The following is a 115,343-nucleotide window of genomic DNA, read 5'->3' on the forward strand; positions in this document are numbered from 1 at the left end:
CAGGAAGACATCCGCGCGAGGGCCTTCTCGAACAAACCGCACGGCGTCGGCGCCTGCGAAGCGCCGCGCGGCACACTCTTTCACAACTACACGGTGGGACGCGACGGCGTGATCAAAAAGGTCGATATGGTGATCGCGACGGGACAGAACAACCTCTCGATGAACCGCACCATCCGGCAGATCGCCATGCACTACATCAGCGATCCCGAGACCGAGATCACCGACGGCATACTCAACCGCATCGAGGCAGGCATCCGCTGCTACGATCCCTGCCTCTCGTGCTCGACACACGCGCTCGGACAGATGCCCTTCGAGATCGAATACCGCGGATCCGACGGCACGCTGCTCAAGCGCGGAGGACGCGGCTGATAGAAGGTTCGCATAAAATTCCCGCGTGTTGTATTTTTGTCTGTTTACATCAAAACACGACTCACGAAGGACAACACATGAGAACTCTGTTTGCGCTGGCCATTGCCTGTCTTTGCGCAGGATCCGCGTTCGCACAGGATCCCGCATCGGTCCGCCCGATCCAGGTGGGACCGCATCTCTCGCTCAACGTCACGAGAAACACAGTGGACTACAAGGTCGCGGGACCGGAACGCGACTGGGGCATGGGAAGCCGCATCGGCGTGATCGGCGACATCCCGGTGGGTGAGGATCTCGCGGTGGTCGCGAGTCTCGACTACTACACACTGTCCTTCAGCGACAAGAACAAAGCCGTCGATGTGACGCCGAACGGAGCGTCCACCGACAAGGACGAGCTATTCCCCGACGGCACATTTCTCACCACCGAAGGATCGTTCAATTACCTCGCACTTACAACGATGTTCCGCGTGAGCAATTTCGCCTTCGGTTTCACCTTCGGCCTGCCGCTTACCGCGACAATCACGAACAGCTTCAATCCCCAGTACCCGATGCCGGTACGCAGGGTCAACACTTCGAACGACGACGTGTACATACTGCAGGAGGACATTTCTCCGCCTTCGTCGGAGCGCGCATTCCTCATCGAGGCGCGGATCGGGGGCGACTTCCCGCTGTACGCGAACGAATCCGGCTCGCTGCACCTGCTGCTGAGCGCCGCGTATCCGCTCACGCAGATGATATCGTCCGCCGCGGGCGAGGATATCGTGACGGATCTCGGCAACGGGCAGAAGAAGATCACGAAGGTGACGTACCTTCCGCATCTGAACGACAATTTCCGTCTGCCGACGCTTTCGCTCGGCGTGTCGTACCTGTTCAATCTGTGATTCCGACGCCGGCACAGCACTGCCGCGCAGCGCGCGGATTGACACACGCACGGGCCACTCACACGGCGGGGATCATTCTGCTCCTCGCCGTGTTTGTTGCGTTCCCGGCACCGGTGTACGCCTCGGCGGCGGCCGCGCGCGTCGTCGTGGATTCGACCGGCACCGTATTCGCCGAGGATGTGGACTACGGCACGGTGTCCGACGACCAATTCCCGAGCGATAAAGTCGTCGCGCTGCGGAATACAGGCGCCACCGCCGTGACCATCGTCCGCGCGGACGTCCGTCCCGGGGCGCCGTTCCGCGTGACCGCGGGACTGCCCGCGACAATTCCCGCGGGCGGCACCGTATGGATGATCGTGCGCTTCCTTGATCCGGGTTCCGAGGGTGCGCAGCAGGACACGCTGCGGTACATGACCCAGACGTCGATGTTTGCCGCGATGACCGTCGCGCGCGGGCAGAAACGATTCCGGCTCAGCATCGGCGCACCGTCCGCGGTTGCGTGTTATCTCGGGCCCTGCGATCCCGGTCCGCTCGACACCGTGGTCGTGCTGCGCAACACCGGCACGAACGAGATAAGCGTGAGCCGCATCGCGCTCACGAACGACTCGAATTTTACACTCACGCCGCCCATACCGATGCCGCGGCGCATCGCAGCAGGCGACAACGTGCGCGTGCCGCTGCGTTTCCAGCCGCGATCCGCGGGCGACAAATACACGACGCTGCAGATCACGAGCAACGCGATGAACGCGCCCTCGCTCACGATTCCCGTCAGCGGCCGCAAGGAATCGGCCGATCTCACCGTGCTCTCGCTGTACTTCGGCAATCTCACGCCCGACCTCTTCCCCGACACGGGGACCGTGTTCATCAAGAACAACGGCACGCTTCCCATACGCATCGACTCGGCCACGTTCGGCGCGAATCCGCCCTTCACCGTGCTGGGCGGACTCCCCGTCACGCTGCAACCCAGCGGCGCGACAAATCTCGCCGTCGAGTTTGCGGATCCCGGAGTCGACGGATACTACTCCGACACCCTGGCCTTCGCGCACGAGCCGCACTGCAGTCCCGTGCGCATCCTCGTGGCAGGCACGCGCATCTCCGCGCCGAAGATTACAGGTCCGTCGACGATACGGTATCCCGATCTGTTCTGCCGTTTCACGACGCGCGACACCTCCATCCTTCTCACCAACACCGGGGCGTTTACACTCACGATCAGCGGTGTGACGGTGACCGGCGATCCCGCGTTCAGCATCCCGTCGCGGATGCCGAAGAACATTCCCGCGGGGCGTTCCGACACGCTGACACTGCGCGTGCGCGCGACCGCCGCGGGCTTCAGATCCGCGTCCATTCTCATCGCCAGCAACGCCGTAAATGAGCCGCTGCTGCCGGTGAACGTCTTCGCGCTCGCCGACACCCCGCGTGTGCGCATCGACGAAGTGCATTTTGGCCGCGTGCCGCTCACTGCCTTCCCGGCTGTCCGCACGGTGTACGTGCACAATCCGGGCGTCGTCGCGGTGCGGCTCGATTCACTGCTGTTCCTGCCCGCGGGACGATTCACGGCCTCGGCCTCCTTCCCCATGACAATTGGCCCCGGCGATTCGTCGGCGGTGGACATCGTCTTCGAAGCCCCGACAGCCGACGGCATGATCACGGCCTATATGGTGCCGCAGCATCAGCCCACATGCACGCCCGTGCCCGTGCTGGTGGACGGGGAACGGCTCTCGCTTCCCCTCATATCCTCGCCCGAGGCCATCGAATTCGGACTGCTGCTCTGCCCCGACGCGTCGCGCGACACACTGCTGCGCATCGACAATACCGGAGGTTCGGATCTTCTTCTCTCGAATATTGCGCTGACGGGCGATCCCGCCTTCTCCGCGACGCTTCCCGCGCTTCCCGCGCGCATCGCGCCCGAGAGCGCGCTGTACCTGCCCGTCCGTTTCGCACCGCAAGGGAGCGGCCTCTTCACGGGACGTGTCGAGATCACGAGCAACGCCGTGAATCAGCCGTTCCGCACGGTGACGCTGCGCGGACGCAAGGACTCGGTCCTGCTCTCCGCTCCGCGTCTCGATTTCGGCACACGCCAGCCGACGCAACTTCCCGTCGTGCGGGGCACGGACGCGCGCAACAGCGGCAATGTGGACGCACGCGCGATCTCCGCGCGTTTCGCCCGCGGCATCGCGTACACGCTCGACACGCCGCCGCCCGCGCAGATCGCTGCGGGCGCGCAGGCGACCATCTCCGTGTCTTTCGCCCCGCCCGGCGACGGCACATACGACGACACGCTGATCATCGAATACGAGCCATCGTGCGCGACGCTGCGCATTCCCCTCAGCGGCGCACAGGTGACACGACCTGAAATGAGCGGACCCGCGGCGCTGGACTTCCCGCGCCTCACCTGCGACGGCACCGTGCGCGACACCGTCATCGTGATCCGGAATATCGGAGGCACGGATCTTTTTATCTCGGATGGACGTATCGACGGCGACGCGGACTTCCTCTTCGAACCGCCGTTCACACCCTTCGCCATCCCGCGTCGCGACAGCGCCCGCGTGGGTGTGCGCTTCCGTCCGTTGGCCGCGGGCGACCGCGCGGCCCTGCTCACACTCACAAACAATGCGTCGGGCACCACCACACTGCAGGTGCCGCTGACAGGCCGCAAGGAGCAGGTATCGCTCGCGGCGCAGTCCCTCGCATTTGGCACCGTCGTCCGCGCTTCCATGCCCGCCCGCCGCGCCGTCTGGGTGCGGAACACGGGCACCATGGCCGTGACACTCCGCACACATACCGCTGCGGCGCCGTTCACGCTCGAGACCCCCCTGCCGCGCACCATCGCCGCGGGCGATTCGACGCTTCTCGATATCCTTTTCGACGAAACGGCCACGGATGCGTCGGCGAAAACCGACATCACCTTCACGACAGACCCGGATTGTGGCGTCCTGCTGCTGACCGTGAGCGGAGAGCAGGTGACACCCGCCGCGCGCATCGAAGTGGGCAGCGCCACGGCGGCTCCCGGCGCGGTGGTGGAGATCCCCGTCACCCTGCGCGACGCGAGGCATCTGTCCTTCGCCAACATCAGCGGATACCGGCTCCGCCTGCGTTTCAACCGCACCCTGCTGCGGCCGCTCTTCTCGCCCGCGGGACAAACGGCCGTGAACGACCGCGTGATCGATCTGGATCTGCCCGCACAGGCGGATGCACAGGACCACCTTGCCGTGCTGCGCTTTGAAGCCGCGCTCGGAAACGACAGCAGCACCGCGCTATCCATCGACACCATCGAGAGTGTGGGCGGGCGTGTTGATATCGCGGCCGTGCCCGGACGATTCACGCTTGACCGTCTCTGCCGCGAGGGCGGCGTGCGCCTGCTGAATCCCGACGGTGAAATCGCCCTGTATCAGAATACGCCGAATCCGTTTAATCCGCAGACGACCATCACCTACGAGGTGATCGAACAGGCACCGACACGCCTGACCGTACTCGACCGCGCCGGGCGCACCGTGGCTGTGCTTGTGGACGGCCTCGTACCTCCGGGAAAATACTCGGTGGTCTTCGACGCCTCGGCCCACGCAAGCGGCGTGTACATCGCGGTGCTCGAGACAGCGACGCAGGTGCTGACACGATTGATGGTTGTGATGAAATGACGCGGCTTCGCGGACGTGTGTTCCGGACCGGGCGGCTGCTGCTGCTCTCGGCCGCCTGCGCCTTCGTCTGGCCTGCCGCGCAGGCACAGGACGACACGCTCGCGCGGCATACCTCGTACGGTGTTTTCGGCGGCGCGGGATGGAACCTTCATCGCGCCGATTTCCGCGCGCTGCCCGGCGTGCCTAACTGTTGTCCGTCCTTCACTGAAGGCGGAGGCCTCGGATACGCCGCGGGCGTGTTGACCGAATTTCCCTTCTCCGCCCGCTGGGCTCTTGCGCTTCGCGCGGGTCTCGCGCAAAGCGGCGCCGTCTTGACCGCACGCGAAGGCACCTATCTCATCGCGGGCGAGGAGACCGTACCGGGGGAATTCGAACATCGGATCGAGATATCCATTTTCAGCGCAGGACTCGAACCCTCCGCAACGTACCGCGTGGCGGGTCCGCTGCGTGTCCATGCCGGACTGCGCGCGGGGCTCGTGCTGTCGACGCGCTATGAACAGCGCGAGACGATCGTGCTGCCCGTGAACCGCGGCACCTTTCTCGAGAACGGCCTGCGCACACGCAACGAAAGCAACGGTGTCATTCCCGAGGCGGGCGCCATGCAGCTTGCCATCAGCGCGGGCCTCAGCGTGGAATTGCCGTTGAATGCACGGGGCACCCTGTTCGCCGCGCCGGAGGTATTCGCGAGTTACGCATTGACACCCGTGGTCACCGGCTACGCCTGGCATGCGCACGCCCTGCGCGCCGGCCTCTCCGTATTCTACCGACGCAAGGACGATCCGCCGCCCCCGCCGCCTCCGCCGCCCCCTCCGCCTCCGCCCGTGCGCGAGCCCGTGCTGGCGGCCGAGCTGCGCGCTTTCGGCGTCGACGATCAGGGGAAGGACAGTCCGAACGCGCGTGTGCGCATCGAGGAATTCATCGGCGCGCAGATGCGCCCGCTGCTGCCCTTTGTGTTCTTCGGCGAGAACAGCGACACGATCCCGTCCCGCTACAGGCAGTTGACGCGCGAAAGCGCCGGCGCCTTTCACGTCGGCTTGCTGCACGAGGCGAATGCGATCGGCGTGCATCACGATGTGCTGAACGTGATCGGCAAGCGGTTGACAGAACATCCCGACGCCGTGATCACGATCACCGGGTGTAATGCCGACGAGGGTCCGGAGAAGCGCAACATCGCGCTCTCGCGTCGCAGGGCTGAGCGTGTGCGCGCATATCTGCGCGACGTGTGGGGCATCGGTGACCGCCGCATGGAAATACGGGTGCGGAATCTGCCCGTCATGAATTCGAGCATCGCCGACGCGGACGGCGCCGAGGAAAACCGCCGCGTGGAGATCAGCGCCGCGGACTGGAGCATACTGCAGCCCGTGCTGACGCGCGACACCATGCGCCTCGCGACGCGGCCCATCATTCGTTTCCGTCCCACGATCACCGCCGAGTCGGGCCTGGCGTCATGGCGCGTGTCCGTGCGGCGCGCGGGCACCGTGGTCGCCTCGTTCGACGGCACGGAGATGCCGCCCGAGGTGTTGAGCTGGGACATCACGGGCCGCGACGGCCTCTCGTTCGAAGACACGACGTCGCTCGAGTACAACATGGATGTGACCGACCTGCGCGGAAAGCGTATTGTAACCGAGAGCAGGGGCATCGCCGTGGACCGGCTGACCGTGCAGATGAAGCGCACCGAACGCATCGAGGACAAGCTCATCGACCGCTACGCGTTGATCCTGTTCGATTTCAACAGCGCGGAACTGCGCGGCCCGAACCGCGTGATCGTCGATTCGATTCGCGCGCAGTTGCGCCCGAATTCCACCGTGTTTGTGACGGGGTACAGCGACAGGTCGGGCGAGGAAAACTACAACAAGGACCTCAGCGCGCGCCGCGCGCAGGAAGTGCTGCGCACGCTTGGAACGACGAACGGTTTCTCGGCCGGACTCGGTGAAAGCGTGCGCCCCTACGACAACGAGTCGCCCGAGGGCCGCACATGCAGCCGCACCGTGCAGGTGCGCGTCGAGACCCCGGTCGCCTACGAACCCGACACGCCGTGAGCGGCGCCGGCACCGTGCTGCTGTGCATCGGCAACACGCTGCGCCGCGACGACGGAGCGGCGCACGCGCTCGCCGACCTGCTTGCAGCGCGCGCGGCCGCGGGTCTGCACATCGTGCGCGCGTTCCAGCTTCTGCCCGAACACGCGGAACACCTCGCCGCGGCCGCGCGCGCGGTGCTCTGCGACGCCGCACTCCCCGACGGCCGCCCGCCGCACATCGTCGCGCACACGCCCGATCCCGGCGCCGTGTCCGGACTGCACGGCCCGGGACTTGACGCGCTCGCGGCGCTCGCGCTCACAGTGTACGGACGTTGCGCGGATCTCTTCGTGTGCAGCATCCCCTGCCACGATTTCTCACACGGCGAAGGACTCAGCCCCGAGGCCCGCACAAACGTCGCCGCCGCCGCGGTCCTGCTCGGTCAATTTCTCGATGCGGAGCATGGTCATGCCTGACATCGCACGACACACCACCGCCCGCACCCTCCCCCTTGTGCGTGTGCTCGCGGCGCTGCTCATAACTCTCTGCGTCGCGGCGCCGGCTCATGCGCAGAAGCTCTCGTTCCACGGCTACTCCGTCCGCGACGGCCTCCCCAGCAATTACATCACCTATTTCGCACAGGACTCGGACGGCTACCTCTGGATCGCCACACCCGACGGCATCGCGCGCTTCGACGGCATCAACTGGCGCGTATGGACTACGGACCATGGTCTACCCGACAACTACGCCCATGCCATCGCCATCGCGCCCGGAGCAACAAAGGACGTGTACATCGGCACGCTCCGCGGTCTCTGCCGCATGCGCGACGGTCGCATCGAGCGCGTACGGCTCGGTGTGTCGCAGGAATCCAACTGGGTGCGCGACCTGCATTTCGACGCGGCGGGCACGCTGTGGGCTGCGACCGCCGACGGACTGTACCGCTACGACAACAGCCGCGCAACGCGCGTCGCCCCCGAGGGTTTGTCCCCGAACTGCGCGCGCGTGCACAGCACCCCTGATGGAGCGTTATGGGTGTTGGGTCCCGCGGGTCTGTACCGCTACGATCCACGTGTGCGCGCCGGTCAGCTCATCGATTCGTCGCGCGGTTCGTACGCGGGTGCCAACGGTATGCACATCGATGGTGACGGGCACATCTTCGTTTTCTCCCGCGACAGCACGATACTCGAATTCCGCGAGAACAGGTTCTACCGCAGGCACGACTTCAAACCCGTGCAACCCCTGTCGATGACACACGACGATCACGGGCATGTGTGGGTCGCGACGTCCAACGGTCTCTACTTCGCGACGTCCATCGACAAACTGGATCCCGTCGACATGATACGCTACGGCACGGAGAACGGACTGCTCGCCGATGGATTGAACAGCGCATTTTTCGACCGTGAAAAAAATCTGTGGTTCGGCACCGAAGGACGGGGCATGATGAAGCTGGAAGACGCGCACATCATGATCTTCGACGGCGTGGACCTGACAGGCAAGGGCGTCAGCGACCGCGACGGACATGTGTGGGTCTCCTCCCGTGCCGGCCTCTGGGAGTTCTGGAATTCGAGCACCGGGTGGCGTCGCTTCCTGCACACCATCCGACCCGAGTGGGGTCCGCGATTTCCCTTCCATCTCGAACTCGATCATCGCGGTGATCTCTGGGCCGCCTTCGACGGGGGCGGCATCACGTGTTTCGATGTGCGCGTGAAAACGCCCGGAGGCACCGCCCTGCGTGTGAAACGGCGCGTGCTGCCCGCGCCCGGACTGCCCGTCCCCGGATCCTTCGTCTTCGCCATCGACACGGCCGACCGCATCTACTACGGCGTGCCGAATCAGGGCATCGTGATCGCGTCGGTGCGCGGACCGGTGCGCCTCATCGCGCATCTCACCGATTCCTCCCGCGTTCCGTTGAATGTGTACAGCATGCATGTGGACGAGAGCGGCACCGTGTGGTGCGGCGGAGTCAACGGCAAACTCTCGGGCATCACCTTCTTCAACGAGAGGAAACCGAGCATCATGACCATCGGCCCCAACGACGGGCTGCCGCCGAGTGTGATCCGCGCGATACTGCGACGCCGTGAAAACATGTGGATTGGCACGTCTTCGAATGGCTTCGGTTTGATCGAACACGGCAAGGTGATTCCCTACACGACAAGCAACGGACTCATCGCCGACCGCGTCTGGTGTTTTGCCGCGGGTCATGACGGCCGCATCTGGATCGGGACGCAGCTCGGACTCGCGTCGGTATCGGAAAAGAAACCCAAGTTTTTTGAATACAATCAGGACCTCACCGACAGCCCCGTGTATTCCTGCGGCATCCGCCCCGACGGCAGTCTGTGGGCAGCGACGCGGTTTGCGGTGACGATCTACGACTACCTGCGCGCATCGAAGGACTCGCTCGCTCCCGACATCACCATCACACGATTCCTGGTGAACGGAAGCGACCGTACACATCGTGGCCGTCTCGCGCTGTCGGCGTCGGAGAACAGTTGCCGCATCGAATTCACCTGTGTCACCATGAGACAGCCCGAGGACGTGCGTTTCGAGTACCGCCTCGAGGGCGTCGACACGGCGTGGCAGCAGACGCGCGAGCGAAGCGTCACGCTCGCAGCGCTGCTTCCCGGCGAATATGTGTTCTACGTGCGCTCGGTCCGCGCCAACGGCGTGCAAAGCGTCGTGCCGGCGCGTATCGCGTTCGAAATCGGCCGCCCCTTCTGGCAGCAGGCATGGTTCATTCTGGTGATGCTGCTGCTCGTGAGTGCGGGTGTGTATGTGCCTCTGCGTGCCCGTGTCACACGGCTCCTCGAGATCGAGCGCATACGCGCGCGCATTGCCGCGGATCTGCACGACGACATCGGCTCGGGTCTGACGCGCATCGCGCTGATGACCGAGGTGCTCATGCGGCAGATGATGGGCGCGCGTGGGACGTCCGCCGGGATGAGCGCAACGCCGGGACTGCTCGAACCACTGCAACGCATCGGCGCAATTTCGCGCGAGCTGGTCGACGGCATGACCGATGTGGTGTGGTCCATCGATCCGCGCAACGACGCGTTTTCCAAACTCATGCAGCGCATCAAGGTGCACGCGGTGGAAGTGTGCGAAGCGCGCGACATCAGTCTGCACTTCGATGTGCCGCCGGTGCCGGGTGATCCATCGCCAGGATCGGACGTGAGCCGTGCGCTGTTGCTTGTCGCGAAGGAAGCCCTGCAGAACATCGTCAAACACGCCGACGCGACGCAGATCCACATCCGGCTCTGCATCTGCGAGCGCGACTGGCAGCTCAGCATCTCCGACAACGGACGCGGTTTCGACGAATCCACGCTCTCGCGCATCAACGGACTCGAGAACATGCGTTCCCGTTTACGGAAGAGCGGCGGCCGACTCGAGATCACATCCGCGCCCGGCCGCGGTACACACATCGAGGCGCGCCTGCCACTGCGCGGATAAACTGCACGTTTGTGCAGTTGATAGGCCCGGCGCCTCCGCGTAGATTGCGTGCTGCCCCCCGAACATGCCCAGCGCTCCAGAGGAATACACCGTGCCCGTGGACGATCAGAAACGACACGACGAAATTATAAAGGTCGCCATCATCGATGACGATGAGGACATCCGCAATGGCCTCGGCTGGGTCATCGAATTCTCCGATGGCTACGTGCTCACCGGCACCTACAAGAGTTGCGCCGACGCGCTGGAGCACATCGAGGAAAACCTCCCCGACGTGGTATTGATGGACATCGGTCTGCCCGGACGCAGCGGCATCGAATGTGTGCGCGCGTTGAAGGAGGCATTTCCCGCCGTGCAGGTGATCATGCAGACGGTGTACAGCGACGACGACAAGATCTTCGAATCGCTGCGCGCAGGCGCCGTCGGATACATCCTGAAAAAGACCCCCACCGTCAGCGTGCTGCAGGCGGTGAGCGACGCGCATGCGGGCGGCGCGCCCATGTCGGGCGAGATCGCGAGGAAGGTGCTCACTTTTTTCCAGACGCCGAAGGAAGACGACGGCATGGCGTCGCTCTCCGCCCGCGAGACCGACGTGCTCGAGGCGTTGGTGGAAGGCCACAGCTACAAGGCCATCGCGGAGAAACTGTTTGTCTCCGTGCACACCGTGCGTTTCCACCTGCACAACATTTACGAGAAGCTCCACGTCAACTCCCGCGCCGAGGCCGTCGCAAAATTGATGAAACACCGCAGGGCCTGATGCGCGACGCGCACCCGCATCGTCATCCCCGTTCGCGGTTTCCCGCGCCCCGTCATACCTCCATTCGCCGAAGTGCCGTATATTAGAGAATTCGAATTCTCTATCCGGGATCCGCGCATGAAAACCACCGCCTCCGTCGAGGATGTCTTTCGTATCATCTACACCGAGCACCACGATCCGTACACCGTGCTCGGCATACACAGGATATCTCTGCGAAAGAAACCCTCCGTGGCCGTGCGGGCCTTTCTTCCCGCGGTCGTGCAGGCATGGGTCGTGCGCGAGGGCGAAAACGGCGCACGCGTCGAAACGGTGATGGAACGTGTCCATGCGGAGGGCTTTTTTGAAGCGGTGTTCAAGGGCGAATCCGACGTGTTCCCCTACATGCTCAAGACCGTCGGCTACGACGAAGAGGAACGGGTCTTCCACGATTCTTACGCCTTCCTGCCGCAACTGACGGACTTCGACCTGCATCTCTTCAACGAGGGCAATCACTACAAGATCTACAACAAACTCGGCGCGCACTATGTGGAGATCAACGGCATCGGGGGCATTGAATTCGCCGTCTGGGCTCCGAACGCGCGCAGCGTCAGTGTAATCGGATCGTTCAACAATTGGGACCGCCGTATGCACGCGATGCGTGTGCTTGGCGGCTCCGGCGTGTGGGAGATATTTATTCCCGGGCTGGACGCGGGCGAGTTGTACAAGTTCGAAATCAAATCGAAGGACGGATACGTCCTCGACAAGACCGATCCGTTCGCAGCGGCGATGGAAGTGCGCCCGCGTACCGCATCGCTCACGCACCGCAGTTATCATACCTGGGACGATGCGGCATGGATGAAACAGCGCCGGGGCACCGATGCGGCCAACACGCCGATGTCGATTTACGAGGTGCATCTCGGTTCCTGGCGCAGACCCGAAAAGCACAATCCCGAACATGCGCTGTTCGGCGGCGTGACCTATCGCGGCATGGCCCCGCAGCTCGCGGCGTATGTGAAGGAGATGGGCTACACACACATCGAATTGCTGCCGATCATGGAGCACCCCTTCGACGGCTCGTGGGGCTACCAGGTGACCGGCTACTACGCGCCGAGCAGCAGATTCGGATCGCCCGATGATTTCCGCTGGTTCATCGACTTCATGCATCGCGAGGGCATCGGTGTCATTCTCGACTGGGTGCCGGCGCATTTCCCGAAGGATCAGCACGCCCTCGGACGTTTCGACGGCACCGCCCTGTTCGAACACGCCGATCCGCGCAAGGGCGAGCACATGGACTGGGGCACGTTCATCTTCAACTATGGGCGCAACGAGGTGCGCAATTTCCTCATCGCGAACGCCCTGTACTGGATCGACGAATTCCATATTGACGGCCTGCGCATCGATGCCGTCGCCTCGCTGCTGTACCTCGATTATTCGCGCAAGGAAGGCGAGTGGATCCCCAACGAATTCGGCGGCCGCGAAAATCTCGAGGCAATTAACTTCCTGCGCCAGCTCAACTGGGCCGTCCGCGTCAATCATCCCGGCGCCATCGTCATCGCGGAAGAATCGACATCCTTCACCGGTGTGACACATCCTGCCGACAGCAACGGCCTCGGCTTCGATTTCAAATGGAACATGGGCTGGATGCACGACATGCTCGAGTATTTCCAGAAGGATCCCCTCTTCCGCAGATACCATCACAACAATCTGACCTTCGGCCTCCTCTACGCGTTCACCGAACAATTCCTGCTTCCGATTTCACACGACGAGGTGGTGCACGGCAAGGGTTCGCTCATCGGCAAGATGCCGGGCGACTACTGGCAGCGTTTCGCAAACATGCGCGCCTTCCTCGGCTTCATGTACGCGCACCCGGGCAAGAAGCTGCTGTTCATGGGTCAGGAGTTCGGCCAGTGGAATGAATGGAATCATGACGACGAACTCGACTGGAATCTGCTTGCCTTCGACGCACACCGCCAGTTGCAGACGTGGGTGAAGGACCTCAACACCCTCTACCGCAACGAACCCGCCCTGTTCGAGATCGACACATCATGGCAGGGTTTCGCGTGGATCGATTTGCACGACGCGAATCACAGCATGCTGTCGTTCGAGCGCGTCGCGCGCAACGGTGAACGTGTCGTCGTCGTCTGCAATTTCACGCCGACCGTGCATGAGCATTACCGGCTGGGCGTCAGCGAGCCGGGAGTGTACCGCGAGCTGCTGAACAGCGACTCCGAGTTTTACGGCGGCAGCGGTGTGGGCAACGGCGGAGCGGCGAGCACGGACGATGTTCCGCACCACGACAGACAGCAGTCGCTGCTTCTGCGTGTGCCGCCGTTGGGCGTCCTGTTTCTGAAGAGGAACGACTGACGCCGCGTGTCAGTGCGCCGTATCCGCGTCACGAAACACGGCGGCGGACACGCGCACAAGCACCATCGCCGTGCCCGCGGGCACATCCACCGATCCGCCCTGCAATGTTCTGATGGCAGTAGCGCCGGCGCGCTCGCCGTCGGCATACACGCGCCACAGACCGTCTGGAATCGTGTAACGCGCCGTCGTGCCGTGATTGGCGTTGAGAAGCACCGCGATCATGTCGCCCGAGGGGACGGGCGCGTCGATCACAAAGCCGCTGGCGACGGATACATCGGGTACGAGGAACGTGTACGCGCGCGGAGGCGCGTGGCGTAACGGCCGCAGTGCGGCACGCAGGGCGATCAGTCCGCGGTAATACGCGAGAAGGTCCGCGTTGAGATCCGCGTGCAGCCAGTTGATCCAATTGGTCTCGTCGTCCTTCTCGTAGCTGTTGTGGTCGAGCATACCCGGCGTCGTGCCGCTCAGGCGCCGCCGCGCGATCACCTTGCTGCGGCCGAATTCCTGTCCGTGATGAATCATCACCGCCCCCTGCGATACAAACAGCATACACGCCGCGAGGCGTTGAATGCGGAGCTGCGTGCCGCTGAGCAGCGCGTTTTTGGTCTGGTCGCGCACGGGCTGATGCTCGCGCGCCTCGCCGCATCCCAGCCGCACGAAATCGCCGAGTGTGTACCCGTCGTGTGACGCCAGGTAGTTCACCGAATGCGCGGCGTCGTGCAGCGGACCGCCGCTCTCGGTGATACATCCGAGTATCCAGCGTCCGAAGGCCTCGGGAGGATTCCATCCCCACTGTCCGAAGATGAAACCCGGGGCCGATGGCGACACTCCTTTCACGCCGTTGCGGAACACGTCGTTCCACGAAGGCATGGTGAGACGCGAGAATCGCGCGAGATCGTACGAGCCGCCGCCCCAGGGTTCGGCGATGAGCACGACCCGCGGATTGATCGATTCGGCTCGGGCGCGGATGGCGGCGAACGTCTCGTCGTCGATCATCGCCGCGAGGTCGAAGCGGAATCCGTCGACATGGTATTCGGTCATCCAATGCGCGATGCTCTCGACGATGAGTCGGCGCGCCATGGGCCGCGCGGTGTGCAGATCGTTGCCGCAGCCGCTGCCGTTGCCCAGGTTCCCTCGCGCGTCGGAACGGTAGTAGTACAACGCGTCGACACGCTTGAGCGGCTGCTCGTCGTACTGCGAAGTGTGATTGTACACCACGTCGAGAATCACCGCGATGCCCGCGGCGTGCAGCGATTTGATCAGCGACTTCAATTCCGTTACATGCCTGCATGACACGTCGTTCCACAATCCCGGCTGCGACACCGATCCGGTGGCGTACGTGGGCTCGGGCGCGAAGAAATACGAGGTCATGTATCCCCAGTGATTCCGCTCGTAGGGATTCCATGTGTTGCAGAGGCCTTCGCTGGTGCGCTGCATGTAAGGTGGCTCGATGGACGCAAAGTGCTGCACCGGAAGCAGCTCCACCGCGTTCACTCCCAGCTCGGCCAGGTAGCCGATGCCTCCGCGTCCGCGTGCCGCGGCGAGACCGGTGTACGTCCCCGCGTGTTCCTCGTCGACCTCGCTCGACGCGTGCGCCGTCATATCGCGCACATGCATCTCGTAGATCACGAGGTCGCGAGCCGCGATGGGAACCGGGGCGTCGTCGCCCCAGTCGAAGTCGGGGATGCGCATGGGCAGCACCGCGCGGGCTTCGTGCCGGTAGCTGTTCCGCGTCACGACGGCCCGCGCGTACGGATCCGCGATGGGTCCGGGCAGATCGAGTTCCATGCCGGGCGCGGGGGGCGCGTCGACGCGGTACGAATAGTAGTTCCACTCCGGCTGTTCATCGAGCGCTATTTCCCACACGCCCGATTCGTCCATGTCCATCGCGAAGAGCGTTCCGAACGCGTCGTCGAGAGTGGCCTGCAATTGCAGTATCACGGAAGTCGCACGCGGCGCGAAGAGGCGGAACACGAGCAGTCCGCCTGCGCGTGTGCAGCCCAGTTCCTTGTCCGACACGAAGGCGTCGAAGACGCCGTCGGGAATGACGGGCGCGCTTCCCGCATTATGCACGAAAAGTGTGTACGACTTGCGCAGATCTAGTTCGTCGGTGTGCAGCACACACATGTTCTCGAGCGACTCGAGCGCGGCGATGCGCACGCGCGGGGCGACGGTGATGTCGCCGACCGTGAGATGGCCGACCGTATGGTCGAAGCGCAGCACGATTCTGTTGCGCGCCTGGAGTTGTGCCGAAAGGAGATGCATTGGTGAGGGATTTCGCGTGGTGAGCGACAGCCATGAAAATACAAAACATCGTGCACGCTTCCGCATTGCCTCCCCACGCTCCTGGCTGCGCCTCGCACGGCATCTTGGAAGTGGAGCCGTAATGGCAGTATTTTTATGGGTTGAGGACTGCACGCCTTTCGTGTATACCCGCATTTCACCGCACCCGACCCGAATGATCACACGACGACCCGCCCTCCGCTTCGCCCTGATCCTTTTCCTGTTCCTGCCAGCGATTGCCGCTCGGCTGTCTGCACAACATGTCTGCGGCACGCGCGAACGACCGGAGGTTCCTACAACGCAGGATATCTACCAGCACACCGGCTGCCATCTCCCCGCAAGCGGCACCATCCGCGCGCTCGTCCTGTTCATCCAGACAAAGAACGACACGCAGCAGGACCCGGAGTGGCCCCTCGGCGAACTTCCGAAATGGGCGGACGAGTACACGAGGGACATTGCGGCCTACTTCACAACGATGTCGGGAGGCCGCCTCTCGCTGCAACTCGACATACATCCCGCCGGACTCACCACTTTCCGGTCGGAATACGACTATCTGAACGAGAACAAACGCCTCGGCGAAGCCACCAAGGACCTGCTCAAATCGCTCGACACGCAGATCGATTTCACGCAGTACGACAACTGGAAGAGTGAATCGCGGCCCTACTATGTCGTGCCAGGAACCGACGGACGCGTCGATCTTATCATCGCCATTTACCGGCGCTGCGAAAGCGGCGCGTTCTTTTATTTCTCCGGAGTATCGGATCTTAATTTCGCAGGATACCTGCCGCTCAACGACAACGACAAATTCATCTACGGCGGCAGCGGATCGTACGACGACGCGGCCTCCTCGGGCATTACCGTCACACACTCGCCAGGGAGCGGCATCGTCATCGGTCGCGAATGGGCCGTCCTGGTTTCGGTGCACGAGATTTTGCACAAGGTGTACGGCGAAGGACACCCCGCCGAACTCTTCGGCCGCCTCGGCGTCCTGAGCATGAGTTCCGGCGGACTCGGCATGCACAGCTTCGAGCGGCACATGCTCGGCTACATCAAGTATGCGGTGCTCCCGGAGTTACAAGACACGACCATCACACTGCACGACTACATGTCGAGCGGCGAGGCGGCCGCGGTACCGATACCTGACGCGCCCGGCTGGTACTATGCGCTCGAATTCAGAAACCGGACCTCCCGGTACGATTCTGCTCCGGCGAAGGGTGTGTACATCGCGCGCATCTACGATTCGTGGAGCAGAAGCCAGAAGGAAATACACATCATGCCCGCGAGCGGTAACTGGCTCTGGGCGGTCGACACGGTGAAGGGCGGAATTTTCCGCACTGTGGAAGCACCCCTGCTCGGCTACAACAACTATCAGAAGATTCCCGTCAACGGCAAGCCGTATTACGCGGCGGGATGGGACGGGGATCCGGCCTCGGCATTCACCATGGCGCATTCGCGTCTGAATCCCTGGACGAATCCCACGACGGAATTCATCCTCCGCAAGGACACCATCCGGCCGAACATCTACATCACGCTGCGCTCCATGACCGATTCGACCGCGACGATCGATGTCGGACATCAGCCGCCCGCAATCCTTGGACTGGACGACGCCGCGCCCGCGGAATCCGCCCTCGGCGCGCCATACCCGAATCCCGCCAGTGCCTCACAATCCGGCAGCGTATACGTACCGTACATGCGGCACGGCTCCGCGCCGTTTTCCCTGCGCCTGTGCGACGCGCTCGGACGCGACGTGGCCACTCTTTCCAGCGGATCCGAAACACACGGCGTTCACACGGCGCGGCTCGCCCTCGCGGGTCTCGCCCCGGGCATGTACTGGTGTGTCCTGCGCAACGGCGACATGCTGCGTGTACAGCCCCTCCGCGTCCTCCGTTAATCACACACCGTCCAATCCCGCATATGCCTGTTCCCGTCCTCCCCGAGTCGAAGAATTTTCTCGGTATCCCGCGCGCGAACTCGTCCTACGAATCGTCGCGCATCGGCATCCTGAGCGCACCGTACGAGCATACGGTATCCTACGGCGGCGGCACGGGCAAGGGTCCCGCCGCCATACTCGCGGCCTCGCACTATGTGGAATTCTGGGACGAGGAGTACAAGCGTGAACTCTGTTTTGACGCAGGCATCACCACGCTGCGTCCGCTCTCGTTCGAGAAGCTGCGCGACGCGCGGGCGCTGACGCGTATCGAGGACGCCGTGCGGCGCCTGCTCGACGATGGCAAATTCGCCGTGACACTCGGCGGCGAGCACACGATTTCCGCCGCGCCGATCAAGGCGCATTTCGAGAAGCATCCACGGATGAGTGTGCTGCAATTCGATGCACATTCCGACTTGCGCCTTGCGTACCAGGGCACACCATTCAGCCACGCATCGGTGATGGCCCGTGTGGCGGAGTTCTTCCCTCCTTCGCGCATCGTGCAGGTCGGCATCCGCGCGCAGTGCATCGAAGAATACCGCATGATCGAACAGCAGGGCATTCACACGTTTTTCGCGCGTGATCTGCACGCGGGAACGCACGGCGAGAATTGGCGCGCATCAGTGCTGGACACGCTCGGCGACGAGGTGTACATCACCTTCGACGTCGATTATTTTGATCCGTCGATCATGCCCGCCACCGGGACACCCGAGCCGGGCGGCTTCCAATGGGACGAAACGATGGAACTCCTGTCGATGATCGGCAGGTCGCGGCGCATCGTGGGCTTCGACGTGGTGGAACTTGCGCCGATGCGGGGCTTCCCCTTCCCCTCCTTCCTCGCCGCGAAACTCGTGTACAAGATGCTCAACGCCGCCTTTGTCGGGCGCTGAGTCTCAACCGCCGTAGTATTCCTCGAGTCGCGAGATCGCCTCGCTGAAATCCGCGGGCGGCTGTGCCTCGAAAAACACCCTCTCGCGTGTGACGGGATGCACAAACCCGAGTGTGCGCGCGTGCAGGGCCTGATGATCGAGCAGATCGAGCAGGCCGGCGACAAACATCTTGTACCGTTGCGTGACCGCACCGTACAGGATACGGCGTCCGCCGTAGGTCGGATCGCCGAGCAGCGGATGGCGTAGATGCGCGAGATGCGCGCGGATCTGATGCGTCCTCCCCGTGCGCAGCCGGAGCCGGAGAAGGACAAAACTCTCGTACTGTCTCTCGACTTTGTATCCCGTCACCGCCGGCTTGCCGTCGTCGATCACGGCCATGCGTTTTCGGTCGCTGCGGTGCCGTCCGAGCGGCAGGTCGATGAGGCCCTCGTCCTCGGGCATGGTGCCCCAGGCCAGCGCCATGTACTCGCGGTCGACGGTATGGTCCGCGAACTGCCGCGCGAGAAAGTGGTGCGCAAGCGACGTCTTCGCCACGCACAGAAGTCCCGAGGTGCCCTTGTCGAGCCGGTGCAGTATGCCCGCGCGCTCGGTGCCGCGCTCGAGCGACAGGTGCGCGGTGTGATGCATCAGTGCATTGACCAATGTGCCGGAGTAGTTGCCGTACGCGGGATGTGTCACCATCGCCGCCGGCTTGTTAACCACAAGCACGTCATCGTCCTCGAAAACGATGTCGAGCGGAATATTCTCGGCGACGATGTCCGGCGGCGGCGGCTTGGGCACCGTACACACAACCACCTCGCCCGGCAACACGGCCCGGCCGGGTTTTGTCGTGACGCGCCCGTCCACTGTCACGCCACCCGCCTCGATGAGATGCTGCACCTTGGTCCGTGTGGCGTTCTGCACACTGCGGGTGATGAACTGATCGAGTCGCACACGCGCGGCATTGGGTGCGGCGCGTATGGTGTAGATGGTCTCGTTGACCGAATTCAGGAGTTCCGCATCCTGTTCGTCCTCAATGAGGTAGTCTTCCGCGGAATCCGCTTCGTCCGCATCGTCGGGTGCGGCGTCGTGAAACTCGAGGCCGGCGTCCTCGCGCTCATCCGACGTGTTCATCCTGCGGCGTCCGGGCGAATCGTGATGCGCGGATGTGTCACGAGGAGGCGGATCCGTCGGCGCCTGTCTGCGGGGCGGGTTGCTGCGCGGCTTCCGCTGAGTGCTTCGGCTTCATTCCGAAAATGACAAGCTGCACCACGCCGATCGATACGGCCGCATCTGCGATATTGAAGATGGGCCAGAATTTGAAAGCCCCGTCGCCGAAACGCATCGTGAAGAGATCAAGATCGAGGAAGTCCACCACGTTGCCCTCGAACCACCCCGCGTACCCGTACAGAACGCCGTACAGGGATCGGTCGAGCAGATTTCCCAGTGCGCCCGCGAGTATCAGCGCGATGCCCGCGCGTATCACCAGCCGCTCATGCCGGTTCTTCCAGAGGTACCAGATCATGCCCGCGGAGGCGGCGATCGCAAACAGCGCGAGAAAGACTTTGCCGCCCACGTCGAAACCGAACGCCATGTTCGGATTCTCGATGTAGGTGATCTTGAACCAGTCGCCGAACACCGGCACGGACGATGCGTACTGCATGCCCTCGTGCGACACTCCGAGCCACGGGATGCTGAATCCCTTCACAGCCAGCTTGCTTGCCTGATCGAGAAGGAAAATGCAGAGGGTCAGATAAAGGACACGCATGGGCAAGCGGCCGGTGGAAGCCGGACTCAGTCGTTCTTCGTTTTATTCTTGCAGTTCACACACATGCGCGCATGCGGCACGGCTTCGAGACGGCCTTTCTCGATGAGATTGCCGCAGGTGATGCAGATGCCGTAGTTGCCGCTCTTGATGCGCTGCAAGGCGTCGCTCAGATGCGAGATGAACTTCCGTTCGCGCTGTGCAAAGAGGAAGGCCTTCTCGCGCTCCATCGCGTCGGTGCCCTGATCTGCCATGTGCAGGGAATACGTCGAATCGTCATCGTGGAATTCGCCGGTGGACGAATCCATGAGGCGCTCCTCGATGCTGACGAGTTCGTCGTTGGCATCGCGGATCTTGTCCATGATGATCACGCGGAAGTACTCAAGATCCTTGTCGGAGTACACACGCGGCCGGCTTGATGGCTGCGCGGCCTTCTGTTCCTCGCCCTTGGGCTTGCTCGGTATCGCGTGTTTGCCGGTGAACTTCGGCTGCTGCGGCGCGCTGACGTCCTTCTTCTGACGCCGTGTGTACTTGCGACGCGATGCGGCATCCTCGACGGGTGCGGCCGCGGGACGCGCCGCCTTTGGGGGCGCCTTCTTTTCGGGAGCGGGCTTCGCCTTCACGGCGGGTTTTGCCGCCGCCTTCTTTACCGGTGCAGGCGCCGGCTTTCTGGACTCGGCCTTCTTTGCTGGTGCCGTCTTTTTTGCCGGTGCCGTCTTCTTCGCCGGTGCCGCCTTCTTCACAGGCGCGGCTTTCTTTGCCGGCGCCGCTTTCTTCACAGGCGCGGCTTTCTTCGCCGGTGCCGTCTTCTTCGCCGGTGCCGCCTTCTTCGCCGGTGCCACCTTCTTCGCGGGTACGGCCGCCTTCGGGGCTGCCGCCTTCTTGGCCGGGACCTTGGAAACGGACGTCTTCGTCTTTTGTCCGGCGCTCGGTGCCGCCGCGGCCTTCTTCACCGGCTTCGGTGCGTCGACCGCCTTCGGAGTCGCCTTTTTTATGGTGCCGGCAGCCGAACCTGCTTTCGCCGGTTTCTTCGGCGCGGACTTTGAGGTCGATGCGGTCGAAGAGACGCGTTGTGATCCGCTCTTCGCGGCGGTCGGTTTCTGCTTCTTTATTCCTGCCATGGTGACACCCCTGGTTGGAAGGTGGGAGAATCGGGCTCAGCCCAGGACGGCGTTTGTGACGTAGACCTTGCAGGCGTACTCGTTCACGCTGATATGTTCGGCGGATGTGTCCGGAATTTCGGCCGAAAGAATTTTGATTGCGAGCGTCTCGGCTTGGATATAGTCGGCGGTACGCTGTATCGCCCCGTCCAAACGCGGCTCCGACGTCTGATACAAGATCGCAATCCTGTCGACAACTTCAAACCCGCGATCCTTGCGGAGATTTTGTATGCGGTTGACGAATTCGCGGGCGAGTCCCTCGTCGAGCAGTTCCTCGGTCAGCTCCGTGTCGAGCGCAACGACCAGATCGCCGTCGGTGCCGATGGTCAGGCCTTGAATGTCCTCATGCACCAGTTCCACCTCGTCGCGTGTCAATGTCACAGCGGTGCCGTCCACATCCACGGTGATGCTGCCCTCACGGTCGATGGTGTCGATCTCGGGCCGGGTGAAGGCCTTGATCCGGTTCACAACCGGATTCACCATCTTGCCGTATTTGGGACCGATCGCCTTGAACACGGGCTTGGCCTTTTTCACCACGAGATCCGAATCACTGTCGATGAACTCGATGCGTTTGATGTTGGTCTCGTCGCGTATCACCTCGTCCATCAAGACGATGTCGGCTTTCATCTGCTCGTCATGTGTCGCGACGATGATTTTCTCGAGCGGCTGCCGCACTTTCAGACGCGTTTTCTCGCGCAGCCCGCGCGTGAGCGACACCACGCGCTGCGCGTCGCGCATGCGCCTCTTCAGCTCGGCGTTCACGGGTCCCGGCTGCGGCAGGAGCGTAAGGTGCACCGACTCGCGCGCACCGGGCATGCCGGCGGTCAGGCGGAGGTACAGGCTGTCGGAAAGGAACGGCGCGAACGGCGCCATGAGCTGCGCCACGGTGACGAGGCATGTGTGCAGCGTCTGATACGCGGCTTCCTTGTCGCGCGACATCTCGCCCTTCCAGAAGCGCCGGCGGTTGCGCCGTACGTACCAGTTCGAAAGTTGATCCACGGTGTAATCGGCCACCGCGCGCGCCGCCGCCGTCACATCGTACGCGTCCATCTCGGTTCGGTACTCGGCGACGAGGTTGTGCAGCTCGGTCAGTATCCACTGATCGATCTCCTGACGCTCCTCGACAGGCACCTGCTCGTCCGTCGCGGTGAAGCCGTCGATGTTGGCGTACATCGCGAAGAACTGATACGTGTTGGTAAGCGCGCGGAAGAAGTTCTTCTGCACGTCCTCGATGTCCTCGGCGTTGAACTTGGTCTGGCGCCAGGGCGGACTGCTGGTGGTCAGATACCACCGTGTCGCATCGGCCCCGTAGCGCTCGATGATGGCGAAGGGATCCACCACGTTGCCAAGCCGCTTCGACATCTTCTGCCCTTCCTTGTCGAGAATCAGCTCGTTCACGATGAGACTGCGGAACGCGGGTTTGTCGAACAGTCCCACGGCGATCGCGTGCAGCGTGTAAAACCACCCGCGCGTCTGGTCGATGCCCTCACAGATGAAGTCCGCGGGGAAATTTGTCTCGAACAGCTCGCGGTTCTCGAACGGGTAGTGATACTGCGCGAAGGGCATGGCGCCTGAATCGAACCACACGTCTATCAGTTCGGGTGTGCGGCGGTAGGTGACGCCGTTCTTTTCGAAGATGATTCCGTCGACGAATGGTTTGTGCAGATCGATTTCCTCGCGCGTCGGATGGCGGCGTTCGCCGTCGCGCACGATCCATCCTTCGAGCAGTTCCTCGACGGATCCGACACAGAAGGTGTCACTGCCGTCCTCCGATACCCAGATCGGGAGCGGCGTACCCCAGTAACGATCGCGCGACAGCGCCCAGTCCTTGTTCTCCTCGAGCCAGTTGCCGAAACGGCCCGAACCGACTTCGGGCGGACACCACGTGATCTCGCCGTTCAGCTCGATCATGCGTTTGGCGTACTCGGTCGTGCGGATGTACCAACTGTCGCGGGCATAGTAGATGAGCGGATTGTCGCAGCGCCAGCAGAAGGGATACGAGTGCATGTAATCCTTCGACGAGCGGTAAATGCGGCCGCGTGCCTTCAGATGTTTCAGGATGTCGGGATCTGCGCCTTCCTCCACCTTCGAATCGAAACGGATGGTCTTGACCAGGCGCCCTGCAAAATCGGTCACCTCGTCGGTGAAGCGGCCTCCGGGTGTCACGGGAAGAATGAACGGCAGATCGTTCGCGCGCAGCATTTCGTAATCGTCCACGCCGAAGGCGGGCGCGATATGTACGACACCGGTGCCGTCGTCGGTGGTGACGAAGTCGCCGCATACCACGTAGAAGGCCTTGCGGTCGACGGGCACGTACGAGAAGAGCGGCTCGTATTCCTTGCCCGCGAGATCGGCGCCTTTCATCACGTCGAGCACCTCGACGTTCTCGCCCAGCACCGACAGGCGGTTGACGGCGATGTACAACACGCCATGCTCGGGCGTCTGGACACGCGCGTAGTCGACGTCGGGATGGACGGCGAGCGCCACGTTCGAAATAAGCGTCCACGGCGTGGTGGTCCACACGAGTATGTCGGCATCCTCGCCCCGCACGCGGAATTTGACGTACACGTTCATGTCGTTCACATCCTTGTACCCGAGCGCGAGTTCATGCGACGAAAGCGGCGTCTCGCAGTGCGGACACTGGGGAACGATCTTGAATCCCTTGTAGATAAGGCCCTTGCGATAGTACTCGCTGATCGCCCACCACACCGATTCGATGTAGTTGTTGGTGCAGGTGATGTACGCCTCGTCGAGATTGATCCAGTACCCCATGCGCTCGGTGAGCGTCTGCCATCCGTCGCGCATCTCGATGTGGTTGTACACCAGTTCCTTCGCCTTGGTGTTGAACTCGGCCACGCCGTATTTCTCGATGTCGGATTTCTGCGTGAACCCGAGTTCTTTTTCGAGAGCGATCTCCACCGGCAGGCCGTGCGTGTCCCACCCCGCCTTGCGCGTCACGCGGTACCCGTCCATGGTCTTGTAACGGCAGACGAGATCCTTCAGCGTGCGCGCCATCACGTGGTGAATGCCGGGACGTCCGTTGACGGTGGGCGGACCTTCATAAAAAGCGAAGTGCCGGGCGGGATCGCGCTCGGCGATGCTTTTTTCGAAAACCCCCTGCTCATGCCAATGCGCGAGGATGTCCTGATCGATGCCGGGATACGTGAAGGTGTCGGGGTACGGGGTGAACATGATTATTGGTCGTCTGTGCGATTCGATTTGGAAGAAATATATGTGACGAGAACGAGGAGAACGCTGAGTACGGCGCTGCTGCCCAGAGGCAGGAACAGCGAACCGTGCGGCAAGGTCAGGGTGATGTCGCCGGGCATCGAGCCCAGCACGGGAATGTATCCGAAATGCAGGCGCGCGGCGAGCACCGCGGCCGCGAGCGCGAACATGACCGTCGCAAGTTTGAGGACCGCGCCTGCGCTTTCGTCCATGTGTGGTTCACTTGGCGTGCAGACGCGCGACGACGCCGCGCATGATGGCGGTCAGTTTGGGTTCTGCCTCGTTCGCGGTGCGGATGATCGCGGGCACGTCGACGGGCTCGAGTGCGTCAGGGAAACACTCGTCGGTGACGATCGACATGCCGAGCACACGCATGCCCATGTGCACGGCGACAATGTTTTCGGGCACGGTGGACATGCCGACGACGTCGGCGCCGATGCCCCGCAAGAAGCGGTACTCCGCGCGCGTCTCGAGGTTCGGTCCGGCGACGGCGACAAAGACGCCCTTGCGCAGAGGGATGCGCGCGTCGAGCGCGACGTTTTCGGCCATCGCGATGAGGTGCCGGGAATACGGCTCGCTCATGTCGGGGAAGCGCGGACCGAGCTGGTCGTCGTTCGGACCGATGAGGGGATTGTCGCCGATGAGGTTAATATGGTCGTCGATCACCATCAGATCACCGCGGCGGAACAGCGGATTCATGCCGCCCGCGGCATTTGAAATGAGCAGCGTCTCGACGCCGAGAAATTTCATGACACGCACCGGATACGTGACCTGGCGCAGCGTGTATCCTTCGTAGTAGTGGAAGCGCCCCTGCATCGCGACAACGTCGACGCCGGCCAGCCGGCCGAAGATGAGTTTGCCGTGATGCGATTCCACCGTGGAAATCGGAAAGTGCGGTATGTCGCCGTAGTCGATGACGGTCTGTGACTCGATCTCGCCGACGAGCCCGCCCAGGCCTGTGCCGAGGATGATGCCCACGGGCGGTGTCATCGCTGTTCTGCTTCGCAGATACGCGAGTGTTTCGTCGATATGCTGGCGCAGTTCGCTCATTGGCGCCTCGGGTCTCCGGCATCGATGGTGGAGAGAATTGTGTGAAGCCGCGCCGCGCTCAGCCCCTCCGGCTTCGACAACGCGCCGGGCACTTCCGGCGTGTCAGCCACGGAGTCTCGCGCGTCGCGCTCCAATGACTGCAGGAATTCGAGCTGTGCCGCCATGATGGACTTCATGCGGGCGACCAGCGCCGCGCGGCGTGCGGAGAGCAGTTCCACTTCTTCGAGCACGCGGTCGCGTTTGGCCTGCGCCTCGTCCACGAGCCGGCGCGCGGTGCGCTCGGCGTCGCGCGTGATCAGCGCCGCTTCCTCGCGCGCGTGCGCAACAAGGCGCGTCCTCTCCTGTTCCGTGCGCTCCGTCGCCGCGGCCGCATTGTTGCGCGACTGCTCGAGCAGAGCATCCGCCGTGCCTTCCAGCCCCGCAAGCACGGCGCGCAGCCGTTCCTCGACCGCCTCGGAATCCTTCTGCTTCGACTCGAGCAGGGCGAGCCGGGCGCGAAGCACCTCGTTTTGCTGTACGAGAGACCGCACACCATCGGCCAGTTCGTCCAAAAAGGCGTGCACCGCGGCGGGTTCGTATCCGCGGAGGGATTTCTTGAACGTCTGTTCCTGGATGTGATCAGGTGTCATGGTGCGTCCCTTTCAAACGTTCGCCTGTCGTTCACCAAAAAGGGCTGTTCCGAGCCGGACGATTGTGGCGCCTTCTTCGATCGCAACCTCGTAGTCGCCCGACATGCCCATGGACAGTTGATTGATGCGCGGGTCGTTGAAACGCGCGCGGGTCTCGTCACACAAAGTCCGCAACAGACGGAACGACGGTCGCACCTGTTCCGCATCGTCAGCGGGAGCAGCGACGGTCATGAAGCCGCGGAATACGAGGCCTTCGGATCCGTGCAGTAAGTCGGCAAGCGCATACGCTTCGGTGGGATCTATCCCGTCCTTCGACGCCTCGCCGCTGGTGTTCACCTCCGCGAGCACCGAGACCGGCGCGGGCAGGCAGCGCGCCTGCCGGCGCAGTTCCTCCGCGAGGCGAAGGGAATCCACCGAATGGATCCATGCGCAATGCGGAAGTATCTGCTTCACTTTGTTCCTCTGAAGGTGGCCGATAAAATGGAACTCGTGCGGTCGCAGTGCGGGACGTTTCGCGAGGTATTCCTGCACCCTGTTTTCGCCGATCGCCGTGATGCCGGCGGCCAGCGCTGCGTTGATGTGCTCGACGCTCTGGGTTTTTGTGACCGCAAGCAGCAGCACCTCGCCCGGGAGGCGACCGGCGCGTCCGCATGCAGCGTTCACACGGAGGAGAATATTCGCGAGCTGCTGCGACACCATAAGACAGTAAATATATCCGCGGTCGGCCTCAATTCCAAGGTCGGAGCGGCTCGCGGGACGGCGGGATTGCTTTTATTCGGAGTGTTTTTGATTTTTTCATAAATGCCCGTACATTAATAGCTGTTATTGTCTCTGTGCAGTGCCGGTGCGCTCCCGGTGTGCAGCCGCGCTGGCCGCGGAGCGACAATCCCTCCACTCCACGCCCTCCTTTCAAGCACCGCCCACCGGATTGGCGGCATAGGTTTGAATCCAGGACGAGCCGATCGTGTGCCGCACTTCTGAAACTATAGGATTCCGAAAGGAGCTTCGCCACCGATGAGCGTTCAATCATTCCTCCCTCCCGTTCAGTACGATGTCACTGCCGTGGGCGACGCCTTCGTGGAGCTCCGCGCGCACGACGCGTCACTGCCGGAGGCTGCCTCGTTCGAGCGGCACATTGCCGGTTCCGCCGCACATGTGGCCATTTACGCGGCGATGCTGGGCGGACGCAGCGCGTGTGTCGCGTCTGTCGGTGCCGACGCGCTGGGCACGTTCGTGCAAAACACGTTGCGCCAGTACAAGGTCAATGTCAGCGGCCTGCAGTTCTCGCGCGAACAGCCCACCAGCCTGCTCTTCAGTGCGCGCGCAGGTCGCGCCATACAGACAACATATTACAGGCTGTCCGACTGGCAATTACATAACACGAAAGAGCACGTGCTTCTTGCGCAGGGATCGAAGTTCGTGCACGGTTCGGGATTTACTCTGTGGAAACATCCCGGCCGGCACAGCGTCTTCGAAATCCTGCGCCTGGCAAAAAAATCAGCGTGCACCACGGTTCTGCAGCCGTATTACGAGCCGGCGCTGTGGCGCGATCATGATGACGCCCTCGCGACGATTAAAAAAACGCTGCAGTTCGCGGATATCGCCACACCGACCATCGACGACGCCGAACATCTTTTCGGCCGTTCGACGCGCGAGGACTATCTGAAGAAGTACCACGATCTCGGCGTTGACACGGTTATCCTCACCATGGGCAAGGACGGCTGTCTCATTTCAGAAGACGGCGAGGTCAGTGCCGTGCCGGCGATCGACGCACCGGTGGTGGATCCGTCGGGTGTGCACGAGGCCTGGCACGCCGGGCTGTACATCGCAATGTCGGAAGGGTACGGACTTGCGCAGTCCACACAATTCGCGAACGCGGTCGCCGCGTGTGTACTCCGTCAGAACGGGCCCCTGGTTGTGCTTCCCAGCGTGGATCGTATAGCGGAAGAATTTCTCGGCCGTTCCTTCGACGCGCTCTGAGAACCATTCACGGGTAGAATGTGACGGGCAGCCCGCGCGCTTCGCGCAGGCGCTCAAGATATTCCTCGCGCGGGATCTCCCGTCCGCCGAATCTCTCGAGGTGCGGCGTTGTCCATTGTGTGTCGAGCAAAATGAACCCGCGCGCCCGCAGCCGCGCGACCAAAGCGACAAGGGCCGCCTTCGAGGCGTCGCGCACACGTGTAAACATTGACTCGCCGAAAAACGCCCCGCCGATGGCCACACCGTACAGCCCTCCGGCCAGCGCCCCGTCCGTCCACGCCTCCACCGAGTGTGCAAAACCGCGTGTGTGCAGGTTGCGATAAACGACTTCGATCTCGCGCGTGATCCACGTTTCCTCGCGCGCGGCGCACGCGCGAATCACCTCGTCGAAGGCGGTGTTCACGCGTATGTCGAAGCGGCCGCTTCGCAGGATCCGCGCAAGCGTCTTAGGCACATGGAAAGTGTCGAGGTCCAGTATGCCGCGCGGGTCGGGGCTGTAGAGCGATATCGAACCGTCTTCCTCTCCCATCGGAAAGATGCCCTCGCTGTACCACGCAAGAAGTGTCGCGGCGGGAATGCGCACGGTCGCTCCTCAGAAGGGAAAATCTTCGGTGCGGATCTTCTCGAGCAGACGGATGTGGTTCTTGATCGAGGTGACACCGAGGGCGCGCTTCACCGCGTCGTGCGTTTCGCCGTGGATCAGCATCTGCAGGGCGAAGGTGTTGCGAAGCATCATCGGAGTCACGTTGGGCACGCCGGCGTCGCGGCCCACGCGCTTCACGATGGCGTCCACCGCCTGCTGCGACAGGGGTTCGCCGTCGCGATGCAGGAAAAGCGGTTCCGCCCTGCGTCTGCGCGACAGCACCGCGGTGCCGCGTCGCTTCAGGTACTGACGCAGCGCCGCCTGCGTGCGGGTGCTCAACTGCGCAAAACGCACGGTCTTGCGGCGCTGGCCGCGGATAAAAAGGCGGCCGACACGCGGCGTCAGGTGCAGATCGCCGATGGTGAGGCCGCAGATCTCGCCGCTGCGCAGGCCCGCGTGCAGAAGAAGCAGGATGATCGCCGTCTCCATGGGACGCGCGGACTGTTCCGATTGACGGACGAGCAGCAGCGCGTCCTTTCGCGCGAGCACGGTCGGGATCTGCGGCTCCGACGGCAGGCCAAGCACGGTCACCACGGGATTTCCCACGGCCCAGCCGCTCTCGATCGAGAACTCGAAGAATTGCCGCAGCGAGGTGATGCGCCGGTTCACCGAGGCCAGCGACGACTTGCGCGTCAGGAGAAAACCGCGAAAGTCGATCACGTCGCCGCGTGTGATGTCGGCGATCGTGAATCCGTCACCGGCGGTGTTCACGTACCACTTGAAGAATTGCTGGATGTCGTTCGCGTACGAACGCACCGTGTTCGGATTCTTCCCTTTCTTCTCCAGGTGTCGCTGGAAAAGCTGTATGGTTTTCTGTATGTCCGCGGCCGTCATTGCGATCCGTGTTGCAATCGTTCCAAGTCTCAAAATGTACTTGGCGCGGAACCGAAAACAAAATCGACGGCTGCGGCGAAATCGCGCCCGCCGCGGCACACGACCGACACACGTGCAATGCCTGCACCGCTTTTACGCTCACGGAGAATTTCGTACTTTTCCATGATTTGAAACTTTCACCCCCGATTCGCGGATCAGAATGTCAACGCCAGTAGAAAAAATATTTCCGGTCAGCATCGAAGAGGAACTGAAAAATTCCTACATCGATTACTCCATGTCGGTCATCGTCGCGCGCGCACTTCCCGATGTGCGCGACGGTCTCAAGCCCGTGCACAGGCGCATCCTGTACGGCATGAGCGAACTCGGCGTGGGTCCGACACGCCCGTACAAGAAGTCGGCGCGTATCGTCGGCGAAGTGCTCGGCAAGTACCATCCGCACGGCGACTCGGCGGTGTACGACGCGATGGTGCGCATGGTGCAGGACTTCTCGCTCCGTTATCCTCTCGTGCAGGGCCAGGGCAACTACGGCTCGGTCGACGGCGATTCCGCCGCGGCCATGCGATACACCGAGGCGCGCCTCGCGCCCATCGCCATGGAAATGCTGCGCGATCTCGAGAAGGACACGGTCGACTTCACGACCAACTTCGACGAGTCGCTGCAGGAACCCACGGTCATGCCCGCGCTGCTGCCGAACCTGCTCGTCAACGGCGCCAACGGCATCGCGGTCGGCATGGCGACCAACATCCCGCCGCACAATCTCGGCGAGATCGTCGACGGTCTTCTCGCGCTGATCGAGAATCCCGAGCTTCCGCCCGAACAACTGATGCAGCATGTAAAGGCGCCCGATTTCCCGACAGGCGGCATCATCTTCGGATATCAGGGAGTGCAGGATGCGTATCTCACGGGACGCGGCCGCATCCTCGTCCGCGCGCGCGCCAACATCGAGACGCAGAAAAACGGCCGCGAAAACATCATCGTCACCGAACTCCCCTATCAGGTCAACAAGGCGAATCTCATCGAGAAGATGGCCGAGCTGGTGAAGGAAGGCAAGCTCGAGGGCATCACGAATATCCGTGACGAGTCCGACCGCGACGGCATGCGTGTGGTGATCGAGATCAAGCGCGACGGGAGTCCCGACGTCGTTCTGAACAATCTCTACAAACACACGTCGATGCAGGTCACCTTCGGCGCGATTCTGCTCGCGCTTGTCGACGGCCGTCCCAAGGTGCTGTCGCTGCGCGAGATGATGCGGCACTTCCTCGATTTCCGCCACGACGTTGTGGTGCGCCGCACGAAGTTCGAACTGGCCGAGGCCGAGCGTCGCGCGCACATTCTCGAGGGTTACATCATCGCTCTCGACAACATCGACGAGGTGATCGAGACGATTAAAAAATCGCGTGATGTCGACACCGCCCGCGCGAACCTCATGCGCAAGTTCAAACTGAGCGAGATCCAGGCGAAGGCCATCCTCGACATGCGCCTGCAGCGTCTAACCGGACTCGAGCGCAAAAAGATCGAGGACGAGTACAAGGAAACGATTCAGACCATCGCGCGCCTGCGCGGTCTGCTCGAGAACGAGACGCTGCGCTGGCGCCTCATCGCCGACGAGTTGCGCGTGCTGAAGGACAAGTACGCCGATCCGCGCCGCACCGAGATCGTCTACGACTACGCCGATTTCCGCCTCGAGGACATGATCGCCGAAGAGGACGTGGTGGTCACCATCACGCATCAGGGCTTCATCAAGCGCACGCCGGTCAGCGCGTACCGCAGGCAGGGCCGGGGCGGCAAGGGTGTGTCGGGCGCCGCCTCGCGCGAGGACGATTTTATCGAGCACATGTTTGTCGCCTCGACGCACCATTACATTCTGTTCTTCACCAACAGGGGCCGCTGCCTCTGGCTCAAGGTGTTCGCCCTTCCCGAGGGCGCGCGCAACGCGCGCGGCCGCGCGATTGTGAACCTCGTCAACATCCAGAAAGACGAGCGCATCTCGGCGTTTGTCACCGTGCGCGAATTCGACGACACGCACTATATCGTCATGGTCACCAGCGAGGGTACGGTGAAAAAGACCGTGCTTTCGGCCTACGGGAATCCGCGCACCACGGGTATCATCGCCATATCGCTCAACAGCGGCGACGAACTCGTCGAGGCGAAGATCACGGACGGGTCCAGTGACGTCCTTATCGCGACGCAGCAGGGCCAGGCGATACGTTTCAACGAAAGCGACGTGCGCGACATGGGCCGCAACGCCACGGGTGTGCGCGGCATCGCCCTCAATCCCGACGACCGCGTCATCGGCATGATTCTCGCGCGCTCGAACACACACGTGCTTGTCGTGAGCGACAACGGCTACGGAAAACGCAGCGACGTGTCGGCGTACCGCTTCACGCGGCGCGGCGGCAAGGGCGTCATCACCATGAACATCACGGCGAAGACGGGCCGTGTTATCACGGTCAAGGAAGTGACGGATCAGGACGACCTCGTCATCATCACCGTCAAAGGCATGGTCATTCGCCAGCACGTGCGCGACATCCGCGTCATGAGCAGAAACACACAGGGCGTGCGGCTGATCAACCTCAAGGAAGGCGACACCATCGCCGATGTCGCCCGCGTCAACATGGAAGAGGATATCGACGGCGAGGACCTGGCGGACACGGCAACCGTGTGACTATGATGTAGCGGCTCCGGGCGGGATGAGGGTCTCGTTTCCCGCTTCGGAGCGCTCCGGAAACGCTGGAAGCGTGTGGCACAATTCCAGAAAATTCCGAGCAATTACTATGATACCTATTGACTTTTACCGGCTTCATCTCTAGTTTCGCGTTAAGGTATCCATCGTCCCGCTCAATTTTTACCGCATTTGACACCACGCCGCGGACGGGGCGCGACGCTGACAGGATTCCGGTTTTTTGTTGGACGCACGTGAAACCACACGAGAGGTGTATGATCAAGCCGCTGTTGAAGGTAATTGCCGCAGGCGCCTGTGCGCTGTGCGCGCTTGTGTCCGCCTCTGCACAAGACGGCTCGATTGAGCAGTCGTGGGGTCGAGCGGCGAAGGAAAAGTCGTCCCAGTCGGTGGAGCCATTCAAGCCGGCGCCCCAGCGCGAGGTCTATCCCAGTTGGGAGCGCGGCCGGACGCAGGAGAGTAAAACCTGGCGGTACGCGGATCCCGCGAAGCCGGGTATCGACATGTACAGCAACAACCGCGTGCTCATCGATTCGCTCACGAACCTGTTCTGCCTGCCGAGCAGCTACATCCGCTCCCTGCACATGCGCAACGATCTTGCGCGCGGCACGGTGGCGCCGCAGCGCCCGTCGTCGGATTTCCAGTACAGGAATCTGGGCGCGCAGGAGCGCGCGCCGGGCTCATCGAACGACACACTTGACCAGTTGAACCGCGAACTTCTCCGACTGCTCGAGCAGTGCATTTACGGCAACTGAATCCTCCGACACACGACAACTGACTCACTATCAGGAGCTCACAAATGAAACGGATTGTCCTCCCGGTCCTTCTGATCCTCGGCGCGCTCGGGCTGTTTTCCGGGTGTACCGGTCCTCTGCCGGATTCCGAAACCAACGGGTGGATCACGTACGAAGTGCGTGACGGCCTTTCCTACAACGAGGCATGGATGATCGTGGTCGACGCCCTGCTCACGCGCGGCTACCAGTTCGAGACCCTCTCGAAAGACGACGGCTACATGAAGACCGAGTTCTATCACGAACTCGTCGAGTCGCAGGGCGTGGAGGCACGCACGCGTATCTCGATCAAATTTACATACGGCCGACGCACCGTGCGCATGAAGGTGGACGAGGAATATATCGTGGGCTACAAGCAGCCCGGCGTGGATATTCCGAGGATCGCCGATCTGAAGGTCGAATTGCGCGACCGCTTGTTGTAAGAACCGGCTTCCTTCCATTCCACCGCACGCGGAGGACACATGAACATCGTTCACAGGCCTGAACGGCCGGCACGCGTATTGCGCCTGCGCCTCGCCGCGCTCGCATTCGCCGCTGCGTTTTCGGCGCTCGCGCCGGCGGCTCTCGCGCAGATGCCCGTCGATATCGCGCGCGGACCCATCTCCGATTTCGGGCGCGATCTCACCAGCAGGCGTATTTCGATCTACGGCGTCGCCCTCGGGATGTCCTGGGGCGAAGCGCGCAGCATACTCGACAGGGCGAGCATTCCGTATATTTTCCAGAAGGGCACCGCTCCTGTCGTGTACCTTCCCCCGCAGAACTCCAGCTTCTATTTCGTCCTGAACCCGAGTTCCTACGACGTGATCGAAATGGGCATCATCGGTCCCGGCGAGCTCCCCGTCGAAAATCAGTACCTCTTCGACGCGCAGCGCTGGCGCCTGACCACCGCCCGCGTACAGTTCTTCGGCACGGAAGGCGAATTCATCATCAACGAGGAAGGCGAATCGTACAACTTCCCCTTCCAGGGTTTTGTGCTCAAGTACCTCACTCCCGGATCCTTCCGTTTTGTGATGGTGCTGCCGACAAACAAACCGCTGTTGCGCGAAGCACCGCCCACGCCGAAGGCCGACGTCCGCATCGAGCCCGAGAGAACTTCGCCGCCACCCGCACGTGTGCAGGAGACGCCTCCGCCGCCCGCCGGCACGCCGCTCGATGCCTGGATCGACGCCTTCGCCAAGGCGCGCGCGCAGTTCGAGAACCGCGACTACACGGGGGCTCTCGACGCCTTCGCGGAAATCGCCAAACACGCACCCGATGCGCTTCTGCGTGTGCGCTCCACCTATTGGATGGGCGAAAGCAATTTCCAGCTCGGTCAGTTCAAGGCCGCCCTGCAGAACTTCCAGACCGTTCTGAAAGAAACCGATATCGAAACCCTTCGTTCACCCGCCAAACTCATGTCGGAGAAATGCCGGCGTGCGATGAAGGGCTGACAACACGCAGTTTTAATCAACACAAAGGGCGCTCGCGAGAGCGCCCTTTGTGTTGAATATGATCCCCGTTCTACCGCTGGATGAGAAGGCGGCGGACGTGCACCGCATCACCCCCGCGGAACACGAGGAAATACACTCCCGGCGGCATGCCGCTTGTCGGATAATGAAAGATCGTCGCGCCGTCGCCGAGCGTGCCGTCGAACACGGTGCCGATGAACCGCCCAAGGCCGTCATAGAGGGCCGCGAAACAGTGACCGCCTCCGGGCATGCTGACAGGGATCGACAGCATGGCATTCGCCGGCTGTGGGTACATCGAACCGATTTCGAGTTGAGCGAACGCCGGCGTGTCCTCGCGACCCGCCACCCATGTGAGCAGTCGTCCTGCACCGTAATATGTTGGGCCAATCACATACCAACTGTATTCGTTCTCTACCAGGCCCACTCCACGCACGTATTTCCATCTGAAATCATCTCCTCGGTCGTACGACCAGGCGTAGACAACCAGTGTGTCGGGGGGATGGTGCGCGATCGAATCCGGCACGGGAACGAAGCGCAGACACCGTTGACGGGCGTTGTCGCTGTAGGCGGAATATCTGCTCCCGCTGATGGCCAGCTCGGGCCGACCAGTGGGAGGGCTTGGCGTCCAGAGAAAAAATCTGAGCACTGAATCCACGGTTGAAATCACACACTCGTCTTCCTTCGAGAGCCTGATCCAGGAGAGCGTATCCCGCACCGTGCGCGTACTGCTGATATGCTCGCGCAGGCGATACATCGTTGCCCCTGCACTGTCGACCACAGCACCCACCGTCATATCGATATCGATGGTGTCATGACCGAACATACCGGCGAATTGCGAGGAAGCAAGGTGCCGGTACTTGTACATCACGCCAGGGCGTGGACACATGTACTCCCACAGATCGATGTGCGCCGCGGGCAGCGCTTCGGCAAGATCGCTCTCGAGTGTGTCGAGCGTCGCACCGGCCGAGTCGCGTACGATGAGGGTGTACTGGTACAGATGCCCGATCTGCACGTCCGTGTCCCAGAATGCACGGTCCGGCGCGACGGCGATCCATACCGAATCCCCGTCGGGAGCAACAGCCGAGTGACGGCGTATCTCGACGGACGTCCATCGAAAATCTTTCTCGAATCCCCATACAACCTGCAGCCGCGCGACCGACGCGCTGCTGCGCGAAGCCACGCGCACCCATCGGTTCGAATCCGCCGCCATGGGCTGTGCGGACACAGAAATCTGCTCGGCCACTGCGTACAGACAAAAAACACACACCGACACTACCATGCACGAACATCTTTTCATAGCACACTCCAATACGGGAACGTAGAAAAATAAAACACCGCGTCAAAACCTGTCGCGAGCGCATTGCTGCCCGCCGCTTTTCCAACACGCGCAACCGCCAAAGCGCCTTTTTCTCCCGTGCAAAATCTCGTACTTTTCATGGACATACCGCACCTTTCACAATCGCACACATCATGATTACCCGCATCGCACACATCGGACTCGCCGTCAAGGATCTCGGATCCGCACAAACCGTTTTTGAAACCCTGCTTGGTTCACACGCCTCGCATGTGCAGCGCGTCGAAGAGCAGAAAGTCGACGTCTCGAGTTTCCATATCGACGACACCAACATCGAACTCACCTGCGGCATCTCGCCCGACTCTCCCATCTCGAAATTCATCGAGAAACGTGGCGAGGGCATACATCACATTGCTTTCGAGACCGACGACATACACGCGGAACTCGCGCGCCTCAAGGCCGCGGGCGTCGCGCTCATCGATCAGGAGCCGCGTATGGGGGCCGACAATTATCTCGTGGCCTTCATCCATCCAAAGGCGGCGAACGGTGTGCTCGTCGAAATCAGCCAGAAGGCCGGCGGCTGAGCCAACAGCGGCACAGCATGCTCCAGAGATGAACCACGTCCCGTGAGTGCCGAGAGTACAACGCCGGATCAGCGGGAAGAGACCGCACACACGCAGGACACGACGACCTCCGTCGACACCGGCGGCGGAGGGGACGGAGTCCGCGTGCTCCCCGATCCCCTGCCCGCCAAACTCGAACACCTGCCCGCGACGCCCGGCGTCTATTTATTCCGCAACACGCGCGGCGAGGTGATCTATGTCGGCAAGGCCAAAAGCCTCCGGCCGCGCGTGCGCTCGTATTTCCACGAGCGGGGTCCGGTGGACGCAAAAAAGGATGTCCTTGTCTCAAAAATCGCCGACCTCGACGTGCTCGTCACCGATTCGGAAGTCGAGGCGCTGCTGCTCGAGAACAATCTGATCAAGGAGCACAATCCGCGCTACAACATCCGGTTGAAGGACGATAAAAGTTATCCGTACATCGTGGTGACGAACGAACCGTATCCGCGGGTGTTTCCGACACGTGTCGTGCGCCGCGACGGCTCGCGCTACTACGGCCCGTACAGCGACGTGAAGGCGATGCATCTCATGCTGCGCACCATCCGCGGCATCTTTCCCATCCGCAGTTGCGACTACCACCTCGACGACGAGATCGTCGAACGGCGCAAGGTGGCACTGTGCCTCGACTACCACATACAGAAGTGCGAGGGGCCCTGCCAGGCGCTTGTGGCGCGTGAAGACTACGCGGCGATGATCGCGCAGGTCGAGCAGCTTCTGAAGGGTAAAACACGCGCCTTGCGCGGTCTGCTCGAGGACGAGATGACGCGCTGCGCCGAGGCACTGGCGTTCGAGAAGGCGGCCGCGCTGCGCAACCGTATCATGGCGCTGCAGAAGTATCAGGACCGCCAGAAGGTCGCTATGGCCGACTTCTCCGACCGCGACCTGCTCGCCGTCGCATCGTCGGGTCCCGATGCAGTGGGTTTGGTGTTCCGCGTGCGCGACGGCAAAATCGTCGGCAAACAGCACTATACCTTCACCGGCGCCGAGTACGAAAGCGACGAGGAAATCCTCGAGCACGTGTTCCAGACTTACTACGGCACCACTCTCGACATTCCTCCCGAAGTCCTGCTTCCGTCCGAGACCGAAAACCTCGACGGCCTGCTCGCCTGGGTCCGCACACGCGCCGGTATGGCTGTGACGGCCTCTGTGCCCAAAATCGGGGACAAGGCCAAGCTCATGCGCATGTGCGCAGCCAACGCGCGTTTCCTGCTCGACGAGCTGTTGGTGCAGAAGTACAAGAGCGACGCGTTTACTCCCAAGTCCGTCACCGCCCTGCAAAAGGATCTGCGCCTGCACACAGCGCCGCGGCGTATCGAGTGTTTCGACATCTCGCATTTTCAGGGCGCGGAAACGGTGGCGTCGATGGTCTCCTTCCTCGATGGCAAGGCCAGAAAAAGCGAATATCGGAAGTACAAGATCGAAACGGTGGAAGGAGTCGATGATTTTGCGAGCATGCGCGAAGTGGTACGTCGCCGCTACACGCGTGTGCTGGAGGAAAAACACCCGCTCCCCGACCTCATCGTCATCGACGGTGGAAAGGGGCAGTTGTCGAGCGCGGTGGAGGTCCTTCGCGAACTCGGACTTGCATCGCAGCCCGTGATCGGTCTCGCAAAACGCCTCGAGGAGGTCTTTGTGCCGGGCGACAGTCTGCCGCTCAACATCCCCAAGACCTCGCCCGGACTCGCGCTTCTGCAGCGTGTGCGCGACGAGGCGCACCGCTTCGCCGTCACATACCATCGCGCGCGCAGGAGCAAGGCGACATTGCAGACGGAACTCGAGGAGATCGACGGCGTGGGCACCGCGCGCGCACGCGACCTGCTCGAGAAACTCGGCTCCGTGCGGGCCGTCGAACAGGCCTCGCTCGAGGATATCGCCGCAGTCGTCGGTTGGAGCGCCGCGCGAAACGTCCATGTCTTTTTTCACCCAGACGAGGACCCGGACGCGGGCCTCGACTCAGCAGCTTCGCTCGCCGAAGACGAAAGGCCGGAGTCATGAAGTCGATCGCGCACACTGTGACGACGCGCGAACACATCCCGGCGCGCCTGCGGAACATTCCGACAAGGCCGCGCCCCCTGTTCATGGTCGTACTGCTCGCGGGGTTTGTATTCCCTTGCGCGGCACAGCGCCTCGACGATCCGCGCGTGACGGAACTCGTCAAGCGCGGCATTGAGATGGCGGGACACCAGCGCTACAGCGAGGCGCGCGCCATCTTCGACGAGGTTATACGGACTGCGCCCGAGCATCCAGCCGGATATCTCAACAAGGCGATCCTCCTGGAGGTGATGTCCCTGGACTTTGAAACACCCGTTCCTCAACCGGAATTCGACCGGCTGCTCGAGAAGACCGAATCCCTCTGTGAACGAATCCTCGAAAAAAACGAACGCTCGGTCGACGGACTCTATTTCATGGGCATGGTGCACAGCTATATCGCGTATTACAAGTTTCGCGACGGCGAGAACTGGTTGAGCGGGCTGCGGCACGGCTTTATCGCGAACGGGTACCTCGAGGACTGTCTCGCTTTGCATCCAGGGCACCTCGACGCGCTGACATCGCTTGGCACGTACAAGTACTGGAAGAGCAAAAAAATGTCATTTCTGACCTGGACACCCTTTGTCGACGACGAATCGATCGCGGGCATCGACTACCTCCGTCTCGCGGAACGTGCCCCGACCACAGGCGCCCAGGCCTCGAATTCCCTCATCTGGATCTACATCGAGGAGGAGAGGTTTACGGACGCGATTCGCACCGCTCAGACTGTGCTGCGCAAATATCCGGCAAACCGGCTTTTTCTGTGGGGACTGGCTTCAGCCGCGGAGCGGAAGGGTGACCTGCGCCTGGCCATCGAGGCCTACCGGCGAATTCTCGCGAGTATCGACAAGGAGGTGCTGGAGCGCCGGTACATTGAAATCCAGGCCCGCGCGAAAATTGCGCGGCATTCCTTCCAGATTGGTGAAAAGGACGTGGCAGCGACCGAATGCGCATGGGTCCTTGCCAATGCACGGGTCAATTCCGCCGAATTTACACCCGACGGAGCGTCGCGTATTAAAAAGCGCGTAGCCGATATGGAAAAACTTCGGACCGAGCTAAAAAAATAATCCGAGGAATTCAGCAAATGATCGCCGATGCGCCTATTTGGGAGTATAGGGATCTCTTAAAAGATGCGGTTGCACGACGACACTCTCTCGCGCAACCGCATCTCCATTGCCGCGTGTCCAGAAAAACCGTCAAAGATGCCACCGGTGCCACCGCATGAGCAGGCGTCCCTCGCCGTATTCACGTTGCGTACGGGCCGTGTCACTCTCGAGCGCGGCGCCGCGGCGTGTGTCCGGTTATGGACGCAACGGAACATTTCCCCTTCATCCAATGGTTCTTCCTGTATGAGACACAGCACGAAAATATCCCGCTTCGCGGTATGTCTTCTCGTCGGCACGCTGCTCCCGTGCCTGTTTGTATTCGCCACGCGTCCGGGCGAGACCGTGGAATCGGGTTCCGAGCGCACTGTTCGTGCGCGGCTTGTCTCGGAAACGAACGACGCATCGCGGCCGTTCGCGGTGGGAATACGTTTCAGTATCGCCGACCACTGGTATTTGTATTGGAAAAATCCCGGTGATGCGGGGTTGCCGATAGACGTGCAATGGAATCTTCCGAAGGGTTTTACGGCCGATCCAATCTCCTTTCCCGTCCCGAAGAAGAAAATGGCCGATGATGCCCTCTGCTACATCTACGAAAAGGATGTGGTGCTGATGACGACCATCCGCCCACCCGCGGACTATATGCCAGGCACTCCCGTCCGTATCACGGCGTATCTCGACTGGCTCGTCTGCAAGGAGCGTTGCGTGCGTGGCGGCGATACAGTGTCACTGACCCTCGGCTCCATTCCTGACGATCGCATCGCCGCATCACGCGCCCTTCTTGGCGCAACCTGGGCCGCGCTTCCGCGCCCTCTTTCAACACAAAAGGCCCTCGCGGCATCCGCCACGATGGTACGGCACTCGCGCGACAGCGTGCTTGTACTCGTCGCCGTTGCCGGGAAAGGTGCCTCCGAGAACACCGACTTCTTCCCCATAATACCGGACGATTTTGTCCTGAATTATGCCGCAATACGTGGTGGCCGCGGGAGCTTCCGCATCCCGCTCCTCGCGGCGACGCCCGAGGCACAGTTGTCCCGCCTCGAGGGGCTGCTCGTTGTCGGGAACCGCGGCTTTGAGGTCTCAATCCCCGTCCGCGGCGCGGATGGCTCCGACTCGATTTCCCCCATTTCATCACCAACAGATACGAGGAAAAAATGATGTTCCGCTTATATATTCTGGCGCTCCTGTTTATTGCGTCGGGCACGGCCCTGGCCGTCGCCCCCGGCGGTGCGCCGTCCGCAACCAAGGCGCCTCAGTTCTCGCTTACCGATACCGATGGAAAAGTCCATTCCCTTGCGGACTACAAAGGCAAAACCATCGTGCTCGAGTGGACCAATCCCAACTGCCCGTTCGTGGTGCGTCACTACGAAAAGGGCGGCATGCAGACGCTGCAGAGGGATTACACCGCCAAAGGAATCGTCTGGCTCGGTCTCAACTCCACCCATGAAGGGCATAAGGACTTTCTGGCCAACGCCGAACTGAAGGACCGCTACACCGCGTGGGAAGCGGCAATGACGGCGGTGCTCGTCGACAAAGACGGCACTGTCGGGCGCGAGTTTGGGGCAAAAACGACACCGCACATTTTCATCATCGACGGCGACATGAACATAGTGTACGCTGGCGCGGTCGACGACGATCCGCGCGGTTCCAATCCGGTCGCGGAGCGCACGATATACGTGCGCCAAGTTCTCGACGCGCTGCTCGCCGGTCAGCCCGCTCCTCTCTCTTCCACCAAGCCCTACGGCTGTTCGGTGAAATACGGCAGTTGATAGGTTGTACGGCTCGCGGCGTCACGTGCGTCTCGGGTCTTGAATCTGAAACACAAAGGCCCCGGGATGGACGTCCCGGGGCCTTCTCTTTTTCAGCATGCGGTTGATAGTACGGCCGCACGCGGCTGAGTCAGGGAGTCTCCGTTGCGGGTTTCGCTGAACGACGGAATACTCGTTTGATCTTTGCGACCGCCCACGCCGTCTTCTCCTCCGCCCAGGCATAATACGTGGGAACAACGACGAGGGTCAGGAAGGTAGACACGCCGAGTCCGAAAACGATGGCAACACCGAGCGGACGCCACATGCCGCCGCTCTCGGCGCCAACAACGAAATGGAACTCGCGCCAACTGAAGTCCACGCCGGTGGCCAGCGGAATGATACCCAAAATCGTCGAGACAGCAGTGAGGATTACGGGGCGCAATCGGACGCGTCCCGCTTCCAGCAGAGACTCCTCAAGTGAATTGCTCTCGGTCTTGATGTGTTTCGTAAAATCAAGGAGCACTATCGCATTTTTTACCACAATTCCCGCCAACGCGATCACACCCACGCCGGTCATCACGATACTGAATGCGGTCCCTGTGATCACCAGGCCGAACAGTACGCCGATCAAGGAGAGCAGCACCGACACCATGATGATGGTCGGGATCTTCACCGAGTTGAACTCCGCCACGATGATAAGGAAAACAAGCAGTAGTGTTATGATCAGCGCCTTTGTAAGGAAGGCGGCCGCCTCGTCCTGTTCCTTCTGCTCGCCTGAATAGTTCACAGTATACCCGTTGGGAACCTCGAATCCTGCGAGCCTTGTGCGCACATCCGTGAGCACGTCGTTGGCGAGGCGGCCGCGGACGTTGCCCGTGATGGTAATGACTCGCGTAAGATCCTTTCGCTTGATGCCGGTAAGCCCGGTGCCGCGCACCACGTCGGCCACCGACGCGATCGGTACCGACATGAGCACGCCGCGGCGGTTCATGAACGTGACGTTGAGATTCTGCAACGCCTCTGCCGAGGCCCGTTGGTCCTCGCGCAGGCGTACAGTTATCTTGTACTCGTCCTCACCCACGCGGAACTTCGACGCCTCAGTGCCGTTGATCGCCGTGCGCACCACACTTGCGATCTGCCCTGTGCTCATCTCGAGAAGGGCGGCTTTCTCGCGATCGATTATCACCTGCACTTCGGGTTTGCCGATATTGTAGTCGTCCTTCAAATCGACGATACCCGGAATTGTTTTGATGGTCCGCTGAATCTGCTCCGAAAGAGTACGCAGGCGATTGAAGTCATCTCCTGCAATTTCGATGCTGATGGGAGCGCCGACCGGGGGACCCATCTGCTGTTTCTCGACTTTGATCTCCGCACCGGGGATGTTTTTTGTCGCTTCACGGATCCGATCGAGTGTTGCGAAAGTGCTCTGCGACCGCTTCGCCTTTTCGTAGAAGTTCACAGCCACCGACGCCTTGTCGGCCGTGGAACCGGCGCCGAAATCGAAGGGATTGCTCGATGTGCCCACATTGGCAACACGGAATTCGATGTCATCGACACCCTTCACCTCGCGTATGTGTTTCTCCACGAGCAGGGTTGCTTGATTTGTTACTTCAAGCGGCGTGCCCGACGGCATGGTAATACCGACTGTCACGAGGTTCGGCTCCGTTTCGGGGAAAAACACCACGCCGGCGCTGAACGCGCCGAAAGTGATGAAGCTCAGTACGAGCAGAGCGAAGGCGCCACCTATGGTGAGATTCTTGTGTTTGAACGCCCAGCGCAACACATGCACGTAGTTGTTCTGTGCGGCAGGGAAAAGTCTTTCGTCGACCCAGTGGTAGATGACGGTGAACGGATTATAGCGGCGCCACAGTGAGGGATGCTCGAGCGACCATTTCGCCTTTGCGATTTCCTGCTTGTAATTAATGAACTTCGATCCCTGTACGGGACTCACAACATATGCGACGAACAACGACGAGAGCATTGTGGCGATGAGCGTGATGGGCATATACTTCATGAACTCGCCTACAACGCCCGGCCAAAACAGTAGCGGGATGAAAGCCGCAACCGTTGTGAACGTGGACGTTGCGACAGGAACCGCCACCTCACGCGTGGCGTTCTTGGCGGCCTGGATGAGATCCTCGCCATACTCCTGTTGATGCCGGTAGATGTTCTCGATCACCACGATCGCATCGTCGACCACGATCCCCAGAACGAGCACAAGCGTGAACAGCACCACGATGTTGAGTGTGACACCCATCGCCGACAGGATGATGAATCCCATCAACATCGAGAGTGGGATGGATGTCGAGATGAGCATGGCATTTTTCACGCCGAAGAACATGAACAGAACGAGGATGACAAGGACCATGCCGGTGATGATCGAGTTCTCGAGTTCGTTCACCATCCGTTTGACGAAGATCGACTGGTCGTTGGTTATGTTGAGTGTCGCGCCGGCCGGAAGCAGCGGACGCTCCTTCTCAACAATGCTGTGTACTTCGTCGGCGATGCGGATAAGGTTTTCGCCGGCCCGCTTCTTCACGCCCACCGTCACAACAGGTTTATCGTTTACCCGACTGAACGTCTTGCGGTCTTCGAACGAATACTTGAGTTCGGCCACATCGCGGATGTAGATGGGCTGCCCGTTGCGCATCTTCACGACAATGTCTGCGATAGGCTTCGGATCTTTGTACTGTCCGGGCACACGCACTGTGAGGTCGGTACTACCGTTGTTGATGGAGCCGCCGGGTATCGTGACATTCTCGCCTCGTATCGCGTTCGTGATGTCCTCGAAGCTGATGTCGTACCCCTTCATTCGGTTCACGTCGGCGTTTATTTGCACCTCGGGTTCAAGTCCGCCCGTAATGTCCGCACTGAGGACACCCGGTATGGCCTCGAATTTCTCCTTCAGCGCGTCCGCGTACTCCTTCAAGCGTGCAACCCCGAGTGAACCACCGACCGTAACGTACATGATCGGAAACTCGCTGAGGTTGATCTCGTTGACGATGGGCTCGAGAATATCGTTCGGCAGCTTGGGTTTCGTCGAATTCACCTTGTCACGCACTCGGCGCAGTGCCTCGTCGATGTCGATGCCGGTGTTGAATTCCACGAAGGTGGTCGAGAGTCCCTCGCTCGACGAGGACGTGATGGTCTTTATGTCCTTGAGCGTCTTTATTTCGCGCTCGAGTGGCTGCGTGACGAGGCCTTCGATGTCGGCCGGGCTCACACCCACGTAGGGAATCGACACGATGACAAAAGGCACCGTGACATCGGGCGAGGCCTCGCGGGGCATCGTGATGTAGGCCTGCGTACCGAGCACGACAATTATGAGCATGAATATGTAGACGGCGACGCGGTTATCGACCGCCAGGTTCCAGATTCGCATGGTAGATTCTCCTTCGTCCTCGGGCTTACTTCTGGATGAGGAGTTTCTGCCCCTCGGCCACGTTCTGGAAACCGAGTGTAATGAGCTGATCGCCCTTCTCCAGTCCGCTCTCGATGACCACAAATCCGTTGGAACTGGGTCCGAGCTTCACACGGTGTTCACGAGCTATGTCGCCCTCCGCGCAGAAGACAACAAAGGTCTCACGGTCGACCTGCTGTACGTAATCCTCTTTGATCGTGATCACATTCGAGCGCGCCGAGAGAGTAAACAGGATTTTTGTGATCATGTCGGGTTTGAGCAGTCCGCCACCGTCGGTAACGGAAATTTCGACGGGGATCGTGCGGTTGTCCTTCGACACTGCCGCACCAACGAAGGTGATGCGCCCGTGGAAGGTACGACCGCTGAGGGCGTCGACGGTGAATCGAGTATTGTCGCCCAAGCGGAAGCTGCCCGCGTAGCGTTCCGGCACACCTGCCGACACCTTGAGGCGTGAAATGTCGACGACACGCGCGACGGGAGCTCCTGGTCCGACCATCTCGCCCGCATCGACAAAACGGTAGTCGACGATGCCGGCAATGGGACTTTTTATCTGCGCCTTTTCGAGACGCGCCTTCATGAGGTCGGTTTGAGCCCGGGCGGCGTCGCGCTGGTACTGAAAACTTTTGTTCTGCCATTCCGAGATGCCCTGCTCCTGGAACACCTTGTCCTGCCGCGTTGCAGTGAGCTCGGCAAGTTGATACTGGGCGTTGGCCGCGTCGAAACCGGCGCGGAGGAGGGCGTCGTCGAGCCGCGCGATCACCTGGCCCTTTTTGACACGGGCGCCACGCGCGACGACCCATTCCGTGACGCGTCCGCCTTCCTCGGCAGGAACGGTGATGTCGTCGCCGGCGATCACAGTGCCGGTAAGTTGGAGGTTTTCACGGAACTCGGAGGGAGTCACGGTCTCGACACGCACGTTGACGATGTTCTCCGTGGCTGCTTCTTTTTTGGGGTCCGCGTCCGCGGATTTGCAGGACGAGAACAGGAGCGCGGCGCCGGTCAGCGACAGTGTCGCGATCGCGCGCAGAACTGCAGTGGTGCTGGTTTTCATATCGGTATGCTGTTGTGGTGAAGTAATGTCGTTATTCGGGAAGGATGGCGCTGAGAATTTCCTCGAGATCCGCGCGTGCCACGCTGTAATCATAGACGGCCTGCACGCGGTTGACCCGCGAGCGCATGAGGGCAATATCCGCGTCGTTGATTTCGAGCTGTGTGCCGGTGCCCGCGGAATAGCGCGTTGTGGCGATCTTGTAGCCCTTCTCGGCCTGCTCGACCGTGCGCGTCTGCGATTCGAACCGTTTGCGCGCCTCCTCGAGACGCAGCACCAGATTCTGCACCTGCATCACCAGCGCGTCTCGCGTAAACTTGACCTGCTCGTCGGTCTTCAGAAAGTCGACCTGCGCCTGATTGACGCGCGAGCGCGTCTGGAAGCCGTTGAACAGGTTCAGGTTCAACGAGAGGCCCACGGTGGAGGTGCGCACGAGATCGTTGCTCGTCAGTTTGAAGTCGTTTTTCTGCGCCTGCCACTGGTAGTTGCCGAATGCTGCGAGTGTCGGATACGATTCGGATCGATAGATGCTCACGAGTTCATCGCTGACCTGCCGCTGAAATTCCAACGCGCGCAAACCCGCGTTCTCGGCGATGGCGACTTTCTCGGCGTTCTCAATGACTCCGGGATCGATGGGGTCGAAGTCCAGCGAACCCGACAGAGTGATTTCCTCCGACGGCGCAATGCCGAGCAGCACCTTCAGTCCGTTTGTGGCCATAAGCACGGCGCGCTCGGCCTCGATCACGGCCGGACGCACATTGCCCACCTGTACCTCGGCGCGGATGAAGTCGTAATCGGATACGAGGCCCTGCGTGTTCATCGTACGGACGTTCGCGAGGTTGTCCTCGGCGTTTTTCAGACTGGCCTGCATCATATCGCGCACACTGCGCGAGAGGAGGGCACCGTAGAAGGCGCGCTTGACGCTGGCTATCGTCTTGTTGTACTCGCTGCGGTACATCTCGCGCGAGGCCTTCTGATAAATCTTGGCGGTGCCGACGCCGGTGAAGACGGCCGAATTGAACAGGATTTGTGTGGCGGAAAATCCGAACTGGAATGTGTTGTCGAGACCGAATTCCAGAGGGGCGTATCCCGACGCGCCTGGCTCGAAAATGGCGCGCGGCAGGAAGAACACCTGCTTCTTGATGGCGCGCGAATATGTGCCCGACGCGGTGACATTGGGCAGCGCATTTCCGATGGCCTCGGCCACGCGGTAGTCGGCCTTGTCCTGCTCGAGCCGCGCCATGGCGAGCTGGCGGTTGTTCTTGAGGGCTTCGTTCACGGCGTCGTTGAGCGTCAGCGTGCGCTGCGCCACAGAGGGAACAACGCCCGTTGCCGCGATAACGGCAATCAATGCTAAGAGTGTGATGTGTCGCATGGTGGATGATGTTTGATGTCGGAAAAAAGTGTCGTTCGTCAATGGGTGTCGCCGGACGCTACAACGGAGTGCATGCCGTCGAAAAACACAAGATCCAGAAGTCCCAATGCCGCTGCGGTTTCAGTCTCTGTTGGAGTTAGCGAGACCTGCAACGGCGTGAAGAGACAGTGGCTGTCGAGGGGTGGTGCAACACATCGGTACAGCGTGAACACGTTCGTCAGGTACATGAAGGCAATGTGCGATGTGTTGAACCGTTCACGAATTTCGGCGGGCAGCGATCGGAGCAACGGTTTTTCCACTTCCGTGATCAGGATCTGGAACTTTTCGAGCAATGCCTGTCGTGGAGATACGCGGTGTACCTCCCGCATGATCAGAGTGAATAACGCTCGGTTTTCCACAAGAAAGGTCAGCATCTCGTGGGCAAAACGCCGGTAACTGTTGGCAAGCGCCTCATCCGAGTTGGAGAAGTTTTTCTGGGCCAATGCGAGAAGATCGTCGAGACCTTCGACGATCACCGCCTCGAATAAATCTTCCTTGTTCTCGAAATACCCGTACAATGTCCCTTTCCCAAATTCCGCGCGTGCTGCAATTTCATCGAGTGTTGCATCCGCATAGCCGCGAATCGCAAACACGTCACGCGCCGCAGTGATGATGTCCTGACGACGGGTCAGGCGCTCTCGTTCCTTTCGTGTAAGCGTGTTATCCAATTCGAATTCTTATTCTGTTTAGAAACCGGTCAGACGGATACCGAACGTTCGGTCGGCGACTGACTGACAGTCATTATTACGGCACAACATACCTGTTGTTGCGCTTGGTTCCTAGAAAAGACGCAAGAAATAAATTATTTTTTCACGAATACCCGTGCTCCCAAGACACGGCGGCTCACACAAAAAACAACGATTCTGGCCTATGGGTGCCAATATCGATAAAACTCACACAGGGAATCCCTTTTAGAAACGGCCTTGCAAGGTGAAACGGACGCCATCTGTCCGGCCGTTTCGCGTCAGCACATCGGCACGGAATTCCGGGAACAGCCCCGCCTTCTGATCGAGGGCCGCATTGTGCCGGCGCACAAAAAGCGCCGCCTGCACGCCGCTCCAAATGCGGTTCGCGATGAGAGCGAGAGCCACAAACGATGCGCCGTTCGAAAGTTCGTCGGCGGAAATTCGCTGGTCCTTGAAGGTCAGTCGCTCCGCATCTGTGGCCCACTCCCATGCATATCCGGAGGCGGCGTCTTCGGGATACAGCGCCGAGAGATTCCGCTCCACAAGTTTTACGGCGTTGTGCTCGCGCACACTTCTGTAGTTGCCGAGCGCGGCGTAGAACCGTTCATCCTTCCCTTCGGTGGATGCGCCCGCATGCAGATCGGCATAGCCGTACGCGTCGTTGCGCACCCACGAGCTGTAATAATGCAGCCCGCCGAATCCCGTCCACAGGACGCCTTCCGCCACCAGAGGGTAGATGCCCGCGTCAAAACGCCCGGCATAGAGTTCTCCCATTCCCGGCAGCAGCAGCGAGTACACGACGGCGAGCAGGCCCGATTTTTTCTCCGGCGCGGATTCGGGGAACAGTGAGGGCGCGGGTGCGGCGGATGTCGCAATACCGGGATCCGGTTGACGGAGTTCCAAACGGACTATCGCGGCGGCCGTTTCGGTCTGCGCGGTGAGCACCGGCACACACAGCATTAACAGAAGCGGGAGAGTAAGTCCCGCACGAAAGAGTTTTGTCGATTTCATATCCCGCAAGCTACGGAAGCCGCCGCGCACGACGCAAGACCGAAAGTTGTGCGCTTCGCAGCAATCAGTGTCATTTGCGATGCGCAAGCAGCGAGCGCATGCTCGTGAAGTCCAGTCCCTTTTTTCTGAGCCGCACCATTTCGTCGTGCAGGAAACTCATGGTGGACTCCTCCAGCTTCACGACGCCGATCGCGGTGCCGTTGCGCATGGCGCTCGCGGCCAGATCGTTCATTCGCGAGGTCATGTTCGACAGCTCCGACGTGCGGTCGATAAAAAACAGCGAGGCGGCGTCCACCATCTGAAAGCCCTGATTTTCGAACTCGGTCTGCACAAAACGCGCGTTGGAACCGAGAGCGCGCTCGGATGTCATGAAGAAATAGCCGGACGCCTGATACCCCTTCACGATATTGCGCACCTTCCAGCGCATCTCCGATTCCCGTAGATCGTCGGAAAATGCCAGACGGTTCACTTCCTGCCTTGTGGCGAACACATGCAGGTGCAGAACGATATCCTTGTTGCGCACACGCACCTGTTCATACAGCGGTCCGGAACTTCTGCCCGGAATGATGATGCACCCAACGGGATCGCGCGAGGCCATAAACGCCTCAAGCTCGGACTCGTCGCAATCCTCAAGTCCGTCCACCAGCAGCGCAATGCTCCCCTCACGGCGGCGAATGCCGGCAGTCGGCTGGAAGACCAGGGTGTAGCGGACCATGTCGCGGAATTTGATGTGGACGTACACCTGTCGCGTTTTGGCGTCCTCCACCGCGTATGCGCGGCCTTGGTACCGCTCCGCCAAGACGCTCAGATCGTGGGTCACCGACGCGACGGGGACGTCGCCGGGAATGCTCACAGTCCAGACGTCGCGCACGCTGTCGATGCCCTCCAGACCGACCGACCTTTTTCGGACCCAACTGTCCGTTATTCCGTAATTTTCGAGGATGGAGCGAACCTCCTCCTCCACGGACTTCACGGACTGCAGATCGCGCGAGGCGCGCAGTTTCTCGATACTGGGCTGCACGAGCACCGCGTATTTTTCACCCACATAACAGAGTATGCCGATACCAGCAAGCAGGGCAATAAGCCAGAGGCGGCGGCGGACACCGCCGCGGAGACGGCGTTCGGAGGCCTCGGGCTGCGGACCGAGATCCTCCCCTTCGTCGTCGAAGCGCTCGCCGAAAAGGTCCATTATTTGCCGGTGAAGGTCGCGGCCCGTTTTTCCAGAAACGCCTGCGTCCCTTCGCGGAAATCGTCGGACGCGCACGTCAGACCAAAGAGCGCGGCCTCGATACGCAGGCCCTCCGCGAGGGACGTTTCGTGCACGGCATGCAGCGCCGCGAGACAGTGGCGGACGGCCACCTGTCCCTTCGACGCGATGGTTGCCGCCATCTCGCGCGCGGCTGCCGCCGCTTCACCGCGCGGTACCACCTTGTTTGCGAGGCCGATGCGGTAGGCCTCCTGCGCATCGATCATAGCAGCCGTCAGAAGTAGTTCGGCGGCCCGACCCGCGCCGATCAGTCGCGCGAGCCGCTGTGTGCCGCCATAGCCGGGAATGATGCCAAGATTCACCTCAGGCTGCCCGAACTTCGCATTCTCGGCCGCGATGCGGATATGGCAGGCGAGCGCCAATTCACAACCGCCGCCGAGCGCGAATCCATTCACTGCCGCGATGACGGGTTTGGGGAATCGTTCGATACGATCAAAGACCTCCTGGCCTGAGCGCGCAAACTGCTGGCCTGAAAGTGCGCCCTGCCTGCTGAGTTCCGCGATATCCGCACCGGCGACAAAGGCCTTTTCACCGGCACCGGTCACAATCACCACCGACACAGTGGTGTCGTTTTCGAGCGCATGGAACACGGCATCGAGATCGGCGAAAGTCGCAGCATTCAGCGCGTTTAATTTGTCGGGCCGGTTCAGGGTCACCGTTGCGATCGAGTCGCTGATGTCGAGCAGGAGGTGGGTGAATTCCATGCGAAGATTCCTTCAAATGATGTCGCGCGCAATTTACTCCGAAACTTCGTCGCCGGACAACTGTATCGCGACACCAAACGCGTGAGTGCCGCCGAGTTCGGGATGCGCAACAAACGCATAGTCGGCACTGATGCCCGCCCAGCGGAAACCGGCGCCCGCGGAAAATGTTGCGGGAGCGGTCTGCGCGCCCACACGCAGCGCAAGCAGGGGATGCGGCCGCAGTTCAACACCGGCCCGCACATCCACCACGTGCAGTACATCCTTGAACACCGCGCAATGCACCGTCGCATCCTCTCCCATAGCGCCTTCGACGCCCAGCAGCAGCGCGAGCGGCGGACGCTCGCGACCGCCGGCATACCGCGTTCCGCCCGCGTTCTGCACCGCCGCAGTCACACAAATTTTTTCACCGACACGCCACACCGCACCCGCATCCACCGCAAACGCGGCATCGCTGCCATACCGTGCGATGCCCAGATGCTCGTATCGCAGCGCGATTCCACAGCGGAAAGCAGGTCCGAGATCGTGCGCAACGCCACAGACGAGCTGTGTTTCGCGGTACAACGCGCCGCCGCTCGTCTCGATCAGCACACCTGTGCCGATGGATGAATATGATTCGGACCACACTGCGGCATAGCCCCCCAATTCCGGCAGACCGAAGCGCGACGGCAGAGCCATCACACCCCCTCCTCTGCCAGCCAATCCTGCACACGCGGGATTCATGTTCAAACTCCACGGATCCCACCGCGATGCCGGACCGGCCGAACCGAGCGATAACACCCGCGCCCCTGCGAGGCGCCGTTCGAAGCCCGCGAAGGCCGTGAGATGCAGGATCATGATCCCCGAAAGGACCAGAAAAAGGAATGCCTTGCCGCAGGTCCGCCTTTTACCTATTTTTTCGCACTTGTTCCGTCCCATTTCTCCCTCGTGATAATGCGTACACTCACACTCCTTGTACTCCTCGGCCTCGCATTTTGTTCCCGACTCGCGGCGCAGGAAATAGAAATGTCGGTAGAAATGGGCACGGAGAACCTCACGCCCTCGCAGCGCGAGTACATCGCCGAGCTCCGCGACAAGCTCATGGCGTACGTCAACGAGCGGCGGTGGACCGACGTCGATTTCCGCGGGGACCGTATACCCGTGCAGTTGACGCTGAAGTTTCTTACGGGTTCCGACGGCGGCGAGTTCAGCGCGCAGGCAGTAATCGTGAGCCAGCGCCGCACGTGGCAGGAAGGCCGTCCAACCAACAATACCAGTCTGCTGCTTCGTGTGATGGACACAAAATGGACCTTCACCTTCTTCAAGGGGCAGCCGCTGTACTACGATGAATTTCAGTTCGACGAGCTGCGCAGTTTCGTTGACTTTTACATGTACCTGATCCTCGGCCTCGATTTCGACAGCTACGAGCTGATGCAGGGCACGCCGTATTACCAGAAGGCCGCGAGCATAGCCCAGCGCTCCCAGTCGAGCACACGGGCCGTCGAGTGGCAGGGCAGTTCGAATCAGTACAGCCGCATGAATTTCCTGGGAGAGATACAGAACGCCCTGTACGAGAATTTCCGCAGCGCCCTGTACTGGTATTACTACGAGGGACTCGATTTCCTCGGCACGGAAAAAGCGGACGCACAGAAGGGCATCGCAAAGGCACTCGACGGAATCGCCGATGTGCTTGCACGCACCAACGTACGCTCGCTGATACTGACCATGTGGCTCGAATCCAAAGCGCCGGATTTTTGCACCGTTCTTGACGGGTATCCCGACCGGAAGTCGCTCATGAACGTGCTCATGCAGGCCGATCCCGCCCGCGCTGAAGTGTACCGGCGCTGCTCGTTTTAACCTGTCAACAACACAGATCGTGCAGCGGAAAACGAAACGGGCCGCGGGTTGTTGATGGTTCCCGCAGCCCGTCCGTAACGGTCTGTTCCCCTGTCCCGCAGTGCGGGATGGCGCGATGTGTTACCGCGATACACCCTTGCTCTGTGCTATCGGCGGCAGACCTTCCGTGTTGGACGGCGAAGTCATCGGGAGAATGCCCGAGTAATTCGTCCAGGCGGCGGAGGTGTTCTTCACACCGGCAACACGCACGGTGGAGCCGAGTCCGTCGCGCGTATTGGTTGCCGCGACGAGAATGGCCTGCGGGGGCAGATTCACAGAAATCGATTTTTTCTCGGAGATGGCATAGCCACATTGGATCGCGCGGCTATGCTCGGAGGTGATGATGAAGTAGTGCTTGCCGGTGGTTCCCTCAACCCGTGCAACGATCGTTTCCAGTTGCTTGTCCGTAAGATCGAAGTCGCGCGCACTGTTGTCAAATACAACAGTCACAGCCGAGGTGCCCAAATTTAGAACACGTCCGGCAGGCGAGGGATCCCCATACGACGCAAAAGCCGACAAGGTCAGCGTCAGTAGAAGTGCGGGAATCATGAGGTTTTTCATATATAGTCCTGTGGGTTGCTCTTCATTTTTCACCGGGTTTCGGTTTTCTCCCCGGGATCCTTCACACAGTTATTCAATTCGTGTGCCATCGATTTCACGTTGCTGCATCCCTGCGCCGTGTCTAGGAACTTTCGTTATTTTTGACTCATTCAGAGAATAGTTGGGTACACATGGAAACGCGAAATGCGGCTATTTTTGCAAAGAAAGTACTGCATTCTGCAAGAACGTACACCGCGGAGAAGGAGAGAAACTCCACCCGGCCTGATGCGTGCCTTGAGTCGAATACGCTTATCCGAGTACATTTCGAAGATCGACGTCTAGAATAACGCGAGAGCACATGGACAAGTTCATCATCCGCGGCGGAAACCGTTTGAACGGGACCGTCAGCATTTCCGGGGCGAAAAACGCATCCCTCGCCCTCATGCCCGCAGCGCTTCTGAGCGGCGGCGTCTGCCGTTTCGAAAACACGCCGCGGCTGCGTGACATATCGACCATGTCGATACTGCTCGAGCAGCTTGGCGTGACTGTCCGGCATCCGGGCACACTGCTGGAGCTGGATGCCGGCAACGTGACCCACTTCGAGGCGCCCTACGAGCTGGTAAAAAAGATGCGTGCATCCTTTTATGTGCTCGGCCCGCTGCTCGGCCGTTTCGGCTACGCAAAAGTCTCGTACCCCGGCGGGTGTGCCTGGGGACCTCGCCCGGTGGATCTGCACATCAAGGCGATGCAGCGGCTCGGCGCGCACATTGAACTCGAACAGGGCTATGTCATAGCACGGGCCGACCGGCTCACGGGCGCCAGCATCTCGTTCGACATCTCGAGTGTCGGTGCCACGGGCAACACGCTCATGGCTGCCGTGCTCGCCAAGGGTGGCACGGTGATCAGCAACGCGGCAGTCGAACCCGAGATCACACAGCTCGCGCAGTTTCTCGTGCGCATGGGCGCGCGTATCGACGGCATCGGCACGAATCATCTCGAGATCGAGGGCGTCGACGAATTACATCCGGCGGATGACAGGAACATACCCGACCGCATCGAAGCCGGCACCTTCCTCGTCGCCGCCGCCGCCGCGGGCGGAGAGGTGACGCTGACCAACGTCGACGCCACACATCTCGAGGCGGTGACCGACAAGCTGCGCGAGACGGGAAACACGCTCGACATCGCCCGCGACCGCATCACCATCCGCAGCGACGGCGCGCCGAAACCGATCAATGTCTCGACGGCGATCTATCCCGGTTTCCCCACCGACATGCAGGCGCAGTGGCTCACGCTGATGACCATCGCGTCGGGATCCTCGATGGTCACCGACACAATCTACCACGACCGATTCAGTCATGTGGCGGAGTTGCAGCGCCTGGGCGCATCGATCGATGTGTCGGGCAACGCCTGCCACGTACACGGTGCCGCCCACCTGACAGGCGCTAAGGTGATGTCGACCGATCTGCGCGCGAGCGCCTCGCTCATCATCGCCGGACTCGTGGCGCGCGGGCAGACCGAGGTGCTGCGCGTGTACCACATCGACCGCGGGTATGAATCCATCGAATTAAAGCTGCGCGACATCGGCGCCGACATACAGCGCATCGACAGCGAGGAATACTAGCATGACCTTTCCTTCCCGAACGCTGCGGATTGCCGCCGTCCTCCGCACCTCACTGCTGACCCTTGTCCTGCTGCTGGCCGCACACGCGGCGGCGCGGACTCAGGAAACACAGCCGCGTTTATACGTCTGCATGTACACCGCTCCTGTGCCGGGCGCACTAAAAAACATGCACCCGGTGTATCCCGGTGCCGCCCTCAGCACCGACACCGGCACAAGCTGGCACGCTCTCGGGTGGAATAACAACCGCTGCGTGGACGCGGCGAATCCCGCGAACGATCCCGGCACCGTGTATCTGGCGGGCGACAACGGGCTGCTCGTGTCGCGCGACGGTGGGACAACCTGGAAGCAGGCCACCGATTGGCGCATCCCCACAGTGAACCGCATTGTACTCATCGACGACTCGGTCTTCATTACCACACCGATGGGTGTCTATCTCTCCACCGACAAGGCGGCATCGTGGATGCCGCGGTCGTACGGACTCCGTCCGGCGGATGGGACGTACGCCAGCGATATGCTTCCCTCTCCCGGAGATTTTCTTCTCGCCACGAATGAAGGATTGTACCGAAGCAGCGACAGGGGCTTGATGTGGAAGCGCGGCCCATTGCAGGGAACACCGCTCGAGCGCCTTCTCCGTCACCCTGTTTCGAGAGATCTGCTAACCGCCTGGGGCCCGACAGGACTGTGGCGCAGCGAGGACGGGGGTCTGACATGGACAAAGCTGACACCGGGAGATCAGGTCCTGCGTGTGCAGGCCGCGGCTTTCGATCCGTCCCAACCGCGGCGTCTTCTAATCGGAACCGCCGGCCAGGGCATCATGGCATCAAAAGACGGCGGGGCAACGTGGATGCTTTCGAGCGCCGGGCTGACGAATCTGAACATCACGTCACTTGTCTTCCATCCGACCATCCCAAGCATCGTGTATGCGGGCACGGACAACGGCACCTTCGTTTCGCATGACGGAGGCGCCGTGTGGACACCCTTCTCGATACGTCTCGGCTACGTCTCAGCAATTCGGGTGCAACCATGAAGAAGAACCTCGTCCGCCGCGTCTCTGTCACACACGGATGCGCAGCCCTGCTGTTCATCCTTCTCAGCAGCGGCACGACATGGGCACAGCCCAGCATCGCCGCGCGTATCGACAGCATCAGAACATTTTTCACGACCGAGCCCGTCGCGGTCGACCTCTTCGGCGCGCTCGAGCGGGCGCGACGCGAGGAAATGCGGGCCGACGGCCTGCAGAGAATCGCGTCGCACTTCCGCGCCGCTTCCAACAACGTTGTCGAGAGGTACCGGTTGACGGCGGCCTATCTTTTTACACGGGACTATCTACCCGACAGCACCGAGGCGATATTCCGCGCGATGTGGCGCGATGTCCCGATGGATCCGCCCGCATCGGAACACGAACGCATCTGCGGCGCCACCGCCCTCCTGCTCGCGTGTGATGCGCTCGGACTCGAGCAGAAATACTACAATGGCAAAAGCATCCCCGAGAACCGCGAGGAGTCGATGTCGTTGATCGGCGACTGGATGGATGCCGCGGTGAAGGAGGGCCAGCAGGAATTTGACTCGCCCACATATGGCCCGCTGCTCTTCACAGCCATGCTGCTCAACGAGCAGTTCGCGGCCGACAAGGCCTTCGCGAAACGCGCGGGCGCGATGGCCTCGTGGCTGTTCGCGGACTATTTCCACGAGTATCTCGGCGGACAGTTCGGCGGCGCCCATGCGCGCGAAGAGATGAACTCGGCCATGCAGCCGATGATCTCGGAACTCGCGGCGCTGGCCTGGTTCTACGTCGGCGACGGCGCGCAGATATACGCGCGTGAGCAATATCTCGCCACCCTTTTCACCTACCGGCCGCATCCCACGCTGCTGCGCCTGGCCACGTCGCGAGAGAAGCCGTACGAGGTGTGGGAATGGAAACGCAGTGCAGACCGGCTGCGCGGCGATACGGCGCGGGTGCGTCTCGCGCCGAAGTACACGTACATGGATCCGCTCTACGTGATGGGTCACGTGCGCGGCGGCCTTCTGCAGCCGCGCGAACAGCGCACATGGAGCCTGCTGTGGAGCAGCGATTCCCCGCAGAACACCCTGTTCACCATGCAGCCCTATTCCGAAGCCGCGTCGCTCACATCGTTCACGGCGCACAGTCCTGAACTCGTCCTGCGTGAAAACGCAAAAGTGGATCCATACTTCGGGACGATCACCAAGACCGTGGGCGGTTCACCGTACGAGGATGTGTTCCAGTACAAGAGCACCCTTATCGCTCTGTACGACATTCCCGAGATCAAGCGGTATCAGGCGCTTGTCGGATTTTTCCCCGCCGATGTGCGCGCCTTTGACGTGGACAGCACGGCGACGGGCTGGATCACCATCGACGCGGGCGACGTGTACATCGGCTACTACCCGCTTGCTCCGTACACGCTCAGACCGGAGCCAATGGGCCGGCGCCTTTTCTCGCGTGCGGGCCGGAACGGTGCCATCGTGCAGGTCGTGGGCAGGGGCGCGCTCGGGTCGTACGACGATTTCCGCCGCCGCCTCCTGCGCACAAAACCCGACACGTCGGCGTTCACATCCGACGGTGTGATCCGGTACCAGAACGTATTCCGCGACCGGCTCGAGTGTACGTTCGGGGGCACGTTGCGCGTAAACGGGTCGCCCTATGTTTCGGATCCATCACTCCTTTTTTCGAGCCCTCTGCTCGAATCACGCAGGGGCAGCGGACGCATGGTTGTCCGCGGAGGCGCGCGTCCGCTGGTCATCGAACCCCTCAACGCGCTGGTCCGCGAAGAATGACGCGCCGTGCTTTTTTCGTACATTACAAAGACGCGTGCAATCGGCGCGCATAATCGACACAATGAGGTTCTTCGATGACGGTCCGCACATTCCCCGGCGTTCCCGCGCGCACGGCGCTCCCGATCCACGCCACCTTCGCACTGCTGATTTGGACAGTCTGCGCTTCCTTTGCTCATGCGCAGGAGGCGCTGCCCGACTTCCGCAACACCGAGCAGGGCAACATCCTGTACAAAGACAACGAGCGCTGGATACGGGAACGTTTCGCCTGGTTCATGGCCTCGCGCACGTATCCGACAGGCCGCATCCCCGAGGGGGCGCGTGAAGCCGCCTGGCGGGAAACGCAGAGTTTGCCGGTGTACAATCCCCCCGCGGCCCTTGCGAAGGGTGCCGGAGCGGCGATGTGGACACAGGCCGGTCCCATCAACATCGGCGGGCGCGTCACCGGTGTCGCAATTCATCCGGCGGACCATAACATCGTGTATTTCACCGCCGCCGACGGCGGCGTATGGAAGAGCACCGACGGGGGCAGTTCCTTTATACCCGTCGCCGACAATCTGCCGACCATGGCGATGGGATCGATCGAGATTGATCCGTCCGATCCCAACACCGTGTACGTGGGGACGGGCGAAGCCAACGGCAGCGCCGATTCCTACGGGGGCGTCGGAGTGGCCAAATCGACCGACGCGGGCGCAACCTGGAACATGGTGAGCGGGAACTTCGCGCAGCACATCGGGAAGATCCGCGTGAACCGCGCAGAACGCAACATCGTCTATGCCGCCACGCGCCAGGGTCTCTTCCGCAGTGTCAATTCCGGCGTGTTATGGACAAAGGTGTACAGCGGCGTCACACACGACGTGGTACTGCATCCCACCAAACCCAACACCCTTTTTGCCGCGGTGCAGGGGGTGGGCGTCATCAGGAGTGTCGACACCGGCGCCACATGGACGGAGTTGTCGATCGGTGTGGCCAAGGACAGCGTCGGTCGACTGGCGCTGGACCTCTGCTGGACACAGCCCGACATCATGTACTGTGTGATCGTGAACGGCCGCGGCACCAGCAATCTCAAGGCCATCGTGAAGAGCACCAATGGCGGCGACACCTGGGTGCGCACCAGCAGCGCCTCGACACCGAACTTCTTTTCCACCTACGGCTGGTATCTCTGCGACATCGCGGTGCATCCCACAAATCCCAACCGCATCCTCAGCGGCGGCGTGGGACTGTACATGAGCACTGACGGCGGCTTCACGTGGACGACCCGTTCGGGCATGCATGTGGATCAGCACGCGATCGAGTTCTCGATCTCGAATCCTGCCGTGATGTACCTCGGAAACGACGGCGGCATCTACCGGTCCAACGACAACGGCACCACGTACACAAGTTTGAACGACGACCTGCCCATCACGCAGTTCTACGAGCTGGGAATCGGACTTCAGAATCCGAATCTCATGGGCGGCGGCACGCAGGACAACGGCTCGAAGCTCCGGCGCAAGGACCTGACCAACTGGGATCAGGCCACGGGCGGCGACGGCGGATATTTTGTGATCGACTATTCCGATTCCAGTTACATGTGGGCCGAGTATCAGAACGGCTCGCACATGCGCACCACCAACGGCGGCACCAACTGGATCAGCGCCAATTCGGGAATCATCGGAAGCGGGCTGTGGGTCACGCCGGTCGCGATTCATCCCACAAATCCGCAGGTGCTGTACACCGCATCCACGAAGAAACTCTACAAGACCACCAACCGCGGCGCGCAGTGGTTCCAGTTCCACGGTAATCTCGATTCGGCCTCGACCATCAACCACATCGCCCTGTCGCCGAAGAATCCCGATCTCATCGTCGTGGGATACAGCAACGGCAAGGTATGGAAATCGCCCAATGCCGGCGGCACCTGGGTGAACATCTCGACGGGTCTGCCCTCGCGGACATGTGAGGACATCATCTTCGATCCCAACGACGTCAACACCTTTTACACCTGTTTCGGCGGATACGCCACCACCGGCATCTTCAAGACAGTGGACGCAGGCACAACCTGGACGAGCATTTCCGGCAATCTGCCGTCGATACAGAAGAACTGCCTCGAGATCAATCCGAACAATCCCGCGATGTTGTACGTCGGGACCGATCTCGGTGTGTACGCGACCACCGACACGGGCAGGACCTGGGCGGTGCTCGGCAGCGGCATGCCGAAATGTGTCGTGGCCGATCTTGAACTGCATCCAAAAAGCGGCGTACTGCTGGCGGCGACACACGGCCGCAGCGTGTTCCAGTTGTCCGTCACGACGCCCGTCGAATTCACCTCCTTCAGCGCCGTGCAGGACGGACGCGTCGTGCGACTCGCCTGGCGCACATCCAGCGAGACGAACAATGCCGGCTACAGTGTGGAGCGGCTCGAGACACGCGGAGGCACCTGGGAGGAAATCGGGTTTGTCGCCGGCAAGGGGTCCTCGCCTTCGGTGAACCTGTATTCCTTCGTCGACGAGCGGCTTCCGGCGCTTGCTGAGACCCTCGTGTACCGCCTGCGCCAGCTCGACACCGACGGGAGCCACACGTACTCGCACGAAGTGCTGGTGACGCTTGCGCGCGCCGACGCCGCGGACTTCTCGATCTCGCCCAATTACCCGAATCCCTTCGTGCACACAACCACCGTGCATGTGACCCTGCCCGTCCTGACCGACACACGCGTGACCGTGACCGACGCGGCGGGCCGCGTCGTCGCCGTGCTGCACGACGGGGCCCTGCGCGCGGGCGCACACGCCTTCACCCTCGACGCGCGCGCGCTTGAAAGCGGCGTGTACTTCTGCCGCGTCGAAGCGGGCGGCCGCCGCCTGGCACGCGCAATGACGCTTCTCAAATAACGACAAAAAGATCCGCATGTCCGATACATCCACCGCAGCTCTTGTCCTCGAAAACGGCGCCATCTTCCGCGGCCGCTCCATCGGCGCGCGCGAGGGCGCGGGCGGCGAGGTGTGTTTCAACACCAGCATGAGCGGGTACCAGGAGATCCTCACCGATCCCTCGTACTGCGGGCAGATCATCACCATGACGCATCCGATGATCGGGAATGTGGGCGTCAATGCCGAGGATGTGGAATCGCGCCGTCCCTGGGCGAGCGGCTTTGTCATGCGCGAATACAGCGCGCGGTCCAGCAATTACCGGGCGCAGGGTACACTCGGCGAGTACCTCGCGGCCAACGGCATTCCGGCCATCGACGGCATCGACACGCGCCGGCTCACGCGTGTGCTGCGCAGTGAAGGCGCGATGCGCGGCTATCTCACCGGAGAGGAACTCGGCGACGAGGAATTACGCGCGCGCGTGGCGGCAGTGCCCGACATCTCGAGCGCGGACCTCGCCGCGCGCGTCAGCACGCCTGAAACATACACATGGACAGAGACTGCGCGCTGGGACTACGGCACTCCCGCGGCCGCGCGCCGCTACCGCGTGGCCGTGCTCGATTACGGCGTGAAGCACAACATACTGCGCCGCCTCGCCACCTTCGGTTGCGACCTCACCGTGTTTCCCTCCACCGCCGACGCCGCCGCGGTGCTCGCAGCAGAACCCGACGGGATTTTCCTCTCGAACGGCCCGGGCGATCCGGGATCCGTGGCGCAGGCCGTCGACACCATCAAGGGCCTGCTGGGCCGCGCGCCCATATTCGGCATATGCCTCGGACATCAACTGCTCGCGCTCGCCTTCGGCGCGCGCACGTACAAACTGAAGTTCGGACACCGCGGTGCGAATCATCCCGTGATGTTTCTTCGCGACCGCAGCATCGAGATCACATCGCAGAATCACGGCTTCGCCGTGGATGCCGCCACGCTGCCTTCCGACCTTGAACTCACGCACCTCAACTTGAACGACAACACGGTCGAGGGATTCCGGCATCGCGACCTGCTCGTATTCTGCGTGCAGTATCATCCCGAGGCGAGCCCGGGTCCGCACGACAGCGACTATCTCTTCCGCGAGTTTTGCGGTTTGATGGACGCCGCCGCCGGCTGAAAAAGAAAGGACACACCATGCGACGCCTGATCCTTCTCCTCATGGCGTTGACAGTCAGCGCCTGCGCGCAACGGAAACAGGAGGACACACACATGGAGAAAGCGACATTCGGAGCCGGATGCTTCTGGTGCGTCGAGGCCGTATTCGAACGCCTTCCGGGCGTCTCGGCCGTCGAGGCCGGCTACGCCGGCGGACATGTGGCGAATCCGACCTATGAACAGGTATGCACGGGCAGCACAGGCCACGCGGAAGTGGCCCAGATCACCTTCGATCCGAAAGTGATCAGCTACGAGACGCTGCTCGAGATGTTGTGGAAATCGCACGATCCGACGACACTCAACCGCCAGGGCGCGGACGCGGGCACACAATACCGTTCCGCCATTTTTACACACAGCGACGCGCAGCGGCTCGCGGCCGAAAAATCGAAGGCGCAGGCCCAGTCGTTATTCGATCGCCCCATCGTGACGGAGATTGTGCCGCTCGAAAAATTCTACGCGGCCGAGAATTATCATCAGGATTACTTCCGGAACAACCGCGCGGCGCCTTACTGCCGCTTGGTGATCGAGCCGAAACTTAAAAAACTCAACATCCCCCACTGACGCAGCACCTCGCCGCGCATGCGTTTCCTGGCCTTTGCCGACATACACGGACGTTTCGACACGGTGCTGCGCATCGTGGACGCGGAGCATTGCGACGGCGTGCTCCTCGCGGGCGATCTGACCGCGCGGTCGATCGGCGAGGTGGAGCACGGCGTGCGTGAACTCTTCGCACGCGGCAAATGGGTGCTGGGCGTGGCGGGCAACATCGACACACGTTCCACCGACCACCTGCTCGAGAGTTTCGAGGCGAGCATCAACGGCGAGGGACGCCTGATTGGCGACATCGGTTTCTTCGGCGCGTCGGGAGGTCCGATTACAACACTCCGCATGCCGTACGAACTCACCGAGACGCAGTTGCTCGAGGAGGCGGAACGCGGGTACGCGGAAGTGCGCAGCGCGCGCAAGACGGTGTTTGTACCACATGCCCCGCCCTACGGCACGCGGCTCGACCTCACACGCGAAGGACGCCACGCGGGCAGCACCGCCGTGCGCGAGTTCATCGAGGCTCGGCTTCCCGACCTTGTCGTGTGCGGCCATATCCACGAGGCCCGCGGCATCGAATATATCGACGGCTCGACCATCGTCAATTGCGGGTCCGCCGCCGAGGGATCGTATTGTGTGATCGACCTCGGCGACGAACTGCGCGTCGAAATGCGGACGCTCGAAGAGCCGTCCGCGAACTGATTACGCGGCCGTTTTGGCTGCCGACGCCGCGGCGGAGGCCATGGCCTTCTTCCCCAGTTCCTTGTCGATGAAATAGAGGCCGCGGCCTTCGTGGCCGATCATGCGGATCTTGTCGAGCAGTGCCGAGAACAGCGCTTCCTCCTCGTGCTGTTCCGACACGTACCACTGCAGGAAATTCAGCGTCGAATAATCCTTCTCCTCGTAGGCGAGCGCAACGAGTGTGTTGATCCTGCCGGTCACGAATTTCTCGTGCTCGAGGATCTGCGTGAACATCGCTTCGAGAGAGGTGTACTCGTGCTGCGGTTTCTCCTGCGCGGGGACAAGCGCCAGCGCGCCGATCTCGCTCAGATACGTGAACAGCTTCATCCCGTGCATGCGCTCTTCCTCGGCGTGTATCGACAGGAAGGCGGTGCCTCCTTCGAGGCCCTTCACGGCGCACCACGCCGCCATTTGCAGGTAGAGGTTCGACGATTCGAATTCAACACGGATCTGGTCGTTCAGTGTGTCGATCATTTTCTGCGATAACATGGGGACTCCTCGTTTGGTGTATGTGCGTTAAGAAATATCGGCTGTGTCGTTCTTGAGTTTATCCAGCAATTCGCCGCAGACGCGGACGGCGTCGCTTACCTGCGCGATGACACGCTCGCCCGTGCGGCGGACCTTGATTTCGACGTTGCCATCCTTCAGGTGTTTCTCGCCGGCGATGACGTTTAAAGGCAGGCCGAGCAGATCGGCGTCCTTGAATTTGAATCCGGGACTCACACCCGCGCGGTCGTCGAACAACACGTCGAGACCGGCGGCCCCGAATTCCTGGTAGAGCTTCTCGGCGTGTTCACGCACGGTGTCGCTCTCGATCTTCAACGCGGTGAGCTGCAGGTCGAATGGCGCGACGGAAGGGTGCCAGACAATGCCGTCCGCATCGTGACGCTGCTCGATGTGGCAGGCGACCACACGCTCGACACCGATGCCGTACGAACCCATGATGATGGGATGCTCCTCGCCCTTCTCGTCGAGGAAGGTGGCGCGCATGGCCTGCGAGTATTTTGTCCCGAGCTTGAAGATGTGACCGACCTCGATGGCCTTCTTCACACTCAACGGTTTGCCGCCGCGCGGATCCGGTTCACCTTCCACGACGGTGCGCAGATCGTGATACGCGCTGATGTTCGCGTCCCGGTCGAGATCGATGTTTCGGTAGTGGAAGCCATTTTCATTCGCGCCGCTCACCATGCCATTCGCGTGGGCGATGCGGGTGTCGGCGATCTGTGTGATGGCCGACGCGAGATTGATCGGGCCGATCGAGCCCGAGTCCGCGCCCGTGAGTCCGGCAAGCTCCTCGTCGCGCGCGGGGCGCACATGGGCGGCGCCAAGCGCGCCCTGCAGTTTCGCCTCGTTGAGCTGGTCGTTGCCGCACATGAAGATGAGGTACGGTTTCTCGTCGGCGAAATACACGAGCGACTTCGCGCAGCGTGTTTCCTCGATGTCGTACTGTTCGACCAGATCGTCGATACTTTTCGCCGTCGGCGTCGCGAACTTCTCGGCGGGTCCCGGATCCGCCACACGGCCTATCGCGGGAATACCGGACGTGGCTACCTCGATGTTCGCCGCGTAGCCGCTTTCGAGATTAAACGCGCAGAGATCCTCGCCGGCATCGGATTCGACCATGAACTCCTCGGAACCGCTGCCGCCCATGGCGCCGCTCGAGGCGCCGACCACGAAGAAGGTCAGTCCGCAACGCGCATAGATGCGGCAGTAGGCGTCATGATGTTTCCGATAGGACTCGTCGAGCCCCTCCTGCGTCGCATCGAGCGAGTAGGCGTCTTTCATCGTGAACTGCCGGCCGCGGATCACGCCCGACTTCGGACGCGGCTCGTTGCGGAACTTGGTCTGGATCTGATACCAGATCTGCGGCATGTCCTTGTACGACTTTACGAAGGCGCGCGCGATGCTCGTCATGATTTCCTCATGCGTGGGCGCGAGCACGTAGTCGCGGTTCTTCAGATGGAACATCGTGTCGCCGAAGGCCTCGACGCGCCCCGTCTCTTCCCAGATCTCCACAGGATTCAACGCGGGGAGGTGGAATTCCTGACCGCCGATGGCGTCCATTTCCTCGCGGATGATGTTCATCACTTTTTTCCACACCCTGTAGCCGAACGGCAGCAGCGAATAGATGCCCGCGGACAGCGGACGGATCATGCCGGCCCGCAGCATCAATTGATGACTGGGCATTTGCGCGTCGGCGGGAATTTCCTTGAGAGTCGGGACAAAATACTTCGTAAGACGCATGAATGGATCGCTTGTTGATGAGTGCGGTATTGTATAACGAACAGAAAGTCTTACAAGATACTACGCACCCGAGTGGGAAGGAAACGCGGGTGTTTTCGGACGGGCGCCCGATATGACGGGGATACGCGGGGAAACGGCTCACAGCGTCGTGCTTGCACTGTCGTGCATGTGTCGCCGCACAAAATCACGTATTCACACGTATTGCGTGATCGGGTACAGTGGCGTAGGTTACCTCGTCATTCCGCTGCACCGGACTGCTCACCCCAGGGAGTGGGCCCACCGAGCAGAGACGCAGACGTGAATGGACCATTGGATTCACTGCGCCACACAATCATTCGGAGATTTCGCCATGAAATCCGTCGCCTTATGGGCTCTCCTGCCGGTCGTGCTATACGTACTGCTTCCTGCTCTGCCCGTGTACGCGCAGGATGAAGTTCATCCCTGCTGGACAATGGAGTACCTCGACATTCTGAAGAAACAGGATCCATCCCTCGATGGAAAAATGCGCTGGCAGGAGGAAGTGCTTCAAAGCACGCTCCGCGATCAGCGAAGTGCAGCACAAAACTCGCTGCGAAAAACTACGGCGGTGATCACCATTCCCGTGGTGGTGCACATCGTGTATAACACTCCCGCGCAGAACATACCGGACCAGCGTGTCTACGATCAGATCGCCATAACGAACCGCGACTTTGCGGGCCTGAATCCGCATTCGATGTACATGTTCCCGCACTCTCTGAAAGCCGACATGGAAATCCAATACTGTCTGGCACAGAAGGCGCCGGATGGATCTCCCACAACCGGTATCGAACGAGTGTACACCACAAAAACCATGTTTACGGGGGATTCCATCAAGTATACACGTCTTCTTGGTACAGATGCATGGGATCCGACGATCTACATGAACATTTGGGTCTGCAACACCTCGGGGGTGTGCTGGGGCAGATTCCCCGGTACAGGGGTGACCGATGCGTATGGCGTTGTAATGCACCATGGTTATTTCGGGTACATCGATTCCACATTAAACATGGGCAGTGGTGGTGTGACCACGCATGAACTGGGTCATTGCCTGGATCTCCGGCACACATGGGGCGACGATGGCACCGCGTGCACAGGCAGCGACATGGCAGCGGATACACCGAACGAAGCGGGGTACACATCCGGATACCACACGGGCCTGCTCACAGACGTGTGCTCACCAGTGAGTCCGGGAATCATGTACATGAACTTTATGGACTACACCAGTGATCGAGTACTCGCCAACTTCACGCCCGACCAAAAGGCGCGTGCCCAAGCATGTTTTGCATCCCCGAGTGGTCCACTTCTTCCCCTGCTCGCATCCACAGCATGCTCGGCTCCATCGTCCTGTGAAGTGCCAACATCGCTCAAGGCCGGTTCGCTCACGCGCACAAAGGCGACAGTGTCTTGGACTGCAATGGTGAATTCGATTGGTTATAATGTGCGTTACAGGAAAGTCGGCACTACCACCTGGAGTTCGACGTCCTCACCCACAAACAGCAAACAATTGACAGGATTGATCAAGAACACGTTCTACGAATTCCAGGTGCAAAACATATGTTCATCCACTTCCGCGTATTCCCCGTCGAAGACGTTCCAGACACCCAAGACCGGTCCGGCGAAGGAAAACAGCATAAACGAGACGGAGCCGCCCGAAGTCTTCACACTGTTCCCGAATCCGACAGCGGATTATACGAACCTGTTTTACACGCTGACGGAAACCGGTCTCGTCTCGATTCACGTCTTTAATTCGGCGGGAGCCGACGTGGATTATATCGCACCCACGCATCTGCAGGACGCGGGCACCTACACCTTCCAGTACAACGTGTCGCATCTCCCCGCAGGGATGTATTTCATCCGGATCACCGCGGGACCCAATTCTTCTACGCGACTGCTCACCATTCGCCGCTGAGTCCAGTAGTCGTTCTTGCGGTCGCGGGTTCTCGACGAGAGGACCCGCGACCTTGGGTAATGGGACAAACGGCGGCACCCGTACCACTCGGGGAGAATAAACCGGATTCATGACCGAGACCCGCGCGAAGAAGATGGTAAAACACGGGCGCCTGTGTCAGGTTTCGACTCGATGCAGTATCTTTCCATGAACAAACATCCATCGAGTCCGAATATGGGTTGTATTCGCGTGTGGATTCCCGTGCTGTGTCTGTGCGGAGTGCTTACTCCGCTGCACGCGCAGTGGCAGTTAATGGTGCGGCAGGTGCGTTTGTCGGATCTGCCCGTGGTGCACATGAACGTGCTGATGCTCGAGGAGGGCCGGCCGTACGTGCTTGCCGGAAGCTCGACGTGGGAGGTGCAGGTGGACAATGTGCCCGTGCCGGTTGAGGTCACATGTCCCGACACAACGTGGCGCAACTCGGTGGCCATGGTGCTCGACAATTCCGGCTCCATGATCGGCGGACCATTCGACATGCTGCAGTCCGCGGCATCGACGCTGGTGACCGCCTTCGGGATGTATGACGAGGGCGCCATTTTTGCGTACAAGAGCGGGCCTCTGCGTGTGTGTGATTTTACCACGGACAAGGACACCCTCCGCGCATCGATATCCCGCATGCGCGCGTGGGGGAACACGTACATGACCGTCACCGTACTGCAAGCGCTGAGGGAGTTGGTGCAACGCGGCGGGAAACGTTCGCTCGTGGTGTTCAGCGACGGCGTCGATGTGATGCTCGACGACAGCGTGTCGGTCATTCGCGCGATCGCCCTGGGCGGCGAGGTGCGGCTCTTCACCATCGGGTACGGATTCAACTCCAACGGCGACCGCGCGCTGCAGACATTGGCCAACAGTACGGGCGGCCGGCATTGGCACGTGGAGAACGCCTCCCAGTTCAACAACGCGTTCCGTGCCATCGCAGCCGAACTCATCCCGCCCGGATGCCGGCTCAGCTTCCCGCTTCCGCAATGCGCCGTCAGCATACATCCCGTGTTTGTGCAGGCCTGGCTCGACAGCGCCGTGGTGTCGTGGGACTCGACCCTCATCATCCCCTCGCGGCCCGACACCGTGTACCTCTCGCTCGATGCTCCCACTGCGGTGCGCGCGGGCGACGTGGCGGAGGTGGCCGTGACGCTGTCGCCCGCCATGCCCGCGACACTCCCCCTCTCGTTTCGATTCGTACTCCGCTACGACGAACACCTGCTCGACCTCGCCGACGACCGCGTGCGCACCTCCGGCACGCTGCTCGACGGATCAACGGTCTCAATGCGGGCGGCGGGGCCTGGACGTGTTGTCTGCGAAGCCCTGCGCCTGCACCCGCGCGGCGGTGCGGGCGTGTTGTTTACCGTACCCTTCCGCGGCCTCTTCGCCGACAGCAGCCGTGCCGTGCCACTTTCCTTCGAAGAGGCAACTCTTTCATCGGCGTGTGAAAATGTTGTCATGACGCGCGCCGATACGATGGACGTGTGTCAGTGCATCGACGCGCTGCCCCTGCGGCTGCGCGCGGATGTGTATGCGCGCGCCGACACGCCGCTGCACGTGGATATGCTTCTGCCCGCTCCCCTGCTGCGGGAGGGCGGACGTTTCCGCGCGCAGTTGCAGTACGATCGCTCGATGGTGCAGTTCATCGATGTCGCGGCGGCACACGACTCGGTCACGATACGTACGTCCGCCGGCGCGGATCGAATACACATTGACATCATGTTCCCGCGGTCGTCCGGCGACGATTCACTGCTGTGCCGGGCGCGTTTCCGTGTGCGGCAATCGGCACAATCGGCACACACGGCTATGGCACTCCCGGTGGCGAAGGCCTGGGCCGACTGCTGTTACGGCCTCGAGAATCCGCTGCGCGGTGATGTGTCCGTTGACGGGTACTGCAGCGCCCTGCTCGGCCGCCGCGACGGGATTTCGATGGGAACACCGCTCCCGCATCCCGTACACGGCCGCGCGATGCTGCCGGTGTCCGTCAACAGGCCGAGCTCGCGCGCCGTTCGGATCATTCTTTCTGATGCGCACGCCGGCATCGTTTCGATCGTGTACGACGCACCACTGGCGCCCGGAACACATTTCATCCCCATCGACGTTTCGACATTTCCCGCCGGCATGTACGTCTGCATACTCGATGACGGCGAAAAACCCATAGCGCGGAGCATCACCGTGCTGCAATAAACGCCGGTACAGGCGTCGGATAATTCATGGAGCATCGGTGACGGCTGCCTTTTGCTTGTATCGAGTCGGGGGAGACACCACTCAACGAAACCGCAGCAGACGGCCTGTACGATTGGTGGCGCAACCGCGACGTTGGTGCCTGCGCGTTTGTATGGTCGCTCCGTTTTGCGGTTTTGTTCCGATCCGCTAGCTTGTTCCGTCACGAACAATCACATTCATATGCTCGATATCGTACACACTCTCATATCCGAACTTGGTCTGCACGAATGGCAGATCCGCAACGCCCTCACGCTGTTCGCCGAAGGAGCCACCGTTCCATTCGTGGCACGGTACCGCAAGGAACGCACAGGCGAGATGGACGAAGTACAACTGCGCTCCCTTCTCGAGCGGCACACGTATCTGACCGAACTCGAGGACCGCAAGCGTGTCGTTCTCGAATCCATCGAGCAGCAGGGAGCCCTCACCGACGAGCTGCGTGAACGCATCGAGGCCTGCCTGACCAAGACCGAACTCGAAGATCTCTACCTCCCCTACAAACCGCGCAAACGCACACGCGCCACCATTGCGCGCGAACGCGGACTCGCGCCGCTGGCCGAGCAGATCGCCGCATGGAACACACCCGACACAACAAGCACCGACCTGCTTGCCGCGGCGGCAGCGTTTGTGAACGAGGAGGCGGGCGTGCCCACCGCCGCCGACGCACTCGCGGGCGCGTCCGACATACTCGCCGAGGACGTGTCGGAACGCGCGGAATTACGTTCGTGGGTACGCGCATTTTTTGTTGAGACCGGCGTATTCCGTTCAACCGTGAAGAGCGAATTCCCCGCGGGCACAACCAAGTTCGAGATGTATCGCGACTTCTCCGCGCCTGTACAGAGCATCGCGCCGCACAGCATGCTCGCGATGCGCCGTGGCGAACACGAGGGTGTGCTGCTGCTCGAACTGCAGTTCAACGAGGAGGCCGTGCTTGCGCGCATCGAGGGTCGCACGTCCTTCAGCAACGCCGGGGAACTGCGCGAGTTCTGGCGCGGCATGTGCACCGACGCCTTCCGGCGTCTGATGAAAAACACACTCATCGCCGACGTGCGCCTCGAGAAAAAAACCGAGGCCGATGTCGCGTCGATACGCGCCTTCGGCGAGAATCTCCGCGAGCTGCTGCTCGCGCCGCCCGCAGGCATGAAACCCACGCTCGGCATCGATCCGGGCTTCCGCACGGGCTGCAAATGTGCGGTGGTGGACCACACGGGCAAACTCGTCGAATACCGCACCATCCATCCGCACACGGGTGAAGGCAGGTGCACGGAGGCCGCGGAGCAATTGCGCGACCTGCTGCACAGACACGGAAGTCAACTGGTGGCCATCGGCAACGGCACCGCGGGACGCGAGACGCAGGCCTTTGTGGTCGAAGCGTTGAGCGGCAGCGACCTCCGCCCCGTCGTGGTGCTGGTCAACGAATCGGGCGCTTCCATTTACAGCGCGAGCGAGGTGGCGATCGAGGAATTTCCCGATCTCGACCTCACCGTGCGCGGCGCGGTGTCCATCGCGCGCCGCCTGCAGGATCCTTTGGCGGAACTCGTGAAGATCGATCCGAAGTCCATCGGTGTCGGCCAGTATCAGCACGATGTGGACCAGCGCGCGCTGCAGACCGAACTCGATGCCACGGTGGAAAGTTGTGTGAACTACGTGGGAGTGGATCTGAATCTCGCCTCGAAAAAACTGCTCTCGTATGTGTCGGGCCTGTCGCCTTCCATCGCGAAGAACATCGTCGAGCGCCGCGATACACGCGGGCCGTATCGCAGCCGCGCGGAATTGCTCGAGGTTCCGCGATTCGGACCCAAGGCTTTCGAGCAGAGCGCGGGCTTCCTGCGCATTCGCGGCGGCGATCATCCGCTCGACAACACGGCCGTACATCCCGAGAGTTACCACATCGTGGAAGACATGGCGCGCGACCTCGGCATACCCGTCGAACACATCGGCGAATTGGCTTCGCGCGCGCGCAGCATCGATGCAAAACGGTACGTGCGCGGCGAGGCGGGTGAACCGACCATCCGCGACATACTCCGCGAACTCGAGAAGCCCGGCCGCGATCCGCGCGCCGAATTCCGCAGCGCCTCGTTCAAGGAGAATGTGAACGCGATCACCGATCTCGTGCCCGACATGGTGCTCGAGGGTGTGGTGACCAACGTCGCCAACTTCGGCGCCTTTGTCGACATCGGCGTGCATCAGGACGGCCTCGTGCACATCTCGCAACTCGCGGACCGCTTCGTGAAAGATCCCCGCGCCGTTGTCAAGGTCGGCCAGGTCGTGACCGTGCGCGTCCTCGATGTGAATCTTGCGCTGAAGCGGATTGCGCTGTCGATGAAGTCGAGGAGCTAGGAGTTAGGAGTTGGGAGGAGGGAGTTGGGAGTGGGGAGTAGGGACGAGGAACATGCGTCTCCTCGATACCCCGTCTCACGTCTGCGTCTCACGTCTGCGTCTCACGTCTGCCGTCTCACGTCTGCGTCTCACGTCTGCCGTCTCACGTCTGCCGTCTCACGTCTGCCGTCTCACGTCTGCGTCTCACGTCTGCCGTCTCACGTCTGCGTCTCACGCATTCGTACCCCCGGGGTGACTCGAACACCCGACCTGCGGTTTAGGAAACCGTCGCTCTATCCACCTGAGCTACGGGGGCGGATCACAATTGGGTAAAATACACTTCTTGCGTCAGTTTGGAAAACGACGCGGTGTGGTTGTGCAGTCTGTGTTCAGCGCCGACCGCTGTATGCAGGGATCAGTCGCGCGATGGTGAACCGCCCGGGAAGACAAGCCGCTCGAACGCTATGGCACTGCTTGCGCCGAGGACGTACATAAGCAGGTCGAGGGGATCGAACGTGCTACCGAAGAGCGGAACGCCGAGGTACTGAAGGAACTCGACAGCCGCACCGAAGAGGAAAACCGCCGTGGCGCGTACAACCGGGCGGAAAAGACGCGGCACTCGTTCCAAACCGACTCCAAGAAGAAGAACGAGCGAGAACGGAAGGAGCAGGTCGATCAGATAGCCGTTGACAAACGCGGGAAATGGGCCGCCGTAGTTCGGTCCGGTGACAAGATGCAGGGCGCCGACAGACAGGCAGATGGCGACGACCACGGGTTTGCGGGAAAGATTCAGTGAAGGCATCGATTGTTATGCGCTCTGTGTTCATGGAACTCTGGTCGCTGACATTTGTTTCTCGATCCGTCGATCCGGCACAAGCCACATAACGGCCACGATAATGTAGATCGCATCCGCCATCAACGGCTGCACAAGAGCAATCCCGATGGCCACCGCGTATAAGATCACCGACGCTTTACCTTTCCAGTCTCTCCCAACGGCCTTTTTTAATGTCGAATGTATTCCCTGCGCACGAATGATCACGTTCTGCAAGATAAAATACGCGACTCCCGCCATGAAAAGTACTACGCCATAGAGCGCAGTGGGTAACTCATGCAGAAGGTTTTCACCCTGCCAACCCGTCGCAACAGGTATCAGCGAAAGCCAGAACAGAAGATGCAGATTTGCCCAGAGGATCCCACCGGTCACCCGCTCCATTGTGTGAAGCAAGTGATGATGATTGTTCCAATATATCCCGAGATAGACGAAACTCATCACATAGGACAACAGGTGAGGGATCAGGGGTTTCAGGCTCTCCGCGTCGGCGCCATAAGGCATCCTAAGCTCGAGCACCATAATCGTGATAATGATAGCGAGAACGCCATCACTGAATGCTTCAAGTCGTGTCGTCTTCATATTCGCATCCACATCTCAGACGTTCTTATCGATTTCATCAAAGGTGTTTGCACGGAACTCCAGGTTGCATGCTCCGCCCGGTTCTTTGCAGGTCATTGCCTTGATAGCCGTTTCTCTATTGTGTTTATCGTTCTTGATTCTCATGCAACGCCACCGTGAGACCGAACGTTCCGCTTCAGCGGTGGATTCTTATTGGCGGAAAGGGTGTTCGGCAGCGGGCATGACACGGCGGCGCCGACGACAGCATCAGAGGGTTATGCTCCGATCTCCATTCTTTTTTACCTCTTCATATTCCCGATCGAGCATCGCGAATATGACATCATCAACCCAGGACCCTTTGAACCACAAACTCTCCTTCAAATGAGCTTCCTTGCGCATCCCGACTCGCTGCATCAAGGCCATTGACGGGGAATTCCTTGGGTCCACCGATCCAAATACTCTATGCATCTGTAATTGATCAAATAGGAAACCGAGCAGCGCCGTGACCGCTTCGGCTGCCAATCCACGACCATGATATTTCGGTGCGAGTGTTATGCCCAGCTCGGCTTGTTTGGAATCATCATGCAATACATGAATCCCCAGATCTCCAATAAGCTCATCGTTCTCGATGAGAAATATCCCCAGTTGATACCACGTTCCTGGTTGCCCGATTTCTTCCGATTCGAGATTACGAATGAACGACTCTACTTCCCCCACGTCGGATGGTTCCCAGTATTGATATCTGGCAACACCTGGATCGGACCTATATATATACATGGCCGATGCGTTGCCGGCATCGAGCCTGTCAATTCTGAGTCGATCCGTCAGCAAGGGAATGTTCATAGACACTCTTATATATTCAGTTCATACACCTGCCGAACGGTTATACGACGCGGCGTCACCGGAGCGGCACGGTGTGATGGTGGAAGAGACGAATGCCGGTAGCATCCGCATGAGCGGAAGCGTTGGCCGCGGCGATTGGGGTCGTCATACCTTGGTGGGAATTCTGGAACGTACTGGAAGGATCTCGATGCTGCGCCACACGTCTCCCACAACATACGGCTCGTGTGATAACCACACCTCCTCCATTTCGTCGCGTGAAGCGAATTCGCACACGATCACGGAGCCCACCATCTGTTGTTTGTCATCCAGAATTGCGCAGCCATACTTAAAAACACCCGCATTCGTGAATCGATCGAAACACTCCAGATGCTGTTCTCGAACTGCCAGGCGTCGATCCAATGCGCCCGCATCCGTTCCATCACGTCCAATAATCATGAATTCCATTGGTGCTCCGATATGTTGCTACAAATGTATGGGCGAGCTTCGAGGTTACCAATCCTGTTGCGACTCGGGTGGATCGATTCCATTACATCCACACCGCAAGAGCAAATTATGGACACCACTCATGCATGCTCCCTGACGGCTGCCCCCGTCGTCTCCCTTTGTTGTTCCTTGATGCCATTCGGTGTTCCACGACATCTGTGTCGTGTGCACCGGCGCTGCACATCCCCTGCAACGTCGAATGGAAGCTAACAAAGCTCGTGGTGTTATGCACTCTCATCACCATTGCGTAGGTTTGAGCGCATGATACCACCCTTTCACGACGTGAACATTCCCTTCCGCATCGAGATCTACGAGGGTCTCGGCGAAGTGCACGGCCGCCTGCGCATCGGCGAGGGCGTGCTGCGCATCGAATACCTGATGAAGGATGCGGTGATCGGATTGCTTCGCACCGAGGCGCGGGAATTGAATGTCGCGCTCGAAAGTATCGACGAAATAGATTTCCATGACGGCTGGTTCCGCAAACGGCTCACGATACGCGCCGGGAGCATCAGCAGCTTCGCCGATATCCCCGGAGCCGAGAACGGTGTTCTTGTGCTCAAGATCGCACGCAAGGATACACAGCGCGCGCTGCAGGCGGTCTCGTCTCTGCGCCTGCTGCTCGCGGAGGCCAAGCTCAAGGCGCTGGATGGTTGGGACCAGCGCCCATTGCCAGACCAGACCTGACGCACCGAGTCACGCTCGGGTTTCCCTCGCGTCCCGCGGATACTCGCCCTTGGATTCAGGCGACGAGAGACGCGGGGTCGTGATTCACAGTCGAATCACGAGGAACTGTCCCGCCGCTCGCCCGGGACTCAGTGCCACGAAATATGTACCGCGCGCGAGTCCGTGTGTATCGAACCGTGTCGTCGTTGCGCCCGCGGCCGCGTGCTGCACAGTTCTGCCGAGCATGTCGAGCAGGGTGATCTCGTGTACATCCCGTCCCGGGTACGTGAGCACAAGCTGGTGTTCCGCGGCGTTGATGTACACCGACACTCCCGCGGCGGCGGAAGTCTCGATGCCGGTGCTGCCGCTGCCTGTGGTGATGGGCGCGTTGAGCATTTCCTCGTACGCGTAATCCTTGATGGTGAAACTCGACGCGTCGGCGGGCATGCTGACACGCGCCCACCCGTAATGCCATTCCCCTCTCCGCTTGAAGCGGAAGCCGAAATACTTGTCCCCTCCCCCATACCACGGGGCGTCGAGGATTCCGTATTGATCCTGCCCCCAATACGATGAGGACGACGAGATCACGATGCCGTTTCCGAACACACGCGCGTGACCGCTGGCATGTGTCAGCACCTGCGGCTCCACGGTGCTGTGCGGATTGCGATGCAATTCCACCGCGAGGTTGTTCGGATCAGGATTGAAGTGGCGTAGTTCCATCTCGTACGTGCCGTCGTTGTCGAGATCGATGTTGTAGGATTTGATGACCTGCGCCTGGGTGGCCGACACGGTGCTGTCGGGCACCACGTCGGTGTACACGATCTGGGACGCGGACCTGTCCGTCGCGACGACAAACAGGATAAGCGTGAGGAGCTTTTTCATGAGTCTCTCCGAATCCATCCATGAATGATGACAGCCGCCGCGCCGGGTCGGTATACACGCGGCTGTCTCGGTTCGTGAGGAAGTGTATATACGATGAAGACACGCCGCTCCGCACAAGGTTACAGGGGCGCAGTGACGCGCAGCGTCCCTCCTTTGTCCTTCGACCCGAAATACGCTAGCTTTCAACAGAACATTTGCAAGGGCAGACATGGACATCCTCTTCCTTCTCGGCGGTATTATTCTCGGCGCGGTCATCGGCTGGACCATCGCAACGCAGCGCGCGCGGCAGGGACTCGTCCCACGCGCGGAACTCGACGCGGCGGCACAAAACCTGAATCAGACCGTCACCGAACTCCGCGTGGAACAGGAACGCGGCCGCGCACTTGCCACGCAGCGGGAAGAGGCGCTGACGTCGCTCCGCGAAAAGGAGAACGCGGTGTTGGCGCTGTCGAGCGCGGCGTCGTCGCGGGAGGCCGAACTCAAGGCAGCGCGGCAGCAGGCCGAGGAAACACGCGCCGCACTCGCCGCGCTCGGCGAGTCGTTCGAAAAACTGCGTGGCGACATCGAAGAACGAAACGCGCAGCTCGCGGAATTGCGCGCACAGAAACAGGCGGCTGACGAGAAACTCACGACGCAGAAATCGGAGATCGAGGCGATACGCCGCCAGTCGGAGGCGGAGTTTAAAAATCTCGCGACGCAGATCCTCGATGAAAAGGCGGAGAAGTTCACGGCGCTGAACAAAAGCAATATCGAGACCATTCTGAAACCGCTCGGCGACAACCTGCTCGAGTTCAAGAAGAAGGTCGAGGATGTGTACGACAAGGAGGCCCAGCAGCGCTTCTCGCTGGGTCAGGAAGTGGAAAAACTGGTGAAGCTCAACCAGCAGATCAGTCTCGACGCAACCAATCTCACCAAGGCCCTCGAGGGGAATTCGAAAACGCAGGGCGACTGGGGCGAAATGATTCTCGAACGAATCCTCGAGCAGTCGGGCCTGGTGAAGGGACGCGAGTATGTTGTGCAGGAATTCCTCCGCGACGATGCCGGATCGGTGCTGAAAAACGAGGAAGGATCGAAGATGCAGCCCGACGTGCTGGTCTCGTACCCCGGCGACCGTAAGGTGATCATCGATTCGAAGGTGTCGCTTCTTGCATACAAACGGTACGCGGCCGCCGACTCGCGCGAGGAACAGTCCGCCGCGCTTAAACAGCATGTCGATTCCATCAAACGGCACATCGAGGGTTTGAGCAGGAAAAACTATCCGGACTTCACACAGAGTCTCGACTTTGTGATGATGTTTGTGCCCATCGAACCGGCCTTCCTCGCGGCGCTGCAGCACGATCCCGAGCTGTGGAATTACGCGTATTCGCGGCGTGTGCTGCTGATGAGTCCGACCAACCTCATCGCAGCGCTAAAGCTCGTGGCCGATCTCTGGCAGCGTGAATATCAGAACCGTAACGCCATCGAGATCGCGGAGCGGGGTGGCGCTCTCTACGACAAGTTCGCGGGTTTTGTGGACACCCTCGCCTCAGTCGGCGAATCGATCGACAAGGCGCAGGTCCGGTACACCTCGGCGATGAACATGCTGAAGGACGGCAAAGGCAATCTGCTCACACGTGTCGAGGGACTAAAAAAACTCGGCATCAAGGCGAAGAAGGCACTGCCGTCGTCGCTACTTATATCAGCGGAAGACGAGGAGAACGCGGATGCGGACAACACCGACGAAGAGAGCGGGGCCGCGTGACAGCGGGAGAGCGTGACAGCGAACCTGTGTCTCGCTGAGCGGAGTCGAAGCGCGACGGAACAGCGGGACAGCGGGAGAGCGGGACAGCGAACCTGTGTCTCGCTGAGCGGAGTCGAAGCGCGACGGGACAGCGGGACAGCGGGAGAGCGGGACAGCGGGAGAGCGGGACAGCGAACCTGTGTCTCGCTGAGCGGAGTCGAAGCGCGACGGAACAGCGGGACAGCGGGACAGCGGGACAGCGGGAGAGCGGGACAGTGGGAGAGCGGGACAGCGGCCGAAGGCCGCAAGAAAAAACCTCCTTTTCTCCGTTCCTCCTGTGAAAACAGGCCTTCAGCGCGACACACCGCCTAGAACGTCAGCACCTTGTCACACTCCACCGTCCACTGCGCGAATTCCTTCATGTTGGAAAGTTGCACTCCCTCGATGAAAGGCAGGCCGCTGATGCCACGCGCCTCGGAGCAGCCACCGCAACTCTTCACTTCCCCACCCTTCTGCAGCACCGACTGCAGCATACGCTCGATGTTGTAATACCCCGTCGGTGTATTCTGCTTCGGCAGTGCACAGAAGACCGCGTCGGCAAGCAGGAATATCTTCACGGCAACGTTGTTGCTGTGTTCCTTCTGCAAGGTCATGGCCATACGAAGAGCATTGTATGCTTTTTCAGTTCCGTACGGCGCGTCGTTGATGATGATGAGTATTGTCTGCATTGTGCCGTGTGTAATCGTGATGTGATCAATCAATTGCCTGAGGCAAAAAGCCGGAACAGGAGCAGTACTATACTGCCTGAAACGAAGTTGAGAAGCACATTGACACCACCCCTCTTCATGAAGCCATACTCCTTGAAGCTGAGGAAATGTATGGAGTGCATCAGCATGGCGAGCAGGAGAAGATCCCGAATATCACCGGTAAATCCGGTAAAATCCGGAGAGGACCACGGGCTTGATTCCACGACAATCCACGCAAGTATGGATCCTGCCAGTACCCCGAAGAGATCGATTATTCGGCCAAGCCACTCATACGTTGCCAGCTCTGCATTCATCGCACTCTTTTCCATGGGTACTCCATTGTATTACCCATAAAATATCAGGGCCCAATCGAAGCACCAAACCACCGGCACTGAATGACGATGTGTGCTTTGGTGTATCGTGACACCGGCAGCGGTGTATCGGGACGCGATTGCGGTGTATCGGGACACCGGCATCGGTGTAAGGGGCCGCGATTGTGGTGTATCGGGACAATGGCAAAGGTGTACCGGGACAATGGCAACGGTGCAACGGGCCGCGATTGCGGTGTATCGGGACACCGGCAACGGTGTATCGGGCCGCGATTGCGGTGTATCGGGACAACGGCATCGGTGTAAGGGGCCGCGATTGTGGTGTATCGGGACAATGGCAAAGGTGTACCGGGACAACGGCAACGGTGTATCGGGCCTCGATTGCGGTGTACCGGGACAATGGCAAAGGTGTATCGGGACAACGGTAACGGTGTATGGGGCCGTGCTCGCGATGTACCGGGACAACGGCAACGGTGTATGGGGCCGCGATTGCGGTGTACCGGGACAATGGCAAAGGTGTATCGGGACAACGGCAACGGTGTATGGGGCCGTGCTCGCGACGCACCGGGACAATGGCAAAGGTGTATCGGGACAACGGCAACGGTGTATGGGGCCGTGCTCGCGATGTACCGGGACAACGGCAACGGTGCAACGGGACAACGGCAACGGTGTATCGGGCCGCGATTGCGGTGTACCGGGACAATGGCAAAGGTGTATCGGGACAACGGCAACGCTGTACCGGTCAAGCGGGATACGTTTAACGCGCCGCGATAAAAAGGCAGCGAGTACACGTCGACGGAGTGACGGGTCCCAGCGTACGTATGCCAGTGTCCAGGCGTGGAATTATCGGACGTACCCATCGTAATATTTTCCGTGAACCGAGGCGCGGGGAATATCCGTGTAACGGATCTGTATATCCTGAAAATGGAATTATTTTTTCTTGACATTCTCCTTTCCATGTGCAAGATTCCGGTGTCTCATCCCTCGAAAGGAGTGTCAGGTGATGAACTCGATGGCACAAACGGCAGCATCAGGGAACGGCCGGCGGGCGGGAAACACGTGGCCGTCCATCTCCGGCGACTTCCAGCCGATTTCCAACACGAGTGTGAGTATTGCCGGAGTGATCGGACTCGTGATAGGTGTGGGCTGGTTGCTCGGAGAGTGGCGATACGGCACCTTCGGGCACGGGTACGTGCCGATGGCCCCGGCGACGGCGTGGCTCTTCGTCCTGCTCAGTATGTTGATGTTCCTGCGCACCCGGCTGCTGCAATCGCGACGTGCGGCACTGGTATCGATGGTGCTGCCTCTGATGGTGCTCGCGACAGTGCTCACCAACACCGACTGGCGCGGGTCCATTGAAATTGAACGGCACTTCACGCTACGCGCGGGCGATCTCCCGGGTGTCCGTACAGGGTGGATGTCGCCACTCACCGGCGCCGCCTTCCTTCTGTGCTCGCTCGGTGTGGTCCTGAGCATGCCCTGGATAACACGGCACCGGTCGGCACGTCTGACGGCCCTGGTGATGGGTTGCACGGTATTGAGTCTTGGCCTTGTGGTGCTCCTGAGTTACATCATGAACGCGCCATTGCTCTACGACGGGCACACAGTGCCGATGGCTGTGGGTACGGCAGTGTGCTTCGTGCTGCTTGCATTCGGGATCGTGACGGGCGCAGGCTTGGAGAAGTGGTACTGGAATTATAAGGGCCAGCGCTGGTTGTTGACCGTGTGCGTATTGTGTTGCCTGGCCATCCTGGGACGCGGGGCGTGGAGCTTCCGAACACAGAATGTACTCTATGAAAGGGAGGCGGTGAATCAACTCACCGCCATCTCGACGATCAAGGTGCATCAGATCGAACAGTGGCGAAAAGAACGGCTCGGTGACGCCGCAGTGTTGAACTCGAGTCTCCTCTTTAAGGAAGCCGCCAGGGAGTGGATGCGCAGCGGCGATGTGTCGTTGCAGGAAAAACTCCTGCAACGTATCAGCGCCATGACCGTGTATTACGGATACAACGATGTCATCCTGACCGATACTCTTGGAAATATTCTGTTGAGTACCGGAGGATCATCCGGGGAGGTCGATGGCGAGATGCGTCACATGTGTGAACGCGCGCTGCGAGCGGGCAGGCCGCTGCTCAGCGACGTGTACCCAGGTCGCGATTCCTCGGAGACACATATCGCGGTGGTAGCTCCACTCATCGATCCGTCCTCAACGCGTTCATCGGCATTCGGTCTGGTAATACTCCAGTCGCGGACGCTGACCTCGCTGGACACGCTGGTCCGTTTCTGGCCCGTCCTAAGCCCGACGGCGGAGGCGATGTTGGTGCAAGGGTATGCCCAGGAAGTGCACTTCCTGAACGATGTGGGGCATGGTACAGCATCGATGACGCGGCTGCGCTTCCCGTTGAGCCGCACCGAACTTCCGTCCGTTCGTGCAGTACTCGGCGCGCGGGGCATACTCACGGGCCGCGACCACCGCGGAGTCCGCGTCCTCGCGTACGTGATGGCGGTGCCCGACTCACCATGGCTGCTTGTGAGCAAGATCGGTGTCGACGAGGTATTCGCGCCACTGTGGCGCGAGGGTGCCGGTATCGGCATTACCGTGGTACTGCTCATGGCGGTGGTCTGTCTGGGTTTTGTGCTTGTGCAAAAGAGCCGGAACACGGCGCGCGACCACTATGAACGCGAGGAAAAACTCTCCGTCACGCTTCGCGCCATCGGCGACGGTGTGCTTGTGACGGATGCCGACGGTCGCATCACACGCATCAACCGCGTGACGGAAATACTCACGGGTTGGAGCGAGCAGGAAGCGCTTGGCAGACCCGTGGAGGAGGTCTTCCGCATCGTGAACGCGGAGACACGCGTCCCCGTTGTTGTTCCCGTTGCGCGCGTGCTGGTAACTGGTGAGCAGCACGGACTCTCGAATAACACGCTGCTGATAGCGCGCGACGGTAGCGAATGCCCCATCGACGACAGCGCCGCACCAATTCACGACGCCGACGGCACCCTGATAGGCGTGATCATGGTATTTCGGGATGTGTCGGAGGAACGGCGGGCGCGGCAGGCCCTGCACTCCATCAATACGACGTTGGAACAACTGGTGCAGGCGCGCACATCCGAGTTGCGGGAAAGCGAAGAACGTTTCCGCACCCTCATCGAGGCGGCGGCGAGCGTCATCGTGGCTCTGGCCCCCGACGAAAGCATTCTGGAGTTCAACCCCGAGGCGCAGAAGGTGTTCGGACGCTCGCGCGAGGACGTTCTCGGAAAAAATTACGTGGAGACGTTTATTCCCGAAAGCGCCCGTGCGGAAGTGCGGAATGATATTCGGAAAGTGCTCACGGGTGTTCCGACACGCGGACATGAGAACCCGATCACACGGGCTGATGGAACACAGCGGATCATCTCGTGGAATGCCAGTCCCCTTCCGGATGTGCAGGGACGGTCCAGCGGCATCATTGCGGTCGGTCACGACATCACCGAGCGTGTACGTGCGGAGGCCGAACTGCTCGCCGCGAAAGAGCGTGCGGAAAGGTCCGACAAACTCAAGGACGCCTTCATTGCCAACATCTCGCACGAAGTGCGCACGCCTCTCAACAGTATACTCGGCTTCACGGAGATCCTCCGCGAACGTGTGCATCCATACCAAACTGCGGATCTCGCACGCATTTTCGACCGCATCCAGGCGGGATCGGATCGGTTGACACGCACCATCGATCTTATATTGAACGTCTCACGCATGCAGGCGGGCGACACACTTCTGCGCGCCGCTCCGGTGGATGTATCGATCATGGTCAGCAAGGTTCTGGACGGGCTCGCGCCGCTGGCGGCCAACAAATCCATCGGCCTCGACTTCCATAACGACAGCGAGGGTACAACCATCATTCAAGCCGACGAATACCTTCTCTCACAAGCCCTGATCAATCTTGTCGACAACGCCATCAAATTCACCAGGCAGGGTTCGGTAACCGTACACCTGCGGCGTACGGACGGCCGCCTTTTGCTCGACGTCACGGATACGGGGGTCGGCATCTCGGAGGAATACCTGCCCCATCTCTTCAAAGCGTACTCGCAGGAGGAGACGGGCATGACCAAGACGTATCAAGGCATCGGTCTGGGCATGACTCTTGTAAAACAGTATTGCGACGTTCACGGTGTGCCGATCACAGTGCGGAGCAAAAAACACGAGGGCAGCACCTTCTCGCTCGATCTGAGCGCACTGCTGACTGCGGACGGAAGTATTTCTCCTGCCCCTCTCCACGCCGCTCCCGCGCAGTCGGCGGTGACGGGGCACAGAACAACGGAAAGACCCACGATCCTTGCGGTGGAAGACGATCAACTCACGCAGGACTTTCTCGCATCCATTCTCACAGATTCATTCGACGTGTTGTTTGCATCGTCCGCCGCCGCTGCCCTGGACCAACTGCAGATGCATACCGTCGATCTCATCCTGATGGATCTGTCGCTGGAGGGTGACGTCAACGGACTGCTGCTCACACGGCGGCTGCGGGGCTCGGATCAGCATACACACATTCCGGTCATCGCCGTGACCGCGCATGCCTTCCCCGAAGATGAACGTCTGGCACTCGATGCCGGCTGCGATGCGTACATCGCCAAGCCGGTGACACGCGCGCGGCTCGTGCAGATGATTCGGAAACACCTCCCGACCTGAACAGGCGCTGAACGGTGCGAGCGCCGACGGGTATCACAGCCCGCGGTATGCCGCTCATGCCCCGATGTGCAGTTGCCGGCTGAGATCGCCGATCAGATCCGGCAGAAGAAGCAGATGCTCCTTGAGCACGTAGTCGGTGGCCCCGGCCTCGCGGGCCGCGCTGCGATAGTCCGCAACATCGTAGTCGGTGACGATGACTATCAGCGCCCGTGGATCGATCGCGCGAATGGCGCGTGTGGCGTCGAGTCCGTCCATGTGAGGCATGCGCACTTCCATCAACACCACGTCGGGATGCCAGTTTGTGTATTGCGCGATGGCGTCACGGCCGTCGACGGCCTCCCGGATCTCGCCCGCCCTCGACGAGAGAATACTGCGGATGAATCCGCGGATGACTCTATTGCTGTCTACTATGAGAATGCGTGGACGCATGGTGGTACTTTCGGTCTGTCTTTGAGGCAATGTTGCGCAGACAACTGCAAGTGTCAATGCACAGATTTCGCGCCTTTTGCGGAATCTGCACCGTGCGGCAGCACGGAAGCACTCCTCCGCCGCGCAGCGGACCCCGGAAGCGCGAAAAAAAAACAGCGTACCACGCGGATCATATCGCACATGTCCGCGAAAGCGCGTACCTTGCCGTCACTTCACCACACACATCATTGCGGAGGAATCATGAAGAATGTGGACATGACACTCGACGGCAACATCCTCATCATCAAGGTCGACGTGACCAAGGAATTCGGCCCGTCATCGTCCGGAAAAACGATCATCATCGCCTCCACCGAGGGGAACATCTCCGTGGAAGGAAAAGAGGATGTGAAGGTCGGATTAAACGTATACAAGAAACCCGCGCAGGGGTAATACTTCGTCGCGCCTTCAGCTCTCCAGCAGCGCGTTCATCTTCGCGAACAGGTCCGCCTTTCGAATCGGCTTACTCAGAAATTCATCGCAGCCGGCTTCGAGACAGATGGCGCGATCGGTGTCGTACGCGTGTGCCGTCACAGCTATTATCGGAATATGTGCGATACGACTATGCGCGCGGATATCGCGGGTGAGTTCCAGACCGGTCTTATGACCCGCGAGTGAGATGTCCATGAGCACCAATTTGACGGGTATCGTAGCGAGCATGTCCCACGCCAGTTCCGCCGTGCGGGCTGTGTGCAATATAAAATCCCCGCCGAGGAGCACTTCCATAAATTCGATGGTCTGTTCATCGTCCTCCACAAGAAGCACCACGGCTTTATCTGACGGCGCGGTCCTTTTCTCGGGCGCCGTGTAGGTTTGATGCGGGGCCGGGTGAGACACCGGTGTGACGTTCGGATCAGCACCGGTCGTAAACGTGATGGTGAAGATACTGCCCTTGCCCTTCCGACTCTCGACCGAAATCTCCGCACGATTCAGATCAAGGTATCCCTTGACCAATGCCATGCCCAGTCCCAGACCTTCGTATTCCCGTGTGTACCCCATCTCCTCCTGGGAATACCGCGTAAACAGCATGGGTAGATACTCTTCGGAGATTCCGATACCCGTATCCTGCACAGAGAGGCAGACGCGATCCAGCGCATCTCGAAATACCCGTAGGATCACTTGCCCGCTGGGCGTGAATTTAATTGCATTGTGCACGAGGTTGCTCACCGCCTGAACCAGGCTGTATTCGTCTGCAACGACGGCAATGGGGCCGGTTTCATCCGCGGTGCATAGGATCAGATTTTTTTCCTCGGCCAGGGGTTGATGATCGAGTGCGATGGTGCGCATAAGCGCAGAAACATCAATGGGCACTGGATGAGGCGTGTATTCGCCTGCCTGCAGCCGGGAGACATTGAGAATCATGTCGACGGTGCGAAGCAGGCGGTCGCCGCCACGTCGCACACTATCGAAAAACGACCTGTCGCCATCAGTCGCCAACGGAAGAAACCTCTCGGCGATCACACCCGTGTACCCGAGAATGATATTCAAGGGCGTGCGGATCTCATGCGAGATGTTCGCAATAAAGGCGTCCTTCAGTTTCTCGCTATGTTCCGCCCTGTTCTTGGCCGCGTGTAATTCCTCCGCGACACGGCGCCTCTCGGTGATGTCGGTCAGACCGCCGTATAGGATGGTTGCACCGTCAGACGCCGGATCTGTGACACACTCCACGGTGGATTCGAGCCAGACGATGTGTCCGTCCTTGTGATGAATCCGTAATTCGCACGTGGCCTTGGCACCGGCCGGTACGGACACGACATTCGCGTCGAACATCGACTGATCTTCATCCACGACAAGGAATCTCCAACAACCCTTGTCCTGGATATATTCCCGGCTGTACCCCGTGATTCGTTCCGCGGCGCCCGTGATCCAGACAATAGTGTAGCGATTTTTCGTCTCAGCGGAACAGGAATATGCAATATCGCTGGTGATGGCCGAGACGCGTCGAAAGTACTCCTCGCTCCGCTTGCGCGCCTCATTTTCCCGGTGCAGATCCTCGAGCAGGTTCAGCGTGGCGCGATGGGCTCTGCGTAATTCGGTGGTGCGTTCCTCGACCAGTTCCTGGAGAACGCGGCGTTCGTCGCGGTCGCGGCGTCCCGCCTCGTTGATCTTCAGCATCGCCGAAAGGATCGCCTCCAACTCAACTTGATCGAACGGTTTATGCAGGAAGCCATCGGCGCCACACTCGAGGGCGCGGATACGACTGGCCTTGTCATCACGCATCGCCGTGACAAAGACGACCGGTATGTCCCGTGTTGTCGAATCCGCCTTGAGTCGTTTACAAATCTCGTACCCGCTCACCCCGGGCATGACGATGTCAAGGAATATCACATTCGGCTGCGTTACCCGCGCGACATCAAGTCCAGCAATACCATCACGTGCCAGTAATATTTCCGCCGAGGGAGCGATCTCCCCCACGAGTGCCTTGATGGTGACAAGATTGTCTTCTGCGTCATCAATGGCCAGTATCAGGGCCTTGAAATCATGCATTCAGCGCCTCGTGTATTGCTGCTAACAGAAGTGTCGCATCCACCGGCTTTGCAATGTATCCATCAAATCCGTGCGAAAGAATCCACGCCTTCTCCTCCACTGTTGCACTGGCGGTCACTGCAATCACAGGAATCGATCGCAGCTCCGCATGCTCGCGCAGATGCCGCAACACCTCAATGCCGGTCATGCCCGGCAAGGCAATATCCAGTAATATGATATCCGGTCGTCGCTCGCCGGCAAGCGCGAGGCCTGTCGGACCGTCTGTTGCAGAGAGCACCCGATATGTATCCGCAAGCAATGCCTGTAAGGTCAGGAGATTGTCGGGCTGATCCTCGACAATGAGTACCAGTGCCTGAGCGGAAGCGGCATCTTCCGTGCCTGTCATCACAGGGCGCTGTGCCGCTGGATTCGGTGCTGTATGGCCGGAACGTGTGATGGCTGCCACCGCGCTCAACAACTCCTCCCGGTTGATATCACCCTTCTGAATCAACTGTATCACGTGGTTGCGTCTCAGGTACTGCAATTCATCCGGCGATATCTCCTTCGCCGTGAGGATTATCACGGGCAAGGTCCGCGTGGCTTCATTTTCACGGATGGCACCGAGGACCTGGAAGCCGTCTATCTTCGGCATCATGAGATCGAGGATCACTCCATCGGGTCGGGTCTGTCTGAGTATTGCGAGCGCCTCCTCGCCATTCCGGGCGATGAGGAGATTGTACCCGGCTCCTGCCAGAGTTTCCTGCAATTGTACTATCGCCGCCTCCGTATCGTCGACAAGGAGCAGCGTGTATCCCTCCGCCCTGTCGGAGCGCGCATCGATGGGAGCGTTCACATTCGAACCATCAGCAGACGTCGGCGCTTTCCGGATTGCAGGCCGGCCGCCGGGTATCGGCAACGTGAGTGTGAAGGTGCTGCCGACGCCGGGTTCGCTTGTGACGGTCAGCTCTCCACCCAAAAGCGAGACAAATCGCTTCGCGATGCTCAGGCCGAGACCTGACCCACCGTATCGACGGGACGCACTTGCATCGGCCTGCCTGAACTCATCAAAAATGAAAGGCACGTCACCGGCGGCAATTCCGATACCGGTATCACACACCGCAATGGCTGCAGTATCGTTTGTGTGGGACAGCGTTACAGTGATGGAGCCCTGTTCTGTGAACTTTACGGCATTCGCGAGAAGATTGTGAAGCACATGCTTCAATTTTTCCGGATCATTCCACAGGAGTATGCGGGAATCGAGTCCTTCATAATTCATAGTTATGTTTTTTTCTCTCGCATCCTCGGAATGAAGCTCCACGACCTCGCGGATAACGGAGCAAAGATCCACTTCGTCGTATTCCATGTGTTCATAACCGGATTCGACACGTGCGATATCGAGAATATTGTTGATGAGTGCAAGCAGCCGTTTGCCGTTCCGCATAATTACATGCAGGTACGAGTATTCTTCGTCGGGGATTCGACCTTCCAATTTCCGGGTCAATACTCCCGACAAACCAATAACGGAGTTGAGCGGGGTCCGCAATTCATGACTCATGGTCGAAATAAATGTCGTCTTGAGTCGATTCGCTTCATCGAGCCGCTGCTTTTGTTCCTCGAGCACAATATTCTGATGAGACAATTCATCGGCCTGCACGCGTAATTCCGCACTCTGTACCTCAAGTTCGCGGTTGAGTCCATGCAGTTTCTCAAGCAGCCCCATCCGTCGCATTTCACCCAGAGCACTGTCAACACGTGCCGCGACGAGGTCTGCGACACTCTCCGTGAGGGAGATGGCATAGGTGTCATACGTATTTGTTGTCGCAAGCGACACCACCGCGATCACGGTGTCGGAGATAACCACAGGGAGCGTGAGGATTTCCCTGGCGCGGATCGACCCACCCACCGTCTCGAGATACAATCTCGTGTCATCCAGATCACGAATGGTGATGTGCTGAAGAGACCGCGTTTGGAGCGCACGACCGAATTCACCCTCAAATGTGGAGGCGTCGAAACTGGCTCGTGCCTGCTCGTGAAGCCCGATGGAAGCATGGTGGGTGAATGTGCGACCGTCATTCGAACGCAGATACAGCGCACCCATCTGCGAACGTGTCTCGCTCATCAGTACGCCGAGAAGCTGTTGAAAAAACACGGCCGGTTCCTGTGCATTCGGCACCACACGGGCAACCGCCGCTTCGCCGCTTCGAATGTTGATCGACGACTCCAATTCGCGCGCAAGCGCGTTGAATTCCGTGGCGAGCACGCCGAATTCGTTGGAATATGGATAATTGCATCGTGCGCCAAGTTCCCCTTCTCTGAATGAATGCGTGGTGCTCAACAGGAGTCCCAACGGCCGTTTGATGGTAAATATCAATCCCGCCCCAATTACAACAGAAAGAAATACCACGAACGTGAGCAACGTCGCCATTTGTTTCTGAAGATCGGCATTGATCACCTCTGACTGTTGGTACAATTCCCTGGCCCTGCCACGAGCGAAGCGGTCAATAACATCCAACGCCCTCATGACATGTCCCCAGCTTTTTTCCGCCTCCTTGGACATTACTTCACTGTGGCCGAGTACGTTATTATCCCCCGTCTTGTGCCAGTTCATTATCGCTGATTGAACCACCTCGTATTCGAGCATCCTCACAGAGAGTGTGTCCACATCGGAGGCCGGACCGAGATACTGCGACCGGAATATTCGTACCTGCTCCCTGCAGTGCGCCTGGAGGACATGGAGTTGCGCTTCCGCGTCGAGCAATTCCTGCTGTGACATCACCGAGCGGAGATTTCTGTGCATCAGCTCTATGGTGAGGAGATCCGCCCGCAGAACGCCGATGGCGGTACGTACTGTCAGCGGATGGTTGTAGAGTAAACGTGTCTGCTCGTGAATCCTATCGGCCTGCCATATCGCAACCCCGCCGATCGTTACATCAAATAGGATGAATGCGGTGAGACTCAGCACAAGCCAGTTGCGAATGGAAAAATTACGTAGGTGCATGATCGGTCCAGTCATGGCGTTGGTGAGGATAGTCATGGGCGGAATATTGCGGAATACGCGACGACTTCGCTGTATCCACGATCTGCTAAAAGACTCCGTTCGGCTTCTCCCACAATCAGATAGCAGCCGGGATTCAATGCAGCAACAAGTTTGTCTATTATTACATCCTGCTTGGACGAGGAATAATACATGAGAAGATTCGAACACATGATGACATCAAAGCCGCCGTAAATACTGCCAGGGGGCGCCGCATGTTTGGAATTACACACATCGAAAACGGAAAATTCAATGTTGCGTTTCAAGACGTCATTCACCACACACATGCCGTTGCTGACGGTGAACCACTCTGATGCACGTTCCATCGTCAGTGTCAGCAATGCCGCTTCCGGGTATGCTCCCAACGCGGCCTTCGCTATTTGCACCTTGCATAAGTCCGTGGCAAACATCCGGTAGGGCAATCCGCGGGGCTCTTTCGCGGAGGCCTCTTCGAGGAGTATCGCCAGACTGTACGATTCCTGTCCGGCCGCACAACCGACGGACCACACTCGTAATTCTCTATGTTGCGTTTCGTTCGAGATTCGTGTGAGTCTCGGTACAATTGTATGTTCGAACACCGCAAAGGTAAATGTGTTACGAAAGAATGCGCTATAACCGTTGAACAACAATTTCACAAGTTGATGCGACTCTCCCGGGGATTCGACGATGAGTGATACATATTCGGATACACCCGTACACATGAGTGCGGACACTCGCTGCATAATGCAGCGTTCCACAAATGATGGTTCGAACTGCGTAATATCCACACCACAGTTGTGTCGCAACGTTTCCCGCACGGGTTCCGGAAAGTCCATCATTCATCAATCGAATATTTTGCTTCCTTTCCGAGTGCCTGCAGCAAAGCATTGACCTCCTTTTTCATCGCGACCATTGCGAGTTCACGGTCGACTGTGAGATTAAAAAATCGCTGCATTTCCTGCATCCGTTCCTGCAATTTGAGGTTGGCCTTAATCCTGTCCGACACGTCGTGCGCGCTCGTCCTGAATCCAATGAAGTGGCCTTGCCCGTCATATAGCGGACGCCAGGAGACCGTCACCCATATCGTGCCACCATCCTTACATTTGGCACGAATTTCAAGGCAGTCGCCGCTAGAACCACGCAATGCGTCCTGCATGGCAAGTTGGAGTTTCTCGCGATCCTCTTCGATCACGATCATGCCGAACACGTCGCCCGAGTCGATATATTCCGCGGGTGTGTACCCTGTAAACGTGACTGCATTGTTGTTCATCCACACGAGTGCGCCTTGTGCATCAAACCACGCCTCCCAACTCGCGGAGTATTCCGTGAGTGCACGGAATCTGGTTTCGCTTTCCACGAGCGCTTTCTCCGCACGTTTTCGCTCGTTTATCACGTCGAACACCACCGCAAAATGAGCCGGCATCGGGCTGTATACAGAGAGGTTGACCCACAGCCCCATTGATTGTATGTAATACTCCAAACTCTGTGGTGCTCCTGTGTTGGCGACATTCTCGTAGATTCGTAGCAGGTCGAGATCAAGCTCCACGGCTTTCGGCAGAATTTCGCTGAGCCGACGCCCGACTACATCGGTCAGTCCGGTCTGTCTTTCAAAAGCCGCGTTGACAGTGATGTATATAAAATCGGGAGCTGACCCGTCCGTTTCAATCATCCGACAGAGAGCAAAGGCATTAAGCATGTTCTCGAACAAGGATCTGTACAGATATTCACTTTCACGCAGCGCCTTTTCCGCCGCATGCCGCGCTTCGAGACTACTCTTTTCTTCGAGCACTCGAAGTATGGCCAGGGAGAGCCGGTCGAGACGAAATTTCGACACGTAATCCTTCGCGCCGCGTTTTAAAAGATCAACTGCGGTCTCCTCACCAATTGCTCCTGAAACACACAGAAACGGAGTTGTCGGGGCACGTTCCTGGGCGATACGCAGCGCCTGCTGTGCATTATATCCGGGCAGGTCATAGTCGGAGAGAATAACATCAAACACACGTTCCGAGAGTGCAGCAATGAATCGTCGCTCGGAGTTCACCCACTTGACCTCCGCATTGAACCACTCCTTGCGCAATTTTGCGGACACAAGCTCATAGTCGCCTTCCGAGTCCTCGAGGTACAGGACACGCAATGCCATGTTCCCCACGTCTGCTGGAAATTCCGCATCTGGTTGAGACATGATTTCTCCGCTCGTGATAGACGTTATCGATACAAGATGTCCGGCGGCCTTTCGTTCACTATAGCCCAGAACAGGCCGATGGCCTGCACCGCCTCCATAAATTTCTGATATCGCACAGGTTTGACAACAAAGGCGTCCGCACCGAGTTTATAACTTCGCAGAATATCCTCCTCTTGTGATGAGGATGTGAGCATTACCACTCGAATATACCGCAGGGCAGCATCGCCGCGAATGGCGGCAAGAGTTTCAATGCCGTCCATTCGCGGCATTTTCACATCCAACAGCACGACCACTGGATCACCCGATTCGCGGTTTGTATACTGTCCCTGCCTGCGCAGGTATTCGAGTGCTTCGACACCGTCACGCACATGGACGACATCATTCGCAAGCCGTAACTGCGTGAATCCCTCCAGTATCAGTTCTGCATCCATGGGGCTGTCTTCCACCAGCAGAACCTTGCGCATGTCACCCATTGTTCTCCTCCGGTTCGTAGGGTAAGGTGAAGTGAAACGTTGCGCCGCGGTTGAGTTCCGCTTCCGCCCACACGCGGCCGCCGTGGCGAAGAATGATGCGCTGCACGGTTGCAAGTCCGATGCCATTCCCCTCGAACTCCGTGCTCGTGTGCAGACGTTGGAATACGCCGAACAGCTTTCCGGCATATTGCATGTCGAAACCCGCACCGTTGTCGCTTACAGTGTATTCAGCATATGTTCCCGCATCGCGCCCCTTGATGCTGATGCGCGCCTGCTCCTTCTGCCGCGTATATTTCACCGCGTTGTCGAGCAGGTTGGTCCAGACTTGCCGGAGCAGATTACGTTCCCCCGGCGCGTCGGGCAGTTCGCCGATCGTCCAGTGAATCACACGCTGTGTGTGGATCTGATCCAGGACCGAGACGATATCCTGCACAAGTGTATTCATTACCACGGGACGTTTTGTCAATTCCGATTTGGCGGTGCGTGAGAATTTCAGCAGATCATCGATGAGACCGCCCATCTGCCGCGCCGCGGTCGAGATGCAGCCCGCGTACCGCGAGCCGGTCTCGTCGAGTTGGCCCGCGGTGTTCTCGAGCAGCAATTCCACATACCCGTCGAGATGCCGCAGCGGTGCGCGCAAATCGTGCGACACCGAGTAGCAGAAGGCCTCCAACTCCTTGTTCACGGCCTCCACCTGCGCGGTTCTTTCCGCCACACGTTCCTCGAGATGGATGTTGGCGTCCCGTAATTTCATCTCGAGCTGTTTCCGTGCAGTAATATCCTGCATCGCGGTGATGAAGTAGAGCGGCTCGCCGGCGGCATCACGACGCAGCACAGTGGCGAGGTCCACCCAGATAACCTGACCTGATTTGGTGATGTATCGCTTTTCGAATCGCGCTGCGGAAACATCGCCGCGCATGACCTGTGCTACAAACAGCAACGAGGATTCTACATCGTCGGGATGTGTAATGTCCATCCAATTTCGCGACGCAAGTTCAGCTTCTGAGTAGCCGAGCATAGCCCGAAAGGTTGCGTTGGTACGAAGGGTGCCATCGGGATTCGTGATGGAAAATCCTACAAGCGAGTTTTCGAAGATGCTGCGGAAGTACGCTTCACTCGTGCGCAAATTCTCTTCTGCGCGAATACGTTCGTCGATCTCTGCCCGCAGCCGCGCGTTTGCCTCCCGCAGTTCGTGTGTTCGTGTTGCGACGAGCGAATCCGCCTCGTTGTATGCACGCTGCAGGGCCTGCTGTGTTTCGAGCAGTTTGTCCTTCTCGCGCTCCAGGGCCGCGTTTACAGTGCGCAACTGCGTCGGACTCGGTATGGCGAGAAGTTTTGGCAGCGTGGGCCACAGCGCGATGGCCGTTGCAAAGGATACGGCGGCGCAGAGCGAATCCACAAGCGCCTGCCAGGCATCCACCGGCCTCCATACTCCCACCACATGCACCATGTGGGTGATGCCGCAGGCCAGGATAAACAGTCCGAAGAGGAAGAGCACCCATGTAAAGGGCATGTCGGTGCGTTTGCGCACGAAAATGATCAGAAAAAACGGTATCGATGAGTACGAAACGGCGATGAGGCCGTTGGCAATGGCCATCACCATCATGGCCGGCGAAGTCATGGCGCCGGCAATCGCGCCGCGTATCTCCATCGGCTCGGACATGCTCACCATCGGCACCACGATGAGCAGGCCGAGTGCAAGCGCCGGACCGGCGAGTCGCGGGATCTGGCGCAGCACCATGCGTCCGGCCGTCGGCACACGGCTGTCGGAGCGCAGCGTCGTTCTGCGCAAATAGAGACTGTTGGTGACCATAAAAAGCGAGCTGCATACCATGGCACCCGCGGCCGCCATCGGCACGAGCAGGCCGTACGCCGCGATCGGAATGAGGGCGACGTTGTACAGCAGCGCCCAGACAAGGTTCTGGATGATCGTCTGCGATGTCGCTCGCGAGCGCAGTATGGCCTGTGTCACCGCGCCCACCTCGTTCGACAGTATCGTTACCCCCGCGGCTGCCTGCGCAATATCGGTGCCGCTTCCGAAACTGATACCCACATCCGCTTGAGCAAGCGCCGGAGCGTCGTTTATTCCATCACCCACCATCATCACCGTCGGATGCGCGTAATTCCCCAGCGTACACGCCTCCTGCAGTTCCTGAATGGCACGGGCCTTTTGCTCGGGCGTCCGTTCCGCAAGCACACGTGGAATGCCGAGCTGCCCGGCAAGCGCATCGGCGGCACGCCGGCTGTCGCCGGTGAGCAGCACCATGTCGATGCCCAGCGTTTTCAGATCGGCAACGGCGGCGGCCGCGTCGGGACGCACTGTATCGGCAACAGCGATGATGCCGACGGGAACCGCGGATGTGTCACTTCCCCTCTCACGCGCGGTGACGATTATCGTTGTCTTGCCATCCGTTTGCAGCGGTTCGAGGAGCTGCTTCAGCGCATCCGTATCGACTCCATCATTGCGTGCCATGGACTCATTCCCGACGGCCACGGTCAATGATGCAATCGTTCCGCGCACACCCGATCCGCCAAAGGTTCGCACGTCCTCCGCGTCAACAATAAACACGGCACGTGCTTCCGCCTCTTTTGCCAGTGCCCGGGAAATCGGGTGATCGGTCCCTCGCTCCACACTTGCCGCAAGGCGGAGCACTTCTTCGGGAGTATATCCGTCACATGGGAGAATGTCGGTGACACGGGGTGTGCCGGTGGTAAGTGTGCCGGTTTTGTCGAACACCACGATGTGTGCCTGTCCCGCTCGCTCGAGCATGTCTCCGCTCCGGAACAGCACGCCCGCTTCCGCAGCGCCCGCCATGCCCGCCATCACCGCTGTGGGAGCGGCCAGGCCGATGGCGCAGGGGCAGGCGATGACAAGCACCGCAACAGTATTCATCATGGCCACGGACCATCCCGCCTCGGCCACAACCATCCAACCGACACAGGTGCATGCCGCGAATCCGATGATCACGGGTACGAGATACCGGCCCACCTCGTCCGTGAGTTTCCTCAGAGGCGCACGACCCGTGCGCGCATCACGCACGAGGCGCGCGATCTGCGCGAGCCGCGTATCGGCACCGACCCTCGTGGCCTCGATATAGAGCTGGCCGTCGTGGTTCAGCGTTGCGCCGGTGACCGTGTCGCCCGGGCCCTTGCTCACCGGCATCATCTCACCGGTGATCATGGATTCATCGAGACGCGAAGACCCACGCGTAATGATGCCATCGACAGGTATACGTTCGCCTGGAAGAATACGAAGCAGATCGCCGACTCGGACGTCAGAATAGGCCACTACGTACTCCGCTCCATCGCGCAGAACCGTACACGTCTCGGGTCTTGTGGCCAGAAGACGTTCGAAGGCGCCACCCGCGCGCGCGCGCGCACCCATCTCCAGATATTTCCCGACACGGATCAACGTGACAATCACGGCGCCCGTCTCATAATACACATCGGAGCCCGGCAGAAGGCCGAGTGATACACCCAGACTCGAAAGATATGCGATGCTCGATCCGAGAACCACGAGCACATCCATGTCGGGATGGCCCGCGCGCAGGCCGCGCAGGGCGCCCGCATAGAAACGCCCTCCGATCAGGACCTGCACCAGCGTCGCGAGCACAAAGAGGAGAAGGATGTCTCCGTGAAAAGACACATTCAGCATGTCACGCGCCATACTCACGGCGACAAGTGGCAGCGTGAGTGCGATTCCAATGAATATCCGTGCCTTCTCCCGTGCTCGGGTGTCGCGTGTTACCGGGATAGTCTCGTCGGCCGGCGCAGCCTCGGCGGGAGGGATGGGAATGTTGTATCCCGCGTTCCGTATCAGCGATGTCAGGTCAGAGACGGATATCATCGCGGGGATACAAGACACCCGTACACGTTCACACCCCGCGTCGACGGATGCGGTGAGCACACCGTCGGTCTGCGCGAGAAGGGCTTGCAGATCCGTCTGTGGTGCCGCTGCGGCACCGGCTTCTATGCCGAATTCGAGCGTTGTTGTTACCGCCTCGTGTCCGATGGAGCGCAGTCGCGACAGAATATCGTGCGGACGCAGAAGAGCGCCATCGTAGACGACAGTCAGAACTTCTTCCGCATAATCAACGGACGCGCTTCGTACTCCCGGCAGTGCCGAAAGTGACATCTCTATCGGCCATACACAGCCGATGCAAGTAATACCAGTAATTCGGACGGTGCAATGTCGTACAGACAACAAATAGACCTCCTGCCGCAAGGAGTTGAAACACTAGCGTCGGACTGGTACACCCCCGGATGTACGCCGGAATAGTACGGCTTTCGCCCGCAATAGCCAAGAGCATCCGGCACGGACGGATCAAAAACTGCAAAGCGTACGAACGACGCGGGTGTACCGCGGCAGGATTACCTGGCAATAACAAATCCGCGTGCCAGTGAACCCGATGATGTATGGACACGAACGAAGTAGGTGCCGTTGCGGAGCGACATGGTTTCCACGGGTATGGCATACACTCCGGCCTCGAACTGCCCGTGCGCGAGCAGACGCAACTCGCGGCCGAGCGCATCGCACAGAGTGATGCGAAGCGTGCCGGCATGTGCAAGCGTGCAGTGTATCACACCCACGCCGCGTACAGGATTCGGATACATTTCGCCCAGCGTAATGTCGCGCGCCCATCCGGGTGTTCGATCTAGCGCCGTGGGATATCCGTTGGCGGACAGGATGACGCTGGTGTCGGGCGAGAGAGGATCGTTGCTCCGTATAGTCAGGTGTGCCAGGCGTCCGCCGATTTGTGACGGCGCGCAGCGCAGGGTCACAACCGTCTGACCTCCGGGTATCAGCGTCGAAGTTGTACCGCTGAGGAGTGTGAAGTCCGCACTGTCCGGACCCTGCACCTGCCATACGGAAAACGTGAGATCGGCAGTCCCGGCGTTTGACACAACGAGCGTGCGTTCGGCGCTGGTATCGAGCCGGATGTTCCCGAAGTCGAGCAGGCGTGTACTGAGAGTCAGATGAGGCGCCGACTGGATCACACCTGTTCCGGCAAGTCGGATGACAGGGTTGCGCAGAGCGGTGTCGTCGACGGTCAGTGTATACTCCGTCAGAAGCCGTCCGACACGTGTCGGAGTAAAGACAAATTCCACATTGGCCCTTTCACCCATGCGTAGTGAATCCGGAAAGCGCGGGGCGATGGTAAACTGGTCTGCATCAAAACGTGTCATGGATTGCGTGAGGAAATGCAGCGTGGCCGCGCCGGTATTCTGCACGGACACGGAACGGCGCGCGGTGTTGCCGAGGAGAACGGGACCAAAGTCGATGGAATCCGTTGTCAGCGACATACGGGGCTGCGGCACCATCTGCACGCCGTTCCCCGTCAAGCCCACACGCATCAGCAGCACCTGCTCGTCATCAGTAACGATACGCAGTTCCGCGCTTCTCCTTCCGAGAGCCGACGGACGGAAGGCCAGATCCACATCGGCACTCGTTCCCGGTGATAGTATCGTTCCCGAGGGATCCCTGTTCACCACAAAAGATGATGCACTGAAGCCTGCCACCTGCACCGACTGGATGGATACCGGTGCGGTGCCATCATTCACGATACGCAGCGACCGCTGCTGCTCGCGGCCAACAACCACATCGCCGAAATTCACGAGTGTATCGGCAGCGCGCACGTGCAACGCGGAAGGAACGTAGATTTTTTTCCTGCAGCGAACGGGAGGATGGTTGTCGAATTCCGCCAGCATCGAGATGAACAGAGTATCTGAAGTCGCGCGAGGTTTGGCCGACACGGCCCAGGCCCCTTCGGAGAACAGACCAGGACCGGCTGTGGGAGGAACGCCGGCCTGCGTGAAGACACGCGGAGATTCGAGCACAAAGTCGGCTGTGTCGATTTCGATAGTGAAGCGTGTATTTGTCGCTTCGAGGTCCCCGGTATTCACTATCACCTGTTTTGCCAGGAAAGGATGCGCGACGTAGGTCCGGTCGCGCCACGACCACGCGAGCGCGGTGGGCAGCACCATGTCGCAGAGGACACTCGGTGATCGCGGTACAACGGTGACGGCTCCATCCTGCAATACAGGACGGAAACATCCGGCTTCAAACATCCACGAGGTGAGGTCCAACGGAACCTGCACCGTGTCCCTGCCCGTGAGATCCGCGGCGGTAAAGGTGAGATGCGCCAGTGCCTCGGGGATAGTCGTTGCGTGAATGACTTTTTTCTCCAAGGTCTGCAGAATGATCCCGCCCGAAATATGTGTGACTGTGACCGGCACGTTTTCGAGAAGCGTACCTGGCGGTGTGGTGATGCCGGTGAATGACAGACGTGTAGTATCGAAGAGAATCGTCCACGTCGCAGGGTGAAACACTCCTGCCGGGTCCACGGGCGACCAGAGTTGCAGCGGTACGGTGACGGTCTGCAAGCCGCGAGTAGCCGCTGAGCCGAGTCCGATATTCAATGGAATGAACGTGGACGAATCCAATGCCGCCTTGTATGTTTTCGTTTTTGTGTCGTTGCCATTGCAGAAGTTCAGCACCGAGAGATCCACCTTGCGCATGCTCCCGTCCATACAACTGCTGTTGTACACGATGCGGCATTCCTGAAATCCCTGGCGCACGAGCTGTGACAGTTCGGTGTAAATAGCCGTGAATTCATTTGCTTCCGCAGCGGGGTAATACCTGCCGCCGGTGAGATCCGCCACCGATTGCAGCGCTGCGGTCGGAGCATATTGCCCGAAGCCGATAGGGAAAACGCGTATTCGGTTGCGAGAGGCGAGCGAGATGACATCCGCCTGTGTATGCGTGCTTCCCGCGTCCGGACCATCGGTAAGAAAGATGACCGCCGTGCACGGATTGGTGCCGGTGAGCACGACGGACTGCAGACCCTGGTAGACGCCGTCCCACATTTTTCCGAGACTGCTTGCGGGCAGACCATTGATGGCGGTGTGGAGCAGATCCTTGTACTTGGTCATTGGTTGCGCGGTGGTAACCGTCGACGAGAACCATATGACCGAGGCCTCGTCGACAGTGCCGTCCATCAAATCGACAAACGCATTGCCCGCGGCTCTTGCACCGGCGTTTCCGCTTCCGGCCATCGATCCGCCCGCATCAAACACCAGCGCCACCGACATCGGGCAGCGTGTGGTCGGGTCGGGGCACCACAGATCGAAGGATCCGACGGGGAGTCCGTTTTCCATCACCGCCAGATGTTGTTTGTCGGTGAAGTACACTGGCAATCCGTTGCACCCCACGGAGAAATACATTTCGACTCTGGGCCAGTCGACCGTGATGCGTTTAAAATTGAGCACCGGCTGCGCTCCTGTCTCACACACAAACGACAACATCACCAGCAGGATAAGGTATCCAATTCGTGTGCGTCCACGCGTCTTCACAAATCGTATCAGACCAATCATGGGACCCTCGCTTTGATGTGATGAAACGCGGCATCGTATTGACAGATTCCCCCTATAGGAACCTGACAGCCGTATCCCTCGAATTGTTACACCCCCTCCCCTCCCTACCTTTCACAACTTTCAACCTTGCCACTTTCCACTCTCAACCTTCCAACTTTCCACTTTCCACCTTCGACCATCCACATCCCCACCGCCCTATCGTGGCGGTGCGTTCACAAGCAGCCAGTACAGTCCGATCTGGGCCATCGCTTCAATAAAGGCAGTGGACTCGACAGGTTTCACCACATAACTATTCACTCCGAGCGCATAGGCAGTTTTGATATCGGGATCCTCACTCGACGAGGTAACAACAACCACGGGGATGTGCCGTGTCGCCTCTTCACGTTTGATGGCCTCGAGCACTTCCAATCCGTTGATTTTAGGAAGCTTGAGATCAAGCATGATCATCTTTGGCTGCATGGTCATGGTACGCTGAGCGTAGCTGCCGCGGCAGAATATAAAATCGAGTGCTTCCGCCCCGTCTTCGACCACGTGCAGGGGATTGAGAATGTTCTGTCGTCGAATGGCTCTTACGATCAGCTCGGCATCACCCGGATTATCCTCCACGAGAAGAATATCGACAATGTCAGGGATGGTCATGGATGTTCTCCTGTTGGTAGAGAAAATGTGAAGGCCGCGCCAGCTCCCAGCGTACTCTGTGCGCGCACGCTGCCTCCGTGTCTCTCGACAATTCGTTTCACAATTGCGAGACCAACGCCGGTTCCCGGATACTCTTTGACGGAGTGCAGACGCTGGAAAACACCGAACAGTTTGTCGGAGTACCGTGCGTCAAAGCCCGCGCCGTTGTCGCGCACCGTGTATTCCACAAAACCATCATGCGCGGTGCCGGTGATTTCTATGCGCGGGGAGTGAGTATTCGACGTGAACTTTAATGCATTCGAGAGGAGATTGGTCCACACGAGTCGAATCATCGTTTCGTCACCTCGTGCCGGCAACAGAGTACCGAGCTGCAGATCGACGTGTGCGTGTTCGTTGCCGGACATCAATTCACGAAACACCTGACGCACCTCCGCCAGCATGTCGATGCGAGAGTTTTTCATCTCGGTCCGGCCGAGACGTGAGAAAGCGAGCAGATCGTCTATCAGTACACCGAGTTTCACAGCGCCATCGGCGATTACCGTGCAGATGCGGCGGCCTTCGGCATCGAGCTTCGGCGCATGGTCCTCGAGCAACATGCGGGTGAAACCGTCGATTGTTCGCAGTGGTGCGCGCAAATCGTGCGACACCGAATAGGCAAAGGATTCCAGTTCCTTGTTTGCGATCTCAAGCTGCGCGGTCCGCTCTGCAACACGCCGTTCGAGTTCCTCCGCGTGACGGGTGGATTCGGTGAGGAGCGCCTCTTCCGTATTCACACGGTCGGTAATATCACGAACCGTTCCCACGAAACTGACGGCGTGGCGAGTATCACCTGTACCGTCGAATTCGGCCACCCCATGTGCCTCGACCCATCGAAGGCCACCCGTTTCCGGGAGCACACGGTACACGATCATGTAGGGCGCCGGGTGCTGAGGATCGAGTGCCGCTTGAACGGCCTTCAGCACCTGCGGAAGATCATCCGGATGGAGCAATTTCAGAATCAGATCATTGTCGCGTTCGCTCCCGGTGACGCCGAATATCTCCGCGTATCGTGTATCCCATGTTGACCTGTTCGTGATGGGATTGTAATGCCACCATCCCATCTGAGCGGCGTCGAGCGCGAGTTGTCGTTGACGGTCGAAATATTGTGCTTCACGTTCGGCCGTCTTCCGGGCAGTGATGTCGATCATGGATGAAATCGTACACCTTTCTCCGAAGAGATCGACTATCACAATGGAGCCGAGAACAGATTTTATCGCGCCGGAACGCGCGCGTATGGTGAATTCGATCTCACGGGCAGATCCGTGTTCGAGCACCGATTGTATCCGCTCCTTCCGTTGTTCCGCCGTTGCCACGTGTAGCTGCACACTTGAATGGCCCAGGACGTCCTCGCGCGGATACTCGATCAGGCGGAGAAAGACGTCGTTCACTTCCAGGAAGGCGCCATCGGAGAGGCGGCTTATCGCCAATGCAATGGGGCTACCGTGAAACACAGCCGAGAAGGTGGTCTCGGACCGCTGCAGTTCGTCCTGTAAAGTTCGTAACGCATTCCGGGTCGCGCGTCTGTGTGCGTAGAACACGGCGAGTGCACCAAGCATCAACAACAGAGCGATGATGACATACATCAACGTGTCCGCGGTACGCGTGATGCGCGGCATCTCCGCCGCCAGCATGGGCGCTGCAGGCAGGAACAGTTCGATACCGATCACACACAGATGTACCATGCGTCGATGACCACACAGGCGTCCGTTATCTCGAACGAGGGCCAAGATTCGTCAATGCTCTAGGTACGCGGGGGAGGCCGGAGTGCAGAGGAGTCTGCAAATGATAAAGAATCCAACGGGAGGAGGGCGCTTCTCAGATTTCCGCGGGGAAGAACAAACTACCGGCTCAGGTTGGGGCAATAGTACGGCGGGCAAGCAAGAGAAGCAAGATGTTGGAATCGATTCGTATCTCCTTTCTCCTAACACGAGCGGGTGGAGACAGGAGGAAGGAGTCAGGAGACACGTACTGATTCAATACCTGGCTCCTGACTCCTGTCTCCTCACACGGCCTTCGTAGATCGACCTACCCTTCTACGGTCTACCGTCGGAGTGCAGCCGCAGCACTTCCGAATTATGGGACGACGACGGAGCCCCTCCGCATCGCCCGGGAGCAATTCGTCTCCGCGTGCTATCTTATGGAGGCATGTTCAACGGAGGATACACATACCGCGATCGCATTTCGCGCGCATGGCAAGGGAAACCTGCGCTGCAGTATTACATGACGCATCACGGACACCTCGACGAGGAGCAGTGGATACTTCGCTTCACAGGCGGTTTCATCACCTGCAACGGACAGACGATACGCGCCACTGATCCATTGCGCGCGGGCATGCTGCTGGAATATCATCGTGCGCCCTGGATCGAACCGGAGGTGCCGGACGAACTGCCCGTTCTATACAGTGATGACGACGTACTGGTCTTCGACAAGCCCGACCGTTTGCCCGTGCTGCCCGGTGGTCTGTATCTCGAGAACACCCTGGTACTGCGGGCGCGGCGTCTGTACGGCGACGCAGTGATCCCCGCGCACCGCCTGGGGCGCGGCACAACGGGCGCCATTCTCTGCACACGCACCACGCGCGCGGCCACGGCCTTTCACGCGATGATGCGCGGAGGCCGCATAGCGAAAACGTACCTGGCCCTCGTGCAGGGACTGCCGCAGCGGGACTCCTTCACCATCACCACACCTATCGGACGCGTCGAACATGCGCGGCTTGGAAGCATTCACGATGTGACGCCATCGGGCAAACACGCCGTGAGTGTATGCGAGGTGCTCGCGCGGGACGAGTCCGCCTCCACCTCCCTGCTCCGTGTTACAATTCCGACCGGACGCACGCATCAGATCCGCATACATCTCGCATCGATCGATCATCCGCTTGTCGGAGACCGTTTCTACCGCGGTCCCGCGGCCGCACCCGATCCCGCGCCTGTTAATCCGGGGGATCCCGGGTATCTCCTCCATTCGTGGAGACTGGAGTATATCGATCCCTTCTCAGGTGAAACGCGGGTTGTTGTGGCGCCGGCACCAGCGTGGGCTGGGATGGGTAGATGGTAGTTAGTAGTTAGTAGTTGGTAGTTGGGTAGTTCGATCTACGAAGGCCGTGTGAGGATACAGGAGGAAGGAGTCAGGAGACATGCACCATTTCAACTCGTGTCTCCTGTATCCTGTATCCTCACGCTCGTGTGAGGACACAGGAGGAAGGAGTCAGGAGACATGCACGATTCCAACCCGTGTCTCCTGTATCCTGTATCCTGTATCCTCACGCTCGTGTGAGGATACAGGAGGAAGGAGTCAGGAGAAAGAACTGCGGCAAACACCTTGCACCATTGCCGCGGCTTCTGTACACTACACCCCATGCCCACATTCGCACCGGGATTCAGGCCCGCAACATATTGGGATGAAAATCTCACGCGCATCGCCGCAGTAAAGGGAACACTGCGGCAGAACCTCCTCATCGAGGAGGCCGCCAGCGGCATACCCAACGACATGCCCGAAATGCTGCGGCAACCGTCGCTGCCACCCGCGGTACTCGTCATGGTGCGCGCGATGGACGCGGCCTTCGTGAGCGGCGAATACTTGCCGGATCTGCTGCCGGAGGAAACGGAGATCGCGCGCATCACGCGCACGCGCACTCCGGAGGGCGGCGTGTGCAGCATACGCGCCCAAAAAACGGATACGGAGATCCGATACCGCGCGGTGGACGAGGAAGGCGGCGACTACACACTCGCGCGCAACACGTCCGCCGATCCGCTCACATTGCGCGAGCTGACAGCGCTTATCGATACCGCGCGCTGCACGGCGTCCGACGGTGACGCGCTCCTGCTTCGCCGCGACGGACTCGTGCTCGGCGAGGCCGCATGCCGTCTGCAGACGCTGAATCCCGAACCGCTGGACCTGCTCGACTTCCTCGCGGCGTCGTCGGTGTATTATCCCGGACTCGAGGACTGGTACGAACACGCCCTCGTCAAATGGATACGACTCGTACAAAATGGAACACGGCCCCCGATCGATTCGGAGGCCGTGTTGAAAATGCCGCTGGAAGCCGGGACCGATTAAACGGTCGGCGCCGGTTTCTTGCGTCGTATCAGCAGCGCCACAATCACACCGAGGAAGAGCACCAGGCCGGCGATGGTCAGGACCCAGGTGATGTCGAAGCCTGAGCCTGTGCTCACCGTGGCGGTCAGCATCACATCCTTCGACAGCTCGGGCAGCGAGTACTGCCACGTGAGCGTGCTGCCATCGACCTTTGTGGCATTGCTCGCCACAACCTCGCCCGGCATCGTGTAGGAATAGACGAATTTGAATTCCTCCATGCCCATGCCATTGGCGTTGTTGCTTCCCTTGATCGTCTGTTTGAACACCAGCTTGTCGCCCTCGGGCTTGAACGAGAACGTGGCGTTCTTAAATGCCGCAGTCTCGGACAGCTTGTTGATGTCCTTGAACGACACCTCGAGACGAACGTGCCGGGTCGAATCCTTGACGTCCAGATCGACGGTCACCTTCTCAACCTCGACGCCGCTGTTGGTGTAGCGATTCTTGATCTCGGATTCCTGGAAGGAAAAATTGTCGTTCCCCATCCACTGGACGTTGTCTTCCTTGGTCCAGTAATGGATTTCCATCTCTCCGGATCCGTCGGCATTCAGCGTGGCTTTCTGCTCGTAATTCAGACAGCCCGACAGTATCAGGACCGGCAACAGAGCGGCTGCGGCAATTGCGGCGAACTTTTTCATGGCGACCCCTTGATGGGTGGAAGTTGAGCGGAGCGCGCGGCGCCCCGCGCGTAATTAGGCCGGCTCGACCGGCTTGACCTTCTTCACGAGCATCGTGTCGATCAGCCCGTATTCGCGGGCTTCCTCGGGACTCATGTACTTGTCGCGGTCGGAGTCGATCTCGATCTGCTCCACGGTTTTACCGGAATGCTCCGCGAGGATGGCGTACAGCGTCTTTTTCACACGGATGATTTCCTGCGTGTAGATCTCGATGTCGGTGACAGGACCCTGCGTCCCGCCCGCCGGCTGATGAATCATGATACGCGCGTGCGGAAGCGCGATGCGTTTGCCCGCGGCGCCGCCCGCCAGAAGAATGGCACCCATGCTCGCGGCAAGGCCGATGCAGATCGTCGACACGTCGGCGCGGATGTACTGCATGGTATCGTAGATCGCGAGTCCGGCTGTGACGCTGCCGCCCGGACTGTTGATGTACAGCGAGATGTCCTTGGTCGGATCCTCGGATTCGAGATGCAGGAGCTGCGCAACAACGAGACTCGCAACGTAGTCGTCGATCGGCGTGCCGATGAAGACGATGCGCTCACGCAGAAGGCGCGAGAAGATGTCCCAACTGCGTTCGCCGCGGCCCGTGGTCTCGACGACGATGGGCACGAGCTGATTCATGATCGACGCCGCCTCGCTGGTGCCGGCCACGTCTTTCAGGACGCTGGTGAAGTCGTGTATGTTCTGCGACATGTTTAACCCTTTGTGTCTTTGTGTTCATCATCCTCATGATCGTGGTCGTGATCATGGTCGTGATGCGAATGATCGTGATGATCGTGGTCGTGATCGTGATGATCGTGGTCGTGATGATCGTGATCGTGATGATCGTGATCGTGATGATCGTGGTCGTGATGATCGTGGTCGTGATGATCGTGGTCGTGGTCATGCATGTGCAGACCGTCGAGTGCGGTGCCGCGCACGTCTTCATCGTCTACATCCTTGATAACGGATGCGGCGAGAAGATAGTCCATCACCTTTTCGTACAACAGCGTGGCCGAGCGTTCGGGTTGGCGGTAGAACGAGAGCAGGTGTTCCTTCGCGATGCCGAGGCGTACGGAATCCTCGTCGGCCTTTTTCTCGATGTCCTCCTCGCCCACTGTCAGGCCTTCGGCCTCGATGATCGCGTCGCGGATGAATATCCACTTGGCGAGGAAGCGCGCCTCGTCCTCGCGGGCGCTGCGGAATTCGTCCACCTTAAAACTCGCCGGCAGCTTTTTATCCGGATAGCGGCCTTCGACTTCCTTCACAAAACCGTCGAGCAGTTCATTGACCACCGAACGCGGCACATTGAAGGGATTGTTGTTGACGAGCTGTTTGACGAGATCGTCGCGCAGCATGCCCTCGTAGCGCTCCTTCCAGCTCTTCTCGAGATACGTGCGCACATCTGCGCGCAGCGCGTCGAAGGTGGTGATGCGTCCGCCCGTGACGAGCGACGCGAAGGCGTCGTCGAGTTCGGGCAGGATGATGCGTTCGATTTTTTTGACGTTGATGCGCGCGCGTTCCGATTTTTCGCCGTCGGTGGAATCGAAGGTGAGATCCGCCTCCTTTTCCTCCCCTGCCGACATGTTCAGCAGTTCGGCTTTGAGGTCGCGATTCACACCATCCTCGCCGAGATCGATTTTCAGATCGGGATAGTTGCGATCCGGCAGAGGTGCACCCTCGGCGTCAAGGATGGTGACGTCGCAGGTCACGAGATATCCCTCCTCGTCGGCCTTCTCGGCTTCAACTAGAGTGCGGCGCGCCTTGCGCAGCGCGGTGATTTCGTCCTCCACCTCATCGTCTGCCACTTCGTGGACGAAGCGCTCGAGCTGAAGATCCTTGTAGCCCGTCACAACGATTTCCGGCGCGGTTTCGTAACGGATTTTGATCGTCAGCGGTTTGCCCGGTTCGAAGTCGATATTCTCGAGCACCGGTGCGCCGATCGGGCGCAGGTTGCGCTCCTCGAGCGCCTGCTGGAAGAATTCGTTCGACAGCTTTTCGATGGCCTGATACTCGATCATGTCGCCGAACCGTTTTTTCACGATGGCGAGCGGCACACGGCCCGGGCGGAATCCGGGAATGGTGAGCTTCTTCCCCTCTTCGCGATACGCTTTTTCAAAGTGCGGGACGAGATCCTCGGCCGGCACCACAATTTCCATTGCGTGTTCGACGTCGTTCGTCGACTGAATCAGTACGTCCAAAAGAATACTCCTTGTCTTGCTCGTAGGTGTCTTGTGCGAATGGGGGGACTCGAACCCCCACGGGTTGCCCCACCAGATCCTAAGTCTGGCGCGTATGCCAATTTCGCCACATTCGCTCTTAATTTAACATTTTTATTTGTAACGAATTACAGAACCGGAATATTGGGCCTTGTTTGTATCTATTGGTACCAAAATTGCCCGATTTGCATCCAAAATGGTACCAATTTGGTGCCAGATGGAGCCAGTTATTCTGGTAGCAGTGTCACCAGAATAAACGTCTTGCATCCTACCAGCAATTTCGGTCTCTTGTGCATGAGAAGCTATCCAGTACCGAAGGCTACCCGATAACTGAGGCATACTCATGGCAGTATAACCCAAAGCAAACGGCAAGAACAAAAAACTGAGTGTTAAGCAAAGCGGGTATTGCGACAAGAAACAACGCACCAAGTCCCTGTACTTGCGGGGCGGAGTGTGGACATTGCGATAGACGACAGCGGATTTCAAGAGAACACAGATAAGTTGTGACACAAGCGATCTCGACGAGGCAGTCGAGTTCATGCACGGCTTCTCTCCTCATCTGCCCCCACCTCTTCAGAAGGCGCATCAAACCGGGGAGAACCTAAAAGATAAAGTAACGCAAGAACAAGTCAAAGACCAAACAAACTCTAAGGTCAGATCGCGCAAGGAAGCATGGGCGTTGACGCTCTCCGCACTGGAGACAGGAGCACTGCAGACACCCACACTCAAGACACACCGGGAAAGCACACTGAGCAACTTCCGGAAAACGATAGACAGATTCCTCAGATTCGTGGAGACCGCTACCTACTCTGAAAGCAAGTCCTGGACCAGATACAACGAAAAGGCTCTTCAGCGTTTCTTCGATCTGTTTCTCGAATCACTCGATGTAGCGATCACTACAAAACGGAATTGCACGCGCGACGTTTCCATCATCCTCAATCCTATGGTGGAGCACGGAGTCATCGAGCAGAATCCTCTTTACTACCGCACCAAGAAGACAAAGAGAACCCAGTCCGAAAAGGCACAGAAGAAGAACGAGTACGCCGTCTTCTCCATCGACGAATTCGGGAAGATCGTGAACACGATGGATGAGGCTCTCGACCAGCCAAGCACCGAGGGCGTGTGCTTCAAATACCTTCAGAACCTGTTGTAGGACGTAGGCGACATGACGGTGATGACCTTTGCCACCGGGATGAGGATTTCCTAGATCACTCATCTCCGCTGGGAAAACGTCCGACTCAGCGAAGATCCGGAACAACGGTGGATCTTCGTCCGTGCAGAACCAAACGGAACGTGGGCACCCAAAACGCAGGCATCCGTGAGAGACATTCCGCTCCCTGATGGTGAGATTCTCAGAATTCTCCTTCGGCGGTATCGAGGTTACTCGTCCAAAGTGAAACGTCTCGGAGCAGATGTGATGGACCCGCATGTCTTCGCACGAGGATCTCGGATACCAGATGGAACACCTTCTGTCTACACCAAGGATTACATCAGCCACAGGTTCAAATATTACGTGACGAAGGTGTTTGGAGCGGCGGATAAACGTCACTTCCATTCGTTGCGTCACAGCATCATTTCCTTGTGGGTCAATGGTGATCCACAGGGCCGCGTACAGAAACTCTCGATTTACCAGGCCCATGACATCGCCGGGCACACCAGTTCCGCTGTGACTGAAACCTACATGCACACCAACACAGAGATGATCAAGCGTGAAGCGATGAAAGTATAAATCAAGCTTGAAAGACCCGAGCTCCTTCAGTCGTTCGTTCCCAGTGAGTGACAGAAACCAAAATATATCCATTCCAGATATACTATCTGGTACAATTCGCTAAAATTCAGGTGTATTATCGATATCCCGCCAATATGGAAGCATATTATGGTACCATTTTATGTTTATTAACCACAATTCTTCTCGAGAAAGCCAGACCATCATAATCGGTCCGTCTCGGCATGCCACGCGATTGTCACGTCTTTCTGGATATTCGAATCAACGAGGCTATGCCGTAGGCCTCTTCGGTGTTCTCCCAGTAATCCGGCAGTCTGCTGAACACTCCCGTCCAGACTGTCCAGACTTCATGACTTGCATTAAAAGCGGATTCGTTATAGATTAATTTATGTATTCAAAGGTAATCCGTCTTGTCATACTGGTTTCTTTCTCAATCTCGATGACCATCCCGTGCAGCGAGATGATGTACGGTCTATCCGGACAGCAAAGGACGGAAACCACGTACAAACAAGCGACAGGGAGTACAGGTGAATCACACTCCGAGCATATTCGTGAGCGTCACACGGACATATGCACATGTCCATGTCACGTCCCTATTGTGACAGGTGAATACCTCGCATTGCTCGGGATGGCTATCGCTACACAAGTCCAAATCTCCGCTCCTCCCAACGCCTGCCCAGGCACCCTCCCGGATATCTTTCATCCTCCGGTTCTGATCTGAGACCGCGCCTGAACGCGCAATCCCCCGCCGTTTAGGACGTTCTGCTGCACTGAAGCAGTGCCGTACGGTTCCAGCGTCTGCTCGACGCTTTCCGTACGAATTCGCCGCTGCGCTGATTCGGCAACCGTCTCCATTCACAGGCCGTGCCTGGAACACATGCATGGCACCAGGAGGATCCTCCATATGATCGAAGGTATCATTCGTTTTTCAATACGCAACAAGCTCATGGTGAGCCTGTTCACTCTTGCCCTCTTGACGGGTGGCATTTACGCGATGCTCGGACTTCCGATCGACGCTGTTCCAGACATCACCAACAATCAGGTCCAGATCATCTCACGCGCTCCCTCGCTCGCAGTACAAGAGGTGGAAAATTTCATCACGGCACCTATCGAATTTTCCGTCACAAATATCCCTCGCGTGATTGAACTGCGTTCAATCTCGCGACTTGGAGTCTCGGTGGTGACGGTTGTTTTCGAGGAGGGAGCAGACATCTACTGGGCACGCCAGCAGATCGGCGAGCGGCTGCGTGAAGCCGAAGCACAAATCCCCGACGGACTCGCGGAAATCGAACTCGCTCCGGTCTCCACCGGACTTGGCGAGATTTTTCAGTACACCCTCGAGATAGATCCGACGCAACGCGGTAAGTACACGCTCGAGGATCTGCGCACGATGCAGGACTGGATCGTTCGTCGCCAGTTGCTGGGCACAAAAGGTGTCGCCGATGTCAACAGCTATGGCGGCTTCGTCAAACAGTACGAGATTGCAGTGAACCCTGAAAGGCTCCGGGCACTGGGCATCTCAATGACCGATATCTTCGATGCTCTCGAGAAGAACAATCAGAATACCGGCAGCGCCTACATCGATCGCAAACCGTCGGCCTATTTCATCCGCGGTGTTGGCCTCGTGCGCACGCTTGAAGACATCGAAAATGTTCCCATCGCTCGAGTGAACAATCTACCTGTGTTAATCCGAGATGTCGCCTCGGTCCGGTACGGGCACGCGACGAGATACGGGGCGCTCGTCTCCGATACCTCGGAAACAGTCGGCGGTGTGGTGATGATGCTCAAGGGAGAGAACGCCAATCTCGTGATCGCTAATGTCAAAGAGCGGTTGGAGGCTATCCAGAAATCGTTGCCCGCAGAAGTGCGCATTACACCATTTCTCGACCGTTCGGACCTTGTCGGACGAGCTATCAACACAGTATCGCGCAACCTCATAGAGGGCGCGCTGATCGTGATCCTGGTGCTTGTGCTGCTGCTCGGCAACCTTAGGGCTGGTCTGATCGTCGCATCGGTGATACCGCTGTCGATGCTGTTTGCGATTATCATGATGCGTCTATTCGGCGTGACTGGCAATCTGATGAGTCTCGGTGCGATCGATTTCGGCCTCATCGTCGACGGGGCCGTGATCATCGTCGAGAGCATTGTACACCGATTCGTAAAGCATCCTGACATCTTCACACAAGGGCAGGAGCGCATCGATCAAGAGGTGTTCGCTGCATCAAGTCGAATCCGCAAAGCTGCCGCGTTTGGAGAAATCATCATCGTTATTGTGTATCTCCCGATTCTTGCTCTCGTTGGGATCGAGGGTAAAATGTTTCGTCCCATGGCCCAGGTAGTTGGTTTCGCGATTCTCGGAGCCTTCCTGTTGTCGCTGACATGGGTCCCAATGATCTCGGCTGTCATCCTTCGCGTGCGTCACTCAGGGCGGCAGAATGTTTCCGATAAAATAATGGATGCGCTCCATTGGGCGTTTGAGCCCGTGATAGGGTTTGCCCTCCGGAGAAAGCGTATCGTGGTTGGTTGTGCTTTAGCACTGCTGCTCGTCGGCGCGCTGTTATTCGGACGCTTGGGCGGGGAGTTCATTCCTGAACTCGAGGAGGGCGACCTCGCCGCACTGGTGATCACTCTGCAGGGAAGCTCGCCCTCGCATACGGTTGAGGTGGTGCGCACCGCCAATGAGATCCTGCGGAAGAACTTCCCCGAGGTGAAGCACTTAATATGCAAGATCGGACCGGGCGAGATCCCGACCGATCCCACACCGATGGAGACAGGCGACTATATCATCACGCTGAAGGACAAGAGTGAATGGTCGAGTGCGAAATCGCGCGAGGAACTCGTCGAATTAATGGAGGAGAAGCTCGCGGTGATTCCGGGTGTGAAGTTCGAATTCCAGCAACCGATCCAGCTTCGTTTCAATGAGCTGATGACGGGGTCGCGGCAGGATGTCGCGGTGAAGCTGTTTGGTGACAATCTCGACACACTGGCTGAGCGTGCGGAAGCAATCAACGAGCTCATCGGCGGCATTCCCGGCGTGGAGGATCGAAACATCGAACGTGTGACAGGGCTTGCACAGATCGTGGTCGAGTACGATCGTGCACGACTCGCTCAGTTCGGGATTCCGATCGAAGAGGCAAACCGGGTGCTGAGGGCAGGTTTCGCCGGCACGGAGACTGGTGTCGTCTTCGAGGAGGGTCGGCGCTTCGATATGGTTGTCCGGTTGGATCCTCACTTCCGCACCGATATCGACGACATCGCCTCGTTGCCATTGACACTTCACGATGGAACGCAGATTCCACTTGAGCAGGTAGCGCGCATTGGCATTCAGTCAGGACCGGCGCAAGTGTCACGTGAGAAAGCGGCCCGCCGGCTGACCGTGGGTTTCAATGTCCGCGGTCGTGACATCCAGTCCGTGGTAGAAGATGTACAACGTGTACTCGGTGCGAAGCTGCGTCTTCCTGCCGGGTATTACCTCGCCTATGGCGGGGAGTTCGAAAATCTGACCGCTGCGCGAAACCGGCTGGCCATGACAGTTCCCGTAGCCCTGCTCCTGATCGTGCTGCTTTTGTACTTCACGTTCCATTCGATGAAGCAGACGTTGCTCATCTTCTCGGCAGTACCGCTGGCAGCGATCGGCGGTGTGTTAGCGCTCCTCGTACGCTCGATGCACTTCTCGATCTCGGCGGGAGTGGGATTCATCGCGTTGTTCGGCGTCGCAGTGCTCAACGGTATCGTGCTCATCTCCGAATTCAACGCGCTCGAGCGCGACGGCGTGACAGATATCGAGGAACGCGTGCGGAGTGGCCTGAAAACACGCTTGCGCCCTGTTGTCATGACCGCCGCTGTAGCATCGCTCGGCTTCCTTCCGATGGCTATCTCGACGTCAGCGGGTGCGGAGGTACAGCGCCCTCTTGCCACCGTGGTCATAGGCGGTATCCTGACTTCGACGTTTCTGACACTGGTTGTGCTTCCTGTTCTGTATGTACTCGTGACGCGTGGAGGGTGGTTCCGGCGTGGATGGTTCCGCCTTCGGGGGCAACGTACCGCCGTGACCGCCGCTATTGCACTCTTCCTGTGCTCGGCTGCTCCCACCCAGGCGCAAGAGGCGATTCCGACCGGACTCACGCTGGACCAAGCTATCTCGCATGCGATCCGCACCAACCTCGAAGTGACCGCCGCGGAGAGGGAGTATGAGGCGGCGGACGCCGCACGCGGTGCAGCGTGGGATGTGGGCAAGACCAGCATCGACTTCGAGTATGGGCAACTAAACTCGCCAATGAACGACAACGCCTTGACCCTCGCACAGACCTTCTCCTTCCCAACACTGTATCTTTCGCAGCGCCGCCTGGCGGGGGCGGTTGCTGATCGCGCAGGTGTGCTGCGATCGGGCACACGGCTTGAAATCGCAACACAGGTCAAGCGGCTGTACTGGCAAATCGTGTATCAGAGCGCGATGCGCCAACTGCTGTCATCTCAGGACAGCCTCTACAGCGGCTTCCTGCATGCAGCTGAACTTCGCGCGAAGGTCGGTGAAACGACAAAGCTCGAGGCGATGACGGCACGATCGCATCAAATGGAAGTGCGGAACCAACTTCGCGAAATAGAGATCGACCAAGCAACTGCGGGACGCACTCTGCAAGTACTTCTTAACGTCGAGCAAGCAGTCCGGCCCCTCGATACCACGCTGCCCGCAGCCACGGAAGTTTCTTCCATCAAGGACGGAGCGACCGGTAGTCCCCATCGCCTACTCCCTATTTTAGATAGAGAGATAGCGGAGAAGGAGGCCACAGTAGAGCTGCACCGCGTGCTTCCCGACATCAGTCTTGGGCTGACCACACAGACGATGAACGGAGTGGCGGATCCGAACAGTGGACGCCTCTATCCCTCCGGCCAGCGCTTCACGGGCGTGCGAATAGGCGTCGCTGTTCCGCTTTGGTTCCTCCCCCAAGTCGCGAAAGTGGAGGCCGCCGGCATCCGGGCCGAGGCCGCACGCGCGCGCTCGGAGTACCGCATACGCTCTCTTGACGTCCAAATCCGGAATTTGCGCGATGACGTCTCGAAGTACCGCAATAGCCGCATGTACTACGAAGAGCAGGCGCTGCCCGAGGCACGGCAGATCGAGCAGCAAGCCGTGAAGGGGTACAGTTCCGGTGCGATGGACTATCTCGAGTACGTGCAGTCCATTACCCGTGTAAACGAGATCCGTCGCAGTGCCTTGCGAGCGTCGTTTGATCATCTTATGTCAATCATCAACTTTGAATATCTTGAAGGAATAGAGAAATGAATAGATTAATGGAATCCGCGATGGCGTTCATCACCTACATGACCGTAATTCTCGTCGCGGCAGGTTGCGGCGAACGGAGCGGGTCAGACAAGGCACACAACAATTTGGAAGAAATGAAGACTTCGGCTCCCACCTCTGGGCGCTCCGAACATACCGTTCCTACTGATGGAGAGGAGCATGAAGAACTCGCTGAGAACATCGTTGAACTTTCGCAGGATCAGATAGCACTTGCAGGCATCTCGTATGGTACCGCTGAGAAGGGTACCATTGGTGACGCTCTTCGGGTCACAGGAACCGTACGGTCGACACCTCAGGGCACCGCGTCTGTGAGCATGCCCTTCGGCGGCTTCATCAAGTCGACATCGCTGCTGCCCGGTGCGTCTGTGCGCAAGGGTCAGGTGCTTGCGATTATTGAGAACACCGAGTTTGTTGACCTTCAGCAGAACTATCTGGATGTAAGGCACCGCCTCGGGTATGCTGAGGGCGAATTCAAGCGGCATCAGGAGTTATTCAAGGAAGACGTCTACTCGCAGAAAAGCGCACAGCAAACAACGGCGGAGTACCAATCGCTGAAAGCACAACTGCGAGGGCTCGAGCAGAAACTTGTCGTGCTCGGAATCAATCCGGTAACACTGAATGAAGACAACATTACGGCCCTACTGCCCGTTCGCTCACCTATCAGTGGCCACGTTTCGGGCGTGAACGTCAACCTCGGTAAGTACGTCTCGCCGACCGACGTACTCTTCACGATTGTCGGCTCGGAGCAGCTCATCCTTGAGCTCACCCTGTTCGAAAATGACGCGCGTACAATCGCGTCTGGGTCGTCTGTGCATTTCACTGTTAACAACGAGAAGCATGAACACTCCGCTACTGTGTATCAGGTCGGCAGTTCAATCACCGCATCCCGAACCTATTTGGCCTATGCTACGGTGCGCCCCCCATGTCCAAACCTCCTGCCCGGCATGTATGTGAATGCGCGAATCGAGCACGGTGACCGTCAGGCCTACGTCGTACCAAAGGAAAGCGTCGTCTCTTTCAACGAC

Annotated in this window: 84 protein-coding genes and 2 tRNA genes (2 of these 86 cut by a window edge); 41 read left to right on the plus strand and 45 right to left on the minus strand. The window is 59.7% G+C overall.

Annotation, left to right across the window (positions count from 1 at the left end):
• The 8 genes from HY962_15175 to glgB all read left to right on the plus strand — a co-directional run.
• Positions 1-369: the end of a Ni/Fe hydrogenase subunit alpha gene (locus HY962_15175; GenBank protein MBI5648272.1), read on the plus strand. The gene continues 1,080 nt to the left of window position 1, outside the view; the window shows 369 of its 1,449 coding nt (coding positions 1,081-1,449); the start codon falls outside the window, past its left edge; its stop codon occupies positions 367-369.
• 77 nt (positions 370-446) lie between these two features.
• Complete coding sequence (locus HY962_15180) at positions 447-1,247, plus strand: hypothetical protein (GenBank protein MBI5648273.1); 801 nt, start codon at positions 447-449, stop codon at positions 1,245-1,247.
• Between the two features lie 38 nt (positions 1,248-1,285).
• On the plus strand, positions 1,286-4,882 hold the full coding sequence (locus HY962_15185) for a choice-of-anchor D domain-containing protein (protein ID MBI5648274.1): 3,597 nt from the start codon (positions 1,286-1,288) through the stop codon (positions 4,880-4,882).
• A complete protein-coding gene (locus HY962_15190) occupies positions 4,879-6,921 on the plus strand; it encodes an OmpA family protein (GenBank protein MBI5648275.1) in 2,043 nt (680 codons plus the stop codon). Before HY962_15185 ends, HY962_15190 begins: the two co-directional genes overlap by 4 nt.
• On the plus strand, positions 6,918-7,373 hold the full coding sequence (locus HY962_15195; protein MBI5648276.1) for a hydrogenase maturation protease: 456 nt from the start codon (positions 6,918-6,920) through the stop codon (positions 7,371-7,373). The genes HY962_15190 and HY962_15195 overlap by 4 nt, the downstream gene beginning before the upstream one ends.
• Positions 7,366-10,344 carry a hypothetical protein gene (locus HY962_15200; GenBank protein ID MBI5648277.1) on the plus strand — a complete coding sequence of 993 codons (2,979 nt, stop codon included), beginning with the start codon at positions 7,366-7,368 and terminating at the stop codon, positions 10,342-10,344. The genes HY962_15195 and HY962_15200 overlap by 8 nt, the downstream gene beginning before the upstream one ends.
• 64 nt (positions 10,345-10,408) lie before the next feature.
• The gene (locus HY962_15205) at positions 10,409-11,098 is read left to right on the plus strand and encodes a response regulator transcription factor (protein MBI5648278.1); all 690 of its coding nucleotides are present in this window, start codon (positions 10,409-10,411) and stop codon (positions 11,096-11,098) included.
• 117 nt (positions 11,099-11,215) lie between these two features.
• Positions 11,216-13,441 carry a 1,4-alpha-glucan branching protein GlgB gene (gene glgB, locus HY962_15210; GenBank protein MBI5648279.1) on the plus strand — a complete coding sequence of 742 codons (2,226 nt, stop codon included), beginning with the start codon at positions 11,216-11,218 and terminating at the stop codon, positions 13,439-13,441.
• Positions 13,442-13,450: 9 nt separating this feature from the next.
• Here glgB and HY962_15215 read toward each other — a convergent pair whose 3' ends face one another.
• Positions 13,451-15,706 carry a pullulanase gene (locus HY962_15215; GenBank protein MBI5648280.1) on the minus strand — a complete coding sequence of 752 codons (2,256 nt, stop codon included), beginning with the start codon at positions 15,704-15,706 and terminating at the stop codon, positions 13,451-13,453.
• A gap of 193 nt (positions 15,707-15,899) precedes the next feature.
• Here HY962_15215 and HY962_15220 point away from each other — a divergent pair, with 193 nt between their 5' ends.
• Positions 15,900-17,615, plus strand: a complete 1,716-nt coding sequence (locus HY962_15220; protein ID MBI5648281.1) for a hypothetical protein — start codon at positions 15,900-15,902, stop codon at positions 17,613-17,615.
• 23 nt (positions 17,616-17,638) lie between these two features.
• On the plus strand, positions 17,639-18,541 hold the full coding sequence (speB, locus tag HY962_15225) for an agmatinase (protein ID MBI5648282.1): 903 nt from the start codon (positions 17,639-17,641) through the stop codon (positions 18,539-18,541).
• Between the two features lie 3 nt (positions 18,542-18,544).
• On the opposite strand, the gene HY962_15230 is transcribed toward speB, so the two are convergent.
• Genes HY962_15230 through HY962_15265 form a run of 8 tightly spaced genes read right to left on the minus strand, consistent with a single transcriptional unit; the run spans position 18,545 to position 27,051 of the window.
• Positions 18,545-19,654, minus strand: a complete 1,110-nt coding sequence (locus HY962_15230; protein MBI5648283.1) for an RluA family pseudouridine synthase — start codon at positions 19,652-19,654, stop codon at positions 18,545-18,547.
• Positions 19,655-19,691: 37 nt separating this feature from the next.
• Positions 19,692-20,288 carry a signal peptidase II gene (locus HY962_15235; protein MBI5648284.1) on the minus strand — a complete coding sequence of 199 codons (597 nt, stop codon included), beginning with the start codon at positions 20,286-20,288 and terminating at the stop codon, positions 19,692-19,694.
• Between the two features lie 26 nt (positions 20,289-20,314).
• A complete protein-coding gene (locus HY962_15240) occupies positions 20,315-21,406 on the minus strand; it encodes a TraR/DksA family transcriptional regulator (GenBank protein ID MBI5648285.1) in 1,092 nt (363 codons plus the stop codon).
• Positions 21,407-21,442: 36 nt separating this feature from the next.
• Positions 21,443-24,637: an isoleucine--tRNA ligase gene (locus tag HY962_15245; protein ID MBI5648286.1), complete on the minus strand. Its 3,195-nt coding sequence runs from the start codon at positions 24,635-24,637 to the stop codon at positions 21,443-21,445.
• A gap of 2 nt (positions 24,638-24,639) precedes the next feature.
• Positions 24,640-24,843, minus strand: a complete 204-nt coding sequence (locus HY962_15250; protein ID MBI5648287.1) for a DUF2905 family protein — start codon at positions 24,841-24,843, stop codon at positions 24,640-24,642.
• Positions 24,844-24,892: 49 nt separating this feature from the next.
• Positions 24,893-25,723 carry a purine-nucleoside phosphorylase gene (locus HY962_15255; protein ID MBI5648288.1) on the minus strand — a complete coding sequence of 277 codons (831 nt, stop codon included), beginning with the start codon at positions 25,721-25,723 and terminating at the stop codon, positions 24,893-24,895.
• Positions 25,720-26,352: a DivIVA domain-containing protein gene (locus tag HY962_15260; protein MBI5648289.1), complete on the minus strand. Its 633-nt coding sequence runs from the start codon at positions 26,350-26,352 to the stop codon at positions 25,720-25,722. Before HY962_15260 ends, HY962_15255 begins: the two co-directional genes overlap by 4 nt.
• Positions 26,353-26,364: 12 nt before the next feature.
• Entirely contained in the window at positions 26,365-27,051 is a 687-nt protein-coding gene (locus HY962_15265) for a YggS family pyridoxal phosphate-dependent enzyme (GenBank protein ID MBI5648290.1), read from the minus strand.
• A gap of 315 nt (positions 27,052-27,366) precedes the next feature.
• Here HY962_15265 and HY962_15270 point away from each other — a divergent pair, with 315 nt between their 5' ends.
• Positions 27,367-28,332, plus strand: a complete 966-nt coding sequence (locus HY962_15270; GenBank protein MBI5648291.1) for a sugar kinase — start codon at positions 27,367-27,369, stop codon at positions 28,330-28,332.
• A gap of 7 nt (positions 28,333-28,339) precedes the next feature.
• On the opposite strand, the gene HY962_15275 is transcribed toward HY962_15270, so the two are convergent.
• Both HY962_15275 and HY962_15280 read right to left on the minus strand, forming a co-directional pair.
• On the minus strand, positions 28,340-28,909 hold the full coding sequence (locus tag HY962_15275) for a leucyl/phenylalanyl-tRNA--protein transferase (protein ID MBI5648292.1): 570 nt from the start codon (positions 28,907-28,909) through the stop codon (positions 28,340-28,342).
• A gap of 15 nt (positions 28,910-28,924) precedes the next feature.
• Entirely contained in the window at positions 28,925-29,809 is an 885-nt protein-coding gene (locus HY962_15280; protein ID MBI5648293.1) for a tyrosine-type recombinase/integrase, read from the minus strand.
• Positions 29,810-30,008: 199 nt separating this feature from the next.
• Between HY962_15280 and gyrA the strand changes: the two genes are divergently transcribed.
• From gyrA to HY962_15300, 4 genes are all read left to right on the plus strand, one after another.
• Entirely contained in the window at positions 30,009-32,474 is a 2,466-nt protein-coding gene (gene gyrA, locus HY962_15285; protein ID MBI5648294.1) for a DNA gyrase subunit A, read from the plus strand.
• 272 nt (positions 32,475-32,746) lie between these two features.
• Entirely contained in the window at positions 32,747-33,244 is a 498-nt protein-coding gene (locus HY962_15290) for a hypothetical protein (protein ID MBI5648295.1), read from the plus strand.
• Between the two features lie 44 nt (positions 33,245-33,288).
• The gene (locus HY962_15295) at positions 33,289-33,702 is read left to right on the plus strand and encodes a hypothetical protein (protein ID MBI5648296.1); all 414 of its coding nucleotides are present in this window, start codon (positions 33,289-33,291) and stop codon (positions 33,700-33,702) included.
• A 39-nt stretch (positions 33,703-33,741) separates the two neighbouring features.
• Positions 33,742-34,710 (plus strand): hypothetical protein, encoded by a 969-nt coding sequence (locus HY962_15300; GenBank protein ID MBI5648297.1) that lies wholly within the window; start codon positions 33,742-33,744, stop codon positions 34,708-34,710.
• Positions 34,711-34,780: 70 nt separating this feature from the next.
• Here HY962_15300 and HY962_15305 read toward each other — a convergent pair whose 3' ends face one another.
• A complete protein-coding gene (locus HY962_15305) occupies positions 34,781-35,953 on the minus strand; it encodes a T9SS type A sorting domain-containing protein (GenBank protein MBI5648298.1) in 1,173 nt (390 codons plus the stop codon).
• 245 nt (positions 35,954-36,198) lie between these two features.
• Between HY962_15305 and mce the strand changes: the two genes are divergently transcribed.
• The 5 genes from mce to HY962_15330 all read left to right on the plus strand — a co-directional run bounded on the left by mce (position 36,199) and on the right by HY962_15330 (position 41,542).
• Positions 36,199-36,606 (plus strand): methylmalonyl-CoA epimerase, encoded by a 408-nt coding sequence (gene mce / locus HY962_15310; GenBank protein ID MBI5648299.1) that lies wholly within the window; start codon positions 36,199-36,201, stop codon positions 36,604-36,606.
• Positions 36,607-36,750: 144 nt separating this feature from the next.
• On the plus strand, positions 36,751-38,637 hold the full coding sequence (locus tag HY962_15315; protein ID MBI5648300.1) for an excinuclease ABC subunit C: 1,887 nt from the start codon (positions 36,751-36,753) through the stop codon (positions 38,635-38,637).
• The gene (locus tag HY962_15320; GenBank protein MBI5648301.1) at positions 38,634-39,737 is read left to right on the plus strand and encodes a tetratricopeptide repeat protein; all 1,104 of its coding nucleotides are present in this window, start codon (positions 38,634-38,636) and stop codon (positions 39,735-39,737) included. Before HY962_15315 ends, HY962_15320 begins: the two co-directional genes overlap by 4 nt.
• A 282-nt stretch (positions 39,738-40,019) precedes the next feature.
• On the plus strand, positions 40,020-40,931 hold the full coding sequence (locus tag HY962_15325; GenBank protein MBI5648302.1) for a hypothetical protein: 912 nt from the start codon (positions 40,020-40,022) through the stop codon (positions 40,929-40,931).
• On the plus strand, positions 40,928-41,542 hold the full coding sequence (locus HY962_15330; protein MBI5648303.1) for a thioredoxin family protein: 615 nt from the start codon (positions 40,928-40,930) through the stop codon (positions 41,540-41,542). Before HY962_15325 ends, HY962_15330 begins: the two co-directional genes overlap by 4 nt.
• Before the next feature lie 130 nt (positions 41,543-41,672).
• Here HY962_15330 and HY962_15335 read toward each other — a convergent pair whose 3' ends face one another.
• The 8 genes from HY962_15335 to HY962_15370 form a co-directional block, all read right to left on the minus strand.
• On the minus strand, positions 41,673-44,903 hold the full coding sequence (locus HY962_15335) for an efflux RND transporter permease subunit (protein ID MBI5648304.1): 3,231 nt from the start codon (positions 44,901-44,903) through the stop codon (positions 41,673-41,675).
• A 25-nt stretch (positions 44,904-44,928) separates the two neighbouring features.
• Entirely contained in the window at positions 44,929-45,993 is a 1,065-nt protein-coding gene (locus tag HY962_15340; GenBank protein MBI5648305.1) for an efflux RND transporter periplasmic adaptor subunit, read from the minus strand.
• Positions 45,994-46,024: 31 nt separating this feature from the next.
• On the minus strand, positions 46,025-47,365 hold the full coding sequence (locus HY962_15345; protein MBI5648306.1) for a TolC family protein: 1,341 nt from the start codon (positions 47,363-47,365) through the stop codon (positions 46,025-46,027).
• Positions 47,366-47,403: 38 nt separating this feature from the next.
• Complete coding sequence (locus HY962_15350) at positions 47,404-48,072, minus strand: TetR/AcrR family transcriptional regulator (GenBank protein ID MBI5648307.1); 669 nt, start codon at positions 48,070-48,072, stop codon at positions 47,404-47,406.
• Positions 48,073-48,315: 243 nt separating this feature from the next.
• Positions 48,316-49,101: a hypothetical protein gene (locus tag HY962_15355; protein ID MBI5648308.1), complete on the minus strand. Its 786-nt coding sequence runs from the start codon at positions 49,099-49,101 to the stop codon at positions 48,316-48,318.
• 70 nt (positions 49,102-49,171) lie between these two features.
• A complete protein-coding gene (locus tag HY962_15360; protein ID MBI5648309.1) occupies positions 49,172-50,290 on the minus strand; it encodes a divergent polysaccharide deacetylase family protein in 1,119 nt (372 codons plus the stop codon).
• Entirely contained in the window at positions 50,290-51,072 is a 783-nt protein-coding gene (locus HY962_15365) for an enoyl-CoA hydratase/isomerase family protein (GenBank protein ID MBI5648310.1), read from the minus strand. Before HY962_15365 ends, HY962_15360 begins: the two co-directional genes overlap by 1 nt.
• Before the next feature lie 33 nt (positions 51,073-51,105).
• Positions 51,106-51,906, minus strand: coding sequence for a hypothetical protein (locus HY962_15370; GenBank protein MBI5648311.1), 801 nt, complete (start codon positions 51,904-51,906; stop codon positions 51,106-51,108).
• 168 nt (positions 51,907-52,074) lie between these two features.
• On the opposite strand from HY962_15370, the gene HY962_15375 reads away from it, so the two are divergent.
• Entirely contained in the window at positions 52,075-52,905 is an 831-nt protein-coding gene (locus HY962_15375; GenBank protein ID MBI5648312.1) for a DUF4835 family protein, read from the plus strand.
• A 120-nt stretch (positions 52,906-53,025) separates the two neighbouring features.
• Here the strand turns inward: HY962_15375 and HY962_15380 are convergent, their stop codons facing one another.
• A complete protein-coding gene (locus tag HY962_15380) occupies positions 53,026-53,505 on the minus strand; it encodes a hypothetical protein (GenBank protein MBI5648313.1) in 480 nt (159 codons plus the stop codon).
• A gap of 337 nt (positions 53,506-53,842) precedes the next feature.
• Here HY962_15380 and murA point away from each other — a divergent pair, with 337 nt between their 5' ends.
• The 7 genes from murA (at position 53,843) to HY962_15415 (ending at position 63,180) form a co-directional block, all read left to right on the plus strand.
• Complete coding sequence (murA, locus tag HY962_15385) at positions 53,843-55,105, plus strand: UDP-N-acetylglucosamine 1-carboxyvinyltransferase (GenBank protein ID MBI5648314.1); 1,263 nt, start codon at positions 53,843-53,845, stop codon at positions 55,103-55,105.
• A 1-nt stretch (position 55,106) separates the two neighbouring features.
• Positions 55,107-56,132 (plus strand): hypothetical protein, encoded by a 1,026-nt coding sequence (locus HY962_15390; protein ID MBI5648315.1) that lies wholly within the window; start codon positions 55,107-55,109, stop codon positions 56,130-56,132.
• A complete protein-coding gene (locus HY962_15395; GenBank protein MBI5648316.1) occupies positions 56,129-57,898 on the plus strand; it encodes a hypothetical protein in 1,770 nt (589 codons plus the stop codon). Before HY962_15390 ends, HY962_15395 begins: the two co-directional genes overlap by 4 nt.
• Positions 57,899-57,972: 74 nt before the next feature.
• The gene (locus tag HY962_15400) at positions 57,973-60,756 is read left to right on the plus strand and encodes a T9SS type A sorting domain-containing protein (protein ID MBI5648317.1); all 2,784 of its coding nucleotides are present in this window, start codon (positions 57,973-57,975) and stop codon (positions 60,754-60,756) included.
• A 16-nt stretch (positions 60,757-60,772) separates the two neighbouring features.
• Complete coding sequence (gene carA / locus HY962_15405) at positions 60,773-61,897, plus strand: glutamine-hydrolyzing carbamoyl-phosphate synthase small subunit (protein ID MBI5648318.1); 1,125 nt, start codon at positions 60,773-60,775, stop codon at positions 61,895-61,897.
• Between the two features lie 17 nt (positions 61,898-61,914).
• Complete coding sequence (msrA, locus tag HY962_15410) at positions 61,915-62,496, plus strand: peptide-methionine (S)-S-oxide reductase MsrA (GenBank protein MBI5648319.1); 582 nt, start codon at positions 61,915-61,917, stop codon at positions 62,494-62,496.
• Between the two features lie 18 nt (positions 62,497-62,514).
• On the plus strand, positions 62,515-63,180 hold the full coding sequence (locus HY962_15415) for a metallophosphoesterase family protein (protein MBI5648320.1): 666 nt from the start codon (positions 62,515-62,517) through the stop codon (positions 63,178-63,180).
• Here the strand turns inward: HY962_15415 and ftnA are convergent, their stop codons facing one another.
• The gene (gene ftnA, locus HY962_15420; GenBank protein MBI5648321.1) at positions 63,181-63,708 is read right to left on the minus strand and encodes a non-heme ferritin; all 528 of its coding nucleotides are present in this window, start codon (positions 63,706-63,708) and stop codon (positions 63,181-63,183) included.
• Between the two features lie 27 nt (positions 63,709-63,735).
• A complete protein-coding gene (locus tag HY962_15425; GenBank protein ID MBI5648322.1) occupies positions 63,736-65,463 on the minus strand; it encodes a proline--tRNA ligase in 1,728 nt (575 codons plus the stop codon).
• 349 nt (positions 65,464-65,812) lie between these two features.
• On the opposite strand from HY962_15425, the gene HY962_15430 reads away from it, so the two are divergent.
• The 3 genes from HY962_15430 (at position 65,813) to HY962_15440 (ending at position 71,971) form a co-directional block, all read left to right on the plus strand.
• Complete coding sequence (locus HY962_15430; GenBank protein ID MBI5648323.1) at positions 65,813-67,390, plus strand: T9SS type A sorting domain-containing protein; 1,578 nt, start codon at positions 65,813-65,815, stop codon at positions 67,388-67,390.
• 186 nt (positions 67,391-67,576) lie between these two features.
• Complete coding sequence (locus HY962_15435) at positions 67,577-69,595, plus strand: VWA domain-containing protein (protein MBI5648324.1); 2,019 nt, start codon at positions 67,577-67,579, stop codon at positions 69,593-69,595.
• 219 nt (positions 69,596-69,814) lie between these two features.
• On the plus strand, positions 69,815-71,971 hold the full coding sequence (locus HY962_15440) for an RNA-binding transcriptional accessory protein (GenBank protein ID MBI5648325.1): 2,157 nt from the start codon (positions 69,815-69,817) through the stop codon (positions 71,969-71,971).
• Positions 71,972-72,192: 221 nt separating this feature from the next.
• Here HY962_15440 and HY962_15445 read toward each other — a convergent pair.
• The 5 genes from HY962_15445 to HY962_15465 all read right to left on the minus strand — a co-directional run bounded on the left by HY962_15445 (position 72,193) and on the right by HY962_15465 (position 74,627).
• A tRNA-Arg gene (locus tag HY962_15445) sits at positions 72,193-72,266 on the minus strand.
• 99 nt (positions 72,267-72,365) lie between these two features.
• Positions 72,366-72,752 (minus strand): hypothetical protein, encoded by a 387-nt coding sequence (locus HY962_15450; protein ID MBI5648326.1) that lies wholly within the window; start codon positions 72,750-72,752, stop codon positions 72,366-72,368.
• A gap of 21 nt (positions 72,753-72,773) precedes the next feature.
• On the minus strand, positions 72,774-73,361 hold the full coding sequence (locus tag HY962_15455) for a DUF1211 domain-containing protein (GenBank protein MBI5648327.1): 588 nt from the start codon (positions 73,359-73,361) through the stop codon (positions 72,774-72,776).
• 246 nt (positions 73,362-73,607) lie between these two features.
• Positions 73,608-74,177 (minus strand): GNAT family N-acetyltransferase, encoded by a 570-nt coding sequence (locus HY962_15460; protein MBI5648328.1) that lies wholly within the window; start codon positions 74,175-74,177, stop codon positions 73,608-73,610.
• 150 nt (positions 74,178-74,327) lie between these two features.
• On the minus strand, positions 74,328-74,627 hold the full coding sequence (locus tag HY962_15465) for a hypothetical protein (protein MBI5648329.1): 300 nt from the start codon (positions 74,625-74,627) through the stop codon (positions 74,328-74,330).
• Between the two features lie 300 nt (positions 74,628-74,927).
• Here HY962_15465 and HY962_15470 point away from each other — a divergent pair, with 300 nt between their 5' ends.
• On the plus strand, positions 74,928-75,350 hold the full coding sequence (locus HY962_15470; GenBank protein MBI5648330.1) for a hypothetical protein: 423 nt from the start codon (positions 74,928-74,930) through the stop codon (positions 75,348-75,350).
• Between the two features lie 84 nt (positions 75,351-75,434).
• Here the strand turns inward: HY962_15470 and HY962_15475 are convergent, their stop codons facing one another.
• A complete protein-coding gene (locus HY962_15475; GenBank protein ID MBI5648331.1) occupies positions 75,435-76,211 on the minus strand; it encodes a T9SS type A sorting domain-containing protein in 777 nt (258 codons plus the stop codon).
• A 208-nt stretch (positions 76,212-76,419) separates the two neighbouring features.
• Here HY962_15475 and rmuC point away from each other — a divergent pair, with 208 nt between their 5' ends.
• The gene (gene rmuC, locus HY962_15480; GenBank protein ID MBI5648332.1) at positions 76,420-77,952 is read left to right on the plus strand and encodes a DNA recombination protein RmuC; all 1,533 of its coding nucleotides are present in this window, start codon (positions 76,420-76,422) and stop codon (positions 77,950-77,952) included.
• A gap of 347 nt (positions 77,953-78,299) precedes the next feature.
• On the opposite strand, the gene HY962_15485 is transcribed toward rmuC, so the two are convergent.
• Positions 78,300-78,659, minus strand: coding sequence for a DsrE family protein (locus HY962_15485; protein MBI5648333.1), 360 nt, complete (start codon positions 78,657-78,659; stop codon positions 78,300-78,302).
• Between the two features lie 29 nt (positions 78,660-78,688).
• Complete coding sequence (locus HY962_15490; protein ID MBI5648334.1) at positions 78,689-79,006, minus strand: hypothetical protein; 318 nt, start codon at positions 79,004-79,006, stop codon at positions 78,689-78,691.
• A gap of 1,003 nt (positions 79,007-80,009) precedes the next feature.
• Between HY962_15490 and HY962_15495 the strand changes: the two genes are divergently transcribed.
• Positions 80,010-83,672: a PAS domain S-box protein gene (locus HY962_15495; GenBank protein ID MBI5648335.1), complete on the plus strand. Its 3,663-nt coding sequence runs from the start codon at positions 80,010-80,012 to the stop codon at positions 83,670-83,672.
• Between the two features lie 54 nt (positions 83,673-83,726).
• On the opposite strand, the gene HY962_15500 is transcribed toward HY962_15495, so the two are convergent.
• Positions 83,727-84,101, minus strand: a complete 375-nt coding sequence (locus HY962_15500) for a response regulator (protein MBI5648336.1) — start codon at positions 84,099-84,101, stop codon at positions 83,727-83,729.
• 240 nt (positions 84,102-84,341) lie between these two features.
• On the opposite strand from HY962_15500, the gene HY962_15505 reads away from it, so the two are divergent.
• Positions 84,342-84,530 (plus strand): hypothetical protein, encoded by a 189-nt coding sequence (locus HY962_15505; protein MBI5648337.1) that lies wholly within the window; start codon positions 84,342-84,344, stop codon positions 84,528-84,530.
• Between the two features lie 15 nt (positions 84,531-84,545).
• Here HY962_15505 and HY962_15510 read toward each other — a convergent pair whose 3' ends face one another.
• The 9 genes from HY962_15510 to HY962_15550 form a co-directional block, all read right to left on the minus strand.
• Positions 84,546-86,624: a response regulator gene (locus HY962_15510; GenBank protein MBI5648338.1), complete on the minus strand. Its 2,079-nt coding sequence runs from the start codon at positions 86,622-86,624 to the stop codon at positions 84,546-84,548.
• Positions 86,617-89,601 (minus strand): response regulator, encoded by a 2,985-nt coding sequence (locus HY962_15515; GenBank protein ID MBI5648339.1) that lies wholly within the window; start codon positions 89,599-89,601, stop codon positions 86,617-86,619. The genes HY962_15510 and HY962_15515 overlap by 8 nt, the downstream gene beginning before the upstream one ends.
• A gap of 32 nt (positions 89,602-89,633) precedes the next feature.
• Positions 89,634-90,272, minus strand: coding sequence for a hypothetical protein (locus tag HY962_15520; protein ID MBI5648340.1), 639 nt, complete (start codon positions 90,270-90,272; stop codon positions 89,634-89,636).
• Positions 90,273-90,451: 179 nt separating this feature from the next.
• The gene (locus HY962_15525) at positions 90,452-91,798 is read right to left on the minus strand and encodes a PAS domain S-box protein (protein ID MBI5648341.1); all 1,347 of its coding nucleotides are present in this window, start codon (positions 91,796-91,798) and stop codon (positions 90,452-90,454) included.
• Positions 91,799-91,821: 23 nt separating this feature from the next.
• A complete protein-coding gene (locus HY962_15530; protein MBI5648342.1) occupies positions 91,822-92,271 on the minus strand; it encodes a response regulator in 450 nt (149 codons plus the stop codon).
• Positions 92,264-96,475 (minus strand): heavy metal translocating P-type ATPase, encoded by a 4,212-nt coding sequence (locus HY962_15535; GenBank protein MBI5648343.1) that lies wholly within the window; start codon positions 96,473-96,475, stop codon positions 92,264-92,266. Before HY962_15535 ends, HY962_15530 begins: the two co-directional genes overlap by 8 nt.
• A 167-nt stretch (positions 96,476-96,642) precedes the next feature.
• Positions 96,643-99,645 (minus strand): choice-of-anchor D domain-containing protein, encoded by a 3,003-nt coding sequence (locus HY962_15540; protein ID MBI5648344.1) that lies wholly within the window; start codon positions 99,643-99,645, stop codon positions 96,643-96,645.
• Between the two features lie 195 nt (positions 99,646-99,840).
• On the minus strand, positions 99,841-100,284 hold the full coding sequence (locus HY962_15545) for a response regulator (GenBank protein MBI5648345.1): 444 nt from the start codon (positions 100,282-100,284) through the stop codon (positions 99,841-99,843).
• The gene (locus HY962_15550) at positions 100,281-102,005 is read right to left on the minus strand and encodes a PAS domain S-box protein (GenBank protein ID MBI5648346.1); all 1,725 of its coding nucleotides are present in this window, start codon (positions 102,003-102,005) and stop codon (positions 100,281-100,283) included. The genes HY962_15545 and HY962_15550 overlap by 4 nt, the downstream gene beginning before the upstream one ends.
• A 538-nt stretch (positions 102,006-102,543) precedes the next feature.
• Here HY962_15550 and HY962_15555 point away from each other — a divergent pair.
• Both HY962_15555 and HY962_15560 read left to right on the plus strand, forming a co-directional pair.
• Positions 102,544-103,377: an RluA family pseudouridine synthase gene (locus HY962_15555; GenBank protein ID MBI5648347.1), complete on the plus strand. Its 834-nt coding sequence runs from the start codon at positions 102,544-102,546 to the stop codon at positions 103,375-103,377.
• A gap of 300 nt (positions 103,378-103,677) precedes the next feature.
• Positions 103,678-104,379: a hypothetical protein gene (locus HY962_15560; GenBank protein MBI5648348.1), complete on the plus strand. Its 702-nt coding sequence runs from the start codon at positions 103,678-103,680 to the stop codon at positions 104,377-104,379.
• Here HY962_15560 and HY962_15565 read toward each other — a convergent pair.
• The 4 genes from HY962_15565 to HY962_15580 all read right to left on the minus strand — a co-directional run bounded on the left by HY962_15565 (position 104,376) and on the right by HY962_15580 (position 107,388).
• On the minus strand, positions 104,376-105,053 hold the full coding sequence (locus tag HY962_15565) for a hypothetical protein (GenBank protein ID MBI5648349.1): 678 nt from the start codon (positions 105,051-105,053) through the stop codon (positions 104,376-104,378). The two genes, HY962_15560 and HY962_15565, sit on opposite strands and share 4 nt — an antisense overlap.
• A 54-nt stretch (positions 105,054-105,107) precedes the next feature.
• Positions 105,108-105,713 carry an ATP-dependent Clp endopeptidase proteolytic subunit ClpP gene (gene clpP, locus HY962_15570; protein ID MBI5648350.1) on the minus strand — a complete coding sequence of 202 codons (606 nt, stop codon included), beginning with the start codon at positions 105,711-105,713 and terminating at the stop codon, positions 105,108-105,110.
• Positions 105,714-105,787: 74 nt separating this feature from the next.
• On the minus strand, positions 105,788-107,272 hold the full coding sequence (gene tig / locus HY962_15575) for a trigger factor (GenBank protein ID MBI5648351.1): 1,485 nt from the start codon (positions 107,270-107,272) through the stop codon (positions 105,788-105,790).
• 34 nt (positions 107,273-107,306) lie between these two features.
• A tRNA-Leu gene (locus HY962_15580) sits at positions 107,307-107,388 on the minus strand.
• A 440-nt stretch (positions 107,389-107,828) separates the two neighbouring features.
• Between HY962_15580 and HY962_15585 the strand changes: the two genes are divergently transcribed.
• The 4 genes from HY962_15585 to HY962_15600 all read left to right on the plus strand — a co-directional run.
• Complete coding sequence (locus HY962_15585; protein ID MBI5648352.1) at positions 107,829-108,443, plus strand: hypothetical protein; 615 nt, start codon at positions 107,829-107,831, stop codon at positions 108,441-108,443.
• 240 nt (positions 108,444-108,683) lie between these two features.
• Positions 108,684-109,019, plus strand: a complete 336-nt coding sequence (locus HY962_15590; protein MBI5648353.1) for a site-specific integrase — start codon at positions 108,684-108,686, stop codon at positions 109,017-109,019.
• Between the two features lie 901 nt (positions 109,020-109,920).
• The gene (locus tag HY962_15595) at positions 109,921-114,300 is read left to right on the plus strand and encodes a CusA/CzcA family heavy metal efflux RND transporter (GenBank protein ID MBI5648354.1); all 4,380 of its coding nucleotides are present in this window, start codon (positions 109,921-109,923) and stop codon (positions 114,298-114,300) included.
• 20 nt (positions 114,301-114,320) lie between these two features.
• Positions 114,321-115,343, plus strand: partial view of an efflux RND transporter periplasmic adaptor subunit gene (locus tag HY962_15600; GenBank protein ID MBI5648355.1) — the 5' portion only. 219 nt of this gene lie beyond the right edge of the window; the window shows 1,023 of its 1,242 coding nt (coding positions 1-1,023); the start codon lies at positions 114,321-114,323; its stop codon lies off the right edge, out of view.

Source organism: Ignavibacteriota bacterium, assembly GCA_016218045.1.
Lineage (GTDB): Bacteria > Bacteroidota > Ignavibacteria > SZUA-365 > SZUA-365 > JACRFB01.

Excerpts from the sequence above, each read along its gene's own strand:
- HY962_15395 (MBI5648316.1), top strand. The coding sequence starts at position 56,129 with ATGAAGAAGAACCTCGTCCGCCGCGTCTCTGTCACACACGGATGCGCA.
- HY962_15455 (MBI5648327.1), bottom strand. The coding sequence starts at position 73,361 with ATGAAGACGACACGACTTGAAGCATTCAGTGATGGCGTTCTCGCTATC.
- HY962_15190 (MBI5648275.1), top strand. The coding sequence starts at position 4,879 with ATGACGCGGCTTCGCGGACGTGTGTTCCGGACCGGGCGGCTGCTGCTG.
- HY962_15230 (MBI5648283.1), bottom strand. The coding sequence starts at position 19,654 with ATGAACACGTCGGATGAGCGCGAGGACGCCGGCCTCGAGTTTCACGAC.
- HY962_15440 (MBI5648325.1), top strand. The coding sequence starts at position 69,815 with ATGCTCGATATCGTACACACTCTCATATCCGAACTTGGTCTGCACGAA.
- mce (MBI5648299.1), top strand. The coding sequence starts at position 36,199 with ATGATTACCCGCATCGCACACATCGGACTCGCCGTCAAGGATCTCGGA.
- HY962_15340 (MBI5648305.1), bottom strand. The coding sequence starts at position 45,993 with ATGAAAACCAGCACCACTGCAGTTCTGCGCGCGATCGCGACACTGTCG.
- glgB (MBI5648279.1), top strand. The coding sequence starts at position 11,216 with ATGAAAACCACCGCCTCCGTCGAGGATGTCTTTCGTATCATCTACACC.
- HY962_15585 (MBI5648352.1), top strand. The coding sequence starts at position 107,829 with ATGCACGGCTTCTCTCCTCATCTGCCCCCACCTCTTCAGAAGGCGCAT.
- HY962_15220 (MBI5648281.1), top strand. The coding sequence starts at position 15,900 with ATGATCACACGACGACCCGCCCTCCGCTTCGCCCTGATCCTTTTCCTG.
- HY962_15330 (MBI5648303.1), top strand. The coding sequence starts at position 40,928 with ATGATGTTCCGCTTATATATTCTGGCGCTCCTGTTTATTGCGTCGGGC.
- HY962_15450 (MBI5648326.1), bottom strand. The coding sequence starts at position 72,752 with ATGCCTTCACTGAATCTTTCCCGCAAACCCGTGGTCGTCGCCATCTGC.
- HY962_15595 (MBI5648354.1), top strand. The coding sequence starts at position 109,921 with ATGATCGAAGGTATCATTCGTTTTTCAATACGCAACAAGCTCATGGTG.
- HY962_15270 (MBI5648291.1), top strand. The coding sequence starts at position 27,367 with ATGAGCGTTCAATCATTCCTCCCTCCCGTTCAGTACGATGTCACTGCC.
- HY962_15215 (MBI5648280.1), bottom strand. The coding sequence starts at position 15,706 with ATGCATCTCCTTTCGGCACAACTCCAGGCGCGCAACAGAATCGTGCTG.
- HY962_15355 (MBI5648308.1), bottom strand. The coding sequence starts at position 49,101 with ATGAAATCGACAAAACTCTTTCGTGCGGGACTTACTCTCCCGCTTCTG.
- HY962_15300 (MBI5648297.1), top strand. The coding sequence starts at position 33,742 with ATGAACATCGTTCACAGGCCTGAACGGCCGGCACGCGTATTGCGCCTG.
- HY962_15400 (MBI5648317.1), top strand. The coding sequence starts at position 57,973 with ATGACGGTCCGCACATTCCCCGGCGTTCCCGCGCGCACGGCGCTCCCG.
- HY962_15565 (MBI5648349.1), bottom strand. The coding sequence starts at position 105,053 with ATGAAAAAGTTCGCCGCAATTGCCGCAGCCGCTCTGTTGCCGGTCCTG.
- HY962_15435 (MBI5648324.1), top strand. The coding sequence starts at position 67,577 with ATGAACAAACATCCATCGAGTCCGAATATGGGTTGTATTCGCGTGTGG.
- HY962_15515 (MBI5648339.1), bottom strand. The coding sequence starts at position 89,601 with ATGCACCTACGTAATTTTTCCATTCGCAACTGGCTTGTGCTGAGTCTC.
- HY962_15505 (MBI5648337.1), top strand. The coding sequence starts at position 84,342 with ATGAAGAATGTGGACATGACACTCGACGGCAACATCCTCATCATCAAG.
- HY962_15555 (MBI5648347.1), top strand. The coding sequence starts at position 102,544 with ATGACGCATCACGGACACCTCGACGAGGAGCAGTGGATACTTCGCTTC.
- HY962_15510 (MBI5648338.1), bottom strand. The coding sequence starts at position 86,624 with ATGCATGATTTCAAGGCCCTGATACTGGCCATTGATGACGCAGAAGAC.
- HY962_15380 (MBI5648313.1), bottom strand. The coding sequence starts at position 53,505 with ATGAAAAACCTCATGATTCCCGCACTTCTACTGACGCTGACCTTGTCG.
- HY962_15560 (MBI5648348.1), top strand. The coding sequence starts at position 103,678 with ATGCCCACATTCGCACCGGGATTCAGGCCCGCAACATATTGGGATGAA.
- HY962_15540 (MBI5648344.1), bottom strand. The coding sequence starts at position 99,645 with ATGATTGGTCTGATACGATTTGTGAAGACGCGTGGACGCACACGAATT.
- HY962_15260 (MBI5648289.1), bottom strand. The coding sequence starts at position 26,352 with ATGACACCTGATCACATCCAGGAACAGACGTTCAAGAAATCCCTCCGC.
- carA (MBI5648318.1), top strand. The coding sequence starts at position 60,773 with ATGTCCGATACATCCACCGCAGCTCTTGTCCTCGAAAACGGCGCCATC.
- HY962_15550 (MBI5648346.1), bottom strand. The coding sequence starts at position 102,005 with ATGGTACATCTGTGTGTGATCGGTATCGAACTGTTCCTGCCTGCAGCG.
- HY962_15390 (MBI5648315.1), top strand. The coding sequence starts at position 55,107 with ATGACCTTTCCTTCCCGAACGCTGCGGATTGCCGCCGTCCTCCGCACC.
- clpP (MBI5648350.1), bottom strand. The coding sequence starts at position 105,713 with ATGAATCAGCTCGTGCCCATCGTCGTCGAGACCACGGGCCGCGGCGAA.
- HY962_15490 (MBI5648334.1), bottom strand. The coding sequence starts at position 79,006 with ATGGAAAAGAGTGCGATGAATGCAGAGCTGGCAACGTATGAGTGGCTT.
- gyrA (MBI5648294.1), top strand. The coding sequence starts at position 30,009 with ATGTCAACGCCAGTAGAAAAAATATTTCCGGTCAGCATCGAAGAGGAA.
- HY962_15370 (MBI5648311.1), bottom strand. The coding sequence starts at position 51,906 with ATGATCCTGCATCTCACGGCCTTCGCGGGCTTCGAACGGCGCCTCGCA.
- HY962_15290 (MBI5648295.1), top strand. The coding sequence starts at position 32,747 with ATGATCAAGCCGCTGTTGAAGGTAATTGCCGCAGGCGCCTGTGCGCTG.
- HY962_15325 (MBI5648302.1), top strand. The coding sequence starts at position 40,020 with ATGAGACACAGCACGAAAATATCCCGCTTCGCGGTATGTCTTCTCGTC.
- HY962_15335 (MBI5648304.1), bottom strand. The coding sequence starts at position 44,903 with ATGCGAATCTGGAACCTGGCGGTCGATAACCGCGTCGCCGTCTACATA.
- HY962_15415 (MBI5648320.1), top strand. The coding sequence starts at position 62,515 with ATGCGTTTCCTGGCCTTTGCCGACATACACGGACGTTTCGACACGGTG.
- HY962_15200 (MBI5648277.1), top strand. The coding sequence starts at position 7,366 with ATGCCTGACATCGCACGACACACCACCGCCCGCACCCTCCCCCTTGTG.
- HY962_15470 (MBI5648330.1), top strand. The coding sequence starts at position 74,928 with ATGATACCACCCTTTCACGACGTGAACATTCCCTTCCGCATCGAGATC.
- HY962_15180 (MBI5648273.1), top strand. The coding sequence starts at position 447 with ATGAGAACTCTGTTTGCGCTGGCCATTGCCTGTCTTTGCGCAGGATCC.
- HY962_15465 (MBI5648329.1), bottom strand. The coding sequence starts at position 74,627 with ATGGAATTCATGATTATTGGACGTGATGGAACGGATGCGGGCGCATTG.
- murA (MBI5648314.1), top strand. The coding sequence starts at position 53,843 with ATGGACAAGTTCATCATCCGCGGCGGAAACCGTTTGAACGGGACCGTC.
- HY962_15295 (MBI5648296.1), top strand. The coding sequence starts at position 33,289 with ATGAAACGGATTGTCCTCCCGGTCCTTCTGATCCTCGGCGCGCTCGGG.
- HY962_15250 (MBI5648287.1), bottom strand. The coding sequence starts at position 24,843 with ATGTTCGCGCTCGCGGCCGCGGTGCTCGCCGCGCGCCTGCATTTCGGA.
- HY962_15475 (MBI5648331.1), bottom strand. The coding sequence starts at position 76,211 with ATGAAAAAGCTCCTCACGCTTATCCTGTTTGTCGTCGCGACGGACAGG.
- HY962_15500 (MBI5648336.1), bottom strand. The coding sequence starts at position 84,101 with ATGCGTCCACGCATTCTCATAGTAGACAGCAATAGAGTCATCCGCGGA.
- HY962_15525 (MBI5648341.1), bottom strand. The coding sequence starts at position 91,798 with ATGTCTCAACCAGATGCGGAATTTCCAGCAGACGTGGGGAACATGGCA.
- HY962_15530 (MBI5648342.1), bottom strand. The coding sequence starts at position 92,271 with ATGGGTGACATGCGCAAGGTTCTGCTGGTGGAAGACAGCCCCATGGAT.
- rmuC (MBI5648332.1), top strand. The coding sequence starts at position 76,420 with ATGGACATCCTCTTCCTTCTCGGCGGTATTATTCTCGGCGCGGTCATC.
- HY962_15495 (MBI5648335.1), top strand. The coding sequence starts at position 80,010 with ATGAACTCGATGGCACAAACGGCAGCATCAGGGAACGGCCGGCGGGCG.
- HY962_15265 (MBI5648290.1), bottom strand. The coding sequence starts at position 27,051 with ATGGTGTCGCAGCAGCTCGCGAATATTCTCCTCCGTGTGAACGCTGCA.
- HY962_15240 (MBI5648285.1), bottom strand. The coding sequence starts at position 21,406 with ATGGCAGGAATAAAGAAGCAGAAACCGACCGCCGCGAAGAGCGGATCA.
- HY962_15320 (MBI5648301.1), top strand. The coding sequence starts at position 38,634 with ATGAAGTCGATCGCGCACACTGTGACGACGCGCGAACACATCCCGGCG.
- HY962_15255 (MBI5648288.1), bottom strand. The coding sequence starts at position 25,723 with ATGAGCGAACTGCGCCAGCATATCGACGAAACACTCGCGTATCTGCGA.
- HY962_15365 (MBI5648310.1), bottom strand. The coding sequence starts at position 51,072 with ATGGAATTCACCCACCTCCTGCTCGACATCAGCGACTCGATCGCAACG.
- HY962_15280 (MBI5648293.1), bottom strand. The coding sequence starts at position 29,809 with ATGACGGCCGCGGACATACAGAAAACCATACAGCTTTTCCAGCGACAC.
- HY962_15235 (MBI5648284.1), bottom strand. The coding sequence starts at position 20,288 with ATGCGTGTCCTTTATCTGACCCTCTGCATTTTCCTTCTCGATCAGGCA.
- HY962_15345 (MBI5648306.1), bottom strand. The coding sequence starts at position 47,365 with ATGCGACACATCACACTCTTAGCATTGATTGCCGTTATCGCGGCAACG.
- msrA (MBI5648319.1), top strand. The coding sequence starts at position 61,915 with ATGCGACGCCTGATCCTTCTCCTCATGGCGTTGACAGTCAGCGCCTGC.
- HY962_15430 (MBI5648323.1), top strand. The coding sequence starts at position 65,813 with ATGAAATCCGTCGCCTTATGGGCTCTCCTGCCGGTCGTGCTATACGTA.
- HY962_15545 (MBI5648345.1), bottom strand. The coding sequence starts at position 100,284 with ATGACCATCCCTGACATTGTCGATATTCTTCTCGTGGAGGATAATCCG.
- speB (MBI5648282.1), top strand. The coding sequence starts at position 17,639 with ATGCCTGTTCCCGTCCTCCCCGAGTCGAAGAATTTTCTCGGTATCCCG.
- HY962_15425 (MBI5648322.1), bottom strand. The coding sequence starts at position 65,463 with ATGCGTCTTACGAAGTATTTTGTCCCGACTCTCAAGGAAATTCCCGCC.
- HY962_15245 (MBI5648286.1), bottom strand. The coding sequence starts at position 24,637 with ATGTTCACCCCGTACCCCGACACCTTCACGTATCCCGGCATCGATCAG.
- ftnA (MBI5648321.1), bottom strand. The coding sequence starts at position 63,708 with ATGTTATCGCAGAAAATGATCGACACACTGAACGACCAGATCCGTGTT.
- HY962_15375 (MBI5648312.1), top strand. The coding sequence starts at position 52,075 with ATGTCGGTAGAAATGGGCACGGAGAACCTCACGCCCTCGCAGCGCGAG.
- HY962_15485 (MBI5648333.1), bottom strand. The coding sequence starts at position 78,659 with ATGCAGACAATACTCATCATCATCAACGACGCGCCGTACGGAACTGAA.
- HY962_15205 (MBI5648278.1), top strand. The coding sequence starts at position 10,409 with ATGCCCAGCGCTCCAGAGGAATACACCGTGCCCGTGGACGATCAGAAA.
- HY962_15360 (MBI5648309.1), bottom strand. The coding sequence starts at position 50,290 with ATGGACCTTTTCGGCGAGCGCTTCGACGACGAAGGGGAGGATCTCGGT.